This is a genomic window from Kitasatospora sp. NPDC001603 (assembly GCF_040298365.1).
Lineage (GTDB): Bacteria > Actinomycetota > Actinomycetes > Streptomycetales > Streptomycetaceae > Kitasatospora.
This window is the reverse complement of record NZ_JBEPAA010000013.1, coordinates 57,672-139,216: the sequence shown is the minus strand read 5'-3', so window position 1 is coordinate 139,216 and position 81,545 is coordinate 57,672. Positions and strand designations below refer to the sequence as shown.

Below are 81,545 nucleotides of genomic sequence, written 5' to 3'. Positions count from 1 at the left end.
CCGGGGGCGGCCCGGCGCGGCCGGGAACCGGCGCGCCGGGCCGCGGAGGTCAGCCCGTGAGCGCCTGTTCGAGGAGGTCCACGGCGCTCGCGAGGGTGCGGGGGCAGGCGGCTCCGGCCGGGGGCAGGGCGCGGGCCCAGCCGGGGCCGGCGGCCACCACCAGGGCCCGGGTGCGGGAGCCGCGCGAACCCCACATGCTGCCGCTCACCCGGCGCAGCAGCTCGGGGTCGGCGGTGTGCCGGTCCTGGGACCAGATCATCACGGCGCCCGGGCCGATCCGGTGGACGGCGTCGAGCAGGGCCCGGAAGGGGACGGCCGCCCCCAGCATCCGGAAGGGCAGGCCGCGCTCGGTGAGCGCCGCGGCCGTCGCCTCCAGCGGGAGGGTGTGCTGCTCGCCGGGCACCGCCGCGAGGACGACGGGTGGCACCGGCCGGGTCGGGCCGGTCTCCACGGCCACGCCGCGCAGGACGCTGGAGACGTGCCAGGAGAGCAGGTGCTCGACCTCGACGTACTGCTCGCCGTCGGCCGCCCACTTGCGGCCCGCGGCCCGCAGGGCGGGCATCATGACCTCCGTCCACGCCTCGACCACCCCCAGTGCGACGACCGCGTCGCGCAGGATCCCGGCGACCTCGGGTGCGTCCAGCCGGACCGCCGCCCGGGCCAGGCCGCGGCACTCGGGGCGTACCGTCCCGACCCGCAGGGCACGGCTGCCGCCCGGGTCGCGGCGGGCCGGGATGTCACCCGGCCGCTCCGTTCCGGGCGGCCGGCCGGCGGGCGGCGGTGCGTCGTGGAGCGCGGTGCGGCGCTCGGCCAGGGCGGCCCGGGCCGCCTCGCCCGGCGGCACTCCGCGGGCCGTGAGGCGGCACATGGCCTCCAGGACCGCGATGTCCTGCCGGCTCCAGCGGCGATGGTGCCCGGCCGCGCGGTCGGCCGGGCCGATGCCGTAGCGGCGTTCCCACGAGCGGACCGTGGTCGGCGACACGCCGAGGCGGCGGGCGACTCCGCCGGTGGGCAGCCCCGCGTCCTCGGGGGCGTCCGGTGGGCCCGCCCGGCCACCGCCCCACGGGCCGGCGCCGTGCTCGGCGGGCAGGGTCACCATCCCCCGATCCTCCCCACCGCGAAGCCGACGCAGCAGACCACCAGCACGGTGATCACCAGGAGGGGGATCCAGCCGGGCCAGGCCGTGTGCAGCTCGGTCGACTCCGGGGTGGAGATGCCCGCGCAGGTCGACGCCTCGCACTCGGGCGTCTCGGTGGGCGGGCTCGCGGGCACGGGGCGTTCGTGCGCGGGGGTGCGGTGGTCGAGAGTCATGATGTCCTCCCGCTGGTGGGACGGTGCGTGGGCCTGCGTCGGAGCGCTGCCGCCCCGGGCATCGGGTAGGTGCTCGCGGGCGCGTAGGGGCTCGCGTGGTCAACCGTATACGCGGCCGCGGGCGCCCGGTGGCGACGGCCACCGACGGTGGCCCGTCGTCAGAAGTGACGCTTCCATGCTCTCCCGCACGGCACGCCGCCGCCCGGCGCAGCGTTCCCGCACCGTTGCGCGCGGCCGGAGCCGGCGGGCCCGCCGGCGGGCGCGGGCGGATCCCTGCCGGCGCGGCGCCGCGGCCCGCTTCCGGCGATCGCGGGCCGCTCCCGGCCGGTGGCCGGCCCGGGCGGCCGGTGCCGGGGGACGGCTGGGCCGGCACTCCCCCCGGGCGTGCTCCGCCCCGGTCCGGCAGTGCGAACGCGGCCCGGAGCCGGGTCAGACCGTCGCGGATCCGGGTCTTGACGGTGCCGAGCGGCACCTCCAGCCGGTGCGCGATCTCGCGCTGCGAGTACCCGCCGAAGTAGGCCAGCACCACCGCCTCGCGCTGGACGCCGCTCAGACCCGCGAGTGCCGACCGGACCCGCAGCCGGTCCAGCGAGCGGACGGCCTGTTCGTCCGGCGGGTCGGCCTCCGTGACGTCCCGGCGGGCGAGGCTCCGGTCGCGCTCGGTGGCCGCCCGGGCGGCGCGGGCGCGGTCCACGGCCCGGTGGTGCGCGATGGTCAGCACCCACGTCAGCACCGAGCCGCGCTCGGGCCGGTAGGCCGCGGCCGTGCGCCACACTTCGAACAGGACCTCCTGGGCGACCTCCTCGGCGTGGGCCGGATCGCGCAGCGTCCGCAGCGCGGTTCCGTACACCGGCCCGGCGACCGCGCGGTACAGCTGCTCGAACGCCGCCTCGTCGCCGCGCGCCGAGCGGGCCAGGAGCCGGGGCAGGTCGTCGCCGGCCGGCGCCGCCCGCTGGAGGGGGACGCCGACACAGGTCCGCGTAGGTGGGGTCACGTCCCCACGCTGCAGCGATTCCGCTCCCTAGCCCAGTCGAATCGTTTGTGCAGCGTTTTGCGTTCGCGCCGCCGACCGTGCCCGAGAGGACACCGGAGCGGCAGCGCGCCATGTTTGCGCGGACATGTCAGCACCCGCCCGCCGGGTCGGCCGAAACCCGGCCCACCTGCCCGTCGCTTGACACCCAGGCCGTCTGACGGTCCATCAGGCACTTCCCACTCCCCCACCGGCCCGAAGCCCCACCGCACCCCCGCCCAACCGCCGATGGTCCGAACCGGGCGGTGCGGACCATCGGCGACAGGCTCGATCCCGCCGTCGCCACCGTCCACCCGGACTCCGCCACCACCGCTCACGGGGCCCCGCGGGCACCACCACCGCACACGTCCGCCCCGGTACCGGGTCCGGTACCGGGGCGGAGGTCGTGCCGGGGCAGGTGCGGCGGAGGCCGGGTGCTCACGGGTCGGCAGACCGGCCCGGGGCCCTTCGGGGCGGTCCGGCGAGCGGGATCACCTCGGCGGCGGCTGGCGCCGCGGGTCGGACTCCCGTGCCCCCGACAGGTCGACGGGCGGCGGCTCGCGGTCCTTGCGGCGCTGCCCCAGGACGAAGGCGAGCATGAGGGCGATGACCAGGAGGACGCCCACGGCGATCAGCCAGAGGTGTGCGCCCGCCCCGTCCGCGGCGAGTGGCGTGGTCCGGGTGAGATCGATGACTGCCATGCGCCGCGCCTTTCCGCTGCGGACCCGCGCAAACGGTACGCGTCCGAGTACCGACGGGGCCGGGCGTCCGACCCTGGGGCGCGACACCCGCACCACACGCCCGGCGCCCGGGCTCCCGCCCGGCGCGGCCCTCAGCCGGCGATGGCGGCCGCCAGCCAGTCGCGGTAGTGGGTGGGCGCGAGGCGGGCGTCGGGGCCGGGAGTGAGGACGTCGCCGCGGACGGCGGCGAACAGGCCCGCCTGGTCGTCGGTGACGACGGGGCGCCCGTCGCCCTTGGCGGCCAGGGTGATCCGGCCGAGCTCGTCCAGCGTGAACCGGTCGGGGCCCGCGATGTCGAGGGTGCCGGTCAGCGGGGCCGCCGTGGCCACCTCCGCGAGGACGTCGACCACGTCGTCGGCGGCGATGGGCTGGAGGGGGGTCGCGGGCAGCCGGACGGCGCTGTCGTCCGAGGTCCACGACATGGTGGGCTCCACGAACTCGAAGAACTGCGTGGCGCGGACGATCGAGTAGGGGGTGGGGCCGCCGCGCAGCAGGTCCTCCTGGAGGGTCTTCGCCCGGTAGTAGTCGAGCTGGGGCACCTGGTCCACGCCGACGATCGACAGGGCGACCTGGTGGCGCACGCCCGCCTTGTCGCCGGCGTCGAGCAGATTGCCGACGGTGGTGCGGAAGAAGTCGAGGGACTGCTCGTCGAAGGTCGGGGAGTTGGTCACGTTGACGACCGTGTGAGCGCCGGCGACCGCCTGGTCGAGACCCTCGCCGGTGAGCAGGTCGAGGCCGGACGACCGGGACACCGCCGTCACGTGGTGGCCCTGCCGCTCAAGCACGTCGGCGAGCCGGGAGCCGATCAGGCCGGTGCCGATGACGGTGATCTTCATGGTGTGCCTTCCTTCGTGACGGGGGCTTCCCCTGGGGGCAAACCCGGATATCAGATGTCCGGGATAATACTCGGATAGTCTATGTCCGAGTCAATGTGGAGGCGACATGAAGCTGTCCGGCGGCGTCGAATGGGCGCTGCACTGCTGTGTGGTCCTGACCGCCGCCGGGGAGCCGGTACCGGCGGCCCGGCTGGCCGAGCTGCACGAGGTGTCGCCCAGCTACCTGGCCAAGCAGTTGCAGGCCCTCTCGCGGGCGGGTCTGGTGCGCTCGGTCCAGGGCAAGACCGGCGGCTACGTGATCACCAGGGCGGCCCACGAGATCACGCTGCTGGACGTCGTCCAGGCCGTCGACGGTGCCACCCCGGCGTTCGTGTGCACCGAGATACGCCGACGCGGGCCGTTCGCGACACCAGCTGAGCAGTGCACCGAGCCGTGCCCCATCGCCCGCGCGATGGGGGCCGCGGACGCCGCCTGGCGGGCCTCGCTGGCCGGGGTCACGATCGCCGACCTGGCCGCCACGGTGGAGGCCGACAACGGGCCGGACGCCCTCCCCGGGATCGGGGCCTGGCTGACCTCGGGCGCCGACCCGCGCGGACCGGCCGCACCGTAGGTCCGCGCCCTCTCCGGCCGCCGCACCCGGCGGACCGCGCCGCGTACGCTCGGCGCTGTGCCACGCCACCCGAGAAAGCCCCGCCGACTGGTCGCCGACGGCCGGACGTACCTGTGGTCGCTCCGCCACAGCCACCCCGAACCGGTCGGCGAGGCCTTCAGCGGCTGCCGCGAGACCCTCACCCTGCACCCGCAGCCGGCCGGCTCCGGCGGGACGCTGCGCATCGTCTTCGCCGGCGGACCCGACCGGTACGTCCCCGGCGGGTTCCCCCTGGGCTCCGGGGACGTCGGGTTCGTCCGGGGTGGCTCACTGAACCTGCACGAACCGGGCGCCGTCCGGGCCCTGCTGGACGCGGCCGCGGCCCACGGATGGCAGCCGGGAGACCGGCGAGCGGTGGAGTTCGACGGCTGGTCGCTGCTGGAGGAGGCAGCCGCCGCCCGCACCGGGGAGCTCGGCCGGCCTTCGTGAGAGCCGACATGTAGGGGATCGGCGGCAGCCACCCGTCGGGCGCGCCCACGAAGCCGAGGGACGCCGGCCTCCGTGCGGACGCGGAGCTGGTCGTCGAAGGTCGGGGCATCGTCCTGGCACCAGGCGCAGCCGCGTGCCGCGAGACGGCCGAGGACCGTCTCGTACGTCACGGGGCCGGCGGCCTCGGGCTCACCGATGGCCAGGCGCGAGGGAAGGTCGACCCGGAGCCGGACGGCTCAGGGCCGGTCGCCGAGTCGTAGGTGGGTGGTGAGGTGGCGGCGGCCGCCGGTCAGGGCCTCGGCGACGACCGCGAGGGCGGTCAGCGCGGCGAGCGCAGCGGCCGGGAGGAGCAGGGGCGCCGCCGTGGGGCGCAGCCCGGTCGGCACCGGGGCGCCGACCAGGGTGGACAGGTCGACGGCCGGTCCGAGCACGGCGACGGCGGTAAGCGCGGCCAGGGCGCCGCCGGCCGCGGCCAGCAGGGTCTGCGGCAGCGTCTCGGCGAGGACGAGCGCGAGGCCCTGCCGGGAGCGCAGGCCCATGGTGCGCAGCCGGGCCAGCAGGGCGGCCCGGTCGGGGGCGGCGCGCAGCAGTGTGAGCAGGACGGCGAGCAGGGTGAAGGCGCCCGCGGCGGCCTGGGCCTGGCCGAACAGGCGGCCCGCCGCGTGCTGGAGGGGGTCCTGGGCGAGGTCGGCGGCGACGGCGGCGCTGGTCCGGGTGACGTAGCCGCTGCGCAGCGCGTCGGGGTCGTTGCCGACCACGGCGGTGGCGGCGGTCGGCCCGGGCGGCGGCGGGGCGCCGGGGTCGGCGAGGGAGGAGGCCGGCAGCGCGCGGACCAGGCCGGCCAGGGCCGGCTCGTCGATCCGGCCGAGCGCGAACCAGTCGGTGATGCGGGCGAGTTCCGGCAGCACGGCGCTCGCGGCGGGGGTGGGCAGGACGATGAAGGGGCGGGTGGCGCCGGGCAGGGCGGGGGTCGCGTCGACCGTGCCGGCGTGGGCTGTGAGGACTTCGCCGCCGCTGGGCAGTCGCAGCCGGTGGCCGCCGGGGCCGAGGTGGCGGGCGAGGTCGGCGCTGAACAGAGCGGGGACGGTCGGCGCCCCCGGAGCCGCCGCGGCCGGCGCGTCGAGCGCCGCCGGGTCGAAGGTGCCCGCCCCGACAGCGCTGGCGATCCGCGCGTAGGCCCGGGGTTCGGCGACCACCAGGGTGACCTGGGTGGCCTCCGGGTCGACACCCGCGCGCACGCCCGGCACCGCCTCCAGCAGGAACGCCTCGCTCTCCAGCCGCACGGCGGTGGCGACCGTGACTCCCGGCAGCGCTGCGGCGGCCGCGGCAAACCCGGGCGGCAGGGTCATCCCGGCCGGCGCCGCCACCGAGGCGTCCGCCCCGACCACGAGCTTCGCGGCCTGCTCCCGGGCGAGCCCGACGCCCGCCAGCACGCTCGCGCCGAAGCCGGCGGTGGTGACCGCGAGCACGAGGGCCAGGAGTGGCAGGACGGAGGGCCGCGACCGCCGGCCGCCCCGGCCACCGGAGCCCCGGGCGGCGCGGGCCAGGCCCAGGAACGCCACCGTGCCGGAGGACCGGGCGGCCGCCCGGGCCAGGCCGCCCGCGAGGACGGGCAGCAGGCGTGCCAGCAGTAGCGCCGCGGTGAGGGCGATCAGCAGCGGGGCCGCCACCAACAGCAGGTCGGGGCCCGCGTCCGGTGGGGCGACGCCACGGCGCCGGACACCCGACACCGCCGCCACCGTCAGGGCGAGGACGAGGAGTTCGGCGATCAGCCGGCCCCGGCGCGCGGCCCTGCCGGAGCCGTCGGCTGGCGGCAGGGCGGCCCGGACCGGAACGGCGAGCAGGGCGACGGCGGTGGTGACCAGCGCGGCGGCCACCGCCGCCGCCCAGCGCGGCGTGGGCCACAGCCAGAGCGCCGACGCGGTGGCCGCGACGGCCGCCGGCAGGACGGTGACCGCGCCCTCCCCGCAGAGCCGCAGCAGGAGCCCGGTACCGGACCCGCCCCGGGCCCTCAGCAGCCGCAGTTCCGCGCCGCGCCGGTCGGTGGTGAGCGCGGTGGCCAGGGCCAGCACCACCCCCGCGACCCCCGCCACGGCGGCCGGCCCGATCAGGGCCGTCGGCGCGACCGCGGCCTGCCGCGCCACCGCCCGGTCGAGGTGGCCGGGCAGCCGGGACGTCGTCGACAGGTCGGAGCGGCCGGTGGCGGCGAGCAGTGCGGTGGCCGTCGGCCCGGTGAGGAACGCGGCGACATCGTGCCTGACCCCCTCCAGCCGGTCGGCCCGCAGCACGCCGGTGTCCACCGGGAGCCGCCAGAAGTCACGCGTGTTGCGCCCCCAGCGCCCGAGGGCGCCCAGGTCGTCGCCCCCGATCACCGCGGCGGTGTGCCAGCTCCGGATGTTGGGGTCGCTGAGCGAGCGTTCCAGACAGGCCCGGCCCGTGCACGGCAGGTCGGCCCAGTACGGCTCGGCCGGGTCGGTGACGGTGTAGAGGCCGGTCACCCGCACCCGCTGCGGGGGCACCGAGTCGTCGTCGAGGACCGCACCGAGCCGGATCCCGATCGTCTCCGCCGCACTGCGGGCCACCGCGATCGGGATCGGCTCGCCCTTGCTCCCGCCGGACGGCCAGGCGCCGGCGACCAGGGTGGTGTGCTCGGTGAAGCCGTGGAGGTAGCGCAGGTGCAGGGTCGGCGGGGAGTGCCCGTCCGGGCGGTCCAGGCCGGGGGTGGTCAGCGCGTGGCGCAGCAGGGCCTCGGCGCCGAACACCGGTCCCGACGGCGCCACCGGGAGGCCGGCCCCGGCCCGGGCGACCAGCTGGGCCGCCACCGCCTCCAGCTCCGCCTCCGTGCCGCCGCCCTCCGGGGAGCGAGCGGTGCTGAGCAGGCTCGTCTCCAGCGGGCCCCGGTCGTGCAGGAAGTCCCGCAGCGCCGCGTCCGCGCCGCGGTCCAGCACTCTCGGGATCGCCGCCGCCAGGAACACCAGCACGAAGGCCAGTCCGGCGGTGAGCAGCGCCGCCCAGGGGCCGGTGCGCAGCCTCGTCCGCACCCACCGGGCCGGCCGGTGGGCACCGGCGGTCACCGGGCGGGCGGGACGGGCCGGGCTCGCCGGCCGGGTGGGGTCGGAGCTGGTCACGGGAACCTCCGTCGGGGCAGGACGGCGGTCACCGACGGTCCGTCACGCAGTAGCGGCCGATGGTGCCAGAACAGCGCCCGGGACCGGAAGGTTCCCGGGCGAAGCATGGACCGAAGAGGCACCTCCGGCACGGCCGAACGGGCACTCCGGCCGGCCGCCCCGGAGGAGAGACGCGCCCGGTTCAGCGGATCCGGTCGTAGACGAGGGCCAGCGTGCCGTGCTCCCCCGCGGTCTGGCTGACGAGCGCCCACTCAGCGGCGGGCAGGCCGTCGTCGAACAGGCGCGGTCCGTCGCCGAGGAAGACCGGGAAGACGGTGAGCGCCAGCCGGTCGACCTCGTCGGCCGCCAGCAGTGCCTTGATGACGCTCGCGCTGGAGAGCACCAGGATGTCGCCGCCCCCGGCGGCCCTGAGGCCGGCGACCACCTCGGCGGTCGGCCGGTCGACGACCGTCGTCCGCTCCCACGGCGCCCCGCCGGGGGCGGACTCGCCGAGGGTGCCGGAGAGGACCACCTTGTCGGCGTCGACGAGCCACTTCGCGAAGCCCTCGTCGCGCGGGTCGACGCCCGGCATGCCGATGACGGTGGGCCAGAAGCCGAGGAAGCCCTCGGCGTTGACCCGCCCGAGCAGGGCGGTCGTCGCGGGCTCCCAGAGGCCGGTCAGGTGGTCGCGGGCGACGTCGGTGTGGGCGTAGGGCATCACCCAGCTCATGTCCCGGGGGTCGCGCCGGGCGTAGCGGCCGTCGAGGGAGAGGCTCATGTTGGTGACGACCCGGCGGCTTGCGGTCTGCTCGGTCATTCCGTACTCCTCGTGTCGTTGTGGTCAGTGGTCAGTGGCTGTCGTCGGTGGCTGTCGCCGTCGCCGGTCGTCGTCGGCGGCCGTGAGGGCCGCCGCGAGCTTGTCGAGGCTCTGGCCGAAGCCGGTCTCGATCCCGGCGACGAAGTCCGCCGAGTCGACGGTGCTGTCGGTGATCCGCCAGTGGACGTCGAGCTCGGTGCCCGTACCGGTGCCCGGGCCCGTGCCGGTCGGCCGGAGGCCGAGCTCGACGTGGGCGGTGAAGGCGGTGCCGCCGCCGGGGAGCAGCGGGGACAGCCGGTAGGCGAGGCGCTCGCCCGGGCGGACGTCCTCGACGACTCCCTCCGCTCGGCCGGCGACCGGGTCGGTGCCGTCGGTGTCCTCGATGTCGCGGTACTCCTGGACGATCCGGCCGCCCGGCCGGGCCTCGAAGACGAGCTCGGAGACCCGGAGGTCGTCGGGCGTCCACCAGCGGGCGAGGAGGGTGGCTTCGACCAGGTGGCGCCAGACCAGGTCCGGGTGCCCCGGCAGCTCGCGGTGGAACCGGAACGAGCGGCCGTCGGCCCACCCTGCCTCTCCCGCCGCGCGCCGCTCCGCGTGGACGCCGAGCCCGTAGCGCTCGTGGGTCTCGCCCGGGCCGCCGGGCCGCTCCGCGCTGTCGGCGAGCCGGGCGAGCTCGGCCGCCAGCTCCCGCAGGGGGGCGGAACGGAGCGCGTAGACGCGCCGCTGGCCGATGCGCTCGGAGGTGACGACACCGGCACGCTCAAGGGCTTGCAGGTGCTTGGTCGTCTGCGGCTGGCGCGCCTCGGCGAGCCGGGCGAGCACCCCGACTGGGCGGGGCCGCTCGGCCAGCAGGCTCACGAGGCGCCAGCGCGCCGGATCGGCCAGTGCGGCGAGGAGTGCGTCCATGAGGAGAAGTATTCGTCACAAAGAATATTCGTGTCAAGGAATATCTCCGGACGCACCCCCGCGACGGCCGGCCGCATGTCGGAGCCGGGAGCGGGCACGCTCCAGGTCCTACGGTCGGGCGAGGACCGGACACCACGGGCAGGCGCCGAGGCGCCGCCGGGAACGGAGTGTGACCCCATGGACATCCCCCCGAACGCCGCCGAGACCCGCCAGGACCGCTACGACCGCGGCCTGGAGACGCTCACCCGGATCGACGGCGAGGCCGGCCGGCGGGTGGTCGACGCGCTGGCCGACATCAGCCCCGAACTCGCCCACCAGATCGTGGCCTGGGGGTTCGGCGAGATCTACCGGCGCCCCGGGCTGGCGCCGCGCGACCGGCAGTTGGTGACCCTGGGGATGCTCACCGCGCTCGGCGGCTGCGAGTCCCAGCTCGACGTCCACGTCAACGCCTCCCTCAACGTCGGCCTCACCCCCGAGGAGATCGTCGAGGCCCTGCTGCACTCCGCCGGCTACTGCGGCTTCCCCAGGGCCCTCAACGCCACCTTCGTCGCCAAGAAGGTCTTCGCCGAACGCGGCCTCCTGCCGGTCACTGGCGACTGACGCCGGACCGCGGCGGGCGGCGGACCGGCCCCGGCGCGGGAGCCGCCGACCCGCCGGGCCCGCACCGCCGACAGCCTGCGCCACCATGAGCAGAGCGCGAGGGCCGGGAACACCACCCGCACCCGGCCGTGCGTTCGTCCGGGGCGGGTGGCACGGTCGCCGACGGTGCCCGGACTCCCCGGTGCCGGCCGGGGTCTCCGGGAAGGCGGCGACACGCGGCGCCCGTCGAACGCGTCCCCGGCCGCGCCGGAGGAAGGATGGGAGCTTCGGGCCGCCCCAGGTGCGCGGCCCGCGGCCGAGCCGCCCCCGGACGCCCCCCGGACGAGAGGAAGCCCATGCAGATCGCCGTCACCACCCCGACCGGCAACGTCGGCCGCCACGTCGTCGCCACGCTGATCCGGGCCGGCGTCCGGCCGCGCGTCCTGCTGCGCGAACCCGGCCGACTGGCTCCCGAGGTCAGGGGCGAGGTGGACGCCGTGCGGGTCGACCAGTTCGACCCCGAGGCGGTGGCGGCCGCCACCGAGGGCGTCGACGCGCTGTACTGGGTGGACCCGACCACCGGCGGCGAGGACCCGCTCGCCGACTACGCCCGCGCCACCGCCGCCGTGGTCCGTGCCGTCACCGGCAACCGGATCGGCCGGGTGGTCTTCCAGAGCAGTGTCGGCGCCGAGAAGCGACACGGCGCCGGCGAGATCGACGGCCTGGCGGGGACCGAGACCGCCCTGGACGACCTCGGGGTCGACGTCACCCATCTGAGGTGCGGCTACTTCTTCACCAATCTCGAACTCCAGCTCGACACCCTCCGGGCGGGCACGCTCCAGGTGGTCCTCCCCCTCGATCAGCCCATGGCCTGGGTGGCACCGCGCGACATCGCCGAGGTGGCCGCGACGCGGCTGCTCTCCCCCGCCTGGTCCGGGCGGTGCGTGCGGGCGGTGCACGGACCGGCGGACCTGACCTGGCGGCAGGTGGCCGGAATCCTCACCGCCGCGACCGGCCGGCGGATCGGCGTCGAGCGGATCACCGACGACGCCATGCGCGCCGGGCTCCGGCGGAGCGGGATGACCGAGGGGCTGGTGGAGGCCGTGCTCGGCATGTCGACCGGCCTCCGTGCGAACTTCACGCCCGAACAGCGCCGCAGCGTCCGGACCACCACGCCGACCACGCTCGCCGCCTGGGCCTACGACCACCTCCGGCACCGGCTCGCCGACGGCTCCTGAGCGCGGCCCGCGCGGGGAGCGGGCGGAGGAACGGCGGGCCGCTCCGGAGCCGGCGCGTCACCCGGCGAGGAGCTCCCCGACGAGCCGGCGGGCGTACCCGGCGTCGAGGCCGGCCGGGCGGAAGAGGATGCGGTACATCATCGGGGCCACCACGCGGTCCATCACCGTCTCGACCCCGGGGGCGGGCTCCCCGCGGTCGCCCGCCCGGGCCAGCACGACGTCGACCTGTTCGGCCGCGTAGGCCGAGCACTGGCCGGCGTTGCTGCCGTCCGGGTCGCCGAGCAGGGCGTCGCGGATGTAGGCACGCCCCGACGGGGACGCCATCTCGTCGAGGAACTGCTCGGCCCAGGCCGTCAGGTCGGACCGCAGGTCGCCGTGGTCCGCCGGCTCCGCGTCGGGCCGCAGCCGCTCCACCGCGACGTCCGACAGCAGCTCCTGCAGATCGCCCCAACGGCGGTAGACCGTCGACGGGGTGACGCCCGCCCGCTGGGCGACCAGCGGAACCGTCAGCCCGTCGCGGCCCACCTCGGCGAGGAGTTCACGCACAGCGGTGTGCACCGACGCCTGGACCCGGGCGCTGCGACCGCCGGGGCGCACCATCTGCTTGCGACTCATGGGATCAGCTTAAAGCACAGTCCTTGCGTTTAGGGGGCGCCCACCCCGGTACCGACCGGCGCCGGCACGGGGGCCGGCCGTGACTGCTCGTAGGCGTGGCCGACCCGCAGGAGGAGGCGCTCCCCGAGGGGCCGGCCGAGCAGCTGCATCCCGATCGGCAGGCCCGCCGCGTCGTGGCCGACCGGGACGGTCAGCGCCGGCACCCCGGTGATGTTGGCGGGGGCACTGAGGCGCACCAGGGCGTCGGCGACGCCCTCGGACGTGCCGTCCGACCAGGTCAACGTCGTCTGGCCGGCCCGCACCGCGGTCGTCGGGACCGTCGGGGCGGCGATCACGTCGACCCCGGCCAGCACGCGGGCCCACTCCTCCCGCATCAGGGTCCGGGAGCGCTGCGCCCGCAGGTAGTCCCCGGCGGTCATCAGCTCGCCGGCCTCCAGGAGGATCCGGACGTCCGCCTGGTACAGCTCGGGCACCGTCCGCAGGGTGCGCTCGTGGTACGCGCTGGCCTCCGGTGCCACCAGCCCCCAGAGGGTCGCCCGGATGTAGCGGGCCATCGGGATCCCGACGTCGACGAGCTCCGCGCCGAGGTCCGCCAGGTGCCCGACGGCGCGCCGGACGGCGGTCTCGACCTCCGGGTCGAGGTGGTCGAAGTAGTAGTCGCGCGGCACGCCGACCAGCAGCCCCGTCAGGTCGGTGCCCGGGCCGGGCCGGTGGTCCACGGCGGCGGCGGCCAGCGAGGCGGGGTCGCGCGGGTCGTGACCGGCCAGCGCCGTCAGGACGACGGCCGCGTCCTCGACGGTGCGGGTGATCGGACCGACGTGGTCCAGCGACCAGGACAGCGAGGTGACGCCGTGCCGGGGGACGAGGCCGTAGGTCGGCTTGAGGCCGACGACCCCGTTGAGCGCGGCCGGCACCCGGATCGAGCCGCCGGTGTCGGTGCCCAGCGCGAAGGCCGCCGCCCCCGAGGCGACGGCGACCGCGGAGCCGCCGCTGGACCCGCCGGCGACCCGGCCGTGGTCCCGGGCGTTGCGGGTCTGCGGGGTGGTCAGGCCGTAGGCGAACTCGTGGGTGTGCGTCTTGCCGAGGAGGATCGCGCCGGCCGCCGTCAGCCGGGCGGCGACCGTGCTGTCGGCCTGCGCGCGGTGGCCCTCGCGAACCCGGGAGCTGGCCGTGGTCGCGGTGCCCGCGACGTCGATCAGGTCCTTGAGGCCCATCGGGATGCCGTGCAGCGCCCCCCGGAAGCGGCCGTGCGCCGCTTCGTGCTCGGCCTCGCGCGCCGCACCGCGCGCCTGCTCCGCGAGGACCGAGACATAGGCGTTGAGCTGCGGTTCCACCTGTTCGATGCGGTCGAGCACCGAGCCGACCAGCTCCACGGGAGACAGCCGCCGGGCCCGGATCTCGTCGGCCGCGGCGGCGACGGTGAGCTCATACGGCTGCATCGGACAGCTCCGTTCCCGCGCGGTAGGCGATCGCGGGCGGGGTGTCCCCGAAGTCCAGCTCCCGCAGGACCGCGACGACGGCGTGGAGCTGGTCGGCGGCGGCCGCGACCGGTCCGTGCCGGTCGTCGGGCAACGGAAGGCCCGCCCGAGCGGCCCAGCGGGCCGCCTCCTGCGGCGTCAGTTCGGCGGCAGACATAAGTGTCCTCTCCTCGTCGGGACGGGAGCCGCGAAGCACTCCCGACACAAAAGCTAACAGTTTGCTTTAGCCGAACGTAGGTTCTACGATCAGCTAAAGCAAATCAATTGCTTTTACGGCGAAGGAGCCTGGACATCACCGGCCGGCTCTGGCGCGGTGAACGGGTCGACCACCGGGGTGCCCACCTCCGGGTCGAGGGCGCCCGGTTGACCCGGCTGCCGGAGCCCGTCCCCGAGGTGTACTTCGGCGGTTCCTCCCCCGAGGCCGCCGAGGTCGCCGCCCGCCACGCCGACGTCTACCTCACCTGGGGCGAGCCGCCCGCCATGGTGGCCGGGAAGATCCGGCGCATCCGCGCGCTCGCCGCCGGGCACGGCCGCAGTCCGCGGTTCGGCATCCGGCTCCACGTCATCACCCGGGACACCCCGGAGGCGGCGTGGGCGGAGGCCGGGCGCCTGCTCGCCGGGATGGACCCGGCGCGCATCGCCGCCACCCAGGAGGCGCTCGCCCGCAGCGAGTCCGAGGGGCAGCGGCGGATGCGCCTGCTGCGCGGCGGCTCGACCGACCGGCTGGAGATCGCGCCCAACCTGTGGGCCGGGATCGGCCTGGTGCGCGGCGGCGCGGGCACCGCCCTGGTCGGCGGCCATCACGAGGTGGCCGACCGGATCGAGGAGTACCACCGGCTGGGCGTCGACGAGTTCGTCCTCTCCGGGGCGCCGCACCTGGAGGAGGCGTACTGGGTCGGCGAGAACGTCCTGCCGCTCCTCGCCGACCGGGGGCTCTGGAAGCGCGGGGGCTGACGCGGCCGGGCCCGGGCACCGGGCGGTGCCCGGGCCCGGTGGCGTCACGCCCAGGGGTTGAAGGGGATGCCGCCGGGCTTGGAGGCGTTGAGCAGGTTGCGGAAGCGGTCGTCCTTGTCGGTGGTCTTGATGGTCGCCGAGCCGAAGTCGGCGTTGTTGAGCCGGTCGCGCAGCCAGGTGCTCGGCCAGCCGTTCCAGTCGACGATGGGCGGCTGGCGCCAGCTGTGGTAGTGGTTCTCCGGCGGCTCGTCGTTGCCGTTGGCCAGCCGGAACAGGTGGGTGAGCGCCGGCAGGCCGTCCTTGTGGTAGACGACCTTGGGGTGGCTGCCGCTGAAGCGCACCGACGAGCGCGGGTAGGTGGCCTGGCCGCCGTGCTGGGTCACGGTCAGGAACTCGACCTGGTTGGACGACTGCTTGACCCAGGAGATGACGTGCTCCCAGTCGTGGCGGTGGCCGCCCGAGCCGTTGACCGTCTGGTCCTTCTCGAAGTAGCTGGCGTACACGATCGCGCACCAGCCGTTGTTGCACGTGGACCGGGCGTAGGTCTGGGACCGGTCCAGGTCGGACTGGTCGTGGCAGTTGCCGTTGATGGCGCCGGAGGTCTTCAGACCCGGGTTGAGGGTGCCGTCGGGGCCGATGGCCGACACGGCGTAGCAGCCGTCCACGTCGTAGTCGTAGGCGGGCGAGAACGAAGCCTCGTAGCCGCCGGCGCGCTGCGGCAGATTGGGCAGCGAGTCGGCCTGGGCGGCCGGCCCGGAGAAGGTGAGCAGGAGGACACCGGCGCCGAGGACCGTCCCGATCCGGCCCCGGGTGCGGGTCGCGCGCCCGGTCGCGGAGCCCTGGGCCGTGGTGGCCGGGCCGGTCAGCGAGGAACTGTTCATGTATCCCTGTTTCGTCAGGAGTTGATGGGGGCCGCCCGGCAGCTGAGGGGCGGCGCACATCGAGCATGGCCGTGATCCGCCCGGGGCGGATCCGTCCAATGACTGACGGGATGCGGAAGCCGGCGCCCCCGTGCGGGCGGGGGCGCGGCCTGACCTTCGGTCACATGACGTAGTCGGGTTCACGCCGGGAGGGCCCCCGCCCGGGGTGCCGGCGCGCGGCCCGACACCTCGGGAAGGGGCGGGCGGGCCCGCTCACCGCAGGCGCGCGTCGAAGGTCAGCGCCTCGACGAGCTCGCCGACCCGGTGCTCCGGCAGGCCCCGCGAGACGAACCAGGCGCCGACGTTGCGCACGTCGCGCTCCAGGAACGAACGGCCGCGCGGATTGGCGACGACGTCCACGATCTGCGGCACGTCGATGATCACCAACCGCCCGTCGTGGACCAGGATGTTGTACGCCGAGAGGTCGCCGTGCGCGTAGCCGTCGACGGCGAGCAGCGACAGGTTGCGGCCGAGCTGCTCCCACAGGTCCTCGACGTCCACCTCCTCGGCGCGCAGCTGCGCGAGCCGGGGCGCGGCGGTGCCGCCGGCGTCGCCGACGAACTCCATCAGGATCTCCGTGCCCAGGATCTGCACGGGGTACGGGACGGCCACGCCGGCCGACCAGAGCCGGCACAGCGCCGTGAACTCGGCGGCGGCCCACTGGCCGGCGATGGCCTCCTTGCCGAACGCGGTGCGCTTGGCCATGGCCCGGGCGATCCGGGACTCCTTGTGCTGGCGGCCCTCCAGGTAGCCGGAGTCGCGGTGGAACATCCGGTGCTGGGCGTCGCGGTAGCGCTTGGCCGCCATCAGCGTGCGCCGGTCGGTCCCGGGCACGCCGCGCTCCAGGAGGAAGACGTCGGCCTCCTTGCCGGTCTTGACCAGCCCGAGTTCGGTGTCCACGGCCGCGAGTTCGGTCACCACCCAGCCAGGGCGCGGCGCGGGGCCCTTCTCGGTGGGGGTGGACTGGTCCCATGTGGACCAGCGATCGCCCTCGGCGGGACCGTCGGCGACCGGCGTCGAGCCGTCGTCGTAGGTGTTGTCGTAGCCGTCGTCGTAGCTGCCGTCGGGGGTGTCGTCGTCGGTGACGTACGCGTCGGCGAAGTCGTCGGCGCTGTCCGGGCCGTGGGTGTCGTGCGGGTGGCCCGCGGGCTCGAAGGCCTCGAAGTGGTAGGCCACCTCGGGCTCGAAGTCGCCGTCCCGCTCGGACCGGCGGCCGCGACGCGGTGCGCCCTTGGGGCGGATACGGGAGAAGGAATCGTTGTCGGCAAAGCGCTCACGCACTGCGGTGGCTCCTGAGGAACGGCCCACCGATGCGCCAGTCGTGAGGCGTCGTCAGCCGGTGGGCGAAAGACGAGAGGAAGAGGCGTCTGGCGCGCACACGAGGGCGCGCCGCATCACGGCGGCAACCATTGGTACGCACCTCCTCTGCTTCTCCACGTCGGTCCTCGCGCCACGGCACGAGAGCACCGCGGCGGCGCCACGGCGACACCGCGGCGGGAACGGTGAAAGCTTAGCGACTTCCAAGATCGGCGCAACCGAATTCTTTTCGGTGCGCGGTGCGGCACCGGGATGAGGACCGGGACCGGGACCGGACCGCCGACATGCCGCGCACGGCCCAAGGTCGCCGACCGGCGGCCGACGGCGCGGAACAATGCCGGAGGTCGCACGAGACTGGAGGTCAAATCATGGACAGCACCGCGCAGTTCCGCGCCTGGGACGTCCGCGAGTCGGGTCCGGCCGACGCCCCGCACCGGGTCCTGCTGCTGCCCGGCGGGCTGTGCGGCGCGGCGTTCTACGAGGACGTGATGGCCGCCCCGCCGCTCGCCGGCGCGCCGGTCCGGCTGGTGGCGGCGACCGTCCCGGGCCACGCCGGGACGGTCGCGCCCGCGGACGTGTCGATGGAGAACTACGCGGCGATCACCGGTGCCTTCGCGGCCGACCACGGCTGCACCACCGTGGTCGGCCACAGCATCGGCGCCAACATCGCGCTGGAGATGGTCGCCGGCGGGCACTTCTCCGGGCCGGTGGTGCTGCTCTCCCCGACGTTCTCACGACCGGACGAGTCCAGAGCGCTGGCGATCGCCGCCGCGATCGGCCGGGTCCCCGGGCTCGGCTCGCTGGCCTGGCCGGCGATGCTGTGGCTGACGCCGAAGGCGCTGGCCGACAGCATTCCGGAGTCGCGGCGGGAGGCCCTGCTCGCCGACCTCGGCAAGAACTCCGCGTCGTTCTGCCGCCGGGCCATGATCGAGTACTTCGCGTACCTGGACCGGCACGGCCAACTGGTCCCCCGGCTGTGCCGCTCCGGCGCCCGGGCCCTGGTGGTCCGCGGCGACCGGGACGAGGTGGGGCTCACCGACGCCGAACGGGCCGCACTGGCGGCCTGCCCCTCGGTGACCCTGGAAGTGGTCCCCGACAGCGGGCACCTGGTGCTGCTCGAACAGCCCGACGCGGTGGCCCGCCTGATCGCCGGCGCCGTACTCGGCCCCGCCTCCTGAGCCCGCCACCGCCGGGCGTCAGGGACGCGCGGGCCCGCCGGTCGCGGCCGGGGGCAGCCCGGCCCGGACGGCAGGCGAGGGGGGACGGCCACCGTCCGGGCGCGGCGGGCGCACCCACCGCGCCCTCGTCTCACCCCGATCCGCCGGGCCAAACCCCACGCCCGCGGGCCTCTTCCGCCCGGCCGCCGGGAGCCACCGGTCGGCGCACGGTCCGGGCGTCCGACCGACGGGCGGCGGACCGGCGGGGCGGCTTGCCGACGACCGCCGGAGGACGGACATTCGTGGTGGCGCTGTCGGCGGGAACCCGCCCCGGGGAGACCGTCCACCGGCAGGCCGCCCGACGAGGTCGAGGTGGGTGTGGCGATGAGCAAGGTGGAGGAGTCGATCGACGTGGACGTGCCGGTCCGCGTCGTCTACGACCAGTGGACGAGCTTCGAACGCTTCCCTGAGTTCATGGAGGGGGTGGAGGAGGTCCGGCAGCTGGACGACCTGCACGCCCACTGGAAGACCAGGATCGCCGGGCTGTCCCGCGAGTTCGAGACCGAGATCGTCGAACGGGTCCCCGACGAACGGGTGTCCTGGCGCACCAGCAGCAGCAATGTGAAGCACACCGGCACGGTCTCCCTGCACCCGATCGACGCGACCCACACCCGGGTCAGGATGACCATGGACTTCGAGCCCACCGGATTCGCCGAGAAGGCCGCGGACAAGCTGGGCGTGCTCGACCGGATGGTCAGCGGTGACCTGCGGCGCTTCAAGCACTTCGTCGAGAACCGCGGGGCCGCCCCCGGGAGCGCCGGCTCCTGACCGCGACGCGGGGCCGGATTCCCCGGCCACGCCCGGCCGGCGACCCTGCGCGGCGGCCGTGAGCAGCGCGCGGGCGAGATAGCGACCGCGACGCCCAGGAGCACGACCCGGACCTCGCCACCGCCGCGAGCCGGGCGGTCGACCGGCCCCGGTCGGGGCCGCCGCCGGCGCGCCGGGCTCAGAATCCGCGGGCGGCGGCGCCCTCGCGCAGCAGGGCGAACGCCTCGGCCGTTTCCGCGGCGGCCAGCACGGCCACCTCGCCGACGTCCTGCCCCTCGGCGAGCCTCGCCCAGGCGGCGTGGGCGAGGACCTGGCGCACCGCCGTGTACTGGGCCGCGAGCAGCCGGGCGGTGACGTTCCCGTCCGGGCCCAGCGCCTCGGCGAGCGCGCGGGTGTCGGCGTCGAGGTAGTCGAAGAGGTGGGCGGAGAGGCTGGGGGTCTCGTAGACCAGCCGGAGGAAGGCCAGCACCTCGGGGCTGTCCGTCAGCCCGCTGCTGGGGTCGCGCGCGGCCAGCCGCTCCAGGTGGTGGCGCTCCAGCGCGTCCAGCGGGGTGGTCCCGGCCGGGCGGGCGCGCACCACCCGCCCGGCCTCGCCGAGGTGGTCGGCGAAACGGTGCAGGACCAGCTCCTCCTTGCTGCCGAAGTAGCGGAAGAGGGTGGGCTTGGAGACCTCGGCGGCGGCGGCGATCTCGGCCACCGAGACCTGGTCGAACCCGCGGGCCAGGAACAGGGCGATCGCCGCCTCCGCGATGGCCCGCCGGGTGCGCTGCTTCTTGAGGGTCCGCAGACCCGTGTCCGACTCGCTCATGACTCGATCATAACCGGGAAATATTTGTTACTCGGTTGCTTTTCTTACCGAGTTGCAGTTTGCTGGTGTGCATCACCGACGAGACGGAAGGGCGGACACACCATGACAACCGTGGTGATCGTGGGGGCGGGACCGACCGGACTGACACTGGCCTGCGGGCTGGCGCGGCAGGGGATCGCCGTGCGGGTCGTCGAGAAGGCGGCCGCGTTCCGCACCGGCTCACGAGGCAAGACACTCAACCCGCGGAGCCTGGAGGTCCTCGCCGACCTGGGACTCGGCGAGCGACTGGCGGCCGCCGGCCGCACGCACCTCCCGTTCCGCAAGTACTTCGGCGGCGAGTTCGTCAACGAGACCGAACCGTTCGCCGGCGCCCGCCGCAGCACGGCCACCCCCTACCCGGCGAGCCTGTGGCTGCCGCAGACGCGGGTCGAGCGACTGCTGCGCGAGAAGCTGGCCGAGTACGGGGTGACGGTCGAACTCGCCACCGAGCTCGTGGACTTCACCCAGGACGACGAGGGCGTGGAGGTCCACCTCGCGGACGGCGGACGGATCTCCGCCGAGTACCTGGTCGCCTGCGACGGCGGCCGCTCCACCGTGCGCAAGCTGCTGGGGATACCGTTCGTCGGCGAGGGCGACCCGGAGCCGCTCATGGTCTGCGGCGACGTCGAGGTCGAGGGCCTCGACCGCGGCGCCTGGCACCAGTGGTTCGGCCCGCAGGGCGTGTTCATGCTCTGCCCCTTCGAGGGCACCCGCCGCTGGCAGCTCCAGGCGAGCCCGGAGACGGACGCCGACGGCCGGGCGGTCGCCCCCTCCCTGGAGAGTTTCCGGCGGCTGGCCGCCCTGCACACCGGTCGGACGGACCTCGTGCTGACCAACGCCACCTGGCTCTCCACCTGGCGGGTCAACGTCCGGATCGCCGAGGAGTACCGCAGGGGGCGGGTCCTGCTGGCCGGCGACTGCGCGCACGTCCACCCCACCGCCGGCGGGCTCGGCATGAACACCGGCATCCAGGACGCCTGGAACCTCGCCTGGAAGCTCGGGCACGTGCTGCGCGGCCTCGCCGCACCGGCCCTGCTGGACACCTACCAGGAGGAACGCCGGCCGGTCGCCGCCTGGACGCTCGACGTCACCACGGCCGGCATGACCAACGTCATGGCGGGCATCGGCACTCCGGGCGTGGGCGTCGAGGCCGGCCGGGTGGGCGACCTCACCGGCCTCTCGCTCGGCTACCGATGGAGCCGGCTCGCGGCCCCCGGTCCCGACGGCCCGCTCCGGGCCGGCGACCGGGCCCCGGACGCCGTCTTCACCGGCCCCGACGGCAGGCCGGCCCGACTCTTCGAGCACTTCGCCGGCGACCACTACACCCTGCTCGGCTTCGGCCCGGGCACCCGCCCCGCACTCGCCGGACTCCCGGCCCACGTCCGGCCCGTCCTGCTCGACGACCCGTCCGACGACGCCCACCGGACCTACGGGATCGCCACCGACACCCTCGCCCTCGTACGACCGGACAACCACCTCGCCCTCCTCGCCCCGGCCACGGCCCGCCAGGAGGTGCTCGACCACCTGACCGCCCTGCGCTAGCCACCCGGCCGGCGTCGCGCCCCTAAACGCGAAGACGTTGCGTTAGTGACCTGGCGTGATCTACGATCGACTAACGCAAAGGCGGAGCTTTAACGGCTCCCGCCGCCGCGGCGACGCCACCCGTACGAAGGGAACCCCGGTCCATGCACACGACGTCCGACGACCCGCGTGGTGCTTCACCCGCCATCGGCACCATCCCGGCCTGGGCCGTCGGCGACCTCACCGTGCACCGGATCGACGAGATCACCCTGCCGCCCGACACCGGGCAGTGGCTCCTGCCGGACGCCACGCCCGAGGTCGTGCGCGGGCAGGACTGGCTGCGCCCCGACTTCGCCGACCCGGCCGGCCGGCTGCTGATCGACAGCCACACCTTCGCGTTCACCGTCGGCGGTCTGAAGGTCCTGGTGGACACCGGGATCGGCAACGGCAAGGACCGCGCCAACCCGGCCTGGCACGACCTCGACACCGACTACCTCGACCGGCTGACCGCCGCCGGGTACCCGCCCGCCGACGTCGACCTCGTGATCCTCACCCACCTGCACACCGACCACGTCGGCTGGAACACCCGCGCCGACGGGAACGGGGCGTGGGTCCCCACCTTCCCCCGCGCCCGCTACCTCACCTCGCGCACCGAGCGCGAGTTCTGGGCCGGCCGGGAGATGGACGAGCCGCGCCGCCGGATGTTCCGCGACTCGGTGGACCCGGTGGCGGAGGCCGGGCTGCTCGACCTGGTCGACGTCCCGGCGGCCGGCGCCGAGGTCGCCCCCGGCCTGCGGCTGCTCCCCACACCCGGCCACACCCCGGGCCACCTGGCCGTCGAGCTGTCCGGCGACGGCGGCGCGGCCCTCGTCACCGGGGACTGCGTCCACCACCCGGTCCAGTTCGCCCACCCGGCCATCGGCAGCTGTGTCGACATCGACCCCGCCCGGTCGCGGGCGACCCGGCGGTCCCTGCTGGAGTCGCTCGCCGGCACCGGCACGCTGCTCCTCGGCACCCACTTCCCCCCGCCCACCGCCGGCCGGGTGGTCGCCCACGGCGACGCCTACCGGCTGGAGTCCGTCCCCGGCACCCCCCGTACGGCGCGCTGACGCCGGAGTGGGACGTCGGACGGGCCGACGTCCCACTCCGGCAGGACCACGACGCCCGGCTGTCAGCCGACCGGCTCAGGGGTCGGCCGGGCCGGCGCGGCCGACCCGGAGCCGGCGGCCGAGGCCGCCCCCAGGCCGGTGCCGCGCGTCTCCTCGGCCCACAGCACGCACACCAGCAGGCCGACCGCCGTGGTGCCGGCCGCGATCAGCATGGTCGGCCCGGTCCCGAGGCCGCTGAGCGACAGCGGCAGCAGGTACGTGCCCACGGCCGCGCCGATCCGGCTCACCGAGGTCGCGACGCCGACCGCCGTCGCCCGGATCTCGGTCGGGAAGAGTTCGTTCGGGTAGGTCCAGTCGAGCACGTTCGGGCCGCCGCACAGGAACGCGTAGGCACAGAGCGCGATGACGGCGACGGCCGCCGGGGCGGCCGGCCAGACACCCAGCAGGGCGAGCGGCACGATCATCAGGGCGAACGACCAGATGATCACCGGACGACGGCCCCAGGTGTCGATCAGCCGGAGCGCCGGGAAGCAGCCCAGCAGGAAGACCAGGCTCACCAGGGCCGTGCCGAGGGTGTCCAGCACGGTGCCGCCCGGCATGCCGAAGGAGGCCAGGATCTGCGGGCCGAAGGTCAGCATCGCGAAGAGCGGGCCGACCTGGCAGAGGAAGAACAGCCCGCAGAAGAGCGTGCGGCGCCGGTAGGGCTCGGTCATCAGCAGCCGCAGGCCGCTGGGACGGCCCGCCTCGGCCGGGTCGGGCATCAGTTCCCGTCCGTCGACCCGGACGCCCAGGTGCTTCTCGACCACGCGCACCGCGTCACCGACCCGCCCGTTGGCGGCCAGCCAGCGCGGCGACTCGGGCGACCCGCGCCGGATCACCAGGAACACCACGCAGAGCACCGCGGAGCTGGCCAGCATCCAGCGCCAGCTGCCGTTCCCGCCGATCCGAAGGAACAGGTAGCCCGTCAGGTAGGCGAGGACGGAACCGGCGTACCAGGCGATGATCTGCTGGCCGAGCAGCCGCCCGCGGTGGCGGGCCGGCAGCCACTCGGCGAGCAGCGAGGTCGCGATCGGGTAGTCAGCGGCCACGGCCAGGCCAAGCACGAAGCGCAGCACGGCGATCGCCCACACCTGGTCGACCCAGAAGGAGAGCACCGAGCAGACGACCATCACCAGCAGGTCGGCGGTGTACATCACCTCCCGGCCGATCTTGTCGGTCAGCACGCCGAACAGGGCGCCTCCGACGAACATGCCGACCAGGGCGGCGGCGCCGATCAGGCTGACCTCGGCGGTGGAGAGGCCGAGCTCGGGACGCATCCCGATCAGGGCCACGCCGACGATGCTCAGGATGTAACCGTCCAGCAGGGGCCCACCGGAACAGGCCAGGGCCAGTCTCCGGTGGAAGGCGGTATACGGGGCGTTGTCGATGGTTCGGGACATGGAATTCGGGTCCTCCGGGGCGTACGGCGGTGCTCCCGCACTCCGTGCGCCTGGTAGACGGCAGAAGTCGGGGCCGCCCGGTCGGACGACCCCGTCACCCGGACCCACCGGGCGACCGTCCACGGTTGCCCGCTCCGAAGCGGTCCCGACGGGGACGAAGGTCCGCCGGTTCCGGGCCCTTGGTCCCGAACCGGACGGGCCCTGGGACCCGTGCGGCGGGGGCTTCGGCCTGCCAGGCCCGGGAAGCACCGCTCCGCGCGCTCCGGCCGGGCGGACCGGGTGACACTTCTCACCCGAAAACAGTAAATGTCTGAATTGCCTGATATGTGATGGCGCGGGCAGCTGCCACGGATCGTCAACGGGGCTCCCGGACAGCTGGTCCGGCCCCGCCGCCCCGCGCCGGACACCCAACCCGCCGGTAGCGGGCGGCCGATGGTGACGACCGGACCTCGGGCGAGCCGCGACCCGCCATCGAGGCGGCCGCTCTGACGGACAGTCCGACGAGGGACCCGGCCGTCGCCCCTGCCGGGACGGCCGCCCGGCGGGTCCGGCGGCGACCGGGCGGACCTACCCACCGGTAATCTCCGCTGCCGAACCCCTGGACACCCGGGCGCACCTGGTCCACGCTTCAGCTCCATGACCCCTACGCCGGCCCCCCGGGGCTCCGTGCAGCCCGCCCTCCTCGACGCCGTCCTCGGCGTGGCCGAGGACATCGCGGCGCTGCTCCGCGACCGCCCCGACACCGGCCGGCCGATCCCGGGCGCGCTGTGGACCGTGGGCGAGGCGGCGGCCCATCTCGCCCTGGCCAACGGACTGATGGCCGAACTGGCCGCCGGTGAGCGGCGGACCTACGGCGACGGCACACCGGCCGGCCTGGCCGCCGCCAACGCGGCGTCCCTGGCCGCGTTCCCCGAACGGGACGCGGTCGTCCTCGCCGAGCAGATCGTCCGGCACGCCCGCGCCTTCACCGAGGCCTGTGCCGACCGGCCCGCGTCGACCGAGGTGCTGACCCCGCTCGGACCGATGGACCTGGCCACGCTGGCCTCGTACCTGATCACCCATATGCTCGGCCACGGGTACGACCTGGCCGTCGCGCTGCGGCGGCCGCACATGGTGGACCGTCACCGGGTGGCGCTGACCGTGCCGTTCCTGATGGCCGCCATGCCGCGGGTGGTCGACGGCCGCTCCGCCGCCGGTCACACCGCCTGCTACGACCTGCGGGTGCGCGGCGGCGCCCGCTTCACGGTGACCTTCCGCGACGGCGTGGCCGAGGTCTCCGCCGGCCCGGCCCGCCGACCGGACTGCACGATCCTCACCGAGCCGGTGGCCTTCCTGCTGCTCGCCCTCGGCCGGTGCGGCCCGTACGCGGTGCTGGCCCGGGGCAAGGTCCTCGCCTGGGGGCGCAGGCCGTGGCTCGCCCTCGGGTTCCCGCTGCTGTTCACCGCCCCCTGAGCGCCGCCTCGGGGCGTACGCCGCTCAGGGCAGCCGCCCCCAGCTGGTGACCAGGCCGGGCGAGAGGTCCGCGACGGTGCCCGTGGCGAGGGCCTCCCGCGCCTCGTCGAGGAGCCGGGCGTCGACGAGGCCGGTGGCGAGCATGGCCTCGCGGGTGCGGTCCCAGGTGTCCAGCCAGAACGCGGTGATCGGGGCGTCCGCGACCAGGGCGGGCACGAACACCTCCGCGCCGACCTCGGACAGTCCGAGGTCGCGCAGCAGCCGCGGACAGTCGGGGGTCCAGCTGATGTCCGTGCCGATGGACGTCCGCAGCGCCCGCCACATCGCCCGCATCGCGAGCCGGTACGGGGTGTCCGGCGGCGCGGCCGTGGTGAGGTCGACCGGGTCCCCGAGGACGAGGTACCCGCCCGGGACGAGGAGGTCCCGCAGGCGGGCCAGGACGCGGTGCCGTTCCGGCAGGTGCATCAGCACGAAGCGCGCGTGCACCAGGTCGAACCGGCCGCCGGGGTCGAAGTCGGGCGAGGAGACGTCCGCCGTGAGCGTCCGCAGCGCCCCGCCCGCGAACGGTTCGACGAAGCGGGTGTCCCGGTCGACGGCGAGGACCTCGCCGGCCCCGCCCGCCGTCGCCAGCCAGCGCGCGATCGTGCCGGTACCGGCTCCCACCTCGCAGCAGCGCACTCCCGCGCCGACCCCGAGGGCGCGCAGCCGGGCGCGGGTGACGTGGTCGTAGGCGAGGGAGCCGAGATCGATGCGTTCGCCCTCGCCGGGCTGCCAGGGCTCGAAGAGGGATTCGCCGTACCCGCCGTCGGCTCCGGCCGGGCCCGGCGCGACCGGGTCGGTGGACATCCGGTGTCCTCCCGTCATGCCGTCATGCCGTCGTGGCGCCGGGGGCGCCCCGGCACACCGCCGGCCCACCGGCCGTGACCGGGGCCGCGGATACCGCCGAGCCTAGCGAAGGGCGGCCGTCCCGTCGCCCGGGACGGGCCCGCCCCGGCCCGGTCTCCCCGCCCGGCCCCGTCCGCCGAATCCGGCTACGCTGAGCAAGGAGGCTCCGGGCCCGAGGCGGGGGTGTCGGCCACACCGTGCGGAGGTGCGAGGTGCCGGGAGAATCAGAGCCGCGGTGGCGGCGTGACGTCCTGCCCGCGGTCACCGCCGCGCTGCGGCGCTTCCCCTTCACCGTCGCCACCGCCGTGGTGGTCCTGGTGGTCGGGCTGGCCGTGGGCGGCCTGTGGGACGCGACGTCCGACCGGTCGTGGTACCCGACCGTCGCGTACGGCCTGCCCTCGTTCGAGAAGGGCCGCTGGTGGACCCTGGCCACCGGTCCGCTGTTCTGCTCGACACCGATCGACTACCTCCCGGTGCTCGTCGCCGTCGTGCTGCTCTGCGGCCTCGCCGAGGCGAGGCTCGGCACGCGCTGGACCGCCGCGGTGACGGTGGCCGGCCAGCTCGGCGCCGTCCTGCTGGCCGCCCTGCTGCTGTTCGCCCTCCGGCACACCGCGTGGACCTGGGCGAAGGACCTGGCCGGCACCGTCGACGTCGGCGTCTCGGCGGGCGCGCTCTGCGCGGGCGCGGTGGCCTCGGCGGCCCTCGCCTCGCCGTGGCGGCAGCGGCTGCGGCTGGCCCTGGCCGCCTACGCCGGCGTCTCGCTGCTGTACGTCGGAGGGCTCGACGACCTGGAGCACGCGCTGGCGGTCACCGGCGGCCTCGTGGCCACCCACTGGCTGCGGGTCCCGGGTGCGGCCCGGACCTCCGGCCGGCTCAGCCGCCGGGAGTGGCGGCTGCTCGCGGTGGCGGGCCTGGTCCTGATCGCGGCGATCCTGCTGGTCGTCTGGCTGGTACCGGGCAGCGGTCCGGTCGGGGAGACCAGGGGGCTGGGCGGACCGGGCTGGCAGGTGCTGCTCTCGGTGGCGCTGATCGCCCTGCTGGTCAACGGGCTGCGCCGGGGGCGCCGCACCGCCTGGTGCTGGACGGTGCTGCTCTGCGCGCTGAACGCGCTGCTGGGCCTGTTCGTGGCGGTCGCCTACGTGATCGGCAAGGCGCTCGACGAGCAGGTCACGGTCACCGGCGCGGCGGTGTTCGTCCCCACCTCGGTGGTGTGGACGGCCGAGCTGGTGGTGCTGATCGCCGGCCGGGAGGCGTTCCGGGCCAGGCGGCCGCGCGGCCGGGCCCGGGTGCCCGGTGCCGAGCCGGCGCCCGCAGCCGCGCCGGCGTCCGACGGGGACCCGCGCACCCGGGCCGCGGACCTGCTGGTCCACCGCGGCGGGGCGAACCTCTCCTGGATGACCACCTGGCCGGACAACTCCTACTTCTTCCCCGAGGGCGACGACGGGAGCTACATCGCCTACCGGGCCCACGCCGGCGTCGCGGTCGCGCTGGGCGATCCGGTGGGAGCACCGGACGACCGGGGCCGGACGATCACCCGCTTCGCCGAGATGTGCGACCGCGCGGGGCTGGTCCCGTGCCTGTTCTCCGCCACCGCCCGGGCCGCCGGGACCACCGACGCGCTGGGCTGGCGGTCCGTCCAGGTCGCCGAGGACACCGTGATCGACCTGCCGGACCTGGAGTTCCGCGGCAAGGCCTGGCAGGACGTGCGCACCGCCCTGAACCGCGCCAGGAAGGACGGCGTCGAGTACCGGCTCGGCGCCCTCGCCGAACAGCCGCGACCGGTGCTGGCCCAGGTCCGCGGCATCTCCGAGGAGTGGGTCGGTGACATGGGGCTGCCGGAGATGGGCTTCACGCTCGGCGGCGTGGAGGAGGCGATGGATCCGCGGATGCGGGTCGGCCTGGCGCTGGAGGGCGACGACCACCTCCACGGGGTGACCTCGTGGATGCCGGTGTACGGCCCGGACGGGGTGCCGCAGGGCTGGACCCTGGACATGATGCGCCGCCGCCGCGAGGGCTTCCGGCCGGTCGTCGAGTTCATGATCGCCTCCAGCTGCCTCGCCCTGCGCGACGACGGCGCGCACTACCTCTCGCTCTCCGGCGCGCCGCTGGCACGCACCGGCCCCGCCCACGCACCGACCGTGCTGGACCGGATCCTCGACCAGTTGGGCGCGGCCATGGAGCCGTACTACGGCTTCCGCTCGCTGCACTCCTTCAAGGCGAAGTTCCAGCCCCGCTACGAGCCGATGTTCCTGCTCTACCGCGACGAGGCCGACCTGCCCCGGATCGGGCTGGCCCTGCTGCGCTGCTACCTGCCCTCCGCCACGATGCGCGACCTGCTCAAGGTCCCCGCGCACCACGGCTGACGGGAACGGAACCGCCGTGCGGAGCGCATCGGTCCAGGTCGAGGTGGTCATCACCGTCCCCAACCACGGCGTCGGGCTCTGGATGCTCGGCGCGTTCGTGCTGACCTTCGCCGGGACCAGGGTGGTCACCCGGCTGATCAGGGCTGGCCGCGGACCGTTCCGCGACGTCGCGGTCGGCGGCACCCACGTGCACCACCAGGTGTACGGCATCCTCGCGATGCTGGTGGCGGGCGCCATCGAGTTCTCCTACCGGCCGGACAGTCCCGGGGCGCAGGTCCTGGCCGTGCTGTTCGGCGCCGGCGCCGCCCTGGCCGTGGACGAGTTCGCGCTCTGGCTGCACCTGGAGGACGTCTACTGGGCGAAGGAGGGCCGCAAGTCGGTCGACGCGGCGTTCCTCGCGGTGGCGGTCGGCCTGCTGCTGGTCGCCGGGTTCAACCCGTTCTCCGATGTGGGTCAGGGCACGGCCAACCACCTGGTCTTCGCCGCGCTGATGCTCGTCAACCTGGCGCTGTGCGTCGGCACGATCCTCAAGGGCAAGACGGCGCTCGGGGTGATCGGCCTGCTGGTGCCCCTGGTGGTCGGGCTGGTCGGCATCCTGCGGCTGGCCAAGCCGACCTCCCCCTGGGCCCGTTGGCGCTACCGCCCCGGCTCGCGCAAGGCCGAGCGCGCGCTGCGGCGCTACCCGCCCGACCGCCGGACCCGCCTCGACGCCCTGAAGGACTTCGTCGGCGGCACACCGCACCGCTGATCCCGCGCGGCTCCCGGCCGGGTCGGGCCCACCGCCCGGCCGGGTCGCCCCGGCGATCAGTCCAGCATGCGCTCGATGAGGTCGGCGGCGTGCCGGGTGCCGCCCTCGGCCCGGGCGCCGGCCCGCAGCCGCGCGGAGCGGCGGGCCACCTCCGGGTCGCCGACGAGCTCGGCCAGCGCCGTCCGCAGGGTCTGCGCCGTGGCGTCCTCGGTGTCGATCCGGCGGCCCACCCCCAGCTCCACCAGACGGTCCGCGTTCATGAACTGGTCGACGGCCTGCGGGACGGCGATCATCGGCACCCCGGCCAGCAGCCCCTCGCCGCAGCCGCCCATCCCGGCATGGGTGACGAAGGCGTCCGCCTGCGCCAGGATCGCCCGCTGGGGGACCCAGGGGTGCACCTCGACGTTGGACGGGACGGTGCCGAGGTCCCGCGGGTCGGTGTACTTCCCGATCTGCAGGACGACGTGCCAGCCCGGCAGGTCGCCGAAGGCCGCCAGGCACTGCCGGTAGAACTCCGGCCGCCGGGTGAACGCCGAACCCAGCGAGATCAGCAGGACCTTCTCGGCACCGGCGGGGCGGGTCCAGGCGTCCGCGTCCGCGCTCAGGTCGTAGCAGGGGCCGACGAAGGTCACCGCGTCCGCGTCGACCCGGTCGGCGTTCGGCTGCATCGCCCGCGTGATCAGGGCCAGGACCCGGACGGGGAGACCGGCGAAGGCGTCCACGTCGGTGGTGGTGGCGCCGCTCTCGGCCAGCCAGCGGGCGAACCTCGCCCGGTGGGCGGCGGCCCCCGGCAGCTCCCGCAGCTCGACCGCCTCCTCCTGGTGGTAGCCCTGCCAGGCCACGAAGGTCGGGGACAGCTGCACGACGGGGCGGCCCTGGGACTCGGCGAGGGCACGCGCCGCGTAGCCGCCGATGTCGTACAGGTAGAGGTCCGCCGGGTCGTCGTCATAGGCGGTGCGCAGCTGCGGGAGGGCCTGGACGGCGTTGTCGAGGAAGAGGTCCATCCCGGCGATCGGGTCGTCGGGCCAGCTCTGGTCACCGACCGGCAGCACGGAGGCGCAGGGGACCAGTTCGGCGCCGGTGGCCTCGATCAGCGCGGCGGCCGCCGGGTCGTTGGCGTAGGTCACCCGGTGGCCGCGGGCCACGAGTTCGCGGATGACCTCAAGGCTGGGCAGGACGTGGCTGACGGCGGGGACTCCGACCATCGCGATGTGGGCACGGCGACGGGACATGGGCGATCACTCGTTTCAGGTCTGCGGCGGGGAGGACACGGCAGACCCGTGCGCCCGGCCCGGCGCGGGAGAGCCCGCCGGCGGAGCGTCACTCGGGTCTGCGAGACGGGACGGGGGTCTGCCCCGTCCGGTCAGCCGTAGATCTGGTGGAAGCACATGTTCAGGACCCTAACCCGCAACCCGGCCGCCGCGCACGGCATTTACGGCGGCCCGGGCCACGGGCGGCCGGACCCCGGGCTGTCGGCGCCGGGCCGCGCCTCGACCTGACCCCGCGTCCGCTCGGCCGAGCGCGCGGGGCCTCACAGGGTGGCGGTGTCGATCACGAAGCGGTAGCGGACGTCGCTCCCGAGGACCCGCTCGTAGGCCTCGTTGATCTCGTCCGCGCCGATCAGCTCGATCTCGGCGCCGACGCCGTGCGCCGCGCAGAAGTCCAGCATCTCCTGGGTCTCGGCGATGCCCCCGATGCCCTCGCACTCCCGGCAGCTGTCGACCACGCAGCCGACGCCCACCCGGTCGCCGACCGCGAACCTCGTCACGCCGGGGCCGGTCTCCGCGACGGTGCCGGCGATCTCGTGGCCGGGCACCATCGGGAAGATCGCCGAACCCCAGCCCTCGCGGGCCTGGTGGATGTCGGAGTGGCAGATGCCGACGAAGGCGAGTCGATCAGCACGTCGTGCTCCCCCACCGGGCGGCGCTCGATGGTCGTCCTCGCCAGCGGGGCCTTGGCGGCGGGCGTGGCGCAGGCGGCAACGGTGATCACGGCGGACCTCCTGGCGACGGCGGACGGACAGACGGGGGACGGCCGGGCGCACGGACAGGCGGGCAGGCGGGCAGGCGGGCAGGCCTCCGGGGTGGACGGACCGGGCCCTCCGCTTTCCAGGATCGGCCCGTCGGCCGGTCCGCCGCCACCGATCGCCGGGACGGGCGGCCCGGCCCCGGTCGCCCGGGTCGCCGGCGGGTGCCGGACGCGTGGCAGGGCCGGCGGGCGGCGGGGAGAATGACCCGGAGGGTGGCCACAGGTGAGGAGGACCGACATGCAGGCCCACGGATCCGCGCAGCAGCCCACCACCGAGCTCGACGCCCGCTACAGCTCCGCGCTCCGGCCCCGTCCGGGCGCCGAGGAGGTCACGGCCACCCCGTGGGCCGAGGCCCGGCGCCGCTTGGAGGCCGCCGAGATCTTCTGGCTGTCGACGGTGCGGCCCGACGGCCGGCTGCACGTCACTCCGGTGATCGCCGCCTGGCACGAGGGGGTGCTGTACTTCTCCACCGGCCCGGACGAGCAGAAGGCCAGGAACCTCGCCCACGACGGGCACTGCGCGCTGACGACCGGGGGGAACTCACTCACCGAAGGCCTCGACCTGGTGATCGAGGGCACGGCCGAGCCGGTGACCGATCCGGCGGTGCTGGAAACGGTGATCACGGCGTACGAGTCGCAGTACGGCTCGCACATCACCTCGCCCGAGGGCACCTTCCACGGGATCGGGGACGCGTTCCGGAACGGGAGCGTGACGGTGTTCGCGGTGGCGCCGGTCACCGCGTACGGCTTCGGTCGGGACGACGGGGTCTACAGCCACACCCGGTGGACGTTCTGAGCGACGGCGGCCGCGGCCGGACGGGCCCCGACGAGCGCCGGGGCGTGGCGGGCCGGCCGAACCGACTCACCACGCCCCGGCGCCACCGGACTGCTCTCAGCCCTCCTGGGCGAGGCTCTTGATCTCCTCGTAGTCCATGCCGAGCCGGCTGAAGACCTGGATCTGCTGCTCGGGCATGCCGAGGCCGACCAGCTCCTTGACCTGGGCGTCGGTCAGCGGCTTGCCCGGGGTGCCGGGCCGGCCGGCGCCGGCGGGGGCACCGGGGCCACCGGCCTCACCGGCGGCGGCGCTCACGAGGGCGAGCGTCGCGTTCTGGATGTCCTTGTCGGTGATCTTCACCGCGTCGGCGGGCACCTGGACCGCCGGGGCGGAACTGTTGAACGCGAGCTTGACCGGGAAGGTGCTGCCCGGGCCGGCCTTGGGCTCCAGCTGCGCGAGGTCGAAGGTGGCCGAGGAGAAGGTGCCGCCCTTCAGGTACAGGTCGACGCCGATCCTGGTGTCGGCCAGGTCGTCCGGGACCTTGGTGGGGAGCTTGCCGAACTGCTCGGGGAGCTTCGCGGAGAGCGGCTTGAGCGCCTTCAGCAGCTCGTCGGTCAGCTGTCGGGCCGGGGCGCTCACCAGGAGGTGGTCGGCGCCGTCCTTCTTGCCCTTGTCGTCGAAGGTGACGGTCCGGGAGAAGACGTCCTTCAGCGAGACGGCCAGCCGCTCGGCGGTCTCCGGGTCCAGCGTGGGCCGGCCGGACGGGGCGGGGGTGCCGGCGTCGGCGGGCTTCTTGGCCGTGTCCGCGAGCTCCTGCAGGTCGAAGGCGACCCACTTGCCGGCCAGCACGTCCTTGACCGGGTTCAGCTCGGTGGGCAGGTCCTCGGCGACCGCGTCCACCTCCGCCGGGTCCTCGCCGACCAGCTTCACCAGGCCCTTGGCGTCGGCGCGCACGTACGCCTTGGCGTCGACCTGACGGAACTCCAGGAGCGCGGTGCCCTTCTTGTCGGCGAGCAGGTAGGAGACGCGCAGCGACTTGTCCGGCGTCACCTCCTTGCCGGCGCCCCGGGTGTTCTTGAAGGTGTCGAGGTCCTTGAACGGCTTGTCGGCGGCCATCGCGACCGAGATGCTCAGGCCGGAGAGCGCCTCGGCGGTCTTCTGCTCGACCTTGTCACCGGTGGCGTTGCCGAAGGCGACGATCTGCTCCGGCGAGGCGTCCACGGAGAAGGTGAGGCCGGCGGCCTTGCTGTCGCCGAGCTTGTCGAAGGCCTTGGTCACCTTCTGGGCGGCGGTGAGCTGCTCGACCGTGCCACAGGCGGTCAGGCCCGCAGCGAGGACGGAGGCACTGACGACGACGGGAACGGCGCCGCGCGCGGCCCGGCGGATAGCGGTGTTGATGGTACGTCTCCTGTGTGACGGGGCCTGGTGCGGGGGCAGGCCGATCCCTCCCTGTGGCAGGAAGCGCCACAGCGACGTCACATCTGATCACACAATCCGCAAGGGGGTGCGCCATTATTTTGGCATCTCTTGAACACCTGTCCGACACCCGGTCGTGAACGGCCTTGCGTGCCACCGCCGGTCGCGCACCGACGGCGCGTCCGAAAGACCTCGCCCCGCGCCGCCGGAGCGCGCCCTCCGTTCGTACCCGGTGGATCCTTCCTCGCCGTCAGGGCGTCGGCGGCGGCGCCGGTCGCGGGCGGCGCAGCTCGGCGTAGACCGACCAGAGCACCGAGACGGCGGGGACGGCGACCACCGCGCCGATCACCCCGGCCGCGATGCTGCCCGCGAGCACCGAGACCGCGACCACCACCGGGTGCAGGCTCACCGCCCGGCTCATCACCAGCGGGTGGAGCAGATGGCCCTCGATCTGACCGATCACCACGATCAGCAGCAGCACCACGATCGCGATCACCGGGCCGCGGGCGGCCAGCGCCACCAGGGCGGCGACCAGCATCGCGATCGGGGAGCCGACCAGCGGGACGAACGAGGCGAGGAACTCCAGCACCGTCAGGGGCAGGGCGAGCGGCACGTCGAGGAGGAACAGCGAGATGCCGACCATGATCGCGTTGCTCGCCGCGACGACGAAGATGCCCCGGGTGTAGCCGGCGAAGGTCCGCCAGGCCACCCGCCCGCCCCGGTCGAGGTGGTCGGCGGCGGCCGGCGGCAGCTGGGCGGCGGTCCAGCCCCACATCCGCTCGCCGGAGTGCAGGAAGAACACCGACATGAAGAGCGCGAGCGCCGCGCCCGTCCCGATCTCGACCGCCCGGTGGGCGCCGTTGACGACCGTGCTGATCAGCGTCGCGCGGTGCTTGGCGGCGAAGTCGGAGACCTTCTGCTTGAGGTCGTCGAAGGACGTCGGCTCCAGGTGGAGGGGCGGTCCCTTCAGCAGCTTCTCCAGCCGGTCCAGGCCGCCCTGGAACTCCCTGGCGAGGCGTGACACGTCGTCCGCCACGTTCTCGCCGATCAGCGCGAGCAGGCCGGCCGGCAGCAGCAGCGCCACCGCCAGGCCGATCAGGACGGCGAGCGGGCGGGGTACCGCGCGGGCCGCCAGATCGACCAGCGGGCGGATCACCGAGGTGATCACCAGGGCGAGGAAGGCGGCCAGCGTGATCAGGTGGAACTGCCCCAGCACCGTGAGCACCAGGTACGCGGCCACCGCGACGACCAGCAGCCGCCAGGCGTAGTCGGAGAGCCGGCGCAGCCCCGGGCCCGCGCCGGGGGCGGCCGCCGCGGGAGCCGGCCTTCTGCGCGGGCCGGGCCGTCTCACCCGCATGCCGCACCGCCGGCCGCCGCGCCTGCCGGCGCGGCACCACGCGCGGGTGGGCGGCCGCCCGGCGTCGGGGGCCGGCGGTGGGACCGGGGGCTACGGGGGTGCGCAGGCGACATGGATCATGGATAGCGGGTGGGACGCCGCCCGGGCGGTTCCCGCGCCGACGGAGCGGGTGGCCGGGCGGCAAGCGGGTGGCCGGTGCGGGGTCGGTGGGCGGTGCGGGGTCAGTGGCCGGTGCGGGGTCAGTGGCCGGTGCGGGGTCGGTGGGCGGTGCGGGGTCAGTGGCCGGTGCGAGGTCGGTGGGCGGTGCGGGCCCGGCGCAGCAGGTAGAGCGCGGAGGCGGCGGCGAGGACGGCCATGCAGGCGGCGAAGACCAGGCCGGCGTCGGCCAGGCCGAGCGGTTCGGCGAGCAGGCCGACTCCGATGACCGGGATCGAGATGCCGAAGTAGGCGACCACGAAGAGCGCCGAGAGCGCGCCGCCGCGGTGCTCGGCGGGAGCGGCGGCGGCGATCTCGCCCACCGCGCCGCGCAGGCCCATGCCCTGGCCGGCGCCGCCCACCAGGGCGCTGAGCACCAGCGGCGGGAGGGTGGTCCGGGCGAGCGAGGCGGCCAGCAGGGCCAGCCCGGCGATGAGCACCAGGCAGCCGAGCGGGATCGCCCGTGCCGTACCCAGGCGGGGCACCAGGAGCTGGCCGAGGGTGGAGGCGAAGAAGGCCGTGAAGACGATCAGGCCGACGACCGCCGAGTTGTGGACGTCCAGGCTCTCGGCGAGGAAGGCGGGGCTGACCGAGGTGAAGACGCCCAGCAGGGCGAAGCCGGCGAAGGCGGCGATCCCGGCCGGCACGAACACCCCCCGGACCTCCGGTGGCAGCGACGGCCGGTGCGGCCGGGCGGTGCGCAGCGGCCGGGCCCCGTCGACCGTCTCCGGGAGGAACCAGAGGACCGCGAACGAAGCGGCGAGCAGCACCAGGTGCACGACGAACGGCAGCACCAGCGGCCCGGGCGCGTACTCGGCGAGCAGTCCCGACAGCAGGGGGCCGCAGCCGAGGCCGCCCATGTTGGCGGCGGTCGCCACGAAGCCCGCCCTGGCCTCGCGCCCCGGTGGGGCGAGTTCCAGCACGTACGCGGTGGCCGTCCCGGTGAACAGACCCGCCGACAGGCCGGACAGCAGCCGCCCCAGGCAGAGCAGCGGCAGACCGCCCTCCGCCAGGAAGGCGACGGCGCTGCAGGCCGCGAGCGCCAGCCCGGCGAGCAGCACGGGCCGGCGGCCGACGGAGTCGGAGACGTTGCCGACGAGCAGCAGGACACCGATCACGCCGAACGCGTAGACGGCGAAGACGACCGTCACCATCAGCTCGGAGAAGCCGAGCTCCGCCTGGTAGCGCCCGTACAGCGGGGTGGGCAGCGTGGTGCCCGCCATGCAGACGGCGAAGGCGGCGGCAGCCCCGAGGTAGCCCAGCCGTCCGGCGGCCGGCCGCGTGATCCGACGATCGGTCATCCGCCCACGCTAGGCACCGGGTCGGCGACGCGCGGGCCGGGCTGCGCCGAATGGCCGTGGCCCTCCGCAGGAGGAGGGTGCGGGCTCAGGGCGTCACGGCGGGACGCGGCACGGATTCGGCGTGCCGCCCGGCCGCCGGTAGCGGTCGTCACGGTGGCCGGGCTCTGAGCCGTGGCGGGACGGGCCCGGACGGCGAGGAGTGGGGGTACCCGCCGCCCGGGTCACGCTCTTCCCACCCGGTCCTCTTCTCACCCGGATCCGGCCGGACAAACCACCCGGTTCCCGGCGCGCCCCCAGGGGCGTTCCCGATCGCGACACGGCGGGGCCGAGGCTGCCTCCGCTCCGGACGGCCTGGTACAACGGGACGGCCGGCCCAGGGCGTCAGAGCCGTCCGCACGCCGGGCCGGACCGACCGGCTCCGGCCGGCGTCACCCACGTGCCCACCGAACGCATCGTGCCCCGGGGAGCAGTAGTCCATGAGGATCCACCTGACCAGCGTCTTCGTCGACGACCAGGCCGAGGCCCTGCGTTTCTACACCGAGGTGCTGGGCTTCGTGACGAAGCACGACGTCCCGCTCGGCCAGGACCGGTGGCTGACCGTCGTCTCGGCGGAGGATCCGGGCGGCACGGAGCTCCTGCTGGAGCCCAGCGGCCACCCCGCGGTGGGGCCGTACCGGAGGGCGCTGGTCGAGGACGGCATCCCGGCCGCCTCGTTCGCCGTGGACGACGTGCCCGCCGAGTACGAGCGGCTGCGCGCGCTCGGGGTCCGCTTCACCCAGGAGCCGCGTGAGATGGGTCCGGTGACCACGGCGGTGCTGGACGACACCTGCGGCAACCTGATCCAGCTCGTGCACGGCGGGTAGGAGCGGTCACGGCGGCGGGCGGCCTCAGGGAGCCGCCCGCGGGGTGGGCCCGTGCGTCGGACGGTGACGGGCCCGGCCGAACCGGCCGGAACCGCTCCCCCGCCCGTGGGAGCGATCTCGTGGGATCGAGGCGATCACCGGCGGTTGCGTCTCACACCCGCCTCGTCGCGTCACACCCGCCTCGGGCGCCCCGCGGGGCGGCCGAGGGCGCCCACCGCCGCGCCGGCGGCCGTGGCGGCGAGGGCCCAGAGGAAGGCCTGGTCCGAGGCGTCCGACCAGGCCGCCAGCCGGTGGGCCGCCCAGTGGACGTAGGGGATCAGCGCCACCGCGGCGGCCCCGGAGCCGAGGACGGCCAGGACGGGAACCGCGCGGCCGGTCGGCGCGGGGCCGCGCCGCAGGAACCACAGCATCGGCAGCAGGCCCACCGTCAGCACACTCGCCGGCAGCACCCCTGGCACCTTCGGAACCAGCTCGCCGCCGCAGAGGTACGCCGCGAGGCGGACCCAGAGGAGGCAGATTCCCTGACGGAGCAGCAGCTCGCGCGACCGCCCGGCCGGTCCGGCGGCGACCAGCAGCCGGGCGCCCGTGGCCGCCAGCACGCCGGCGAAACCGGCGGTCAGCGCCACGGGCAGGCCCAGCGCCGGACGGCGGGGCTGCTCGGGGACGACGATCGTCTGGTGGGCGGGGTAACTCCGGCGCGACCAGGTGCCGTCGGGGGTGCCGCGCACCAGTCCACCGTCCGGGTAGTGGGCCAGCACCGCCCAGCCCTCCGGCGCGGGGACGATGAACAGGTCGGCGGGGTACCCGGCGCGGCCCCCGGTCGGTTCCGCGCCGGGGGACGGCACGGCGGGGGACGGCACGGCGGGGGACGGCACGGCGGGGTCGACCGGTGCCCCGTCCACGCCGGTGGGTGACGGAGTCGGGGGCGGGAGCGGCTCGTCGCGCCACGGCGGACCGGGGTCGAACGCGGCCCGCCAGGTCCGGCCGCCGTCCTCGCTGATCTCGATCGGCGAGGTGGAGTCGAGCAGTCGGAAGCACGGCCCCGGCTCGCCCTCCAGGCAGTGGCCGTCCTGCGGCCGGCTGTTCCGCCGGGACTTCTCGACGTCACCGGACCGCTTCTCCTCCGTCCAGGTCGCGCCGCCGTCCTGCGACGCCCACCGGCCGGCTTCGGTGTCCAGGATCGCCCGCGCCCCGGCGTGCCAGAGGACGGGCCGCGGCGGCTCCGCGATCTCGGAGGTGGCCACCATGGCGACCACGGCCAGCGGCACGCCCAGCAGCGCCGCCCACCGCCGGGGCCGCCGCCTCGCCCGCGACCGCCTCCACAGCCACCAGGAGACGCCCAGCGCCGGCAGGGCCAGCAGGTCGCTCCGGTCCCCCTGGATCCGGCTCGGTACGCCGCTCCACGACCAGACGGTCGAGGCGAGTTCGCCACCGGCCTCGCCGGACTTCGCGACGGTGAACATCACCGCCGTGACCACCAGCCCGGCGATCGCCGGGCGGTCACCGCGCAGGCGCAGCAGCGGCGTCAGCAGGAGGGCCAGGACCACCGGCGAGACCAGCATCCACGCCAGGTCGCTGACCTTCCCGGTGACCGCACCCGGCCAGAGCCGTTTGGCGACATGGTCGTTGACCAGCAGCACCAGCACGGCGCCCGACGTCCCCGGGTGCCCCGCCCAGCGGACGACCGGCCGGACCAATCCCCACTCCCCCGTCCCGCGCATTCCACGAGCCTCCCCCGCCCGTGACACGGGCACGCCCCGCACCGTGTTCCGAACCGGGCACGGGTGTATGACGGAGCGTCAGGTTCCGGAAGCCGGTGGCGCCCGGCGCCGGTCGCCACCGGTCCCCGGGCTACCGCGGGGGGCGCTCCAGGACCAGGCGGATCTCGGTGACCTCGTACCCGGCACGATCGAACGCGGCGGCCATCGGGACGTTGACGGTGTCGGTGGTCGCGGTGATCCGCTCGGCGCCCGCCGCCGCGTGGAAGCGGGTGATCTCGGCCAGGATCTCGTCGATCAGGCCCCGGCCGCGCTGCTCCGGCACGACGCCCAGGTAGCCGACGTTGCGGTGGTAGGGCGTCGCGGAGGGGATCGCCATCCCGGCCGGCGTGCCGTCCGGGAGCTCGGCCAGCCGCCACCACGAGCGCTCGCCGGGGCAGCTCAGGTAGAACTCGAAGTCCTCCCGGGCCAGTTGCCCGGCGTCCATGGTGAGCAGCTCGTTCTGCGTCGCCAGGTCGAGGCTGTCCTGCGAGAGGCGCACGAAGGCCTCCAGGAACTCCTCGTCGGTGCCCTCGCGGAAGACCAGCCGCCCGGTCGGTTCGGCGGTCCCGCGCCGCGGGGTCCACTCGTAGCGGAGCCGCTCGATCTCCCGGGTCAGACCGGCCCGCTCCGCCGCCTGCCGGCGCCAGGCGACCGCCTCGGCCAGCTCGGGCTCCGCCCGCCAGCCGCGCGGCAGCGAGATGTTGTAGCCGGGACGGTTCCCGAAGGCGGCGTGGCCGGCCTCCAGCAGGGCGGTGGCGACAGCGGCCGGATCGGCCACCCCCGCGCGGACCTGGAGGCAGTCCAGCGCGATCGGGCGCTCGCTGTCGGAACGGCCCCACCACAGGGCGCGGGCCAGGATCCCGCCGTCCTCGTCCTGGGCGACCCAGACCCACTCGGGGCGGATCCGGTTCTCGGCGAGCTCCTCGCGGACCTTCTCGGCGGTCAGGGCGGGGACGGGCCCGTCGGCCGGGTAGGCGACGGCACGGTCCAGGACGGAGGGGTCTGCGGTAGCAGCACGGAAGATCATCCGGAGATGATCACACAAGCCCGACCGCCCCGGCCGCCTCCGTCCGGCGGGGTGGCCGGTCTGCGGGGGTCAGGCGGCGTGCGCCGCCAGGAAGGCTCCGGCGTGGGCGGCGGCCTCCTCCTTGCTCGCGCACCGGGTGTCGGCGGCGCCGCGCGTGCCGTCCGCACCCTCGCCCGACCAGCTCCAGCCGCCGGACTCCGGGGCCCGCACCAGCTCGGCCGTACCGCCGAACAGCCGCAGGGCCGCGCCTGCCCGCCCCGCGGGGCGGGTGACCGCCTCGGGCCACTTCTTGCGCGCGCCCTGCCGGGTGATCCCCCACACCGCGCCGAGCTGCTCGTAGCTCGCGCCGTAGGAGCCGGCGGTGCCGGCCGCGATCGCCGTCAGCCGCTTGACCTCCGCGTCCACCATCTTCCAGGCGGCGAGGACGGACAGGGTCACCTCGACCGGCTCCGCCTCCCACATCCGCTCCTCGGGCAGCCCGGACGTGCGCGCGTGGAGGGCCGAGGCGAGCGGATTCAGGGCGTCGAGGAGCGCCTTGGCCAGCTGTGCCTGCTCTTCCAGGGTGATCTCAGCCGAAGTCATACGACAACTCTAGTTTCCGAAAACGCATCTGGCAACCTTTGTTACCGAACGCGGACACGAAGCGACGGCCGATCGGACGGGATGTCAGAAACCTTGCGGCGGAGCGAGGATGGCACGGCACCCGGGGCGCACCCGGGTGGCGAGCACGCGACCCGACCCGCCCGACAGGGCGCGAACGGGTGAAGCATGTCACGGCTTCGCCCCGTCCCCCGGCAGGGCCCGGGCGGGTAGGTTCCTGCGTCCAAGGGGAGGAGACTCCCCCCTCGGGCGCAGGTCCCGCCGTCAAGAGTTCCTCCGACGAGAGAGGCACGAGTGATGTCTGCACAGGACGCCACGCACCACCCCCCGCTGCGCATCGGTGTGGTCGCCGAATCGGCCACCGGGGAGACCCGCGTCGCCGCGACACCCTCGACGGTGCGCGGACTGCTGGCGCTCGGCTACGAGGTCGCGGTCGAGTCCGAGGCCGGCGCGGCCTCCGGCTTCGCCGACGAGGCCTACACCGAGGCCGGCGCGCGGATCGGGGACGCCTGGCGGGCCGACATCGTCCTGAAGGTCAACGCGCCGTCCACCGACGAGATCGCCCGGCTGAGTGACGGCGCGACCCTGGTCGGCCTGCTCGCACCGGCCCAGCGGCCCGACCTGCTGGAGGCGCTGTCCGCGCGCCCGGTCACCGCGCTCGCCCTGGACGCGGTGCCCCGGATCTCGCGCGCGCAGTCGATGGACGTGCTCAGCTCGATGGCGAACATCGCCGGGTACCGGGCCGTGATCGAGGCCGCCCACGTGTTCGGCCGCTTCTTCACCGGCCAGGTGACCGCCGCGGGCAAGGTCCCGCCGGCGAAGGTCCTGGTGGCCGGCGCCGGCGTGGCCGGGCTCGCCGCCATCGGCGCCGCCTCCAGCCTGGGGGCGATCGTCCGGGCGACCGACCCGCGGCCCGAAGTCGCCGACCAGGTCAAGTCGTTGGGCGGCGAGTACCTCCCCGTGCGGGTCGCCCAGGAGGCGAGCACCGACGGCTACGCCAAGGCGACCTCCGCCGACTACGACCGGGCCGCCGCCGAGCTGTACCACGCGCAGGCCCAGGACGTGGACATCGTGGTCACCACCGCGCTGATCCCCGGGCGGACCGCCCCGCGGCTGCTCACCGCCGCGGACGTGGCAGCGATGAAGCCCGGCAGCGTCGTGGTGGACATGGCCGCCGCCCAGGGCGGCAACGTCGAGGGAACGGTGGCGGGCCGCACGGTGGTCACCGCCAACGGCGTCACCCTGATCGGCTACACCGACCTCGCGGCCCGGCTGCCCGCCCAGGCCTCCCAGCTGTTCGGGACCAACCTGGTCAACCTGCTCACCCTGCTGACCCCCGGCAAGGACGGGCGGCTGGTCCTCGACTTCGACGACGTGGTCCAGCGCGCGGTGACCGTGGTCCGGGCGGGCGAGGTCACCTGGCCGCCACCGCCGGTGGCCGTCTCGGCCGCGCCCGCCGCGCAGCCCGCGGCCCCGCCGGCCGCGCCGGAACCGAAGCGGCCCCGGCTGACCCCGGCCGCCCGCTTCGGCCTGATCGGCCTCGGCATGCTGGCGATGTTCCTCCTCGTCGCCGTGGCACCGGCCCAACTCGCCGAGAACTTCACGGTGTTCGCGCTCGCGGTGGTCATCGGCTACTACGTGATCGGGAAGGTCCACCACGCCCTGCACACCCCGCTGATGTCGGTGACCAACGCGATCTCCGGGATCGTCGTGGTCGGCGCGCTGCTGCAGATCGGACACGGGGGTGCGCTCGTCACCGTCCTGTCCTTCGTGGCCATCCTGCTGACGAGCGTGAACATCTTCGGCGGCTTCGCCGTCACCCGCCGCATGCTGTCCATGTTCTCGAAAGGCTGAGCCCCGATGACTACCACGACGGCCGCCCATGCCGCGGACCTGGTCGCCGCCCTGTTGTTCATCCTCAGTCTGGCCGGGCTGTCCCAGCACCGCACCTCCCGCGCCGGGGTCGTCTACGGCATCGCCGGCATGGCGCTCGCCCTGGTCGCCACCGTCGTGCTGGCGTCCCGCAGCATCACCGCCGGCGCGGTCGCCCTGATCGTCGTCGCGATGGCGCTGGGCGCCGTGATCGGGCTGTGGCGGGCCCGGCAGGTCGAGATGACGCAGATGCCGGAACTGATCGCCGTGCTGCACAGCTTCGTCGGCCTCGCCGCGGTGCTGGTCGGCTGGAACAGCTACCTGGAGGTCGAGTCGCGGGGCTCGGCCCAGGTCGCCGTCGCCGCCGACCTGCTGCGGATCCACCACGCCGAGGTCGTGATCGGCATCTTCATCGGCGCGGTGACCTTCACCGGCTCCGTCGTCGCCTTCCTCAAGCTGTCCGGCCGGATCGCCTCGCGGCCGCTGATGCTGCCCGGCAAGAACGCGCTGAACCTCGGCGCGCTGGGCGTGTTCGTCGCACTGACGGTCTGGTTCACCGTCAGCCCGGGCCTCGGCCTGGTGATCGCGGTGACCGCGCTCGCCCTCGCGCTGGGCTGGCACCTGGTGGCCTCGATCGGCGGCGGCGACATGCCCGTCGTCGTCTCGATGCTCAACAGCTACTCGGGCTGGGCCGCGGCCGCCGCCGGGTTCCTGCTCGACAACAACCTGCTCATCGTCACCGGCGCGCTGGTCGGCTCCTCCGGCGCCTACCTCTCGTACATCATGTGCCGGGCGATGAACCGCTCCTTCATCTCCGTCATCGCCGGCGGCTTCGGCATCGAGGCACCGTCCGGCGGGACGGAGGAGCAGGGCGAGCACCGCGAGGTGCGCGCCGAGGAGGCGGCGCGGCAGCTCGCACAGGCCCGGTCGGTCGTCATCACCCCCGGGTACGGGATGGCGGTGGCGCAGGCGCAGCACCCGGTCGCCGAGCTCACCCGCCGGCTGCGCGAGCGCGGCGTCGACGTCCGCTTCGGGGTCCACCCCGTCGCCGGGCGGCTGCCGGGGCACATGAACGTGCTGCTCGCCGAGGCGAAGGTCCCGTACGACATCGTCCTGGAGATGGACGAGATCAACGACGACCTCGCCGCCACCTCCGTCGTCCTCGTCATCGGCGCCAACGACACCGTGAATCCGGCCGCCACCGACGACCCGACCAGTCCGATCGCCGGCATGCCGGTGCTGCGGGTGTGGGAGGCGGAGCAGGTGATCGTCTTCAAGCGGTCGATGGCCTCCGGCTACGCCGGGGTCCAGAACCCGCTGTTCTTCCGCGAGAACACCGCCATGCTCTTCGGCGACGCCAAGCAGAGCGTCGAGGACATCCTGCGCGCCCTCGACGACGACGGCCGGGACGCCCCGGCCCCGGCCGCCCGCCGGACGGCGGCGGCCGGCCGGAGCGCCGGGTAGACCCCCCGGCCGACCGTTCCCGCGGCCCGGCGGCGGGAACGGTCGGCCGGATCGTTCCGGGCCCGGAAGAGCCCGGAAGGATCCGGCCCGGAAATTCCTCCGCCGCCGTGTCGATCCGCGGCCGTCCCGTTCGACCTGGGATAGAGAGGACCGAAGAACGGTCCCCGGGACGAAGGAGAGCAGTCGTGGCGAAGTACATGTTGATCATGCGGGGCAGCGACGAGTCGATCGCGAAGATGATGGAGACGCCGTTCGACGAGATGCTCGCGACCATGGGCCGCTACAACGAGGAGCTGATCCGGGCCGGCGTGCTCGTCGCGGCCGAGGGCCTGGACGACGCGGCGCAGGGCGTGGTGGTCGACGTCAGCGGGGAGACCCCGGTTGTCACCGACGGCCCGTACGGTGAGACCAAGGAACTGTTCGGCGGCTTCTACATCCTCGACGTGGCCTCGAAGCAGGAGGCGGTCGAGTGGGCCAAGCGGCTGCCGTCCTTCCCCGGCACCAAGATCGAGATCCGGCGCGTGCCGGGGATCGACGAGTTCCCGCAGGACAACGAGTGGATCATCAAGGAACGGGCATGGCGCGAGCGGACCGGCCAGCTCTGACACCTCCGGCACCGGACGATCCGCCGGGCGGCGAGGCCGCCCGGCGGGCGGTCGAGGCCCTCTGGCGGATCGAGTCCGCGCGGATCGTCGGCGCGCTCACCCGGTACACCGGGGACTTCGACCTGGCCGAGGACGTCGCGCAGGAGGCCCTGGCCCAGGCGCTCGTCGCCTGGGCGCGCGACGGCGAGCCGGCCAGCCCGGTGGGCTGGCTGCTGAACACCGCCCGGCGGCGCGCCATCGACCACTTCCGCCGCCGTGCCGCCCTCGACAACCGCTACGCCGCGCTGGCCGGCGGGCTCGGCGAGGGCGGGGCGAGCTCGGGCGCCGAGCCGCCCGCGGACCGGTCCGACGACCCGCCCTGGGACCCGGACCGGATCGAGGACGACGTCCTCGCGCTGATCTTCGTGGCCTGCCACCCCGTGCTGTCGCCCGAGGCCCGCACGGCGCTGACCCTGCGCGTGGTGGCCGGCCTCTCCAGCGAGGAGATCGCCCGGGCCTTCCTGGTACCCGTGCCGACCGTCCAGGCGCGGATCACCCGGGCGAAGAAGACGATCGGCGCGGCCGGGGTGCCCTTCGAGCTGCCCCCGGCGACGGAACGGCGCGAGCGGCTCGGCGGGGTCCTCAGCGTGCTCTACGTGATCTTCACCGAGGGCTCGACGGCGACGTCCGGCGACCGGCTGCTGCGCCCCGGTCTCGCCTACGAGGCGATCCGGCTGGCCCGCACGCTCACCGCGCTGCTGCCCGCGGAACCGGAGGTGTTCGGGCAGCTCGCCCTCTTCGAGCTCACCGCCGCGCGCTTCCCCGCGCGCACCGGTCCGGACGGCGAGGCCGTGCTGCTGGAGGACCAGGACCGCCGGTTGTGGGACCGCTCCGCCGTCCGCCGCGGCCTGGCCGCGCTCACCCGGGCGACGGCCGCCGGGCGCGGCCTCGGGCCGTACGGCCTGCAGGCGGCGATCGCCGCCTGCCACGCCACGGCCCCCTCCGTCCCGGAGACCGCCTGGGACCGGATCGTGCTGCTCTACGAGGCGCTCGGCCGGGTCGCGCCCTCCCCCGTGGTCGAACTCAACCGGGCGGTCGCCGTCGCCATGGCGTCGGGGCCGCAGGAGGCGCTGCCCCTGGTCGACGCGCTGGCCGCCGCCGGCCGGCTGTCCGGCTCCCACCTGCTGCCGAGCGTGCGCGGCGAGCTGCTCTCCCGGCTGGGCCGCACCGCCGAGGCGCGGGCGGAGCTGGAACTCGCCGCCCGGCTCTGCCGCAACGCCCGCGAGCGGTCGGTCCTGCTGCGCAAGGCGGCGACGCTCGGCTGACGCCGCGTCACCTCGCCTACGGGAACCGGGCGTCTCCCCCCGGCGTCCTCCTCCGCGACGAGGACGGCCGGGGTGCGGGGGCGGCCGTCCCTCGGGTCGGGCGGCCCCCGCTCCGGTACACCAGGGGAACGCCGATGATCGAGTACTTCCGTGGCCGCGGCCGGGCCGTCAGGATCGGCTGGGCGGCGGCCCTCCTGGCGCTCCTCCCGGTGGTCGCCGACTTCCACTTCGAGAACACCGTCCGGGAGAACGGCGAGATCACCGGCTACAGCTACCTCAGCGTCTCGGCCATCGTCGCCGCGCTCTGCGGAGCCGTCTACGCGTTCAGGCGCTTCTCGGCGGCCCGGTACGACGGGGCGCTGACCGGGGCCGTCAAGGCCGCGCTGGTCGCCGTCGTGCTGGTCAGCCTGGTCCAGGGCGTGCGCGGCTCGGGGGTGGTGCCCGCGCAGACCGAGTGCCGCGCCTCCTACAGTCTCCACCTCTGCCGCCCGGCCGACACCGCCCGCGGCTGACCGGCCATGGCCCGCGCCGCTGGGCCGAGCGGGTGGGGTCGGGCGGGGACCGGTGTGGGAGCCGGGGGTGACCACGGGTCGGGGCGGGAGGCTGGTGCTCCGGAGCCGGCGGCAGGCAGGAGAGAGCCCGTGAGTGAGCCCAGCCGTCGAGGTGTCCGCGGCCGCGCGGCGGTGGGCGGTGCGGACCTGTCCGCCGACCCCGGGGTACTCGGGACGGCGCTCGCCGTGGTGCTGGCGTTCTCCTTCGCCGAGGGCTCCTGGCAGTGGTTCTCCACCTACCTCGGTGTGACGCTGCTCGCGGTGGTCCTCTCCTTCGGCCGGGTGCCGGTCCGCACACCGGGCCGACGCGTCAGCTATGCCTGCAGCCTGGCGGCGTACGCGCTGGTCGTGGGCCTCTGTGTGGCCCTGGCGCTGGCCCCGGCGCTGCAGCGCTGGGACTGGCTGTTCCCGATGCCGGGCACCCGGCAGTCCTGCCCGGAGGCGGGCCGGTACGAGAGCCTGCGGACCCAGGCCGCCCTGGGAGGCCTGGCCGGGGCGGACCCCGACGCGCTGGAGTCCGCGCAGCGGGAGCAGAGCCGCGCGGTCGTCGACGACTGCCTGGCGGCGACGACGACCCACTGGCTGCCGGTCTACGCGCTGGGGGCGGCCCTGCTGGTGGGGGGTGCGGCCGCGTGGTCGTCGGGGCGGGCGAGGACGCGCGGGACGACCGCGGCCTCCGCCTGAACTCCGGCCGCCCCGCGGGCGGGCACGGGCGCCCGGGACGGCGGCCGTACCGGTCAGCGCGCGGTGAACGTCGCTTCGGTGAAGGAGGCGACCTCGGTGAAGCCCAGCCGCCGGTACAGCTCCACGGCGGCCGCGTTGTCCGCGCGGACGTTCAGCCCGATGTGGTCGCTGCCGTCCGCGAGCTGCCGGCAGAGCGCGGCCACGCAGGCCCCGGCCGCGCCCTGGCGCCGGACCGCGGGGTGCGTCGTGACGTTGCCGAGCACGGCCACCCGCTGGACGGGCGACCAGGCGTGCACGCCCGCGACGGCGACCAGCCGGCCGTCCCGGCGGGCGCCGACGTACTGGCCGGTGTCGAGCATCCGGTCGTCGAACCAGTTCCCCGGGTAGGCCTCGGCGAACAGCTTCACCAGCTCGGGCAGGTCCGCGCGGCCCAGCGGGACCGGCGCCCACGGGTCGGCGGGGTGCGCCGCCGCGCGCTCCGGGTCGGTCAGCACCATCCGCAGCAGGGTGCCGTGGCGGCGCACCTCGTACGCCTCGGCCAGCACCTCGGCCGCGTCGCCGGTCAGGTGGCCGAAGAAGCGGCGCGGCAGGACCGGCAGCAGTTCCCGGACCAGCTCCTCCACCTCCGGTGCCTCGGCGGCCCCGCCGAAGGCCAGCAGGGTGGGGGTGTCGCCGACCGCGTACAGCAGCGCCACCGGGCCGTCCGGGGCGAGGCCGTACCAGGAGGTGTGCGGCCACAGCAGGTCGTCGAGGTCACCGAGTTCCATCAGGTGCAACGCCGGGTCCCGTCGGAAGCGGGCTTCGAGGGCGGCTCGGTCGTGCAGGCTCCGCAAAGGCATCGGGCCAGCATACGGAGGCCGCCGGGCCGGCCGGCCGGAGGCTCAGGAGGTGAGCTGCCCGGGCCGGCCCGGCACCCAGAGCGGCACCGGACCGGCCTGGGCCATCGACCGGATGGCGTACTCCTCCAGCGTGGCGGCCGCCCTGCCCGGGTCGTCGCCGCTCAGTTCCGCCAGGGCGGTGGCGGCGGAGCGGGCGCAGGCGAGGATGAGCGCGAGCGTGTCCTGGCGGCGGTGCCGGCGGCGGACGTAGGCCTCGGACCGTTCGGCTATGCGGCGGTCGTGGCACTCCCGCTCCGCCGCCGCGTCGGGGCCGTCGGCGGTCGCCGCCTGCACGCCGTGCCAGAGCAGGGCGAGCGCGACGGGCTCGACCGGGTGGGCGGTGTCGGAGCACCGGGACCGCTCGTGCGCCTCGGCCGACTCCCGGCCCAGCAGCTCCAGCGCCGCCGGCCCGTCCCCGTCGCGGGTCAGCAGGACCAGCTCCGCCGCCCGGCGGACGAGCTGGTGCAGGGCCGCGCCCGCCGGCACCCGGAGCCCGGGCGCGGCCGGGTCGGCGAAGGCCAGCCAGGTGTCGGCGAACGAGGCCGCCCGCAGTTGCCACAGCCAGGGCCGGGCCCCGGCCCCGAGCCGTTCGCCGGTCGCCAGCCGGATCAGCCCCACGGCGGCGAGATCCGCCGCATCGGTGTCCGACCCGAGCCCGAACAGCCGTCCACTCCTCATCACGCACCCCCGTCAGCGCCATCACTCTGTGACGCGCACATCTCACCACATTGGGACGCGGACGAACTGGCCACGGCCCCCGATGAGACCCACGACACGTGGCCGGCCGGCTACCCCGGGCCGCTCACCGGAGGTGCCGGCGCCCGGCGGCGCCCCGTGTCAGGAGGGCGTAGACCCCGGCGGCGGTGAGCAGGCCGGCCGGCAGCGAGAAGTCCAGGCCGAGGGCGCCGGCGATCGGACCCGTGTAGAGCGTGTCCACGCTGAGCGCGCCGGCGGTGACGCCCGCCGCGATCGCGGCCGCGCCCGCCGGGTTGACGCCCCCGGTGTACCAGAACGGGCCGCCCGGGGTCTCGTCGGTCAGCGCCGGGCCGTCGTAGCGGCCCCGCCGCAGCAGGACGTCGGTCGCGTAGACGGCCGTGCTGGGACCGAGCAGGACGACGGTGAGCTGGAGGACGTCGCTGACGGTGTCGAGGAAGTCGGCCACCAGCAGCGCGTACAGGGTCAGCGCGACCGAGACGGCGCCGTCGACCAGCACGCTGAGCGAGCGGCGGATCCGCAGGCCGACGGCCTGGAGGGCGAGGCCGGCGCTGTAGGCGGTCAGCGCGTTGAGCGAGATCGTGCCGAGGACGAGCGCGAGCAGGAAGACCGGGGTGAACCAGCCGGGCAGCAGGGACTCCAGCGCGCGCTGCGGGTCGGTCATGTCGACCGCGGTGGCGGCGAAGGCGCCCAGCGAGCAGACCACGACGCTGGGCAGGAAGCCGCCGAGGGCCGTCCAGCCCGCGACCGCCCGGGGGGAGGCGGTGCGCGGCAGGTACCGGGAGAAGTCGGCGCTGGTGGTGTACGACAGCGGGCCGGCGGCGATCAGGGTGACCCCGGCGGCGAGGGCGGCCCACAGGGCGCCGCCGCTCAGCGGTTCGGCCGGCCGGTACCCGAAGTCGGTGCGGCCGAGCACGCGGACGGCGACGACGGCGAAGACGGCGGTCAGGACGAGGGTGATCGGGAGGTAGAGCTTCATGATCGCGCCGTGGCCGTAGACGCTGATGGCGAGGGTGAGCGCGGCGACGACCACCACCACGACGGCCTTGACCCCGGTGGTGGCGGGGATGCCGACCTTCTCGACCAGGGAGAAGGCGGCGACCGCGGCGGCGGCCAGGTTGAGCGCGAAGTAGCAGACCGAGATCGTCCAGCCGGTGACCGCGTTGTTGACCCGGTTGCCGCGGACGCCGTAGAGCGCCCGGGTGATCACCTCGCTGGGGGTGCCCGAGGCCGGGCCGGAGACCGCGAGCAGGCCGGTCAGCAGCCAGCACAGGTTGCCCGCCACGATCACCGCGACGGCCTGCCAGAGGCTGAGGCCCATCAGGACGAGGGCGCCGCCGACCACCAGGCTGAGGTAGTTCACATTGGCCGCGGCCCAGACGCCGAACAGGTCGCGGGGGCGGCCGCGGCGCTCGGAGTCGGGGATGTGGTCGATGCCGTGCGCCTCCACCCGGGTGGCCCGGTCGGTGGTGCGCGGGGGGTTGGGGACCTCCGTGTGGGGGTCTGGAATCGTGGATTCCATGGAGTCCTCCGAAATGTCGAGCACAGGAGCGGGCTTGTCTATTGGTCGCACATCCAATAGCGTGCCGGGCATGCCGTCAAGCGTTCCGCCGAAACGGGTCCGCAAGACCCCCGAGGCCCGCCGCGCCGAGATCGTGACCCTCGCCGCGACGGTCGCCCTCACCGAGGGCCTGGAGTGCCTCACGCTCCGACGGATCGCCGACGAGCTGGCCGTCCGGCCCGGTCTGATCAGCCACTACTTCCCGGTCGCCGAGGACCTGGTCACCGAAGCCTTCGCCACCGCGGCGACGGCCGAGCTGGACGAGCTGATCCCGGCCGACCGGCCGGCGGGGCAGGCCCTCGGCCGGCTCGCCCGGTTCCTCGCCCGGACCACCGGCGAGGAGTACGACGACCTCAGCCGGCTCTGGCTCAACGCCCGGCACCTCAGCCGGTTCCGGGCCGGACTGCGCGAGCAGGTCGGCCGCCAGGAGGCACTCTGGCGCGACCGGCTGACCGGCCTGATCACCGACGGCGTCGACAGCGGGGCCTTCCGCACGGACGATCCCGCCTTCGCCGCCGTCCAGATCCTCGTCGTCCTCGACGGGCTCGGCGTCCACGCCAACACCGACCGCAGCGGCCACCCGCCGGCCGCGAAGGCGCTGGCCGCCACCACCGCCGAACGCGCCCTGGGCCTGGCCGCCGGCACCCTCACCGAGCCGACCGCCGTCCCCTGACCCGCCCGCCCGACCCACCGAGGGCCGCCGTCCGGCGGCCCGGCGAACGCAAGGAGCCGCCCGTGCCCACCGACCTCGTCCTGCTCTCCGGCCGACTGCTCGACCCGGGCACCGGCGCCTTCCTGCCGCACACCGCCCTCGCAGCCGGCGGCGGCCGGATCACCCACCTCGGCGACGACCGGGAGATCCGGGCGCTCGCCGGCCCGGCGACCACCGTGATCGACCTCAAGGGCGCGGTGGTCACCCCCGGCCTCGTCGACGGCCATCTGCACCCGGTCTCCGGCGCCGAGCGCACCATGGGCGTCGACCTCTCCGGCTGCGCCGACCTGCCGGCCGTCCGGGAGGCGCTGGCCCGGGAGGTCCGGGGCCTCACCCCCGGCGGCTGGCTGCGCGGCTGGGGGCTCGACCCCAACGCCTTCGGCGACCTGCCGGTCGGGGCGGCCGCCCTGGGCGCCGTGCTCGACGGCCTCCCCGCGGCGCTCGACCTCTTCGACGGCCATTCGATGGTCGTCAGCCGGCGCGCGCTCGAACTGGCCGGCATCGACGGACCGCGCGCCTTCGAGCAGGCCGCCGAGATCGTCTGCGACCCGACCGGCCGCCCCACCGGGCTGCTGCTGGAGGACGCCGCCTGCGACCTGGTCGAGGCCGTCGCCCCCCGGCCCACCGCCGACCAGGTGCGCGAGCGGGCCGCGGCCGTCCTGCGCGACATGGCCGCCGCCGGCCTGACCGGCGGTCACGCCATGGACGCCAACGGCGACAGCCTCGCCACCTACGCCGCACTGGAGGCCGAGGGCGCCCTCGCCCTGCGGCTGCGCATCGCCCCCTGGCTCCAGCCCGACGCCGACACCGAGGCCCTCGCCGCACTGATCCGGCTCCAGGGCACCGGCGGTGACCGCTGGCGGGTGGACGGGGTGAAGCTGTTCATGGACGGCACCATCGACAACGGCACCGCCTGGCTGGAACACCCCGACCGCCACGGCCAGTCCACCCACGCCTTCTGGCCCGACCCCCTGGCCTACACCCGGGCGATCGAGCGGCTCCACCGGGCCGGCGTGCCCACCGCCACCCACGCGATCGGCGACGCCGCCGTCCGGCACGCGCTCGACGCCGTCGAGCGGGCGCAGGCCGACCCGGTCGGCCCCGGGCGGGCCGTCCGGCACCGGATCGAGCACATCGAGACCGTGCCCGACGACACCGTGTACCGGTTCGGCCCGCTCGGCGTCGTCGCCTCCATGCAGCCCACCCACTGCACCGACTACACCCGGGCCGACCACACCGACAACTGGTCCCGGCGGCTCGGCGAGGAGCGTGCCTCGCGCGCGTTCCGCTGCCGCGACCTGTGGGACGCCGGCGCCACCGTCGTCCTCGGCTCGGACTGGCCGATCGCCCCCTACCCGCCGCTGGGCGTGATGGCCGGAGCCCGCCACCGCCGCCCCAGCCGCGACCTCACCGAGCCGCCGCACGGGATCGAGCAGGCGCTCACCCCGCTGGAAGCCCTCCGGGGCATGACCGTCAACCCCGCCCGGGCCGCCGGGGAGGAGGGGACGGCCGGCCGGCTCGCCGTCGGCCACCGGGCCGACCTGACCGTGCTGGCCGACGACCCGCTCACCGTCCCCAGTACCGAACTGGCCGCACTGCCGGTCCTGTTGACCGTCGTGGACGGGCGGCCGACGCACCGCTCCCCCGGCCTCTGACCGGGCCGACACGATCCGGCGGCGCCGGGCCCGGGCGCCCCAGGTGCCCGGGCCCGGCGCCGCCGTCGGCATCTTCTGACGGCCCGATAGCTAAATCATCGACATACTCTGATCATTTAGCTATGCTCGCCCCCATGGCTAACCGTCAACTACAGGAGCCGACCAGGCTCGTGCTCACCGCGCTGGCCGACGCCCCCCGGCACGGCTACGCGATCGTCCAGGAGGTGCTGGCCATCTCCGGCGGCCGGACCAAGCTCCTCACCGGCACCCTCTACACGGCACTGGACCGCCTCCTCCAGCAGGGGCTGATCCGGATCGACCACGAGGAGACCGTCGCGGGCCGGATGCGCCGCACCTTCGCCCTCACCGAGGAGGGCCGGCAGGTGCTCGGCGAGGAGACGGAGCGCCTGCGCGCCGGCGTCGCCGAGGCCGACCGCAGGCTCGCCCTCGGCCGCGGGCCGAACCCCGGACGCGGAACCGGCCTCAGCACGCCCCGACTGAACGGAGCCACCGCATGAGCACGCACGCCCAGGCCACCCCGCCGCCCGCCAGGCTCGCCCTGCTGGGGCTCTACCCCGCCGCCTACCGGTCCTCGCACGGCGAGGAGATCGCCGCCGTCTTCGCGGAGTCCGTACAGGACGGCGACCGCCGCACCGTCCTGCGCGAGTGGACGGCCCTCGCCGCGCACGCCGTCCGGCTGCGGACCCGGCTCAGCTCACGCGACCCCGCCGGCCGCGTCCTCGCCGGCGCGGCGCCGTTCACGCTCGCCGGCGGCGCGGCCCTGGCCACCGTGCACCTGGTGATGAGCCTCTTCCTCACGGTGCCCCGGGTGGACCTGTTCAGCCCGAACGCCACGGCCACCGCCGTGGTGGGCGCGGGGCAGACCGCGCCCTGGATCCTCGCACTGGTCCTCGCCGCGCTCGGGCACTGGGGCCACGCCCGGCTGCTGGTCCTGGCCGGCGTCCTCGCCGGGGCCGGCGCTCCGGCCGCCTTCCTCGTGTACCCGTCGGGGGCGTTCCTCCAGTACGTCTTCCTGCTCCCGCTCTGGCTGCTGCTCGCCGTGCCGGTCCTGATCGCCCCGCCGGACGCCGTCGACCGGTCCGCACGCGGCCGCACCGGGGCGGCGCTCGCCGCCGTCGCCGTGGCACTGCCGATGACCGCGCTCGTCCTGCGCTGGCCGTGGGCCGGCCCCGGGGACCTCTCCGAGCCCGTCTTCTCCGACGGCCTGCGGACCCTCCTCGACGTCTCCACGGCCTGGCCCGCCCTGGTGATGACGATCGCCTACCTCGTCCAGCTCGCCGCCGCCCGCCCCGACCGGCTGCGGGCCGCCGGCGCCGCCCTGGCCGTCCTCCCCTGGACCGCCATGCTGGCCCCGCCCTACTACTGGGCGCCGCCGATCGGGTTCGCCGAACTCGCCCGCGACGCCGGGGTCGTGGCCGCCTTCCTGGCCGTCGCCACCGCCCTCGCCGCGCTGCGCCGCACCCGCGCCACCGCCCCGGAGCCGGTCGAACCGGCCTGACGGCGGCGCCCCGACCGGCGTGACCGGTCGGGGCCCGCACGGGGGCCGGCCGGTCTCAGGCGCCGTCGACGAGCCGTTGCAGCGCCGGGGCGTACAGGTCGGCCAGCCGCTCGGGGGTGGCGCGGTCGCCCGCGCCCGGGCGGTGCAGGCTGAGCGTCGCGCCGAGCCCGAGCAGCTGGCCGGCGATCAGCTCGGCGCGCAGTTCGGCGTCCGGCCCCGGCAGGGAGGCGGCGAGGCGGTCCGTCACCTGGTGGCGGAACCGCTCGCGCAGCAGGGTCCGCTCGTCGTCGTTGCCGAGCGAGAAGACCACGCGCAGCAGGGGGTCGCCGCGCTGTTCCCGGCGCATCCGGACCACGGTGAGCACCAGGTGGCGGCCCAGCGCGCCGGGTTCGGCGGCGAACAGTTCGTCCGCCGCCGGCCCGAAGTCGGCGACGGTGTTGAACAGGTGCTCCTTGCTGCCGAACCGCTTCACGATCAGCGACGGGCTGACGCCCGCGTCGGCCGCTATCCCCCGCATGGTGACGTCGGCGTAGGGGCGCAGGGCGAAGGCCCGGCGGGCGGCGCGCAGGATCGCGTCCCGCCCGGTGCCCTGCTCGGCCTCGCCGAGCTGTTCGGGCCGCCCGGTCACCGGCCCGGTGGCCGGTTCGGTCGCGCCGGTCTCGTCGGCGATGGTCATGCGCTCTCCTGGGCCGGGGCCGCCGGGGTCGTCACCCCGACCGTACCGGCTGCGGCGGGGCCCGGGCGCGCCGTGCGGCCGGCGGGCAGGAAGAGGGTCGCGACCAGCGCGGCGGCGGCCATCCCGGCCGCGATCAGGAAGATCAGCAGATAGGCGTGCAGGGTGGGGGCGGTGCGCCCGGCGACGGTGAACGTGACGTGGGCGAGCACGGCGGTGACCACCGCGCTGCAGCAGGCCTGCCCGACCGAGCGCATCAGCGTGTTCAGCCCGTTCGCCGCACCCGTCTCGCTGACCGGCACCGCCCGCATCACCAGCGCGGGCAGCGCCGAGTACGCGAGGGCGGTGCCGGAGGCGACGACGGTGGCCCCGGCCACGATCAGCCAGAGGCTGTGACTGGTGAAGAACCGCACCAGGTAGCCGACCACCATCACGGACGCCGCGACGGCGAGCGTCGTCCGGGGGCCGTACTTGGCGGAGATCCGGGCGGACAGCGGGGACAGCGCGACCATCGCCAGGCCGCCCGGCAGCAGGCAGAGGCCGCCCACCACGATCGAGGCGCCGAGACCGTAGCCGGTCTCCTTGGGCTCCTGCACCATCTGCGCGGTGACCAGGGAGTTCGCGTAGAAGGCGAAGCCGATGAGCATCGCGGCCAGGTTGGTCAGCAGCACCGCGGGCCGGGCCGAGACCCGCAGGTCCACCATCGGCGAGGTGGTGCGCAGCTCGTACCGGCCCCAGAGCAGCCCGAGCAGCAGCGAGCCGCCGAGCAGGCCGAGCGTGCGCGGCGAGGTCCAGCCCCAGCCGGCGCCCTGGGTGATCGCGAGCAGCAGGCCGACCAGGACGGCGCCGAGGCCGAGGGTCCCGGGGAGGTCGAAGCGCCCCCGGGAGCGCAGCGGCGACTCCGGCACGATCCGGAGCACCAGGGCGATGTCCAGCACGCCGAGCGCGGCGGAGGCCCAGAACATGGTGTGCCAGTCGAAGTTCTCCACGACCAGCGCCGCCACCGGCAGCCCTATCGCGGCGCCGATGCCGAGGGTGGAGCTCATCAGGGCGATGGAGGGCAGCACGCGCTCGGGCGGCAGTTCGTCGCGGATGATGCTGATGCCGAGCGGGATGACGGCGAGGGCCGCGCCCTGCAGCGCACGGCCGGCGATCAGCACGCCGATCTGCGAGCTCACGGCGCACAGCACGGACCCGGCGGTGAGCACGCCCAGCGAGGCGAGCAGCACCCGGCGCTTGCCGTACATGTCGCCGACCCGGCCGAGCACGGGCGTGAAGACCGCGCCGGTCAGCAGGGTGACGGTGACCAGCCAGCCGGCCGCGCCCGGCGAACTGCCGGTCAGCGCGGGGACGTGCGGGAGCAGCGGCACGACCAGGGTCTGCATGACCGCGACCACGACGCCGCAGAAGGCGAGGACGGGCACGATCAGGTCGGCCCGCGGCGTCCTGGCGGACGGGGTGGGGGAGGTCGGGCCGGACGCGGCCGTCACCGGGGTCATCGTGCTCCAGACGCTGGTCCACAGAGGGGTGCACAGACGTTCACCCATCCCAGGGTAAACGCTTGTGCACCCCCCTGTCCCGCCCTTTGCGACCTCAGCCCGACGGCCGCGCCCTCGTCACCGGCGGCGACACCGACGGCGCTGGCCGGGGCGGTGGTTCGCCGGGTTCCAGCGGGGAGATCATCGTCGTCGACGAGAGCAGCAGCAGTGCGAGCACCTTGAGCGGCCGTCCGTCGACCGCACCGCAGCCGAAGGGGCCGGCCCCGGGCGTCAGGCGCAGTCCGGGCAGATCCCGCGGTAGGTGACCTCGGCGGTGGCGACGGCGAAGCCGAACCGCTGCTCGGCCGGGAGGTCGGCCAGCGGGTCCCCGGCCGGGTGGACGTCGCGGATCGTGCCGCAGCCGGAGCACACCAGGTGCTGGTGCGGGCGGTGGGCGTTGGGGTCGTAGCGCCGGGCCCGGCCGTCGGTGGCGACCTCCATGACCTCGCCGAGGCCGACCAGTTCGCCGAGGGTGTTGTAGACCGTCGCGCGGGAGATCTCCGGCAGCCGCTGGACCGCGCGGGCGTGCACCTCGTCGGCCGTGAGATGGACGTGATCGCCGTCGAGGACCTCCGCGACGACGCGCCGCTGGGCGGTCAGTCGCCAGCCGCGCCCTCTCAGCCGTACCAGCAGGTCACTCATATCGGTTCACCTATTCAGGCTCATGGGGGAACCCCGGATTCTAGCAGTGGCCTTCCGAACCCCGACGGGATAGTGACTCGGTGTGGTTCTTGACTTGGAATCTGTCCATCGTAGGATCGGTTCCGGCGATAGCCTAGGGGGCAGTGAGGCTCCGGAACGGCGGTGAGCACCTCCGCGTCGGGTGAGCTAGTCCTCCTCATTGAACGACCCCCCAGGTGCTCCGCCCTTCGATCGTTCCTGAACAACGTGATCCGCCCGGCCCGGAAGGATTCCCATGTCTGAGAACCACGACGCGATCGTCACCGATGCGAAGGCGGAGGGGGGAGGCTGCCCCGTCGCGCACGGGCGCGCCGCGCACCCGACCCAGGGCGGTGGAAACCGCCAGTGGTGGCCGGACCGGCTCAACCTGAAGATCCTTGCCAAGAACCCGGCCGTGGCCAACCCGCTCGGTGCGGACTTCGACTACGCCGAGGCGTTCAAGACGCTCGACCTCGCCGCCGTCAAGCGCGACCTCGCCGAGGTGCTGACCACCTCGCAGGACTGGTGGCCGGCCGACTTCGGCCACTACGGCCCCTTCATCATCCGGATGGCCTGGCACAGCGCGGGCACCTACCGGATCAGCGACGGCCGCGGCGGCGCCGGTGCCGGCCAGCAGCGCTTCGCGCCGCTGAACAGCTGGCCGGACAACGCCAACCTCGACAAGGCCCGCCGCCTGCTGTGGCCGGTGAAGAAGAAGTACGGCCAGAGCCTGTCCTGGGCCGACCTGCTGATCCTGGCCGGCAACGTCGCGCTGGAGACGATGGGCTTCCAGACCTTCGGCTTCGGCGGCGGTCGCGAGGACGTCTGGGAGCCGGAGGAGGACGTCTACTGGGGCCCCGAGACGACCTGGCTCGACGACGAGCGCTACACCGGCGACCGTGACCTGGAGAGCCCGCTGGGCGCCGTCCAGATGGGCCTGATCTACGTCAACCCGGAAGGCCCCAACGGCACCCCGGACCCGATGGCCGCGGCCCGCGACATCCGCGAGACCTTCCGCCGGATGGCGATGAACGACGAGGAGACCGTCGCCCTGATCGCGGGCGGCCACACCTTCGGCAAGACCCACGGCGCGGGCCCGGCCGACAACGTCGGCCCCGACCCCGAGGCCGCCCCTCTGGAGCTGCAGGGCCTGGGCTGGCAGAGCACCTACGGCACCGGCAAGGGCGACGACACGATCACCAGCGGCCTCGAGGGCATCTGGACCACCACGCCCACCACCTGGGACAACACCTTCTTCGAGATCCTCTTCGGCTACGAGTGGGAGCTGTTCAAGAGCCCGGCCGGTGCCCACCAGTGGCGGCCCAAGGACGGCGGCGGCGCCGGTACCGTCCCGGACGCGCACGACGGCTCGAAGACCCACGCGCCGACCATGCTGACCACCGACCTCGCGCTGCGGGTCGACCCGGTCTACGAGCAGATCTCCCGGCGCTTCCTGGCCGAGCCCGCGGCCTTCGCGGACGCCTTCGCCCGGGCCTGGTTCAAGCTCACCCACCGCGACATGGGTCCGGTCGTGCGCTACCTCGGCCCCGAGGTCCCGTCGGAGACCCTGCTGTGGCAGGACCCGCTGCCCGCCGTCACGCACGAGCTGGTCGACGCCGCGGACATCGCCGCCCTCAAGCAGCAGGTGCTGGCCTCCGGCCTGACCGTCGCCCAGCTGGTCTCCACCGCCTGGGCCTCGGCCTCCACGTTCCGCGGCAGTGACCTGCGCGGCGGCGCCAACGGCGCCCGGATCCGGCTGGAACCGCAGAGCGGCTGGGAGGTCAACGGGCCCGACGAGCTGGCGACCGTGCTGCGCACCCTGGAGAGCGTGCGCGACTCGTTCAACGCCGGCCGGACGGACGGCAGGGCGATCTCGATCGCCGACCTGATCGTCCTCGCGGGCGCGGCCGGTGTGGAGAAGGCCGCCGCCGACGCCGGCTTCCCGGTCGTGGTGCCGTTCACCCCGGGCCGGGTGGACGCCGCCCAGGACGAGACCGACGTCGAGTCCTTCGCGGCGCTGGAGCCGACCGCCGACGGGTTCCGCAACTACCTGGGCAAGGGCAACCGGCTGCCGGCCGAGTACCTGCTGCTGGACCGGGCCAACCTGCTGACCCTGAGCGCCCCGGAGCTGACCGTCCTGGTCGGCGGCCTGCGCGTGCTGGGCGCCAACCACCAGCAGTCCTCGCTGGGCGTCCTGACCGACACCCCCGGCCGGCTGACCAACGACTTCTTCGTCAACCTGCTCGACCTGGGCACGACGTGGAAGGCCACCGCCGCGGACGCGAACACCTTCGAGGCCCGGGACGCCGTCACCGGCGAGGTCCGCTGGACCGGCACCCGCGCCGACCTGGTGTTCGGCTCCAACTCGGAGCTGCGGGCGCTCGCCGAGGTCTACGCGAGCGACGACGCGAAGGAGAAGTTCGTGACGGACTTCGTCGCGGCCTGGACCAAGGTGTCCGAGCTCGACCGCTTCGACCTGCGCTGACCGCGGGTCACCGACCCTGACGAACCGCCGTGCCCCGGCCGCCCTCCGGCGACCGGGGCACGGCGCCGTTCGTCAGGGGTTCAGCGTCCACTTCTGGTTGCCGGCGCCGGTGCAGGTCCAGAGCTGGGTCGCGGTGGCATCGGCCGGGTTGTTGCCGGCCACGTCCAGGCACTTGTTCGCCGGCACGTTGACCAGGTCGCGGGTGGCCGCGTTGTACGACCAGCGCTGGGCGCCGGTGCCGTTGCAGTCCCACAGCTGCACCTTGGTGCCGTCCGCGGTTCCCGCGGCATTGGCGTCCAGGCACTTGCCGAGCGCGCGCACCGTGCCGTCGGCGCCGACCGTCCAGCGCTGCGCGGCCGTCCCGTTGCAGGTGTAGAGCTGGACCTGGGTGCCGTTGGCGGTGCCCGCGGCGGCCACGTCCAGGCACTTGCCCGCCAGCCCGGTCAGGGTGCCGCCCGTGGGGGTGCCGCCGGAGGTGGTCACCCGCACGTAGTCCACGACCAGTTGCTGCGGGAAGGCGGTGCCGGCGTCCGGGTCACCGGGCCAGTAGCCGCCGACGGCGAGGTTGAGGATGAGGAAGAAGGGCTTGTTGAACGCCCAGCTCCGGCCGCCGAGATCGGCCGGGGTGCGGCGCTGGTAGACCGTGCCGTCCACGGACCAGGAGATCGAGTCGGGCGCCCAGTCGACGGCGAAGGTGTGGAAGGCGTCCGCGAAGGCCTGGCCGCCCGGGAGGCTGTACCCGGCACCGATCCCGCCGCTGCCCGAGTAGCCGGGGCCGTGGATGGTCCCGTGCACCGTGCCGGGCTCGAAGCCGACGTTCTCCATGACGTCGATCTCGCCGCTGTTCGGCCAGCCGACCTGGCCGATGTCGTTGCCCAGCATCCAGAAGGCCGGCCACATGCCCTGGCCGCGCGGGACCTTCATCCGGGTCTCGACGTGCCCGTAGGCCTGGGCGAACCGGCCGGAGGTGTTCAGCCGGGCCGAGGTGTACTGACAGGTTCCGTACCAGCACTGGTAGTTGGCCGGGTTCTCGCGGCGCGCCGTGATCACCAGGTGGCCCTGGCCGTCCAGCGCGGCGTTCGCGTTCCCGGCCGTGTAGTACTGGCGCTCGTGGTTGTTGACGTTGTCGCCGGTCTCGGTCTGCCACCTGCCCGCGTCGACCGCCGACCCGGCGGGGCCGTCGAAGTTGTCCTCGAAGTTCACTGCTTGAACGGAGGTCGGGGCCGCCGTGGCCTGGGCCGGTCCCCAGGCGAAGGTCGCGACCATGGCCAGCAGCAGCCCGAACGTGGCTGCCAGGGACTGTCGGTGGATCGACGAGGGCATACGCAACCGCCTTGGTCTGGAGGGGTCGTGGGAGAGCCCGGCCGGGACCTTTCTTCACGAAGTGAACTCCCATGACGGAACGCTGTCAATCACTTGAACGGGGAGCCCGCTCCCGCGACCCGACCGCACCCTGGCCGCCGCACCACCCGTCCCTACATCTCCCGTCGATTTGCCTAAAGGTATTAGGCAAATGCATCATCGATTCTGTCGAACGAGAGGACGGGACATGGGACGCGTAGGGCTGACCACCGAGCGCCTGACACGGGCGGGCGCCGAGCTGGCCGACGAGGTCGGCTTCGAGCAGGTGACCGTCTCGGCGCTCGCCAGGCGGTTCGACGTCAAGGTCGCGAGCCTGTACTCGCACGTCAAGAGCTCCCAGGACCTCAAGACCAGGATCGCCCTGCTCGCCCTGGAGGAGCTCGCCGACCGCGGCGCCGACGCGCTGGCCGGGCGGGCGGGCAAGGACGCCCTGACGGCGCTGGCCGACGTCTACCGCGACTACGCGCGCCAGCACCCCGGCCGCTACGCGGCGACCCGTCAGCCACTCACCCCGGAGGCGGCGGCGGCCAGCGCCGGCGGCCGCCACGCGGAGATGACGCGGGCGATCCTGCGCGGGTACGACCTCACCGAACCGGACCAGACCCACGCCGTCCGCCTGCTGGGGAGCGTCTTCCACGGCTACGTCAGCCTGGAGCTGGCCGAGGCCTTCAGCCACAGCGCCCCCGACTCCCAGGAGTCCTGGACACGGATCCTGGACGCCCTCGACGCCCTGCTGCGCAACTGGCCCGCGCCCTGACCCGGGCCCCCGCCCGCCACGGTCGGCGCCCGACCGGCCGACCGGCCCGCGTCCGGGCCGACGCCCCCGCACTTCCCGAAGCACAAGGTTGAGACGATGAACACCACCCCGCACACCTGGATCACCACGCCCGTCACCGCGGAGCTGCTGCGCGGTGCCCTGGACCTGGAGCGGACCGAGCACGGTCTGCTCCCGCACCGGCTGCCCGCCTGGGTCCGCGCCCGCAACACCGACGGCCAGCTGGCCATGGCCGAGTCCCAGCCCTCCGGCGTACGCCTGGCCTTCCGCACCCGGGCCACCGCGATCGAACTGGACACCCTGCCCACCAAGCGGGTCTACCCGGGCGCACCGCCCCGCCCGGACGGCGTGTACGACCTGCTCGTCGACGGGCGCCCGGCCGGGCGGTCCACCGTCCCCACCGGCAACACCCTGACCGTCGACCTGGCCACCGGATCCGCGCGGACCCGGCCCGGGCCGGTCGGCACCGCCCGGTTCCCCGCACTGCCCGAGGGCGTCAAGGACGTCGAGATCTGGCTGCCGCACAACGAGACCACCGAACTGGTGGCGCTGCGCACGGACGCCCCCGTCGAGCAGCACCCGGCCGACCGGGGCCGCAAGGTCTGGCTGCACCACGGGAGTTCGATCAGCCAGGGGTCCGACACCGCGAGCCCCAGCACGACCTGGCCGGCGCTCGCCGCCGCGCTCGGCGGCGCGGAGCTGGTCAACCTGGGCCTGGGCGGCAGCGCCCTGCTCGACCCGTTCACCGCCCGCACCATGCGCGACACCCCCGCCGACCTGATCAGCGTCAAGATCGGCATCAACCTCGTCAACACCGACCTGATGCGGCTGCGCGCCTTCACCCCGGCCGTCCACGGCTTCCTCGACACCATCCGCGAGGGGCACCCGGACGCGCCGCTGCTGGTGGTCTCGTCCATCCTCTGCCCCATCCACGAGGACACCCCCGGCCCCAGCGCCCCGGACCTCACCGCCCTCGCCACCGGGCGCCTGCGGTTCCTGGCCACCGGCGACCCGGCGGAGCGGGCGGGCGGGAAGCTCACCCTGCGCGTCATCCGGGAGGAGCTGGCCCGCATCGTCCGGCAGCGCTCCGCCCAGGACCCGAACCTGCACCACCTCGACGGCCGCGAGCTGTACGGCGAGGCGGACTTCGCCGAGCTGCCGCTGCCCGACGCGCTCCACCCGGACACCGCCGCGCACCGCCGCATCGGCGAGCGCTTCGCCGCCCTGGCCTTCGGCCCCGGCCGCCCGTTCGCGGCGCGGTAGCGGGGAGCGCGGGCAACCGGAAGCACGCGAGCCGGGCCCGGCCGGGCGGTTTGCCGAACCGGCAACAGTCCTCGCCCGGAGCCGACCGGGCGCACCATGATCGGCGGCGAGACAGCGTGCGCCGGAGCGCCACCCCGCGCCCGGCCGACCGAATCGTCAGGAGGACGCATGTCACCCCACCTCGCGGGCGCCACCCACCGGCTGGTCCCCACCCCCGGCGGCCGGATCCACCTGGTGGAACAGGGCAGCGGGCCGCTGGTCCTGCTGGTGCACGGGTTCCCGGAGTCCTGGTACTCCTGGCGCCGCCAGTTGCCCGCGCTGGCCTCGGCCGGGTACCGCGCGGTCGCCGTCGACGTCCGGGGGTACGGGCGCTCCGCCGCACCCGAGGACCCGGCCGCGTACCGGATGCTCGACCTCGTCGAGGACAACGTCGCGGTGGTGCACGCCCTGGGCGAGCGGTCCGCGGTGATCGTCGGCCACGACTGGGGGGCGACCATCGCCGCCGACTCCGCCCTGGTCAGGCCGGACGTGTTCCGTGCGGTGGGACTGCTGAGCGTCCCGTACCTGCCGCGCGGGGGGCCGCGCCCCAGCGAGGTCTTCGCGGGGATGGGCGGCGACGAGGAGTTCTACGTCGCCTACTTCCAGGAGCCGGGCCGCGCCGAGGCCGAGATCGAACCCGATGTGCGCGGCTGGCTCGCGGGCTTCTACGCGGCGCTGTCCGCCGACACCATGCCGGGCCCGGGCGCACCCGACCCGCACTTCGTCGGCCCCGGCGGGACGCTGCGCGACCGGTTCCCCGCCGGTCGGCTGCCCGGCTGGCTCGGTGCGGAGGACCTCGACTTCTACGCCGGTGAGTTCGAGCGGACCGGCCTGCGCGGGGCGCTGGCCCGGTACCGCAGCATGGACCGGGACTGGGAGGACCTCGCCCGCTTCGACGGCGCCCCGATCACCCAGCCCTCGCTGTTCGCCGGCGGCGCCCTGGACGCCTCCACCACCTGGCTGGCCGAGGCGATCGCGGCCTACCCCGTCACGCTTCCCGGTCTGCTCTCCTGCCACGTCCTCGACGGCTGCGGGCACTGGATCCAGCAGGAACGACCGGACGAGGTCAACCGGCTCCTGACCGACTGGCTGGCCTCGCTGCCCACCTGACCGGTCGGGCCGGCCCGACCGGTCCGACCGGCCCGCGGACCGTGGCCCGGGTGAACGGCTCCGCCGCCCGCCCCGCGAGGGACCGGGCGGCGCAGACGCCAGGTGGACCGGGCGGCGCCGGATCCGGCGCCGCCCGAGCGGTCGAGTGCTCAGCCACCGCTCTTGCGGCGGAAGTTGCGCTTGCCGCCGGCCGCGGCGTGGGCGCCGTGGATCTTCGAGTCGCCGCTCGGGCCGCCGGACGCGGCGCCGCCCTTGGTGCCGTGCTTGCGCTCCAGCGCGGCCAGGAACCGGGCCTTGACGTCGTCCTGCGTGGCGGGCGCCGCGGCGGCCTGGTCGGCCTCCGCGCCCGTGGCCTTCTCGGTGTTCTCGGCGTGGTCGGACGACGTTGATTCGCTGCTCATACGGGACCTCCTGGAAGGGTGCTGCCGGTTGACGGCTTCACGCACACGATGTCACGTTCGGCGGCCTCCCCCGAACCGGTGGCGGCGGACACCGCACGGGGCGCCCGGCTGATCCGGTTCACCGGGCCGTCGGGGCCGCCGCCCGAACGGCGGCCGTCGCCGGATCCGGGGGCGGGCGGGCCTTCCCGCGACGTACCGGCCGTCATCGGTGGTCCCCCCAGTGGGCCAGGAGCTGCTCGGCACTGTCGGGGGCGAAGGCGCCCTCGATGCCCTCCGCCGCGTCGGCGGCGGCCGCGGCGGAACGGGGCAGCAGGACGCGCTCGTACGCGGTGACGGCGCCGTCGACGGTCGGGTGGTCCAGGACGGCGCGGGCGAGGTCGGCACCGTCCAGCATGGCGAGGTTGGCGCCCATGCCGGAGAAGGGGGACATCAGGTGGGCGGCGTCGCCCAGCAGGGTGACGCCGGGGGTGTGCGGCCAGCTGTGCGGCACCGGCAGCGCGTACAGGGGCCGGTTGACGTAGCCGGTGTCGCCGTCGGTCACCAGGCCGAGCAGGTCACCGCTCCAACCGTCGAACTCCCCGACCAGCGCGGCCCGGACGGCGGCGGTGTCGGTCAGGTCGAGGCCGGCCCGACGGTGCCAGGCCTCGTCGGTGCGCAGCCCGGCGTAGACCCGGATGTGGCCGCCGCTGTTGCGCTGGGCGATGATCCCCCGGTTGTCGTCGAGGGCCATCATGGTGCCGTCGCCGGTGAGGGCGGCGAGCCGGGGGTGGCGGGCGTCGGCGTCGTCCAGGCCGGTCTCGACGAAGGTGACGCCGGTGTAGCCGGGCCGGGCGGGCGACACGAGTGCGCGGACCGTGGACCACGCGCCGTCGGCCCCGACCAGGAGGTCCGTCTCGGCGGTGGCGCCGTTGGCGAAGCGCAGCCGGTAGGTGCCGTCGCCGAGCGGTTCGGCGCTCTCCAGCCGGTGCCCCCACCGCACGGTGCCCGGTGCGAGGGAGTCGAGGAGCAGCTCGCGCAGTTGACCTCGGTCGATCTCGGGGTTGCCCTCCTCGTCGTCCTCCGGACCGAGGGCGTCGAAGAGGACGGCCCCGGCGCGGCCGACCACCCGCATCTGCCGGCCCTCGGGGCGGGCCAGTGCGAGGAAGGCGTCCAGCACTCCGGCCTCGGCCAGGGCGCGCCGGCCGGAGTCGGGGTGCATGTCGAGGCTGCCGCCCTGGTCACGGGCGGTGCGGGAGGAGTCGAGGTCGTAGACGGTGACGGGGACGCCGTGGCGCTGGAGGACGCGGGCGCAGATCAGGCCGCCGGGACCGGCGCCGACGATGGCGATGCGGGGCGTGCTGGTGGACATGGGAGTGGCCTTCCTGCTGGGTGGCACGGTGCGGGGCGGTGGACCGGACGGTGCTCCCGACGGGCCACACGGTGGCGGGCGGGCGGGAGGTGCGGCCGGGCCGGGGGCCCCGGCTCACCGGCCGCACCCTCACAAAAGCACACCGAGTACAAAAGTGCAACGACACAACTTTTTGCCTCGCACACCTTCCGGTACGATGCCGGTATGGATGCCACCGTCGGACGCCGCGAACGCAAGAAGGCCGCCACCCGCCAGGCCCTCGCGGACGCCGCCCTCCGCCTCTTCACCGAACACGGCTACGACCGGGTGACCGTCCGGGACGTCGCCGAGGCCGCGGACGTGTCGACGACGACGCTGCTGAAGCACTTCCCCAGCAAGGAGGCCCTGGTCTTCGACCAGGAGACCGACCGGGAGGCCGACCTGGTGGCGGCCGTGCGGGACCGGGCGCCAGACCGTTCCGTCCCCGGTGCGCTGCGCGCGTACGTCGAGGACGCCCAGCTGCGCGCCCCGGACGCCGACCCCCGGTTCCGCGCCTTCGCGGACCTCGTCCGCGACACCCCCGCGCTGAGCGAGTACGCCCGCCGGATGTGGACGCGCCACCAGGACGCCCTGGCCCGCGCCGTCGCCGACGCGACCGGCGCCGAGCCCGACGACCCGCGCTGCGCCGCGCTGGCCCGGTTCACCCTCGAAGCCTCGGCGCTCGCCCGCGACTCGGCGGACCCGGCGGGCGCCCTGGACGCCGCCTTCGACCTCCTCGAACACGGCTGGCAGGCCGGCTGACCGGCCCGTCGGGTCAGGCGTCCAGCGGCTGCCAGGCCGGACCGGACCCGCCCTGCCGGACGTGGCCGAACACCACGTCGGCGAAGTGCACGCCGAAGCCGATCGTGCCGGGCTCCGCCAGCTCGGCGACCAGTCGGCGGCGGTGCTCGGCGGTCCGGGTCAGGTCGTGGTCGAAGCCCGAGGACCAGTCCGGGTGGTCGATCTGGATCGGCGAGTGCGCGGCGTCACCGAAGGCGATCAGCCGCCGGCCGCCCCCGGTGATGACGTACTCGGCGTGCCCGAGGGTGTGCCCGGGGAGGATCCGCACGCGGACGCCCGGGAAGACCTCCTGCCCGTCCGCGATCGTCCGGACGCGCGGGGCCAGGGCCGCGACCTGCTCGTCCGCGAGGTCCCGCTGCTCCCACTCCGGCGCGGAGACCAGGTAGTCGGCGTGGGCGAACAGCGGCCGGTCCCCGCCGGGGGCGGGGAGGGCGGCCCAGCCGAGGTGGTCGGCGTGGAGGTGGGTGAAGGCCACCGCCTCGATGTCCTCGGGGGCGCGGCCGAGCCGGGCCAGGCCGTCCGGGAGCGCGCCGCCGCGGATCGTGGCGAGGGGCCCGGCCGGCGCGGCGTGCGTCCGGGGGCCGAAGCCCGCGTCGATCAGCAGCGCGCGGTCGCCGTGCTCCACCAGCAGGCTGCCGACGCTCCCGACCAGGTGGCCCCCGGCGTCCAGGTACTCCGGGTGCGCGGCCCACACCTCGCCGGTGCTGTCCGGGAGCACGTCCAGGGGGCGCAGCCGCACATCACCGTCCGGCACGTACGACACCGTGGTGTCGCCCAGCCGTATCGAGCGGACCCCCGCCGGCCGGCGCAGTCGCTCGCCCTGATCCGCCGTCATGTCGGCCATGAGTTCTCTCCCGTGTGTCGTCGTCAGTTCGGCGCCGGGGTCCCGGCGCCGTCGACGCCACCATAAGCATCAAGTTCGAATCATTCAAGCTGCAATTATGTCGGCTTGACGAACTGCTAGAGTGGGCGCCATGACGACGTTCTCCGAGCCGCAGGCCATCGCCGTGCGACAGCTGTGCGGCCTGGTGAACGGGCTGAACCAGCGGATCGTCGAGCACGTGCGCGTGCACGGGGCGACCCTCGGGCTCACCCCCTCCCAGGCGACCGCGCTGCGGGAGATGAGCGGGCCGATGACCATGCGCGAGCTCGCCGAGCGCATGAGCTGCGAGCCCTCCAACACCACCTTCGTCGTCGACAAGCTGGAGAAGCAGCAGCTGATCGAGCGGCACCCGCACCCCACCGACCGCCGCGCCAAGCAGCTCGTGCTCACCGCCGAGGGCACCGCGCTGCGCGAACGGCTCCTCGAACTCCTCACCGAGGGCTCGCCGTTGGGCAGCCTCACCGCACAGGAGAGGCAGCTGCTGCACGGCCTGCTGGAACGGGCCGTCGCCCCCGCGTAGGGCCGCGAGCGCGAGGAGCCCGGACCGGCGGGCGATCAACCGGTGGCGGCGAACCGCTCCAGCAGGCCCTCCAGCGCGCGCTCGCCGAACATCTGCGCCAGGCTCGCGGCGGACTCGGCGGCCGAGGCCGCGCCGCGCGGGAACATCGGCTCCTCGTAGGCCCGCAGGGCGGCCTCGACGTCGCCCGGGTGGCCGGCGAGGGCCAGGCCGAGTTCGGCCCCGTCGAGCATCGCGAGATTGGCGCCCTCCCCCGCGAACGGGGACATCAGGTGCGCGGCGTCGCCCAGCAGGGTCACACCGGGGGTCCGCTCCCAGCGGTGGCCGATCGGCAGGGCATGGATGCGCCGCCCGACCAGCGCGCCGTCGGCCTCCCCCACCAGCGCCCGCAGGCTCTCGTGCCAGCCGTCGAAGTGGGCCAGGACGGCGTCCTTGGCGGCGGCGGCGGTGTCGGCCAGGTCGACGCTGTCCAGCCACCCCTCGGCGACCTTGAGGGCGGTGTAGACGTGCAGACTGCCGTCGCCCTCCCGGTGGGCCAGGAAGCCCCTGCCCTCCCCGAGGGAGAAGAAGAAGCCCCCGCCGATCAGGGCCGCCGCGGCCGGGTGACGGGTGTCCGCCTCGTGCAGGTCGGCCTCGACGAAGGAGACGCCGGTGTAGGCCGGCGTCGCCGCGGAGAGCAGCGGGCGGATCCGGGACCAGGCGCCGTCCGCACCGACCAGCAGGTCGGTGGTGACGGCCGAACCGTCCTGGAAGCGCAGTTCGTGACGGCCGTCGCCGAGCGGGCGGGCGCCGGTCGCCTTCCGCCCCCAGTGGACGGTGCCGGGCGCGAGGGAGTCGAGCAGCAGGTCGCGCAGCCGGCCGCGGTCCACCTCGGGGCGGTCGCCGCTGCCGTCGTCCTCCTCGCTGTGGCGGACGGCGCCGTCCGGGGCGACGATCCGCATGGCCTGGCCGCCCGGGTGGACGAGACCGAGGAAGGGCTCGTACAGGCCGGCCGCGCGGAGCGCACGTTGGCCCGTGTCGCCGTGGATGTCGAGCATGCCGCCTTGCGTGCGGGCCTCCCGGGAGGGCTCCAGGTCGAAGACGGTCGCGGCGATGCCGTGCACCTGGAGGACGCGGGCCAGGGTCAGACCGCCGAGACCGGCGCCGACGATCGCGAGGGGGTGGTGGGTGGTGGTCATGGCGTGCTCCTCGGGCGGGTACGGGCGTGGGGTCGCGGGGTGGGGGCGGTCGGACCGGCGGCTCGGGACGAGCGGGCGGCGCGCCCTCCTCCTCCAACCTAACGAACATGTTCGTCAGGAACAAGGTCTTAACGAACATGTTCGCCCGGCTCCCAAAGTGTTCGTCGGGGCGCCGATCTTGTTCGTCCCGAACGCGATCGTTAGGCTCGACGGCGTGACGTCACGCTCCCCCGCCCCCCGGAGCCGCCGCGAGCGGCCCGCCAAACCCGCGCTCACCTACGAGGGCATCGTCGACACGGCCGTCCGGATCATGCGGGCCGAAGGCCTTCCACGCGTCACCATGCGCCGGCTCGCCCAGGAGCTCGACACCGGCCCGGCGTCGCTGTACGTCTACCTGGCCAACACCGCCGAGCTGCACGCGGCGATCCTGGAGGAGCTGCTGGGCGCCGTCGACCTCGGGCCGCTGAGCGCGCCGGGCGACTGGCGCGAGCGCCTCGCCGCCGTCCTCGGCTCGTACACGCACGTCCTGTTCCAGCACCCCAGCCTGGCGCACTCGGCCCTGCTGGCCCGCCCCTCGGGGCCGAACTACCTCGCGCTCGTCGAGGCCGTCCTCGCCCTGCTGCACGAAGGGGACGTCCCCGACGGCCAGGCCGCCTGGGGCGTCGACGTCCTGCTCCTGGCGGCCACCGCGATCGCCGCCGAGCAGGCCGGCCGCGACCAGGACGCCCGCGCCGAGGCGGAGCAGGGCGCGCTGGCCGACGCGCTCCGGGCGACCACCGCGGCCCACCACCCGCGCATCACCGCGCTCGGCACGGACCTCCTCTCCGGCACGCCCGAGCAGCGGCTGGCCTGGATCCTGCGCACCGTCATCAACGGCACCCTGGTCACACCCCGGCCGCAGGCCTGATCCCCGGCCGGGCGGCGTCCACGGCCGAGGGCGTCGGCGGCGGCGCCGGTGCCCGCCCGGGGCGAGGCCGCCGCCGTCCGCCGCGCCCAGGGCTCAAGGGGGCTGACGGCGCGTCGGTGGCGGGAGGGCGGACCGGTCAGCGGCGGCCGACGTCGCGGGTGAGTTCCAGCCCCAGCACCCGGTCCAGGGCGGCGAAGGTCTCGAAGCGGGCCCCGTCCGCGAGCCCGGAGGCCGCCCCGACGCGGTGCAGCAGGGCGAGCACCGCAGGGGTGTCGAGGTCCCCGGTGAACGCGGCCGCGGCCTCCCGCCGGATCTCGTCCGGCACGGGCTTCGAGGGCCCCCAGGCCCAGTAGGCGACCTGCCGCCGCCAGTCCCGCAGCGTGCCCGCCGCCTCGGCCAGCTCACGCGGACCCGCCACGACCGGCTCGCGGTACGGGCGGGCGAGCAGGGCCAGCCGCAGCGCGGAGGCGTCGACGGCGCCGGAGCCGAGACCAGCCGCCAGCTCGCCGCCCCGGTCCGGCCCGGCGGGGCCGACCCCGAGCCAGACGCCCGCCCCGCCCGCCCGCTCGGCGTCCGCCGCCAGGACCTGGACGTCCGGCGGGCCGCCCAGCGGACCGTCCGGATCACCGGAGGCGACGACGGCGACCGGCGGGTGGACACCCAGAGCGGCGGCGGCACGCCCGAAGTCGGCGGCGGCGCCCTCCGCCACGGCGAGGACCCGCACCACCTGGAGGCCCTCGATCTCGGCGACCCTCTGCAGGACGTCACCGACCAGCGCGGCCCGCAGGTCCCCCGCCCCGATCCGGCCGCCGGCGCAGCCCAGCCGGACACCGACCCGCAGCAGCATCCGCCGCCCGGGCGGGATCCCGGTGCTGCGCCCGGTACGGGCGTCGGCCACGCTCAGCGCGGGTTGCCGGGCGCCCGGCCCCTCCCGCGCGACCTCCTCCAGGCGCAGCGCCGGGCCGTCGCCGGCCCCCACCGCGCCGCTCACCGCGCCCGTAGGGATGCCCTGTTCGTCCACCACTCGGCCACACCTCCTCGGCGTGGCCATCCTCCTCCCCCGGCCCCGGCGCCGCCACCGGCCGTACCGGGCGCCGGCGGAGGACCCGCCCGGACGGTGTCAGCCCGCCACGGGCCGGGCCTGCGCGCCGAAGGCCCGCTCGGCGGCGGTCATCACCCAGTGCGGGAACTGCTCCAGCGGGATCGCCGGCGAGGCGGGGAATCCCGGGCGGATCGACGCCTCGGGGAAGAACGCGACCCGGCACCGCCGGCACAGCCACCCGGCCTGCCACACCCGGGCGTGCGGCTGCCGGTGCGCCGCCTCCTCGGGGGACCCGGAGCCGGGCCGGCGGCGGGAGCGCGCGACGAGCTCCACGATCGCGGCGGCCGCCAGCAGGATCAGCGGGAGGACGAACGGACCGGCCAGGTAGCCCGCCCGGTAGGCCGCGTCGTACCCGGAGAGGTCCTCCCGGTCGCGGACCAGCGAGAGGATCCCGACCACGGCGAAGATCGCCGCCAGGGCGGACAGCGCGATCGCGCCGCCGCTCAGCTCCCGGGCCGGCTTCGGCTCGGGCGGCGGGGCGAGCAGCGCGCGAACCGGCTCCTCGAGCGGCTCCGTGGTGTCCGCGAGAGCCCGCGACACCGGGACGGACCGGTCGGACGCCTCGCACTGCGGGCAGGTGGCACTCATCCGGCGGGTCACTCCTGAGGGGCTGTGGGGAATCGGTGAACGCGTAGTACAGCACACGGGACTGACCCTCCGTGCCACCGGGCCCGCGGCCGCCGGCCGCCCGCTGCCCCGTCCGCTACGCGGTCCGGCCGAAGCAGCGCTCCAGCTCGTCCAGGTCGTAGAAGTAGCTGCCCTTCGAGACCGGCGCGCAGCCCGGCCGGAAGGCCGTCTGCTGCTCGTTGTAGAGCATCCGGACCAGGTAGTCGTCGCCCTTGCGGAAGAGGTCCCACTGGATGTTCGCGCCCATCGGGGCCACCGTCGCGCCGCGCCAGGCGTTGCTCGCGTAGGTGTACGGGGACGCCTCGGTGACCTGGGTCGTGCTGCCGGGCAGCCGCATCAGCGCGGCGAGCGGGATGATCTCCTCGGCGTGGGTGAAGCGCAGCTCGGCGGCCGGACCGCCGGTGCCCGCCCGGCGGTTCTCGGCCTTGCGGAACAGGTCGTCGAGGAGCACTCCGGCCATCTTGTAGGTGATGTCCTGACCGGCGAAGCCCGGGCCCTTGGTGTAGTACTCCTCGGCGTTGTCGAGGTAGCCGAACCAGGCGGCCTCCTCGGAGCCGATGTAGCGGCCCAGGTGCCAGTCGCCCTCGTCGGTGAGGTCGGCGGTGACGCTGTACAGGTTGAAGACGGCCTGGGCCGCGTCGACCTCGTTCCCGGCGAAGGGGTAGCCGCCGGCCGCGAGGCGGTCGACGAACGGCCCGGTGAAGATCCGCTCCAGCACCTTCCGGGCCGCCCGGTGGCTGCGCGGCTGGTCCCGGACCGCCGCGAGGGTGGCCGCCAGCCGCGGGTCCTTCTTGACGTAGTCGGTGTAGTCCTTGTTCACGGCGGACTTGTGGAAGTAGAGCAGGTCGGTGTCGGTCCGGGCGGGGTCGACGGCCTTCGCCAGCGCCAGCTCGGCCGCCAGCAGGCCCTTGGTGAACTCGGTGCCCGAGTCGACCGCCCGGGGCTGGCCGGAGCTGACCACGTCGATCCGGTCCGGGCCCGCCGGGTCGTCGGCCCCGGCGGCGATCCGCCGGAAGAGGCCGGGGAGCCGCTGCTCCATCCGCTCGGCCGTGTCCTGGAGCGCCCGCCGGCCCTGCCCGGTCAGCGCCCCGTAGCCCACCTTCGCGTTGGCGTCGAGCAGCGCCCGCACGTCCGGGCCGAAGCCCTTGCCCACCCGGGTCAGCGCACCCTCGTCGGCGGCCTGCTGCCAGAGCTTCACCAGGAGGTCGCCGTCCTCGCTGTCGCTGAGCGCGCGGGCGCCGTGCCGGGAGACGGTCTGGGTGAGGACCGCGGTGTAGCCGGCCGGTGCCTGCTGAAGGCTCCGGACGCTCTGCAGCGGCCGGTAGGGCGCCTTGGTGGTGGCGCCGGCCGGCGTGCCGAAGGCCGGGCCCGCCACCGGGCCGCCGTGCGCCTGGGCGGGGACGGCCACGGCCAGGGACAGCAGCGCGGAAGCGGCCAGCGCCACGGTGGAGGTGAGGGTGCGTCGCATGGGGGGTCCAGGGGTCGCTCGGGAACGGGAGAGCCGGGCCGATCCCACTCGATCCGCGTGACCTCCGGGCGTCCCGCGCATGTCGGCCCGGTGCACAGGCGGGCAACTCACCCTCGCCGGCGGCGGCCGGACGGCGGGCCCCGCCGGGCCGCGCACCGCTTGCTGTGGCGGGTGGCGCGGGCGCGCGAGTACGGTTCACCACGTGCCCAGTTCTCCCGCAGGACGACACCCGGACCGGCGGACGGCCGCGGCCGGGACCGGGTGACCGGCGTGCTGCTGGCCGTCGACCCGACGAGCGGGGACTCCCTGCTCGCCGCCTTCGGCGCGCTGGCCGTGCTGGTGGTGGTGTTCGCCGAGTCGGGACTGCTGGTGGTGGGGTTCTTCCTCCCCGGTGACACCCTGCTGCTGCCCGCCGGGGTGCTCTGCGCCGCCGGCAGCCGCTCCGGGCCCCACCTGTCGCTCTGGCAGGTGATGCTCTGCGCCGCGGTGGGGGCGGTGGCCGGGGCCCAGGTGGGCTTCCTGCTCGGGCGCCACGGCGGCCGGCCGGCGCTGGCCCGCAGCCGCAGCGGGCGGCTGAAGTCGGCGGCGGCCCGGGGGGAGGCGCTGCTGCGCCGCTACGGGTACCGGAAGGCGATCGTCCTGGGCCGCTTCGTGCCGCTGGTCCGGACGGTGCTCAGTCCGCTGGCGGGCGTGCTGGACGTGCCCACCCGGACCTTCACCGTGTGGCAGATCGTCGGCGGTGTGCTCTGGTCGCAGAGCCTGGTGCTGATGGGGTACTGGCTGGGCGCCGCCGTCCCCGGGATCGAGAGCTACCTGTGGCTGCTGGTGGGCGGCGTCGTGGTGCTCTCGCTGCTACCGCTGCTGCTGAACTCCCGCAAGGGGTCGGACCGGGGCTGACCAGCCCGGCCGGCGGTCCGCCCGGGCAGGCCGGGCGGACCGGGACGGCTCAGGTGGAACGGGTGCCGGCCTCGGCGGCCTGGGCGCAGTCGGGGTGGCCCCAGCCGTCCGGGTTCTTCGCGATCGGGTCGCCGACGGCGTACGGGCGGCCGCAGCGGCAGGAGCCGGGGAACTTGGCCTTGGTCCGGCCCCCGGCGGACTTGGCGCCCGCGCGGCCGCCGGTCCGCTTGGCGGCCGGGGCCCCGGCCTGCCGAGGCCCGGCCGTCGGTGCGGCGTCCGCGCGGGGGGCGGGCAGCGGCGCGTCGACGGAGGTGCCGCTCGCCGGCTGCTGGGCCACCGCCGCGTCGCTCGCCGCCCGGTCGGCGACGGCGTTCAGCGGATCGCCGTCGACCTGGTGCGCGGGGACGTAGACGAACTCGACGTCGCGCCCGGCCAGCAGCGCGTCGATCGCCACGATCAGGTCCTTGTTGGCGACCGGAGTCCCGGCTGCGGTCTTCCAGCCCTTCCGGCGCCAGCCGGGCAGCCACTGGGTGACCGCCTTCATCGCGTACTGGGAGTCCATCCGGACCTCCAGCGGCACTCCCGGCCGGACCGCGCCCAGCAGCTCCTTCAGCGCGGTCAGTTCGGCGACGTTGTTGGTCGCGCGGCCGAGCGGCCCGGCCTCCCAGCGCTGCGGCCGGCCGTCGGCGTCGGCGATGACCCAGGCCCAGGCGGCCGGACCGGGGTTGCCCTTCGAAGCGCCGTCACAAGCGCCGATGATGCGTTCTGCCATGCGGCGATCATGCCAGTGCGCCGCGGGTCCGCGCACATGCCGGGCGTCCGGGACCCGGGCGGCCCGGGGCGACGTGCCGGAGGCGGCCGGCTCGCCGCAGGGCCGCGGAGCGCGCGGTCCGGTGGAGGGTTGACGAACGATCACGTGGGGTAGTGGCCCGGTCACCATTCGCATCCACCCAAGGGGCAGCAGCATGGCCGAGCAGGCCGACCTCATCTTCCACGGCGGCGACATCGTGACCGTCGCCGACGGGCCGGCGCCGGAGGCCGTCGCGGTCAAGGACGGGCTCATCGTCTTCGTCGGCGGCCTCGACGAAGCGGTCGACGGCTGGCGGGGGCCTCGGACGCGGCTGCGCGACCTCGCGGGAGGGGCGCTGCTGCCGGGGTTCGTCGACGCGCACGGGCACCTGGGCGGGATCGGGCTGCAGGCGACCATCGCCGACCTGCTGGCCGCGCCCGACGGGGACGTCGCCGACCTCGCCACGCTGAAGGAGAAGCTGCGGGCCTGGGCGGAGGGCCCGGTGGGCCGGGACTCCGACTGGATCATCGGCTTCGGCTACGACGACGCGATGCTCGCCGAGGGCGTCCACCCGACCCGTGACGACCTCGACGAGGTCTCCACCAGCCGCCCGGTGCTGGCCATCCACCAGTCCTTCCACCTGGGCGCGGTGAACAGCCTGGGCCTGGAGCGGCTGGGGTACGGCGCCGCCACGCCGGACCCGGAGGGCGGGGTCATCCGCCGCCGGGAGCTCGCGGTACCGCCCTCCTACGGCGAGCCCGACGGGGTGCTGGAGGAGAAGGCCTTCAATCCCGCCTCGGAGCTGGCGATGGCAGGCCTGCCCGAGGCCGCGCTGCTGGCCCTGTTCATCGAGGGCGCGGAGTCGGCGGCGCGGTTCGGCTTCACCACCGTGCAGGAGGGCGGCACCAGCCCGGCCAACCTCAAGGCGCTGCGGGACACCGCCGCCGCCGTGCCGTTCAAGATCGACGTGGTCGCCTACGTCAAGGCCGACCTGCTCGCCGACACCCCGGAGGACGACCCGGTCGGCGCGAGCCGGGAGTACGTCGACGGGGTGCGCGCGGCCGGTGTGAAGCTGGTCCTGGACGGCTCGCCGCAGGGCCGCACCGCCTGGCTCACCGAGCCGTACCTGACCCCGCCGGCCGGACTGCCCGACGACTACCGCGGCTACCCCGCGATCGAGGACGACAGCACCGTCCTGAAGCAGGTCGGCACCGCCTACGCCCGGGGCTGGCAGGTGCTCGCCCACGTCAACGGGGACGCCGCGATCGACCAGTTCCTCAGGGCGGTCGAGGGCGCCACCGAGCTGACCGGGCCCGCCGACCGGCGGACGGTGGCGATCCACGCGCAGACCGCCCGCCGGGACCAGGTCCGGGAGTTCGCCCGGCTGGGCGTCATCCCGTCCTTCTTCTCCATGCACACCTACTACTGGGGCGACTGGTACCGGGGCACCGTCCTCGGGGAGGAGCGGGCCGCGACCATCTCGCCGGCCCGCTGGGCGCTGGACGAGGGCCTCGCCTACACCTCGCACCACGACGCCCCGGTGGCACTGCCCAACTCGATCGCCATCCTGTCCAGCCAGGTGACCCGGCGCAGCCGGACCGAGGGCGTGGTGGTCGGCCCCGAGCAGTGCGTCGACGCCCTGGACGCCGTGCGCGCGATCACCGTCAACGCGGCCCGCCAGTACTTCGAGGAGGACCGCAAGGGCACCATCGAGGTCGGCAAGCTCGCGGACCTGGTGATCCTCAGCGCCAGCCCGCTGGCCGTCGACCCCGAGGAGATCAAGGACATCACCGTCGTCGAGACCATCAAGGCCGGCCGCACCGTCCACCCCGCGCCCGCCGGGGCGCTCCGCGCCACCGCCCTTCCCGACACGCCCCGGGCCCCCGAGTGGGGGTGCAGCTGCTGACGGGCCGACACCTCACCGAGCGTGCCCGCGGACCGGCCGAGGTTCGGGCCGGGGCGCGGGCCGGTCGGGCCCGGCCTCGGCCTGCCCCAGGTGGCCGTTCAGCCGGTTCAGCATGTCGAACAGCCGGAGCCGCTCCTCGCCGGACAGTGGGGCGAGGACTTCGTCGTCGGCGGCGGCCAGGTCCGAGTTGATCCCGGCCGCCGCCGACCGGCCCGGCGCGGTGAGGTCGACGTGCACCCGTCGGCGGTCGGCCGAGGAGCGGGTGCACGTGACGTACCCGGCGCCGACCAGGTCGTCGACCACCTTGATCACGTCGCTGGAGCCGATCTCCAGCCGGGCGGCCAGCTCGCCCTTGGAGTGACTGCCGTCCTCCTCCAGTGCGCAGAGCACCATCACGTGCCAGAGCCGGAGCCCGCGGCGCTCCGCCTGGATCGCGAGGCGTCGACGGGCGGCCTGGCCGGTGCGGGACATGAGGAAGCTGCTCAGTGTCAGCAGCCCTGGTGCGGAGGGATTCATCCGGTCAGCCAATCTTCACCGGGACACGGGCCCGGGCGGGAGCCGTTGCACATGCGGGGCGGAGCCGCCGCCGGCCCGGAGGTCGGCCACGGCCGGCGGGTCGTGGGACCCGCCGCCGGGGAGCAGCCGATCGGCGTGCGCGCGTCCGCACGGGGGCGCGGGACGGGCCTCGGCCACCCCGGCCGGCCCGCGACGGGGAACCGATCGACATAAGGTTAGCCTCGCCTAACTTATGAAGTCACGTCAAGGATCCCTCGGCGATCGGGGAGTGTCGGGGGAATCCGGGAGAGCGAGTCCGGTGGGGGCGTCAGGGCCGGGCACCAGCCCGTCGGCCGGCAGCGGGGACTCCTGATCGCGGCGCCGAGAACACCACTCCGGGGCACACCCACCCTGGTCGCCCCAGGGGAAACATGGTTAGGCTAGCCTTACCGAACTGTCGTGCTCAGCCCATTCGACCGACCCTGCCCGCTCCCGGAGATCTCTCATGCCGACTTCCCCCGTGGACGTCCCCGCTCCGCCCGTCACCGACACGGGAGTCCGAGCCTCGGCCGGCCCCGACCGCACCGCGGAGTTCGACGGGCGCGTCGCGCTCGTCACCGGCGCGGCCCAGGGCATCGGCGCCGCGGTCGCCCGCCTGCTCACCCAGCGCGGGGCCCACGTCGTGGCCACCGACCGGCGGGCCGACGGCCCCGGGCTCGGCCTGCTGGACGTCACCGACGCCGCCGCCGTCGAGGCCGAGGTCGAGCGCGTGGAGCGCACGGTCGGCCCGATCGACATCCTGGTCAACGTCGCCGGGATCCTGCGCCCGGCCCTCGCCGTGGAGACCACCGACGAGGACTGGGCGGCCACCTTCGCCGTCAACACCACGGGGGTGTTCCACACCTGCCGGGCGGTCGGACGCCGGATGGCCGAGCGCGGCACCGGCAGCATCGTCACCGTCGGCTCCAACGCCGCCGGGGTGCCGCGCACCACGATGGCCGCCTACGCCGCCTCCAAGGCCGCCACCGCGATGTTCGTCCGCTGCCTCGGCCTGGAGCTCGCCCGCTCGGGCGTCCGCTGCAACCTGGTCTCCCCCGGCTCGACCGACACCGAGATGCAGCGCTCGCTGTGGCGCGACGACGCCGCCGAACAGCGCGTCATCGACGGCGACCCGGCCAGCTACCGGGTCGGGATACCCCTCGGCCGGATCGCCGACCCCGAGGACGTCGCCGAGGCCGTGGTGTTCCTGGCCGGCGACCGGGCCCGGCACATCACCATGCAGGACCTCTACGTCGACGGCGGCGCCACCCTGCGCGCCTGAGCCGTCCTCTCCCCCGCTTTCGATCCACCGGTCGGACGATCCACCGGGCAGAGCCGATCCCGCCTTTCCGAACGGAGCAGCATGACCACAGTGAACGAGACCGGCGGCACCACCGCGGACCACCGCGTCGGCGGTGCCCTGCTGGCCGCCTACCGCCCGGGGCCCGACCGGGCGTTCTTCGCCGGTCCGAGACGGACGCTGCTCGCCACGGGCAGCCGGGCGGCCGTCACCGATCCCCCCGAGGCCACCCGCCTGCTGCGGGAGGCGCGCACCCCGGAGCGGCCCGACCCGCTCGTGGTCGGCGCCGTCCCCTTCGCCCCCGGCCGCCCGGCCGCGCTCTTCATACCCGACCGGACCCAGTGGGCCCAGCCGGTCCACGACGACCCGCTGCTGCGGCTCGCGCCCGGGGACCGCACCGGCCCGGTCTGGACCAGCCGTGCCGTCCCGGCCCCCGAGGGCTACCGGGACGCCGTCGCCGACGCCGTCCGGATCCTCGCCGCGGACGGTGAACTCAGCAAGGTCGTCCTCGCCCGGACCCTGGAGCTGTCCACCCCCGGCGGCGCCGACCTCCCGGCCATGCTCCGCCGGCTGATCCACCGTGACCCGCACGGCTACACCTTCGCCGTCCCCGGCGAGGGCAGCGCGACCCTGGTCGGCGCCAGCCCCGAGCTGCTGGTCTCCCGGCGCGGCACCGCCGTGACCTCCAACCCGCTGGCCGGCTCGGCCGCGCGCAGCGACGACCCGGTGGAGGACCGACGGCGCGCCGCCGCCCTGCTGGAGTCGCCGAAGGACCTCGCGGAGCACGCCTTCGTGGTGGACGCCGTCCGGCGCGCGCTCGAACCCCACTGCTACGACCTGGTCGTGCCCGAGCGGCCGTCGGTGATCCGCACCGCCGCGATGTGGCACCTGTCCACGGTCGTCACCGGCACCCTGCGCGACCCCGCCACCAGCGCGCTCGACCTCGCGCTCGACCTGCACCCCACGCCGGCGGTCTGCGGGACGCCGACCGACCGGGCCCGCGCGCTGATCGGTACGCTGGAGCCCTTCGACCGCGGGTTCTACACCGGGGTGGTCGGCTGGGGGGACGCCGACGGCGACGGCGAATGGGTCGTCACGCTCCGCTGCGCGGAGGCCGACGGGGACGGCCTGCGCCTGTTCGCCGGCGCCGGCGTGGTCTCGGGCTCCGTGCCGGAGCACGAACTAGCCGAGACCAGCGCGAAGTTCCGCACCTTTCTCCACGCCGCCGGACTGGGAGACGACAAGTGACCGACTGGCCCGAGGAGTACGTCCGCCGCTACCGGGCGGCCGGCTACTGGACCGACGAACTGCTCGACGAGATGGTCCGCCGGCACGCCGCCGAGCGGCCGGGGCAGATCGCGGTCGTCGACGGGGAGCGTCGGTGGAGCTACGCCGAACTCGACCGGCGGGCCGACCGGATGGCCACCGGGCTGCTGGCCCGGGGCATCCGCCGGGGCGAGCGGATCGTCCTCCAGCTCCCCAACGTGGCCGAGTTCTACGAGGTGTTCATCGGCGCGCTGCGCGCCGGGGTGGTGCCGGTGATGGCGCTGCCGGCCCACCGGCACGCCGAGATCTCCTACTTCTGCGAGTTCGCCGGGGCCCGCGCGCTGATCGTGGCCGACCGGCACGCCGGCTTCGACTACCGGGAGATGGCCGGCCGGGTCACCGCCGCGGTGCCCGCCCTCGCCGAGGTCTTCGTGGCCGGCGACCCGGGGCCGTACACCTCGCTGGACGACCTGCGCGCCGACGAGCCCGCCCCGGTCCAGGACCCTCCCGGCGCCACCGACCTGGCCTTCCTCCAACTCTCCGGCGGCAGCACCGGCCTGCCCAAGCTGATCCCCCGCTACCACTTCGACTACCTGTACAGCGTCCGCGAGTCCGCCGCGATCTGCGAGCTGAGCGCGGAGACCGTCTACCTCTGCGCGCTGCCCGCCGCGCACAACTTCCCGCTCAGCTCCCCCGGCAGCCTCGGTGTCTTCCACGCCGGCGGCCGGGTGGTCCTCGCCCCCGAGCCGAGCCCGGCCACCGCGCTGGCGCTGATCGAGAGCGAGCGGGTCACGCTGACCGGCGTCGTCCCGCCGCTCGCCCTCGCCTGGGCCAACGCGGCGCCCGGCGCCGGCCGGGACCTCTCCAGCCTGCGCCTGCTCCAGGTGGGCGGGGCCAAGCTCAGCGAGGAGGCCGCCCGCCGGCTCGGTCCCGCGCTGGGCTGCGGCCTCCAGCAGGTCTTCGGCATGGCCGAGGGCCTGGTGAACTACACCCGGCCCGAGGACCCGCAGGACACCGTGCTGACCACCCAGGGCCGTCCGATCTCCCCCGCCGACGAGGTGCGGGTGGTCGACGACGAGGACCGCGACCTGCCCGACGGCGCCACCGGCCACCTGCTCACCCGCGGCCCGTACACCATCCGCGGCTACTGGAACGCGCCCGAGCACAACGCCACCGCCTTCACCGGGGACGGCTTCTACCGCACCGGCGACCTGGTCCGCCGGACCGCCACCGGCCACCTGGTGGTCGAGGGCCGGGCCAAGGACCAGATCAACCGGGGCGGCGAGAAGGTCGCCGCCGAGGAGGTCGAGAACGTGCTGCTCGCCCACCCGGCCGTCCACGACGTGTCCGTGGTCGCCGTGCCCGACGAGCACCTCGGCGAACGCAGCCGGGCCTACGTGATCCTGCGCCCCGAGGCGCCCCGCCCGCGCGTCGTCGAGCTGAAGGCCTTCGTGCGCGCCCGCGGCCTGGCCGACTACAAGGTGCCCGACCTGGTCGAGTTCGTGACCGAGTTCCCGCAGACCGGCATCGGCAAGGTCAGCAAGAAGGACCTCCGCACCACCACCTCCTGACGCTCCGCCCCGGAAGAGAGCAAGTCCAGAC

At 75.0% G+C, this 81,545-nt stretch carries 73 protein-coding genes and 3 pseudogenes; 36 read left to right on the top strand and 40 right to left on the bottom strand.

Annotated features, from left to right (window positions below):
* Positions 1 to 49: 49 nt before the first annotated feature.
* The 5 genes and pseudogenes from ABT263_RS11860 to ABT263_RS11840 form a co-directional block, all read right to left on the bottom strand.
* Positions 50 to 1,099: a MerR family transcriptional regulator gene (locus tag ABT263_RS11860; RefSeq protein WP_352290235.1), complete on the bottom strand. Its 1,050-nt coding sequence runs from the start codon at positions 1,097 to 1,099 to the stop codon at positions 50 to 52.
* Entirely contained in the window at positions 1,093 to 1,311 is a 219-nt protein-coding gene (locus ABT263_RS11855; RefSeq protein ID WP_352290233.1) for a DUF6480 family protein, read from the bottom strand. Before ABT263_RS11855 ends, ABT263_RS11860 begins: the two co-directional genes overlap by 7 nt.
* 427 nt (positions 1,312 to 1,738) lie before the next feature.
* Positions 1,739 to 2,305 (bottom strand): annotated as a pseudogene (locus ABT263_RS11850) (sigma-70 family RNA polymerase sigma factor); the annotation flags it as partial.
* Between the two features lie 506 nt (positions 2,306 to 2,811).
* A complete protein-coding gene (locus ABT263_RS11845) occupies positions 2,812 to 3,021 on the bottom strand; it encodes a DUF6479 family protein (RefSeq protein ID WP_352290224.1) in 210 nt (69 codons plus the stop codon).
* Between the two features lie 131 nt (positions 3,022 to 3,152).
* Positions 3,153 to 3,896 (bottom strand): SDR family oxidoreductase, encoded by a 744-nt coding sequence (locus ABT263_RS11840; protein ID WP_352290222.1) that lies wholly within the window; start codon positions 3,894 to 3,896, stop codon positions 3,153 to 3,155.
* Positions 3,897 to 4,002: 106 nt separating this feature from the next.
* Between ABT263_RS11840 and ABT263_RS11835 the strand changes: the two genes are divergently transcribed.
* A complete protein-coding gene (locus ABT263_RS11835) occupies positions 4,003 to 4,506 on the top strand; it encodes an RrF2 family transcriptional regulator (RefSeq protein WP_329491592.1) in 504 nt (167 codons plus the stop codon).
* A 57-nt stretch (positions 4,507 to 4,563) separates the two neighbouring features.
* On the top strand, positions 4,564 to 4,974 hold the full coding sequence (locus ABT263_RS11830) for a hypothetical protein (RefSeq protein ID WP_352290220.1): 411 nt from the start codon (positions 4,564 to 4,566) through the stop codon (positions 4,972 to 4,974).
* A gap of 236 nt (positions 4,975 to 5,210) precedes the next feature.
* On the opposite strand, the gene ABT263_RS11825 is transcribed toward ABT263_RS11830, so the two are convergent.
* From ABT263_RS11825 to ABT263_RS11815, 3 genes are all read right to left on the bottom strand, one after another.
* Positions 5,211 to 8,102, bottom strand: a complete 2,892-nt coding sequence (locus ABT263_RS11825) for a hypothetical protein (RefSeq protein ID WP_352290218.1) — start codon at positions 8,100 to 8,102, stop codon at positions 5,211 to 5,213.
* 181 nt (positions 8,103 to 8,283) lie between these two features.
* The gene (locus ABT263_RS11820) at positions 8,284 to 8,898 is read right to left on the bottom strand and encodes a dihydrofolate reductase family protein (RefSeq protein WP_352290216.1); all 615 of its coding nucleotides are present in this window, start codon (positions 8,896 to 8,898) and stop codon (positions 8,284 to 8,286) included.
* 24 nt (positions 8,899 to 8,922) lie between these two features.
* Positions 8,923 to 9,804, bottom strand: coding sequence for a metalloregulator ArsR/SmtB family transcription factor (locus ABT263_RS11815; protein ID WP_352290214.1), 882 nt, complete (start codon positions 9,802 to 9,804; stop codon positions 8,923 to 8,925).
* Between the two features lie 177 nt (positions 9,805 to 9,981).
* On the opposite strand from ABT263_RS11815, the gene ABT263_RS11810 reads away from it, so the two are divergent.
* Positions 9,982 to 10,404 carry a carboxymuconolactone decarboxylase family protein gene (locus ABT263_RS11810; protein ID WP_329491587.1) on the top strand — a complete coding sequence of 141 codons (423 nt, stop codon included), beginning with the start codon at positions 9,982 to 9,984 and terminating at the stop codon, positions 10,402 to 10,404.
* A 335-nt stretch (positions 10,405 to 10,739) separates the two neighbouring features.
* Positions 10,740 to 11,621: an NAD(P)H-binding protein gene (locus ABT263_RS11805; protein ID WP_352290212.1), complete on the top strand. Its 882-nt coding sequence runs from the start codon at positions 10,740 to 10,742 to the stop codon at positions 11,619 to 11,621.
* 57 nt (positions 11,622 to 11,678) lie between these two features.
* Here ABT263_RS11805 and ABT263_RS11800 read toward each other — a convergent pair whose 3' ends face one another.
* From ABT263_RS11800 to ABT263_RS11790, 3 genes are read right to left on the bottom strand one after another with little or no spacing between them, the layout of a single operon-like run.
* Complete coding sequence (locus ABT263_RS11800) at positions 11,679 to 12,236, bottom strand: TetR/AcrR family transcriptional regulator (protein WP_352290210.1); 558 nt, start codon at positions 12,234 to 12,236, stop codon at positions 11,679 to 11,681.
* Between the two features lie 29 nt (positions 12,237 to 12,265).
* Positions 12,266 to 13,675 carry an amidase gene (locus tag ABT263_RS11795; protein WP_352290208.1) on the bottom strand — a complete coding sequence of 470 codons (1,410 nt, stop codon included), beginning with the start codon at positions 13,673 to 13,675 and terminating at the stop codon, positions 12,266 to 12,268.
* On the bottom strand, positions 13,662 to 13,871 hold the full coding sequence (locus ABT263_RS11790; RefSeq protein WP_352290207.1) for a hypothetical protein: 210 nt from the start codon (positions 13,869 to 13,871) through the stop codon (positions 13,662 to 13,664). The genes ABT263_RS11795 and ABT263_RS11790 overlap by 14 nt, the downstream gene beginning before the upstream one ends.
* Before the next feature lie 128 nt (positions 13,872 to 13,999).
* Between ABT263_RS11790 and ABT263_RS11785 the strand changes: the two are divergent.
* Positions 14,000 to 14,668 (top strand): annotated as a pseudogene (locus ABT263_RS11785) (LLM class flavin-dependent oxidoreductase); the annotation flags it as partial.
* A 44-nt stretch (positions 14,669 to 14,712) separates the two neighbouring features.
* Here ABT263_RS11785 and ABT263_RS11780 read toward each other — a convergent pair.
* Positions 14,713 to 15,549 (bottom strand): NPP1 family protein, encoded by an 837-nt coding sequence (locus ABT263_RS11780; RefSeq protein ID WP_352290205.1) that lies wholly within the window; start codon positions 15,547 to 15,549, stop codon positions 14,713 to 14,715.
* Positions 15,550 to 15,801: 252 nt separating this feature from the next.
* Positions 15,802 to 16,869, bottom strand: coding sequence for a serine protein kinase RIO (locus ABT263_RS11775; RefSeq protein ID WP_352290203.1), 1,068 nt, complete (start codon positions 16,867 to 16,869; stop codon positions 15,802 to 15,804).
* A gap of 404 nt (positions 16,870 to 17,273) precedes the next feature.
* Here ABT263_RS11775 and ABT263_RS11770 point away from each other — a divergent pair, with 404 nt between their 5' ends.
* Together ABT263_RS11770 and ABT263_RS11765 are read left to right on the top strand one after the other, a co-directional pair.
* The gene (locus ABT263_RS11770; protein ID WP_352290201.1) at positions 17,274 to 18,083 is read left to right on the top strand and encodes an alpha/beta fold hydrolase; all 810 of its coding nucleotides are present in this window, start codon (positions 17,274 to 17,276) and stop codon (positions 18,081 to 18,083) included.
* Positions 18,084 to 18,446: 363 nt separating this feature from the next.
* Positions 18,447 to 18,890, top strand: coding sequence for an SRPBCC family protein (locus ABT263_RS11765; protein ID WP_329491578.1), 444 nt, complete (start codon positions 18,447 to 18,449; stop codon positions 18,888 to 18,890).
* A 178-nt stretch (positions 18,891 to 19,068) separates the two neighbouring features.
* Here the strand turns inward: ABT263_RS11765 and ABT263_RS11760 are convergent, their stop codons facing one another.
* Complete coding sequence (locus tag ABT263_RS11760; protein WP_352290199.1) at positions 19,069 to 19,698, bottom strand: TetR family transcriptional regulator; 630 nt, start codon at positions 19,696 to 19,698, stop codon at positions 19,069 to 19,071.
* Positions 19,699 to 19,800: 102 nt separating this feature from the next.
* On the opposite strand from ABT263_RS11760, the gene ABT263_RS11755 reads away from it, so the two are divergent.
* Both ABT263_RS11755 and ABT263_RS11750 read left to right on the top strand, forming a co-directional pair.
* Positions 19,801 to 21,279 (top strand): FAD-dependent monooxygenase, encoded by a 1,479-nt coding sequence (locus ABT263_RS11755; RefSeq protein ID WP_352290198.1) that lies wholly within the window; start codon positions 19,801 to 19,803, stop codon positions 21,277 to 21,279.
* Between the two features lie 143 nt (positions 21,280 to 21,422).
* Positions 21,423 to 22,367: an MBL fold metallo-hydrolase gene (locus ABT263_RS11750; RefSeq protein WP_352290196.1), complete on the top strand. Its 945-nt coding sequence runs from the start codon at positions 21,423 to 21,425 to the stop codon at positions 22,365 to 22,367.
* A 62-nt stretch (positions 22,368 to 22,429) separates the two neighbouring features.
* Here the strand turns inward: ABT263_RS11750 and ABT263_RS11745 are convergent, their stop codons facing one another.
* Positions 22,430 to 23,806, bottom strand: a complete 1,377-nt coding sequence (locus tag ABT263_RS11745) for an MFS transporter (protein WP_352290194.1) — start codon at positions 23,804 to 23,806, stop codon at positions 22,430 to 22,432.
* 636 nt (positions 23,807 to 24,442) lie between these two features.
* On the opposite strand from ABT263_RS11745, the gene ABT263_RS11740 reads away from it, so the two are divergent.
* A complete protein-coding gene (locus ABT263_RS11740; RefSeq protein ID WP_352290192.1) occupies positions 24,443 to 25,258 on the top strand; it encodes a maleylpyruvate isomerase family mycothiol-dependent enzyme in 816 nt (271 codons plus the stop codon).
* A gap of 24 nt (positions 25,259 to 25,282) precedes the next feature.
* Here the strand turns inward: ABT263_RS11740 and ABT263_RS11735 are convergent, their stop codons facing one another.
* Entirely contained in the window at positions 25,283 to 26,104 is an 822-nt protein-coding gene (locus ABT263_RS11735) for a class I SAM-dependent methyltransferase (RefSeq protein WP_352290190.1), read from the bottom strand.
* A gap of 251 nt (positions 26,105 to 26,355) precedes the next feature.
* Between ABT263_RS11735 and ABT263_RS11730 the strand changes: the two genes are divergently transcribed.
* Both ABT263_RS11730 and ABT263_RS11725 read left to right on the top strand, forming a co-directional pair.
* Positions 26,356 to 28,506 (top strand): bifunctional lysylphosphatidylglycerol flippase/synthetase MprF, encoded by a 2,151-nt coding sequence (locus ABT263_RS11730; RefSeq protein ID WP_352290188.1) that lies wholly within the window; start codon positions 26,356 to 26,358, stop codon positions 28,504 to 28,506.
* 16 nt (positions 28,507 to 28,522) lie between these two features.
* On the top strand, positions 28,523 to 29,254 hold the full coding sequence (locus tag ABT263_RS11725; RefSeq protein ID WP_329491570.1) for a hypothetical protein: 732 nt from the start codon (positions 28,523 to 28,525) through the stop codon (positions 29,252 to 29,254).
* A gap of 56 nt (positions 29,255 to 29,310) precedes the next feature.
* Here ABT263_RS11725 and ABT263_RS11720 read toward each other — a convergent pair whose 3' ends face one another.
* Positions 29,311 to 30,486, bottom strand: coding sequence for a macrolide family glycosyltransferase (locus tag ABT263_RS11720; RefSeq protein WP_352290186.1), 1,176 nt, complete (start codon positions 30,484 to 30,486; stop codon positions 29,311 to 29,313).
* Positions 30,487 to 30,785: 299 nt separating this feature from the next.
* Positions 30,786 to 31,246 (bottom strand): annotated as a pseudogene (locus ABT263_RS11715) (alcohol dehydrogenase catalytic domain-containing protein).
* A gap of 274 nt (positions 31,247 to 31,520) precedes the next feature.
* On the opposite strand from ABT263_RS11715, the gene ABT263_RS11710 reads away from it, so the two are divergent.
* Positions 31,521 to 32,078 (top strand): pyridoxamine 5'-phosphate oxidase family protein, encoded by a 558-nt coding sequence (locus ABT263_RS11710; protein ID WP_352290184.1) that lies wholly within the window; start codon positions 31,521 to 31,523, stop codon positions 32,076 to 32,078.
* 96 nt (positions 32,079 to 32,174) lie between these two features.
* On the opposite strand, the gene ABT263_RS11705 is transcribed toward ABT263_RS11710, so the two are convergent.
* The 3 genes from ABT263_RS11705 to ABT263_RS11695 form a co-directional block, all read right to left on the bottom strand.
* The gene (locus ABT263_RS11705; RefSeq protein ID WP_352290182.1) at positions 32,175 to 33,536 is read right to left on the bottom strand and encodes a hypothetical protein; all 1,362 of its coding nucleotides are present in this window, start codon (positions 33,534 to 33,536) and stop codon (positions 32,175 to 32,177) included.
* A gap of 187 nt (positions 33,537 to 33,723) precedes the next feature.
* Positions 33,724 to 34,830 (bottom strand): AI-2E family transporter, encoded by a 1,107-nt coding sequence (locus ABT263_RS11700; RefSeq protein ID WP_352290180.1) that lies wholly within the window; start codon positions 34,828 to 34,830, stop codon positions 33,724 to 33,726.
* A gap of 275 nt (positions 34,831 to 35,105) precedes the next feature.
* Positions 35,106 to 36,326 (bottom strand): MFS transporter, encoded by a 1,221-nt coding sequence (locus ABT263_RS11695; protein WP_352290178.1) that lies wholly within the window; start codon positions 36,324 to 36,326, stop codon positions 35,106 to 35,108.
* A gap of 476 nt (positions 36,327 to 36,802) precedes the next feature.
* Between ABT263_RS11695 and ABT263_RS11690 the strand changes: the two genes are divergently transcribed.
* Positions 36,803 to 37,189, top strand: a complete 387-nt coding sequence (locus ABT263_RS11690; RefSeq protein WP_352290176.1) for a VOC family protein — start codon at positions 36,803 to 36,805, stop codon at positions 37,187 to 37,189.
* A gap of 170 nt (positions 37,190 to 37,359) precedes the next feature.
* On the opposite strand, the gene ABT263_RS11685 is transcribed toward ABT263_RS11690, so the two are convergent.
* From ABT263_RS11685 to ABT263_RS11675, 3 genes are all read right to left on the bottom strand, one after another.
* Positions 37,360 to 38,910 (bottom strand): hypothetical protein, encoded by a 1,551-nt coding sequence (locus ABT263_RS11685; protein ID WP_352290174.1) that lies wholly within the window; start codon positions 38,908 to 38,910, stop codon positions 37,360 to 37,362.
* Between the two features lie 130 nt (positions 38,911 to 39,040).
* Complete coding sequence (locus ABT263_RS11680) at positions 39,041 to 39,976, bottom strand: GNAT family N-acetyltransferase (RefSeq protein WP_352290172.1); 936 nt, start codon at positions 39,974 to 39,976, stop codon at positions 39,041 to 39,043.
* 69 nt (positions 39,977 to 40,045) lie between these two features.
* Positions 40,046 to 40,558: a hypothetical protein gene (locus ABT263_RS11675; RefSeq protein WP_352290170.1), complete on the bottom strand. Its 513-nt coding sequence runs from the start codon at positions 40,556 to 40,558 to the stop codon at positions 40,046 to 40,048.
* Between the two features lie 315 nt (positions 40,559 to 40,873).
* Here ABT263_RS11675 and ABT263_RS11670 point away from each other — a divergent pair, with 315 nt between their 5' ends.
* From ABT263_RS11670 to ABT263_RS11645, 6 genes are all read left to right on the top strand, one after another.
* Complete coding sequence (locus ABT263_RS11670; protein ID WP_352290168.1) at positions 40,874 to 42,430, top strand: Re/Si-specific NAD(P)(+) transhydrogenase subunit alpha; 1,557 nt, start codon at positions 40,874 to 40,876, stop codon at positions 42,428 to 42,430.
* Positions 42,431 to 42,436: 6 nt separating this feature from the next.
* On the top strand, positions 42,437 to 43,912 hold the full coding sequence (gene pntB, locus ABT263_RS11665) for a Re/Si-specific NAD(P)(+) transhydrogenase subunit beta (protein WP_352290166.1): 1,476 nt from the start codon (positions 42,437 to 42,439) through the stop codon (positions 43,910 to 43,912).
* 185 nt (positions 43,913 to 44,097) lie between these two features.
* Positions 44,098 to 44,517, top strand: coding sequence for a YciI family protein (locus ABT263_RS11660; RefSeq protein ID WP_352290164.1), 420 nt, complete (start codon positions 44,098 to 44,100; stop codon positions 44,515 to 44,517).
* Positions 44,490 to 45,821: an RNA polymerase sigma factor gene (locus ABT263_RS11655; protein ID WP_352290162.1), complete on the top strand. Its 1,332-nt coding sequence runs from the start codon at positions 44,490 to 44,492 to the stop codon at positions 45,819 to 45,821. The genes ABT263_RS11660 and ABT263_RS11655 overlap by 28 nt, the downstream gene beginning before the upstream one ends.
* 134 nt (positions 45,822 to 45,955) lie before the next feature.
* Complete coding sequence (locus ABT263_RS11650; protein WP_352290160.1) at positions 45,956 to 46,333, top strand: hypothetical protein; 378 nt, start codon at positions 45,956 to 45,958, stop codon at positions 46,331 to 46,333.
* 129 nt (positions 46,334 to 46,462) lie between these two features.
* The gene (locus tag ABT263_RS11645) at positions 46,463 to 47,056 is read left to right on the top strand and encodes a hypothetical protein (RefSeq protein WP_352290158.1); all 594 of its coding nucleotides are present in this window, start codon (positions 46,463 to 46,465) and stop codon (positions 47,054 to 47,056) included.
* Positions 47,057 to 47,109: 53 nt separating this feature from the next.
* On the opposite strand, the gene ABT263_RS11640 is transcribed toward ABT263_RS11645, so the two are convergent.
* The 3 genes from ABT263_RS11640 to ABT263_RS11630 form a co-directional block, all read right to left on the bottom strand.
* Positions 47,110 to 47,895: a GNAT family N-acetyltransferase gene (locus ABT263_RS11640; protein ID WP_352290156.1), complete on the bottom strand. Its 786-nt coding sequence runs from the start codon at positions 47,893 to 47,895 to the stop codon at positions 47,110 to 47,112.
* A 42-nt stretch (positions 47,896 to 47,937) separates the two neighbouring features.
* Complete coding sequence (locus tag ABT263_RS11635) at positions 47,938 to 48,612, bottom strand: hypothetical protein (RefSeq protein WP_352290154.1); 675 nt, start codon at positions 48,610 to 48,612, stop codon at positions 47,938 to 47,940.
* A 124-nt stretch (positions 48,613 to 48,736) separates the two neighbouring features.
* Positions 48,737 to 50,170: a purine-cytosine permease family protein gene (locus tag ABT263_RS11630; protein ID WP_352290152.1), complete on the bottom strand. Its 1,434-nt coding sequence runs from the start codon at positions 50,168 to 50,170 to the stop codon at positions 48,737 to 48,739.
* 70 nt (positions 50,171 to 50,240) lie between these two features.
* On the opposite strand from ABT263_RS11630, the gene ABT263_RS11625 reads away from it, so the two are divergent.
* The 4 genes from ABT263_RS11625 to ABT263_RS11610 all read left to right on the top strand — a co-directional run bounded on the left by ABT263_RS11625 (position 50,241) and on the right by ABT263_RS11610 (position 54,095).
* Positions 50,241 to 50,882, top strand: a complete 642-nt coding sequence (locus ABT263_RS11625; RefSeq protein ID WP_352290150.1) for a TetR/AcrR family transcriptional regulator — start codon at positions 50,241 to 50,243, stop codon at positions 50,880 to 50,882.
* 62 nt (positions 50,883 to 50,944) lie between these two features.
* Positions 50,945 to 52,576: an amidohydrolase gene (locus tag ABT263_RS11620; protein ID WP_352290148.1), complete on the top strand. Its 1,632-nt coding sequence runs from the start codon at positions 50,945 to 50,947 to the stop codon at positions 52,574 to 52,576.
* 134 nt (positions 52,577 to 52,710) lie between these two features.
* Positions 52,711 to 53,094: a PadR family transcriptional regulator gene (locus tag ABT263_RS11615; RefSeq protein ID WP_329491552.1), complete on the top strand. Its 384-nt coding sequence runs from the start codon at positions 52,711 to 52,713 to the stop codon at positions 53,092 to 53,094.
* Positions 53,091 to 54,095: a hypothetical protein gene (locus tag ABT263_RS11610; protein ID WP_352290146.1), complete on the top strand. Its 1,005-nt coding sequence runs from the start codon at positions 53,091 to 53,093 to the stop codon at positions 54,093 to 54,095. The genes ABT263_RS11615 and ABT263_RS11610 overlap by 4 nt, the downstream gene beginning before the upstream one ends.
* A gap of 55 nt (positions 54,096 to 54,150) precedes the next feature.
* On the opposite strand, the gene ABT263_RS11605 is transcribed toward ABT263_RS11610, so the two are convergent.
* The 3 genes from ABT263_RS11605 to ABT263_RS11595 all read right to left on the bottom strand — a co-directional run bounded on the left by ABT263_RS11605 (position 54,151) and on the right by ABT263_RS11595 (position 56,948).
* Positions 54,151 to 54,771 carry a TetR/AcrR family transcriptional regulator gene (locus ABT263_RS11605; protein ID WP_352290144.1) on the bottom strand — a complete coding sequence of 207 codons (621 nt, stop codon included), beginning with the start codon at positions 54,769 to 54,771 and terminating at the stop codon, positions 54,151 to 54,153.
* Positions 54,768 to 56,267, bottom strand: a complete 1,500-nt coding sequence (locus ABT263_RS11600) for an MFS transporter (protein WP_380394168.1) — start codon at positions 56,265 to 56,267, stop codon at positions 54,768 to 54,770. The genes ABT263_RS11605 and ABT263_RS11600 overlap by 4 nt, the downstream gene beginning before the upstream one ends.
* 270 nt (positions 56,268 to 56,537) lie before the next feature.
* On the bottom strand, positions 56,538 to 56,948 hold the full coding sequence (locus tag ABT263_RS11595) for a Fur family transcriptional regulator (RefSeq protein ID WP_329491548.1): 411 nt from the start codon (positions 56,946 to 56,948) through the stop codon (positions 56,538 to 56,540).
* A 274-nt stretch (positions 56,949 to 57,222) separates the two neighbouring features.
* On the opposite strand from ABT263_RS11595, the gene katG reads away from it, so the two are divergent.
* On the top strand, positions 57,223 to 59,451 hold the full coding sequence (gene katG / locus ABT263_RS11590; protein ID WP_352290140.1) for a catalase/peroxidase HPI: 2,229 nt from the start codon (positions 57,223 to 57,225) through the stop codon (positions 59,449 to 59,451).
* A 72-nt stretch (positions 59,452 to 59,523) separates the two neighbouring features.
* Here katG and ABT263_RS11585 read toward each other — a convergent pair whose 3' ends face one another.
* Complete coding sequence (locus ABT263_RS11585) at positions 59,524 to 60,717, bottom strand: ricin-type beta-trefoil lectin domain protein (protein WP_352290231.1); 1,194 nt, start codon at positions 60,715 to 60,717, stop codon at positions 59,524 to 59,526.
* Between the two features lie 283 nt (positions 60,718 to 61,000).
* Here ABT263_RS11585 and ABT263_RS11580 point away from each other — a divergent pair, with 283 nt between their 5' ends.
* From ABT263_RS11580 to ABT263_RS11570, 3 genes are all read left to right on the top strand, one after another.
* Entirely contained in the window at positions 61,001 to 61,570 is a 570-nt protein-coding gene (locus ABT263_RS11580) for a TetR/AcrR family transcriptional regulator (protein ID WP_329491546.1), read from the top strand.
* A 96-nt stretch (positions 61,571 to 61,666) separates the two neighbouring features.
* Positions 61,667 to 62,851, top strand: coding sequence for a GDSL-type esterase/lipase family protein (locus tag ABT263_RS11575; protein ID WP_352290138.1), 1,185 nt, complete (start codon positions 61,667 to 61,669; stop codon positions 62,849 to 62,851).
* 168 nt (positions 62,852 to 63,019) lie between these two features.
* Entirely contained in the window at positions 63,020 to 64,000 is a 981-nt protein-coding gene (locus tag ABT263_RS11570) for an alpha/beta fold hydrolase (RefSeq protein ID WP_352290136.1), read from the top strand.
* 149 nt (positions 64,001 to 64,149) lie between these two features.
* Here the strand turns inward: ABT263_RS11570 and ABT263_RS11565 are convergent, their stop codons facing one another.
* Positions 64,150 to 64,401: a DUF5302 domain-containing protein gene (locus ABT263_RS11565; protein WP_352290134.1), complete on the bottom strand. Its 252-nt coding sequence runs from the start codon at positions 64,399 to 64,401 to the stop codon at positions 64,150 to 64,152.
* Between the two features lie 202 nt (positions 64,402 to 64,603).
* On the bottom strand, positions 64,604 to 65,749 hold the full coding sequence (locus tag ABT263_RS11560; protein WP_352290132.1) for an FAD-dependent oxidoreductase: 1,146 nt from the start codon (positions 65,747 to 65,749) through the stop codon (positions 64,604 to 64,606).
* A 204-nt stretch (positions 65,750 to 65,953) separates the two neighbouring features.
* On the opposite strand from ABT263_RS11560, the gene ABT263_RS11555 reads away from it, so the two are divergent.
* A complete protein-coding gene (locus ABT263_RS11555) occupies positions 65,954 to 66,529 on the top strand; it encodes a TetR/AcrR family transcriptional regulator (RefSeq protein ID WP_352290130.1) in 576 nt (191 codons plus the stop codon).
* 13 nt (positions 66,530 to 66,542) lie between these two features.
* Here ABT263_RS11555 and ABT263_RS11550 read toward each other — a convergent pair whose 3' ends face one another.
* On the bottom strand, positions 66,543 to 67,412 hold the full coding sequence (locus ABT263_RS11550; protein WP_352290128.1) for an MBL fold metallo-hydrolase: 870 nt from the start codon (positions 67,410 to 67,412) through the stop codon (positions 66,543 to 66,545).
* A gap of 130 nt (positions 67,413 to 67,542) precedes the next feature.
* Here ABT263_RS11550 and ABT263_RS11545 point away from each other — a divergent pair, with 130 nt between their 5' ends.
* Positions 67,543 to 67,971 carry a MarR family winged helix-turn-helix transcriptional regulator gene (locus ABT263_RS11545; RefSeq protein WP_352290126.1) on the top strand — a complete coding sequence of 143 codons (429 nt, stop codon included), beginning with the start codon at positions 67,543 to 67,545 and terminating at the stop codon, positions 67,969 to 67,971.
* Positions 67,972 to 68,006: 35 nt separating this feature from the next.
* Here the strand turns inward: ABT263_RS11545 and ABT263_RS11540 are convergent, their stop codons facing one another.
* Positions 68,007 to 69,146 (bottom strand): FAD-dependent oxidoreductase, encoded by a 1,140-nt coding sequence (locus ABT263_RS11540; protein WP_352290124.1) that lies wholly within the window; start codon positions 69,144 to 69,146, stop codon positions 68,007 to 68,009.
* 214 nt (positions 69,147 to 69,360) lie between these two features.
* On the opposite strand from ABT263_RS11540, the gene ABT263_RS11535 reads away from it, so the two are divergent.
* Entirely contained in the window at positions 69,361 to 70,053 is a 693-nt protein-coding gene (locus tag ABT263_RS11535) for a TetR/AcrR family transcriptional regulator (protein ID WP_352290122.1), read from the top strand.
* A gap of 136 nt (positions 70,054 to 70,189) precedes the next feature.
* Here the strand turns inward: ABT263_RS11535 and ABT263_RS11530 are convergent, their stop codons facing one another.
* From ABT263_RS11530 to ABT263_RS11520, 3 genes are all read right to left on the bottom strand, one after another.
* A complete protein-coding gene (locus ABT263_RS11530) occupies positions 70,190 to 71,077 on the bottom strand; it encodes a hypothetical protein (RefSeq protein WP_352290120.1) in 888 nt (295 codons plus the stop codon).
* Between the two features lie 96 nt (positions 71,078 to 71,173).
* Positions 71,174 to 71,743 carry a hypothetical protein gene (locus ABT263_RS11525; protein WP_352290118.1) on the bottom strand — a complete coding sequence of 190 codons (570 nt, stop codon included), beginning with the start codon at positions 71,741 to 71,743 and terminating at the stop codon, positions 71,174 to 71,176.
* Positions 71,744 to 71,858: 115 nt separating this feature from the next.
* Positions 71,859 to 73,250, bottom strand: a complete 1,392-nt coding sequence (locus ABT263_RS11520) for a histidine-type phosphatase (protein WP_352290116.1) — start codon at positions 73,248 to 73,250, stop codon at positions 71,859 to 71,861.
* 273 nt (positions 73,251 to 73,523) lie between these two features.
* On the opposite strand from ABT263_RS11520, the gene ABT263_RS11515 reads away from it, so the two are divergent.
* Entirely contained in the window at positions 73,524 to 74,147 is a 624-nt protein-coding gene (locus ABT263_RS11515) for a DedA family protein (protein ID WP_352290229.1), read from the top strand.
* Positions 74,148 to 74,196: 49 nt separating this feature from the next.
* Here ABT263_RS11515 and ABT263_RS11510 read toward each other — a convergent pair whose 3' ends face one another.
* Positions 74,197 to 74,919 (bottom strand): ribonuclease H family protein, encoded by a 723-nt coding sequence (locus tag ABT263_RS11510; RefSeq protein ID WP_352290114.1) that lies wholly within the window; start codon positions 74,917 to 74,919, stop codon positions 74,197 to 74,199.
* 193 nt (positions 74,920 to 75,112) lie between these two features.
* Between ABT263_RS11510 and ABT263_RS11505 the strand changes: the two genes are divergently transcribed.
* Entirely contained in the window at positions 75,113 to 76,843 is a 1,731-nt protein-coding gene (locus ABT263_RS11505; RefSeq protein ID WP_352290112.1) for an amidohydrolase, read from the top strand.
* Positions 76,844 to 76,855: 12 nt separating this feature from the next.
* Here the strand turns inward: ABT263_RS11505 and ABT263_RS11500 are convergent, their stop codons facing one another.
* Complete coding sequence (locus ABT263_RS11500) at positions 76,856 to 77,359, bottom strand: MarR family winged helix-turn-helix transcriptional regulator (RefSeq protein WP_352290110.1); 504 nt, start codon at positions 77,357 to 77,359, stop codon at positions 76,856 to 76,858.
* A 484-nt stretch (positions 77,360 to 77,843) separates the two neighbouring features.
* On the opposite strand from ABT263_RS11500, the gene dhbA reads away from it, so the two are divergent.
* The 3 genes from dhbA (at position 77,844) to ABT263_RS11485 (ending at position 81,514) form a co-directional block, all read left to right on the top strand.
* Positions 77,844 to 78,659 carry a 2,3-dihydro-2,3-dihydroxybenzoate dehydrogenase gene (dhbA, locus tag ABT263_RS11495; protein ID WP_352290108.1) on the top strand — a complete coding sequence of 272 codons (816 nt, stop codon included), beginning with the start codon at positions 77,844 to 77,846 and terminating at the stop codon, positions 78,657 to 78,659.
* 81 nt (positions 78,660 to 78,740) lie between these two features.
* Positions 78,741 to 79,925, top strand: a complete 1,185-nt coding sequence (locus ABT263_RS11490) for an isochorismate synthase (RefSeq protein WP_352290106.1) — start codon at positions 78,741 to 78,743, stop codon at positions 79,923 to 79,925.
* Positions 79,922 to 81,514: a (2,3-dihydroxybenzoyl)adenylate synthase gene (locus ABT263_RS11485; RefSeq protein WP_352290104.1), complete on the top strand. Its 1,593-nt coding sequence runs from the start codon at positions 79,922 to 79,924 to the stop codon at positions 81,512 to 81,514. The genes ABT263_RS11490 and ABT263_RS11485 overlap by 4 nt, the downstream gene beginning before the upstream one ends.
* Positions 81,515 to 81,545 lie beyond the last annotated feature (31 nt).

Excerpts from the sequence above, each read along its gene's own strand:
- ABT263_RS11860 (WP_352290235.1), bottom strand. The coding sequence starts at position 1,099 with ATGGTGACCCTGCCCGCCGAGCACGGCGCCGGCCCGTGGGGCGGTGGC.
- ABT263_RS11855 (WP_352290233.1), bottom strand. The coding sequence starts at position 1,311 with ATGACTCTCGACCACCGCACCCCCGCGCACGAACGCCCCGTGCCCGCG.
- ABT263_RS11845 (WP_352290224.1), bottom strand. The coding sequence starts at position 3,021 with ATGGCAGTCATCGATCTCACCCGGACCACGCCACTCGCCGCGGACGGG.
- ABT263_RS11840 (WP_352290222.1), bottom strand. The coding sequence starts at position 3,896 with ATGAAGATCACCGTCATCGGCACCGGCCTGATCGGCTCCCGGCTCGCC.
- ABT263_RS11835 (WP_329491592.1), top strand. The coding sequence starts at position 4,003 with ATGAAGCTGTCCGGCGGCGTCGAATGGGCGCTGCACTGCTGTGTGGTC.
- ABT263_RS11820 (WP_352290216.1), bottom strand. The coding sequence starts at position 8,898 with ATGACCGAGCAGACCGCAAGCCGCCGGGTCGTCACCAACATGAGCCTC.
- ABT263_RS11815 (WP_352290214.1), bottom strand. The coding sequence starts at position 9,804 with ATGGACGCACTCCTCGCCGCACTGGCCGATCCGGCGCGCTGGCGCCTC.
- ABT263_RS11810 (WP_329491587.1), top strand. The coding sequence starts at position 9,982 with ATGGACATCCCCCCGAACGCCGCCGAGACCCGCCAGGACCGCTACGAC.
- ABT263_RS11805 (WP_352290212.1), top strand. The coding sequence starts at position 10,740 with ATGCAGATCGCCGTCACCACCCCGACCGGCAACGTCGGCCGCCACGTC.
- ABT263_RS11800 (WP_352290210.1), bottom strand. The coding sequence starts at position 12,236 with ATGAGTCGCAAGCAGATGGTGCGCCCCGGCGGTCGCAGCGCCCGGGTC.
- ABT263_RS11795 (WP_352290208.1), bottom strand. The coding sequence starts at position 13,675 with ATGCAGCCGTATGAGCTCACCGTCGCCGCCGCGGCCGACGAGATCCGG.
- ABT263_RS11790 (WP_352290207.1), bottom strand. The coding sequence starts at position 13,871 with ATGTCTGCCGCCGAACTGACGCCGCAGGAGGCGGCCCGCTGGGCCGCT.
- ABT263_RS11780 (WP_352290205.1), bottom strand. The coding sequence starts at position 15,549 with ATGAACAGTTCCTCGCTGACCGGCCCGGCCACCACGGCCCAGGGCTCC.
- ABT263_RS11770 (WP_352290201.1), top strand. The coding sequence starts at position 17,274 with ATGGACAGCACCGCGCAGTTCCGCGCCTGGGACGTCCGCGAGTCGGGT.
- ABT263_RS11765 (WP_329491578.1), top strand. The coding sequence starts at position 18,447 with ATGAGCAAGGTGGAGGAGTCGATCGACGTGGACGTGCCGGTCCGCGTC.
- ABT263_RS11760 (WP_352290199.1), bottom strand. The coding sequence starts at position 19,698 with ATGAGCGAGTCGGACACGGGTCTGCGGACCCTCAAGAAGCAGCGCACC.
- ABT263_RS11755 (WP_352290198.1), top strand. The coding sequence starts at position 19,801 with ATGACAACCGTGGTGATCGTGGGGGCGGGACCGACCGGACTGACACTG.
- ABT263_RS11750 (WP_352290196.1), top strand. The coding sequence starts at position 21,423 with ATGCACACGACGTCCGACGACCCGCGTGGTGCTTCACCCGCCATCGGC.
- ABT263_RS11745 (WP_352290194.1), bottom strand. The coding sequence starts at position 23,806 with ATGTCCCGAACCATCGACAACGCCCCGTATACCGCCTTCCACCGGAGA.
- ABT263_RS11740 (WP_352290192.1), top strand. The coding sequence starts at position 24,443 with ATGACCCCTACGCCGGCCCCCCGGGGCTCCGTGCAGCCCGCCCTCCTC.
- ABT263_RS11735 (WP_352290190.1), bottom strand. The coding sequence starts at position 26,104 with ATGTCCACCGACCCGGTCGCGCCGGGCCCGGCCGGAGCCGACGGCGGG.
- ABT263_RS11720 (WP_352290186.1), bottom strand. The coding sequence starts at position 30,486 with ATGTCCCGTCGCCGTGCCCACATCGCGATGGTCGGAGTCCCCGCCGTC.
- ABT263_RS11710 (WP_352290184.1), top strand. The coding sequence starts at position 31,521 with ATGCAGGCCCACGGATCCGCGCAGCAGCCCACCACCGAGCTCGACGCC.
- ABT263_RS11700 (WP_352290180.1), bottom strand. The coding sequence starts at position 34,830 with ATGCGGGTGAGACGGCCCGGCCCGCGCAGAAGGCCGGCTCCCGCGGCG.
- ABT263_RS11695 (WP_352290178.1), bottom strand. The coding sequence starts at position 36,326 with ATGACCGATCGTCGGATCACGCGGCCGGCCGCCGGACGGCTGGGCTAC.
- ABT263_RS11690 (WP_352290176.1), top strand. The coding sequence starts at position 36,803 with ATGAGGATCCACCTGACCAGCGTCTTCGTCGACGACCAGGCCGAGGCC.
- ABT263_RS11685 (WP_352290174.1), bottom strand. The coding sequence starts at position 38,910 with ATGCGCGGGACGGGGGAGTGGGGATTGGTCCGGCCGGTCGTCCGCTGG.
- ABT263_RS11680 (WP_352290172.1), bottom strand. The coding sequence starts at position 39,976 with ATGATCTTCCGTGCTGCTACCGCAGACCCCTCCGTCCTGGACCGTGCC.
- ABT263_RS11675 (WP_352290170.1), bottom strand. The coding sequence starts at position 40,558 with ATGACTTCGGCTGAGATCACCCTGGAAGAGCAGGCACAGCTGGCCAAG.
- ABT263_RS11670 (WP_352290168.1), top strand. The coding sequence starts at position 40,874 with ATGTCTGCACAGGACGCCACGCACCACCCCCCGCTGCGCATCGGTGTG.
- pntB (WP_352290166.1), top strand. The coding sequence starts at position 42,437 with ATGACTACCACGACGGCCGCCCATGCCGCGGACCTGGTCGCCGCCCTG.
- ABT263_RS11655 (WP_352290162.1), top strand. The coding sequence starts at position 44,490 with ATGGCGCGAGCGGACCGGCCAGCTCTGACACCTCCGGCACCGGACGAT.
- ABT263_RS11650 (WP_352290160.1), top strand. The coding sequence starts at position 45,956 with ATGATCGAGTACTTCCGTGGCCGCGGCCGGGCCGTCAGGATCGGCTGG.
- ABT263_RS11640 (WP_352290156.1), bottom strand. The coding sequence starts at position 47,895 with ATGCCTTTGCGGAGCCTGCACGACCGAGCCGCCCTCGAAGCCCGCTTC.
- ABT263_RS11635 (WP_352290154.1), bottom strand. The coding sequence starts at position 48,612 with ATGAGGAGTGGACGGCTGTTCGGGCTCGGGTCGGACACCGATGCGGCG.
- ABT263_RS11630 (WP_352290152.1), bottom strand. The coding sequence starts at position 50,170 with ATGGAATCCACGATTCCAGACCCCCACACGGAGGTCCCCAACCCCCCG.
- ABT263_RS11625 (WP_352290150.1), top strand. The coding sequence starts at position 50,241 with ATGCCGTCAAGCGTTCCGCCGAAACGGGTCCGCAAGACCCCCGAGGCC.
- ABT263_RS11615 (WP_329491552.1), top strand. The coding sequence starts at position 52,711 with ATGGCTAACCGTCAACTACAGGAGCCGACCAGGCTCGTGCTCACCGCG.
- ABT263_RS11610 (WP_352290146.1), top strand. The coding sequence starts at position 53,091 with ATGAGCACGCACGCCCAGGCCACCCCGCCGCCCGCCAGGCTCGCCCTG.
- ABT263_RS11605 (WP_352290144.1), bottom strand. The coding sequence starts at position 54,771 with ATGACCATCGCCGACGAGACCGGCGCGACCGAACCGGCCACCGGGCCG.
- ABT263_RS11600 (WP_380394168.1), bottom strand. The coding sequence starts at position 56,267 with ATGACCCCGGTGACGGCCGCGTCCGGCCCGACCTCCCCCACCCCGTCC.
- ABT263_RS11595 (WP_329491548.1), bottom strand. The coding sequence starts at position 56,948 with ATGAGTGACCTGCTGGTACGGCTGAGAGGGCGCGGCTGGCGACTGACC.
- katG (WP_352290140.1), top strand. The coding sequence starts at position 57,223 with ATGTCTGAGAACCACGACGCGATCGTCACCGATGCGAAGGCGGAGGGG.
- ABT263_RS11585 (WP_352290231.1), bottom strand. The coding sequence starts at position 60,717 with ATGGTCGCGACCTTCGCCTGGGGACCGGCCCAGGCCACGGCGGCCCCG.
- ABT263_RS11580 (WP_329491546.1), top strand. The coding sequence starts at position 61,001 with ATGGGACGCGTAGGGCTGACCACCGAGCGCCTGACACGGGCGGGCGCC.
- ABT263_RS11575 (WP_352290138.1), top strand. The coding sequence starts at position 61,667 with ATGAACACCACCCCGCACACCTGGATCACCACGCCCGTCACCGCGGAG.
- ABT263_RS11570 (WP_352290136.1), top strand. The coding sequence starts at position 63,020 with ATGTCACCCCACCTCGCGGGCGCCACCCACCGGCTGGTCCCCACCCCC.
- ABT263_RS11565 (WP_352290134.1), bottom strand. The coding sequence starts at position 64,401 with ATGAGCAGCGAATCAACGTCGTCCGACCACGCCGAGAACACCGAGAAG.
- ABT263_RS11560 (WP_352290132.1), bottom strand. The coding sequence starts at position 65,749 with ATGTCCACCAGCACGCCCCGCATCGCCATCGTCGGCGCCGGTCCCGGC.
- ABT263_RS11555 (WP_352290130.1), top strand. The coding sequence starts at position 65,954 with ATGGATGCCACCGTCGGACGCCGCGAACGCAAGAAGGCCGCCACCCGC.
- ABT263_RS11550 (WP_352290128.1), bottom strand. The coding sequence starts at position 67,412 with ATGGCCGACATGACGGCGGATCAGGGCGAGCGACTGCGCCGGCCGGCG.
- ABT263_RS11545 (WP_352290126.1), top strand. The coding sequence starts at position 67,543 with ATGACGACGTTCTCCGAGCCGCAGGCCATCGCCGTGCGACAGCTGTGC.
- ABT263_RS11540 (WP_352290124.1), bottom strand. The coding sequence starts at position 69,146 with ATGACCACCACCCACCACCCCCTCGCGATCGTCGGCGCCGGTCTCGGC.
- ABT263_RS11525 (WP_352290118.1), bottom strand. The coding sequence starts at position 71,743 with ATGAGTGCCACCTGCCCGCAGTGCGAGGCGTCCGACCGGTCCGTCCCG.
- ABT263_RS11520 (WP_352290116.1), bottom strand. The coding sequence starts at position 73,250 with ATGCGACGCACCCTCACCTCCACCGTGGCGCTGGCCGCTTCCGCGCTG.
- ABT263_RS11510 (WP_352290114.1), bottom strand. The coding sequence starts at position 74,919 with ATGGCAGAACGCATCATCGGCGCTTGTGACGGCGCTTCGAAGGGCAAC.
- ABT263_RS11505 (WP_352290112.1), top strand. The coding sequence starts at position 75,113 with ATGGCCGAGCAGGCCGACCTCATCTTCCACGGCGGCGACATCGTGACC.
- ABT263_RS11500 (WP_352290110.1), bottom strand. The coding sequence starts at position 77,359 with ATGAATCCCTCCGCACCAGGGCTGCTGACACTGAGCAGCTTCCTCATG.
- dhbA (WP_352290108.1), top strand. The coding sequence starts at position 77,844 with ATGCCGACTTCCCCCGTGGACGTCCCCGCTCCGCCCGTCACCGACACG.
- ABT263_RS11490 (WP_352290106.1), top strand. The coding sequence starts at position 78,741 with ATGACCACAGTGAACGAGACCGGCGGCACCACCGCGGACCACCGCGTC.